Genomic DNA, 115,343 nt, shown 5'->3' with positions numbered 1-115,343 from the left:
ACGCCGCCGACGCGGACGATGTCATGACACGGCTCGCCGGGCACACGTTCTGGGACGTGGTGGACACCTTGGTGACCGGGGTCGCCTTCGGGCTGATCGGTCTCGAACTGCACAACGCGATCAGGACGGCGACCGGGCGCTGGCACGAGATGCTCGGCTGGGCCCTGGCGATCCTGGGAGTCGTCGTGCTCCTACGGCTGCTGTGGCTGCTGCCGGCGACCTGGCTCACCCGGTGGCTGCACGCCCGGCTGGACCGGGACCACGACGAGGACATTCCGCTGACCTGGCGGGAGACCGTGGTGATGTGGTGGTCCGGAATGCGCGGGGTGGCCTCCGTGGCGCTGGCGCTGGCCATTCCGCTACAGACGGAGGACGGGTCGTCCTTCCCGGTCAGGGACGAGATCGTGTTCATCGCGTTCGGCGTGATCATGGGGACGCTGCTGCTCCAGGGGCTCACCCTGCCCTGGCTGGTCGGGCGGCTGGGGGTGAAGGCGGACACGGAGGCCGAGAAGAAGTTCGAGAAGCAGCTCGCGGTCCGGGCCGCCGGCGCGGCGAAGCGGCGGCTGAGGCAGATCGAGGAGGCGGAGGGACTGCCGGACGAACTCATCGAGCAACTCCTCCGGCGGGCCTTCGACATCGGCGTACGGATCAGTCCCGACATGGGGGAGGACGAGCGCAGGGCGGGGCTCGAGCAGCGGCACCTGCGGCTCCGGAGACTGCGGCGGATCCAGGGCGAGATGCTGAGCGCGGCCCGCCACGAGGTGCTGGCCGCACGCAGCGAGCCGGGCGCGGACCCCGAGATCGTGGACCGGGTGCTGCGGCACCTGGACGTCCGGAGCCTGCGCTGACGCTCCGCTGGTCGGGTGAGGGCCGTGCTCGAGGAGCCCGGGGAGAGTGGGGTTCGCGAGGCGGGACGGGTCGGGGCTGGGCTGAGACGTACTGTCCCCGGGGGTGGGTCCGAGGGGCGGTGGGTGCTGCTGGGGCGGGTCGGGAGACGGGGTCCTGGGAGGCGGCTGCACGTAGGGCGGCCCAGGGGAGCGGACGCCCGCGACGTGTCGCCGACGCGTGCGTACGGGGCGTGCAGTACGGGAGGCAGGTGCCGCGCGCGGGACACGGCCGAGGGGTACGTACGGGTCGTCGGGCCGGGCGTTCGGGTGGGTGGCTCTGTGCCGGCCCCCGCCGGGCCGTTCGGGTGGGTGGATGTGTCGTCCTCGGGCCGTCGAGCCGGGGAAGCGGGTGGTGGGCCGCGTGGTTCCCCGGCTCGACGGCCGTCGGGGCGTGTCGGCGTCGTCCCGCGCGCGGGGTGCGTAGCCCACGGCCGCCACCTCTGGTTGATGCTCGTCCGTCCCCCGGCTGCCCCTCAGCTGTCCCTCAGCCTCGGGCCGGGCCCGTCCCGGGGGACTCGTACGCGCGGTCGCGGGACGTGGAGCGGGCGGCCGCGCCGTTCCCCCGGCCGCCCGTACCACCGACCGTCGCGCCGCCGGACCGGCCGACCGCACCGTCGGTCGCGCTGTCGGACCGGCCGTCGCCCGAGCGTGCCGGAGGCAGGAGCGCGTCGGCCGTGTTGACGCGGGGCAGGGCGTACGGGTGCTCGTCGGCCAGCCAGCGGATCAGCCGCTCGCGGACCTCCACCCGTACCGTCCAGATGTCGTCCGCGTCCTTCGCGGTCACCAGGGCCCGTACCTGCATGGTGCTCGGGGTGGTGTCCGTGACCTGCAGGCCGTAGGCGCGGCCGTCCCAGGCCGGGCACTCGCGCAGGATGTCGCGGAGCTTCTCGCGCATCGCCTCCACGGGGGCCGAGTGGTCGACGTGGAGGTAGACGATGCCGGTCATCTGGGGGGTGCCGCGCGACCAGTTCTCGAAGGGCTTGGAGGTGAAGTACGAGACGGGCATCGTGATGCGGCGCTCGTCCCAGGTCCGTACGGTCAGGAAGGTGAGGGTGATCTCCTCCACCGTGCCCCACTCGCCGTCCACCACCACGGTGTCCCCGATGCGCACCATGTCGCCGAAGGCGATCTGCAGCCCGGCGAACATGTTGCCCAGCGTGGACTGCGCGGCGACACCGGCGACGATGCCGAGGATGCCCGCCGAGGCGAGCAGCGAGGCGCCGGCCGCGCGCATCGCCGGGAAGGTCAGCAGCATGGCCGCGACCGCCACGACGCCCACGATCGCGGAGACGACCCGCATGATGAGGGTCACCTGGGTGCGCACCCGGCGGACCCGGGCGGGGTCGCGGTGGGCGCGCGCGTAGCGGCTGTACGTCGTCTCGACTATCGCGGCCGCGATCCGGATCACCAGCCAGGCGGCGGACCCGATGAGCAGCAGCGTCAGAACCCGTTCGATGGCGATCTCGTGCCTGGGCAGGAGGTCCGCCTGGTCGTAGGAACCTCTGAGCAGGGCCACGCACAGCACGAGCTGGTAGGGGATGCGTGCGCGGCGCAGCAGGCCCCACAGCGGGGTCTCCCGGTCACGATCGTCCGCTTTGCGCAGCAGGTGGTCGGTGACCCACCCGATGACCAGGGTGAGCAGCACCGAACCGCCCACGACCACCAGTGGGCGCAGTACGTTCTCCATGCACACGAACCTAACCGGCATACGCGGTCATGAACATGTGACTTCGGCGCGATCGTGGGTATGGCCCGGGGGCCGGGGCCCGGGGCCCGGGGGCTTGGGGGGCGGACCTGGTCCGGGTCGTCGGCCCCGGTGTCAGTGCCGGCTGGCAGCATGGCCCCATGAACATCATGCTCTTTCACTCGATCTACGGCCCGCGCCCGGCCGTGGGGGCCGCCGCCGACCGGCTGCGCGCGGCGGGACACGAGGTGTGGACGCCCGACCTGTTCGAGGGCCGTACTTTCACGACGGTGGAGGAGGGCAGTGCCTTCAAGGACGGCATCGGCAAGGAGGAGCTGCTGAAGCGCGCGGTGCTGGCCGCGGCGCCCTACTCCGAGCGGGGCCTCGTCTACGCCGGGTTCTCGCTCGGCGCGGCGATCGCGCAGACCCTGGCGCTCGGCGACGACAAGGCCCGCGGACTGCTGCTCCTGCACGGCACGTCCGACATCGCGGAGAACGCGTCGGTGGACGAGCTGCCCGTCCAGCTCCACGTCGCCGAGCCCGACCCCTTCGAGCCGGACGACTGGCTGAGCGCGTGGTACCTGCGGATGCGGCGGGCGGGCGCCGATGTGGAGGTGCACCGGTACCGCGGCGCGGGGCACCTCTACACCGATCCCGACCTCCCGGACTACGACGAGGAGGCCGCCGAGGCCACCTGGAAGGTGGCGCTCGGCTTCCTCGACAGCCTGTGAGAGGAGGTCCCGCTCCCGGTCAGCCCACCGGGTCGTACACCCGCTCCACCTTCTGCGTGCCGCTGCGGGTGCGGTACGAGCGCGCCCAGGACGAGGCCGTGCCGGGCTGCGTACGGTCGGCGATCACGTAGTAGTCCATCTGCGCGCGCTCGGCGGTGATGTCCAGGACGCCGTAGCCGTGCCGGTCGGTGTCGACCCAGTGGACGTGCCGGTTGGCGGCGCGGATCAGCGGGGCGGCCACGGCCGAGACGGTGCCCTCGGGGACCTTGAGCTGGTCGTCGAGGTTGTCGGAGGTCACCGAGGTGACCACGAACTCGGTGGCGGCGGAGGCGGACAGCGGATACGTTCCTGCGTTCACCGGGACGTCGTTGGCCCAGGCCATGTGGATGTCGCCGGTGAGGAAGACCGTGTTGCGGATGCCGTTGCCGCGCAGGTGGGCGAGGAGTTCGCGGCGGTCGTCGGTGTAGCCGTCCCACTGGTCGGGGTTGAGGGCGAGGCCCTCCTTCGGCAGACCGAGCAGTTCGGCGAGCGGCTTCAGCAGGTCGGCGGTGAGGTTGCCGAGGGCGAACGGCGCGATCATCACCGGGTTGCCGACCAGGCGCCAGGCCGTGTCCGAGGCGGCGAGGCCGGCCTTCAGCCAGTCGAGCTGGGCCCGGCCCGTCAGCGTACGGTCCGGGTCGTCCACGTCCCCGTCGCCGATCGAGACCTGCTGGGAGCGGAACGAGCGCAGGTCGAGGAGGGAGAGGTCGGCCAGCTTCCCGAAGCGCAGCCGGCGGTAGGTGGTGCCCGCGATCGCCGGGCGGACGGGCATCCACTCGAAGTACGCCTGCTTGGCCGCGGACCGGCGCGTCGCCCAGGACCCTTCCGTGCCCTCGGTGTGGTTCTCGGCGCCGCCCGACCAGGTGTCGTTGGCTATCTCGTGGTCGTCCCAGATGGCGACGACCGGGGCCGCCGCGTGCAGGGCCTGCAGGTCCGGGTCGGTCTTGTAGCGGCCGTGCCGGATGCGGTAGTCGGCGAGGGTGAGGATCTCGTGCGCCGGCGCGTGCGGCCGTACGACGGTGTCGCGGGTGCCGTACTCGCCGGTGCCGTACTCGTAGATGTAGTCGCCCAGGTGCAGCCACGCGTCCAGGTCGCCGCGCGCGGCGAGGTGGCGGTAGGCGGCGAAGTACCCGGCCTCCCAGTTGGCGCAGGAGACCACACCGAAGCGCAGGGAGGCCACCGAGGCGTCGGCGGTCGGGGCGGTGCGGGCGCGGCCGGCCGGGGAGTCGGTGCCGCCCGCGGAGAAGCGGAACCAGTAGTCGGTGGCGGGCGAGAGGCCGCGTATGTCCGCCTTCACGGTGTGGTCCGAGGCGGCCGACGCGGTGGTGGAGCCCTTGGCGACGACGTGGGTGAACGCCTTGTCCAGGGCGACGGTCCAGCTCACCTCGGTGTCCGGGCCGAGCCCGGAGCCGGGGGTCGCCTCCGGCGCGGGCGTCACGCGGGTCCACAGCAGGATGCCGTCGGGCAGGGGATCGCCGGAGGCGACGCCGTGCAGGAACGCGGGCGCCTGGGCGGCCTGCGCCGGTATCGCGGCGGCCAGCGGGGCCGCGAGGGCGGCACCGGCCGCGGCCGCCTTGACGACGGTACGGCGGCGCGGCGCGGGACGGCCGGGGCTGGTGTGAAGATCGATGCGACTGGTCACGGCCGATCAGATTACTGATCGGTATGTCCTCAGGTAAGACGGAACACGCGCCGCGTGACGCGAACTGCGGGCGAACCGCGAAGAGTTCGCCCGCACGTCCGTCGCGCGTCACCTGAGGGGTGACGGTGACGCCCGCGTCCTCACGTGACGACGCTTGCGCTCTTGCCCGATGCCCCTCGGTCCTTACTTGGTGACGCCCGCGTCCTTCAGGGCCGTCTGCCACTCGGCGACCGAGGACGGGGTGTCGATCTTCTTGTCGTTGATCTTGACGGTGGGCGTCTGCTCGACGCCCTCGGCGTCGTCGAAGGACTTGCTCATCCGCATCGCCCAGGCGTCGTACGTGCCCTTCTCGACCGCGTTCTGGAACTTCTTGTTGTTCTTCAGCGCGTCCACCGTGTCGGCGACCTCGATCAGATAGCTGTCCTTGGCGAACTCGTCCGTCGACTCGTCCGGGTGGTACTTCGCCGAGTACAGCGCGGTCTTGTAGTCGATGAACGCCTCAGGGCTCACGTTCAGGGCGGCACCGAGCGCGCTCAGCGCGTTCTTGGAGCCCTCACCGTCGAGGTTGCCGTCGAGGAAGGTGCCCAGGGTGACCTGGATCTTGTAGTCACCGTCCTCCATGCCCTTGTTGACGGTCTCGCCGAGGGTCTGCTCGAAGCTGGCGCAGCCCGGGCAGCGCGGGTCCTCGAAGAGGTGGACCACGTTGTCGGTCTTGGAGTCGCCGATCACGACGGTGGTGCCGTCCTTGCCCGAGCTGTTGGCCGGGGCGACCACCTTCGCGTCGGCGGCCTCCTCCCACTTCGTGGGCTGGTTGCTCTGCACGACGGCGTAGCCGATGCCGCCGGCTATCGCGAGGACGGCGACGATCGAACCGGCGACGATGGCCTGCCGCTTCGCCTTCTCACGCTTGGCCTGCCGCTCGCGCTCCTGGCGCAGCCGCTCCCGGGCCGCCGTCTTCGCCGCCTGGCTGTTCCGCTTGCTCATGGGGGTGCTCTCCCTGGGGGACGCGCACATGCCGTGCGCGGTGGGGTACGTACGGGGGACTACAGGTGCTCTGCCGGTACCGTCGCCGCTGGTCAGGCGGTGACGGCGAGGGAGCACGGCGGTCCACGCCGACCCAGGGAGTAGGTGAGGAGCAGGGTGCGCGCGGTGGCCGGGCGGCGCGGGGAGCGCGGCGTACGGGGGCGCGCCGGCTCGAGTCGTACCGTCACCGCGGCGACCGCGAGCAGCAGCGGCCGGAAGCCCGCGGCGACCGCCGCGCCCAGCAGCTGGGCGAGCGCCCGCTCGCCGCGGCGCAGCCAGGCGGCCGCCAGCAGGCCCACGCCGACGTGTGCGGCGAGCAGTATCCAGGCGGCGGCCGGACCGGCGTGCGCGAGCAGTGCGGCCGCGCGGGAGGAGTCTCCGGCGGCCCGGGCGAGCGGAGTGCCGACGTCGCCGGCGCACAGCACATCGAGGCCGACCGAGCGCAGGGGGCCCGCGACGGGGCCGCCCGCGCTGCCGTAGCAGGCGCGCTGGCCCGTGGTGAACAGGGTGTCGGCGGCCAGCTCCAGCGGGATCAGCAGCGCGGCGATCCCGCCGAAGCCGCGTTCGCGGCCCGCCAGTGTGTAGGCGAGGGCGAAGACGGCGGCGGCCGTCACGGCCACCGCGGGCAGCGGCAGCGGAACCCCGGACAGCAGGACGTGCGACGCGGTGCTGAGCGTCACGACCAGTGCCGTGAACAGCGCCGCGCGCACGGCTCTGAGCGGAGTCCCGGGCATGTCCATAACGGTTCCGAGTGTCCCACGGGCCCGCGTAAGGCGCCCCTAAAGAGTGCCTGTGCGAACGCACGCGCGATGCCGCGTCGCGGACCGATGCACCGCGGGCCATGCACCGCGGCCGGTGCCTGTGGTGCCGCAGGCACCGGCCGCGCCCCTACAGGCCGGGGATCCGGCCGTTGCGGAACAGGTCCACGAAGATCTGGTGGTCCGCACGCGCGCGTGCGCCGTAGGTGTGCGCGAAGTCCACCAGCAGGGGGGCGAAGCCGTCCTCGTCGGCGGCGATCGCCGCGTCGATGGCCCGCTCGGTGGAGAACGGCACCAGGGACTCGCCGGACTGGTCGTCCGCCGCCGCGTGCATCGTGGCCGTGGCCCGGCCCAGGTCGGCGACGACGCCGGCGATCTCCTCCGGGTCGTCGATGTCGCCCCAGTCCAGGTCGACCGCGTACGGCGACACCTCGGCGACCAGCTGGCCCGCACCGTCCAGCTCGGTCCAGCCGAGCCACGGGTCGGCGTGCGCCTGGAGGGCGCGCTGGGAGATCACCGTGCGGTGGCCCTCGTGCTGGAAGTACTCGCGGATCGCCGGGTCCGTGACATGCCGGGAGACGGCCGGGGTCTGGGCCTGCTTGATGTAGATCACGACGTCGTTCTCCAGGGCGTCGCTGTTGCCCTCGAGGAGGATGTTGTACGACGGCAGCCCGGCCGAACCGATGCCGATGCCCCGGCGGCCGACCACGTCCTTGACCCGGTAGGAGTCCGGGCGGGCCAGCGACGACTCCGGCAGCGTCTCCAGATAGCCGTCGAACGCCGCGAGGACCTTGTAGCGGGTGGCCGCGTCCAGCTCGACGGAGCCGCCGCCCGGGGCGAAACGGCGCTCGAAGTCGCGGATCTCGGTCATCGTGTCCAGCAGCCCGAAGCGGGTCAGCGAGCGGGCGACGCGCAGCGCGTCCAGCAGTGGCCCCTCGGCGGTGTCCAGCGTGAACGGCGGGACCTCGTCCTGCTTGGCGCCGGTCGCGAGGGCGCGGATCCGCTCGCGGTACGCGCCCGCGTACACCCGCACCAGCTCGCTGATCTGCTCGTCGCTGAGCGCCTTCGCGTAGCCGATCAGCGCGACGGAGCCGGCGAACCGCTTCAGGTCCCAGGTGAAGGGGCCGACGTAGGCCTCGTCGAAGTCGTTGACGTTGAAGATCAGACGGCCCTGGGAGTCCATGTACGTGCCGAAGTTCTCCGCGTGGAGATCGCCGTGGATCCACACGCGCGAGGTGCGGTCGTCCAGGTACGGCCCACCGGCCGTCCCCTCGCCGGTCCGGCCCTCGGCCCCGCCGACGCCGTCCTGCATGTCCTGGTAGAAGAGGCACGCCGTGCCCCGGTAGAAGGCGAAGGCGGAGGCCGCCATCTTCCGGAACTTCACCCGGAACGCGGCCGGGTCGGCGGCCAGGAGCGCGCCGAAGGCGGTGTCGAAGACGTCGAGGATCTGCTCGCCGCGTCGCTCGTGGCTGAGCTGCGAAACCGGCATCGCTGGGTGCCTCCTGGTGCGGGTGGTGACGCGTGAACGTGTGGAACGGGGGTGCCGTCCGGGGCGACGGATCCTCCGCAGCCTTCAACGACCGACCGCGGACGGGAGTGCCCGTACCGGACCGACGAGAATCGCGGAAGAGCGCGAACCCCACCTCCGGGGCAGCACCCGCTCCTCCCTGCTCACGGATACCGCCCCGCGACGCCCGCCTCTGAGCCTCTGAGTCGGCGAGGCCACCGCCCCGGCCGGTGCGGCTCGGCGGCCGGGGCGGTGACCTCGCCCAGCCACCCGGTCACCTGGTCACCCGACACCCGGTCACCCGGCCACCCGGCCGGTGCAGGCCGGCTCCTGGGTCGGTGCGGGCGGCCTCGCCCGACGGATGCAGGCCGCCTCCCCGGCCTGTGAGGATCGCCTCCCCCCGGCCCGTGAGGATCGCCTCCCCGGCCCGTGAAGATCGCGGACGACCACTGCCCGCGACCCCTTGGCGACCGCCCGCGACCCTCGCCGGGAGTACGGGGGAGACTCCGCCGGATGTCCGTCCTGAGGCATAGACTTCTTCGCTGTCCCCCGAGCTGCCCGCAGCCCGCCGGACCCCCCGTCGACGTCCGCCCGCCGGTCGCCCGACCACCGTCCCGCACATAAGGCGCCGCCCCGCGCCGCATCCGCCGATCCGCTGACCAGGAGGCCGCAACCGTGTCGAAGCCGCCGTTCACGCACCTGCACGTCCACACCCAGTACTCGCTGCTGGACGGTGCCGCGCGGCTGAAGGACATGTTCAACGCCTGCAATGAGATGGGCATGACACACATCGCCATGTCCGACCACGGCAACCTGCACGGGGCGTACGACTTCTTCCACTCCGCGAAGAAGGCCGGGATCACCCCGATCATCGGGATCGAGGCATATGTCGCGCCCGAGTCCCGGCGCAACAAGCGCAAGATCCAGTGGGGCCAGCCGCACCAGAAGCGGGACGACGTCTCCGGTTCCGGTGGTTACACCCACAAGACGATCTGGGCGGCGAACGCGACGGGCCTGCACAACCTCTTCCGGCTCTCCTCCGACGCGTACAAGGAGGGCTGGCTGCAGAAGTGGCCCCGGATGGACAAGGAGACCATCGCCCAGTGGTCCGAGGGGCTCATCGCCTCCACCGGATGCCCCTCCGGCGAGCTCCAGACCCGGCTGCGCCTCGGCCAGTTCGACGAGGCGCTGAAGTCGGCCGCCGAGTACCAGGAGATCTTCGGCAAGGACCGCTACTTCCTGGAGCTGATGGACCACGGCATCGAGATCGAGCGCCGGGTCCGCGACGGCCTGCTGGAGATCGGCAAGAAGCTCGGCATCCCGCCGCTGGTGACGAACGACTCGCACTACACGTACGCGCACGAGGCGACCGCCCATGACGCGCTGCTGTGCATCCAGACCGGCAAGAACCTCTCCGACCCGGACCGCTTCAAGTTCGACGGCACCGGCTACTACCTGAAGTCCACGGACGAGATGTACGCCATCGACTCCTCGGACGCCTGGCAGGAGGGCTGCCGCAACACGCTCCTGGTGGCCGAGCAGATCGACACCACGGGCATGTTCGAGAAGCGCGACCTCATGCCCAAGTTCGACATCCCGGAGGGCTACACCGAGGTCACCTGGTTCAAGGAGGAGGTCCGCCGCGGCATGGAGCGCCGCTTCCCGGGCGGGATCCCCGAGGACCGGCAGCGCCAGGTCGACTACGAGATGGACGTCATCATCCAGATGGGGTTCCCGGGCTACTTCCTCGTCGTCGCCGACTTCATCATGTGGGCCAAGAACAACGGCATCGCGGTCGGCCCCGGCCGAGGCTCCGCGGCCGGCTCCATCGTCGCCTACGCCCTCGGTATCACCGACCTCGACCCGATCCCGCACGGCCTGATCTTCGAGCGGTTCCTCAACCCCGAGCGCGTCTCCATGCCCGACGTCGACATCGACTTCGACGAGCGCCGGCGCGTCGAGGTGATCAGGTACGTGACCGAGAAGTACGGCGCCGACAAGGTCGCCATGATCGGCACGTACGGCACCATCAAGGCCAAGAACGCGATCAAGGACTCCGCGCGCGTGCTGGGCTACCCGTACGCGATGGGCGACCGCATCACCAAGGCCATGCCCGCCGACGTCCTCGGCAAGGGCATCCCGCTGTCCGGCATCACCGACCCGAACCACCCCCGGTACTCCGAGGCGGGCGAGGTCCGCGGGATGTACGAGAACGAGCCGGACGTGAAGAAGGTCATCGACACCGCCAAGGGCGTCGAGGGCCTGGTCCGACAGATGGGTGTCCACGCGGCCGGCGTGATCATGTCCAGCGAGACCATCACCGACCATGTGCCGGTCTGGGTCCGGCACACCGACGGCGTGACCATCACCCAGTGGGACTACCCGAGCTGTGAGTCGCTCGGCCTGCTGAAGATGGACTTCCTCGGCCTGCGCAACCTGACGATCATGGACGACGCCGTGAAGATGGTGAAGTCCAACAAGGGGATCGACATCGATCTCCTCAGCCTCCCGCTGGACGACCCGACGACCTTCGAACTGCTCCAGCGCGGCGACACCCTCGGCGTCTTCCAGTTCGACGGCGGCCCCATGCGCTCGCTGCTGCGCCTGATGAAGCCGGACAACTTCGAAGACATCTCCGCCGTGTCGGCCCTGTACCGCCCGGGCCCCATGGGCATGAACTCCCACACGAACTACGCCCTCCGCAAGAACGGCCAGCAGGAGATCACCCCGATCCACCCGGAGCTGGAGGCGCCGCTCAAGGAGGTCCTGGACGTCACCTACGGCCTGATCGTCTACCAGGAGCAGGTGCAGAAGGCCGCCCAGATCATCGCCGGGTACTCGCTCGGCGAGGCCGACATCCTCCGCCGCGTGATGGGCAAGAAGAAGCCCGACGAGCTGGCGAAGAACTTCACCATCTTCCAGGCCGGCGCCCAGAAGAACGGCTACAGCGACGAGGCCATCCAGGCGCTGTGGGACGTGCTGGTGCCCTTCGCCGGATACGCGTTCAACAAGGCGCACTCCGCCGCGTACGGACTGGTCTCGTACTGGACCGCCTACCTGAAGGCGAACCACCCCGCCGAGTACATGGCCGCGCTGCTGACCTCGGTGAAGGACGACAAGGACAAGTCGGCCGTCTACCTCAACGAGTGCCGCCGCATGGGCATCAAGGTGCTCCCGCCGAACGTCAACGAGTCCGAGTCGAACTTCGCCGCCCAGGGTGACGATGTGATCCTGTTCGGTCTCTCCGCGGTGCGGAACGTCGGCACGAACGTCGTCGAGTCGATCATCCGCTGCCGCAAGGCGAAGGGGAAGTACAGCTCCTTCCCGGACTACCTGGACAAGGTCGAGGCGGTCGTCTGCAACAAGCGCACGACGGAGTCCCTGATCAAGGCGGGTGCCTTCGACTCCATGGGGCACACCCGCAAGGGCCTCACCGCGCAGTACGAGCCGATGATCGACAACGTGGTCGCGGTCAAGCGCAAGGAGGCCGAGGGCCAGTTCGACCTCTTCGGCGGCATGGGCGAGGAGGAGAGCGACGAGCCCGGCTTCGGGCTGGACGTCACGTTCACGGACGACGAGTGGGACAAGACCTATCTGCTCGCCCAGGAGCGCGAGATGCTCGGTCTGTACGTCTCCGACCATCCGCTCTTCGGTCTGGAGCACGTGCTGTCCGACAAGGCGGACGCGGGCATCTCCCAGCTCACCGGCGGTGACTTCGGCGACGGCGCGGTGGTGACGATCGGCGGCATCATCTCGGGCCTGCAGCGCAAGATGACCAAGCAGGGCAACGCCTGGGCCATCGCCACCGTGGAGGACCTCGCGGGCTCCATCGAGTGCATGTTCTTCCCGGCGACGTACCAGCTCGTCTCGACGCAGCTCGTCGAGGACGCGGTCGTGTTCGTCAAGGGCCGCCTCGACAAGCGCGAGGACGTGCCGCGGCTGGTCGCGATGGAGCTGATGGTCCCCGACCTGTCGAACGCGGGGACGAACGCGCCGCTGGTGCTCACCATCCCGGCGCTCAAGGTCACCCCGCCGATGGTCAGCCGGCTCGGCGAGATCCTCAGCAGCCACAAGGGCGACAGCGAGGTGCGGATCAAGCTCCAGGGGCCGCGCAAGACGACGGTGCTGCGGCTGGACCGGCACCGGGTGAAGCCGGCTCCGGAGCTGTTCGGCGATCTGAAGGTGCTGCTGGGCCCGTCCTGCCTGGCGGGCTGAGCGGGTGACGGGCCGGATCGGTGACGGGCTGGATCGGCGGCGGGCCGGTCCGGCCGTCGTGACGCCGGGGCCCGAGGCGTGTGCCGGTGCCGGGAGTGCCAGGGCCCTACCGTCCCGTTCCGGGCAGGACCGGGAACTGAGGGAGTACCGCATGCCCGACGGGCTGTCCCGTCCGGACCCCGGCACCGGCTCCCGCGCCCGAAGGCGCGGCGAGGCCGTCGAAGGGCGGCCTTTGCAGCGGCCGTGAGGGCGGCCGCATCAGTTGTGGCCGAAGCGCCTCTGCTGCTTACGGGCGACATCCGCGGGGCTGCCCTGGGGCTGCGCCAGCGGCGGCGCCGTGTCCCCGGGGAGCCGCTCCACCTCTTCCTGGGCCTGCTCGGCACGGGGGACGCGGTTCTGCGGGCCGGCCTGTTTACGATTCTTGTTCTTGGCCATGGTGATCTGCCTCCTGTGGGTGATCTGGATGCCAGGACCGTGACCAGACTCACATAAGCGAACACGGTGTGCATGTCGGAAAATCACGCTCTGTGACCGATTCGTCGGAGCGCGTTGCTCCGGATGCGCCACGCCGATGATCCAGTTCCAGCCGTTAACCTCCGCGAGGTCGGGCAGACTCGAAGCAAGCCCGAAGCAAACCTCCCGGAAAGAGGGTGGATCGCGTGGACCGCTGCATCGTCCTGGTGGACGCCGGATATCTGCTCGGGGCCGCCGCCAGTCTTCTCGCCGGGGAACCCTCGCGCTCCCGTATCACCGTGGATCACGCCGCCCTCATCCAGGGCCTGCGTGAGCGCGCCGAGTGCGAGACGCAGCAGCCGCTGCTGCGCATCTACTGGTTCGACGGCGCCCCCGACCGAGTCCCGCAACCGGAGCACCGCCGGTTGCGGGTGATGCCGCGGGTGACCGTGCGCCTGGGCGCCCTGACCCGGAGCGACGGGCGGTGGGCGCAGAAGGGCGTGGACGCCGCCATGCACGCCGAGCTCACCGAACTGGCGCGCAACCGGGCCTGCTCGGACGTGGTGCTCGTGACCGGGGACGGCGACCTGCTGCCCGGCATGATGGCGGCCAAGGAGCACGGAGTGGCCGTCCATCTGTGGGCCGTGCAGGCCGCGGACGGCGACTACAACCAGTCCGAGGACCTGGTCGCCGAGGCCGACGAACGGCGCGTGCTGGACCGGGTCTGGATCACCAGGGCCGTACGGGCGAAGGAGTTCGGCGGGGTGTGCGCGCCGCCGCCCGCGCCCCGGCCCGAGATCGCCGCGATCCTGTCGGCGCCGCTGCCGGAGTCGTCGCTCGGCACGGCGGAGCGGGCTCCGGAGCGGCCGCAGCACGTGCCGGCGGCGCCCTCGCGCAACGGCAGCGAGGGGGACCGGCTCCCCGCACCCAAGGGCGTCCCCACCCCGAAGGACCTGGCGACGATGCGGGCACCCGCCACCCAGACCGTGCAGCCGGCGAGCGCGACGCTGCGGTGGTCCTCCGACAAGGGGTGGGTGGACCGCCCCGGCGTCGTCGCGGAGTCGCCGGACGCCGCGGCCATGCCGACCCTGGCCCAGCTCACCACGGCCGAACAGCGGTGGGCCGACCGCGAGGAGGACATCACCACGGTCGGCGGTGACCCCTACGAGGTCGGGCAGGTGTTCGCGCGGCGCTGGGTGGAGCGGCTCACGGACCGCAGCCACCTGCAGAAACTCTCCGGGATGTACCCGAGGATCCCGCACCGGATCGACGGGGAGCTGCTGCGCTACGCCGCCCGCTTCGGACTGCTCGCCCACAAGGACGACCAGATCGACGAGCACGACCGGTACGCCATCCGGGCCGGGTTCTGGCGCGAGATCGATGTGCGGACGGCGACGGAGCGCGCCCCCGCGGGGGAGTGAGCGGGCCGTCTCCGGGCGGTGGGCGGAGCACGCCCGGGCCGGGCCGGCACCTGCCGCGCCCGGACCGGTCCGGCGCCCCGACGGCGACCCGGACGCGAGGCCGGGGCCGGCACCCCGTAGTCTCGTGCCTCGTGAGTACGCGCGCGGGACAAGGAAGCCGACACGGTGACGTCGTGTGCGCGGTGCGGGACCTGACGAAGACCTACCCGGCGGTACGGGGGCGGCGCGGAGCGCCGGGAACGCCCGAGGTGAAGGCCAACGACGGGGTCGCGCTGGAGGTGCGGCGCGGCGAGATCTTCGGGCTGCTCGGACCCAACGGCGCCGGGAAGTCCACCCTCGTACGGCAGCTCACCGGGCTGATGCGCCCGGACTCGGGCACCGTCGACATCCTCGGCCACGACATCGTGCGCCACCCCGAGCGGGCCGCGCGCATCCTCGCCTACCTGGGCCAGGAGTCCACCGCGCTGGACGACCTCACCGTGTCGCTCGCCGCGGAGACCACCGGACGGCTGCGCGGCCTCGACGTGACGCAGGCGCGCGAGGAGCGGGACGCCGTGCTGGACGAGCTGGGGCTGACACCGCTCGCCGCGCGGCCGATCAGAAAGCTGTCCGGCGGGCAGCGGCGGCTGGCCTGCTTCGCCGCCGCGCTGGTGGGCGAGCGGCCCCTGCTGGTGCTGGACGAGCCGACCACCGGCATGGACCCCGTCGCCCGGCGGGCCGTCTGGGCCGCCGTCGACCGGCGCCGCGCCGAACGCGGCACCACCGTCCTGCTCGTCACCCACAACGTCATCGAGGCGGAGACCGTCCTCGACCGCGTCGCCGTCCTCGACAAGGGACGCGTCATCGCCTGCGACACTCCGGCCGGGCTCAAGGAGAAGGTGGCCGGCGAGGTGCGGGTGGACCTGGTGTGGCGCGAGCGGGCACCGCTGGAAGTGCCCGAGGTGGCCGCGCTCCGCCCCCGGGCCGACGAGTCCGGGCGCCGCTGGACGCTGCGGCTCGCGCCCGAGGAGGCCCGCGCCGTGGTCGCCACCGTCACCGGGGGCGCCGCCTTCGTGGCCCTCGACGACTTCACGCTCGCCACGCCCAGCCTCGAGGACGTGTACCTCGCGCTGGGCGGCGACACACAGGGACTGGTGAAGGCATGAACGCGCGCGCGACCACAGCCGTACGGGACGGTGCGGAGGCCGGAGCGAGAAGGAGCAGCTCGACGTGAGTGTCGTACCCGCGGAGGCCGTGCCGGGCGGTGCCCTGGCCGCTGAGGAGCGCCCGGGGCGGGCCCCGGCCGCGCTCGGGCCGCGGGCGCGGCTGTGGCCGTCGCTCGGCGCCGTGTACCGGGCGCAGCTCTCCCGCGCGCGTGTCGCGCGCATCCCGCTGCTGTTCGTGGCCACGTTCCAGTCGATCGGCATCATGATCCTGATGCGGGGCGTCGTGGACGGCGGGGACGAGGCCCGGGCGGTCGTCGCCGGCTCGGCTGTGCTCGTGGTCGCCTTCGTGGCCCTCAATCTGCTCGCCCAGTACTTCGGGCAGCTGCGGTCCGGCGGCGGACTCGACCACTACGCGACGCTGCCGGTGCCGCCGGCGGCCGTGGTGCTGGGCGCGGCCGGGGCGTACGCCTCCTTCACCGTGCCCGGGACGATCGTGACCGCCGTCTTCGGCTGTGTGCTCTTCGGACTGCCGCTCACACACCTGTGGATCCTCGCCGCGGTGATCCCGCTCGCCGGGGCCGCCCTCGCCGGACTCGGCGCCGCCCTCGGTCTCCTCGCCCCCCGGCCGGAACTGGCCACCCTGCTCGGGCAGCTCGGCATGTCGGCCGCGCTGCTCCTCGGCGTGCTGCCCGCCGACCGGATGCCGGCGCCGGTGCAGCTCGCCCGCGACCTGCTGCCCTCCACGTACGGCGTCGAGGCCTTCGCGCGGACCTTCGGGACCCACCCCGACTGGGCGTTCGTCCTCGGTGACCTGGCCGTGTGCGCGGGCGTCGGGGTGGTCTCGCTCGCGGTGGCCACCTGGGCCTACCGCCGGGCGGCCGTCCGGTGACGCGCCGCACAGCCGGGCCTGGCACGATGGCAGGGTGACCGCACCGCTGACTCCGCCTCCGCACGACCACTCCTCCCAGCACGCCTGGCACGCCGCCCCCGGATCCGGGACGGCGGCTCCCGCCGCCGGCGGAGCCGCGCACGAACAGGACGGTCCCGGGACGAAGACCGAACTGCGGGAGGCCGCGATGATCACGGTGGGAGTGGCGCTCGGCGGGCTGCTGCTCGGGCTGCTGTGGCGGTGGCTGGCGCCGAACGTCCCGCTGGTCTCGGACGGCACGGCGGTCTACCTCAAGGACTCCGAGGGCGAGCAGGCCATCGGCGTCGACGGGACGTTCACCCTGCTCGCGCTGGGCTTCGGGGCCCTGAGCGCGCTGGTCGTCTTCCTGGTGCGCAAGCGCGGGGGCGTGCCGCTGGTGCTGGCGCTCACCGCCGGGGGACTGCTGGGTTCGGTGCTCGCGTGGCGGCTCGGCGTCTGGCTCGGGCCCACCCAGGACGTCGTCGCGCACGCCAAGGAGGTCGGCAAGGGCGTGACCTTCCCGGCGCCGCTGAAGCTGGGCGCGAAGGGCGCGCTGCTCGCCTGGCCGATCGCCGCGCTGCTGGTCCACCTCGGTCTCACGGCGCTCTTCGCTCCGCGGGACCCCGATCCGTTCGAGCAGTACCAGGGCCGGGGACCTTGGGGAGCGCCCCCGGCCTAGGCGCCCTGCGGCTCACGCCGGCCGGCGACCGTGGTTCGACCGGTTCTTCTTCATGCGCCATTTGCGTTTGCGTGTCCTCTTCGACATGTCCTGTGTACATAACCGAGGACGGGACGGCCGTCGAGGGGTCACGCACGGGACGAGCACTCAGGAAGAGGACTCACGCACGGGCGATCGGCGCCGACAGGGCGTCCGCGACCTTCAGCAGATCGCCGGGGGACAGCTCCACCTCCAGGCCGCGGCGGCCGGCCGATACGTAGATCGTCGGGTGTTCCGCGGCCGAGGCGTCCAGGACCGTGGGCAGCTTCTTGCGCTGGCCCAGCGGCGAGATACCGCCCACGACGTAGCCCGTCGTACGCTCCGCGAGCGCCGGGTCCGCCATCGCGGCGCGCTTGCGGCCCACCGCCGACGCCAGCGCCTTGAGGTCGAGGGAGCCCGTGACCGGGACGACGGCGACGGTCAGCGCGCCGTCCACGTCCGCCACGAGGGTCTTGAAGACCCGCTCCGGCGACACGCCCAGGGCCTCGGCCGCCTCCTCGCCGTACGAGGGGTGGGAGGGGTCGTGGTCGTACGCGTGGACCCGGTACTCGACACCCGCCCCGGTCAGGGCCACCGTCGCCGGGGTCCCGCCGGACTGCTGCTTCTTCGACTTCTTGGACATCGGCTCCTGCTCGTGGATCAGTTCAGGCTCGTCGGCCCGCGGGTCAGGTCCGCGGCCGGCAGCGAGGGCAGACTGCGGATGATGGCCGTCTCCGTCCGCAGCAGCCTCAGCTCGTCCCGCAGGCGCGACGCCGTGTCCGGGGCCTGGAGCAGCCGCTGCTTGGTCGGGGTGTCGAGCATCATCGCGGCCGCGACCAGGTACGAGACCACGGACGGCTCGTCCGGCAGGTCCGCGCCGGAGGACAGCGACCGCTCCCGGGCGCCCGCCAGCCGCTTCTGGTACTGGCGGAAGGCCCGCAGCACGCCCTCGGCCAGGGCTCCGGCCTCGTCGCCCGGCTGCTCCTGGAGCTCCTCCAGCTCGGCCGTCAGGAACGGCCCGGACGCGTCCACCGACAGCAGACGCACCCGGGTCGTGCCGGTGGCCAGCACCTCGTACGTCCCGTTGTCGCGCTCCCGGACGCTCGCCGCGTCCGCGACACAGCCCACGGCGTGGAACGCCCGCAGGGGCGGGTCGCCGAAGCCGGCCGCCGGGCCGCGCTCGGGCAGGGCCGTCGGGTCCGGCATACCGGGCTCGCTGGGGGCGACTTCGTGCCCGTCGCGGATCGCGACGACGGCGAACCGGCGCGGTTCGGACTCGGGGGTCTTCAGCAGTTCGCGCATCATGGCGCGATAGCGCTCCTCGAAGACGTTCAGCGGGAGGACGAGTCCCGGGAACAGCACCGAGTTCAGGGGAAAGAGCGGCAGCCGGACGGTGGTCACGACGCAAGAGCCTAATGGCCGTCGCGGTGCGCGTGTCCGCCGTGCTCACTGTCCGGGCACCGGGGAAGGGCGGGCCGCGGGGGGAGACGCGTGCCGCACGGGACGGCGGACACCGTGCCCCACGGGGTCCCGCGCCTGCTCACTGCGGGGTCCCGTGCCTGCTGGTCACGGGGTCCCGCGCCTGCTCACTGGCGGGTCAGCAGTCGTGTGGCCCCCGCCGCCACCGCCGTCGCCAGGATCCAGCCCGCCATGATCACCACCGCGGCCAGCCACTGCCACAGGCCCTGCAGCCGCCAGTAGCCGACCTGGCCGAGGTCGATCACCGGCAGCAGCAGGTCCAGCGCGAACAGCGACGCGTTCCAGGACGGGTGCTCGCCGCCCTTGATCGGGGGATGGGGGGCCCGCGAGAAGGCGAGCGAGGTCGCCGCCCACAGCACGGCCATCCATACGGCGGCCCGGCCCGGCCGGTACCCGTACCCGACCGTCCAGTCCTGGGTGTAGCCCCACAGCTTGCCCGCGAACGGCAGGTTCTCGCGGCGGTGGCGCTGCTTGGCGAGCAGCACCTCGCGCGCGTCCTCGTCCTCCCCGCCCGAGCGCAGCACGGCGGCGAGCCGCTCGTACGGTTCCGGGTTGTACTCGGCGGTCGCGGCCGCCACCCAGTTCAGCCGCCTGGCCAGGGGGAACGGGCCGCGCGGCACCAGGTTCTCGTAACTGAAGCCGCCCATCTGAAGGTTGCCCGGGCCCGGCCAGCTGTCCGCCCTGTCCATCAGGTTGACGACGCGCGCGCCCGACAGGACGACCCTGCCTCCCTCGGGCCGCTCGCCAAGGAAGCGCAGTTCGGGCACCTGCACCCGGCGCAGCGACAGCTCCTGCTCGTCGGTGAAGACGAAACGGGCGTGCTCCAGGTCGACCGCGTCACCGAACCGCCCGTCGTCGAGCCGTATCCCGCCCCGGCAGCTGAACCGCTGCACGCGCGTGCCCTGCGCCGGGGTGATGCCACTGCTGTAGTACGGGGTGGAGAGGCCGGCCGGGGTCAGATAGAGGGTGCGTTCCACGGTGAGCTGGGGCGCGTTGAGCGCCAGGCGCCCGTACTGGTTGGCCAGCCGGGCGCCGCGCAGACTGAGCGACACGCCGATCGTGGCGCCCCGCAGGCTGACCTCGCCGTGCGACTCCAGCAGCTCCGCCTGGAGGTCCTGCCCGACCGTCAGACCGTCGCCGGTGATCGAGCGGCCGCGCCGGTCCCGGTAGACGACGGCCCGGTTGAGCAGCAGGTCCGTGCCGATGTGCGCGTCGGTGAGCCGCAGCCCGTTGTGGATCCGGCAGCGCGCCAGATGCAGATCGCCCTCGGTGTGCACCCGGGCCGCCTCCAGCCGGGGCAGCGAGCAGTCGAGCATCCGGACGGTGGTGAACCGCGCCTCCGGCAGCCGGACCTCCTGCTCGAACCGGCAGCCCTTCAGCTCCACGTACGGCACGACCGTGCCCCCCGACAGGTCGAGGGAGTCCACGATCTGCACGCCGACGAGCTTCAGCGCCGACACGCGTCCCGCGAGCGCGGGCGGCCCGTCCAGCAGCAGCCAGCACACCACGCGGGCCCGTACGGTCCGCTCCGGCCCCCAGGGGTGGCCCGAGTGCGGATCGTCGACCGCGGCGTCCCCGCTGCGCAGGTCGTATGTGCTGCCGTTGCGGAAGGCCTGCCACATCCCGGTCTCCGCGGCGGTCAGATCGTCCGGCGGATCCCCGTCCCGGACGCCGGCACCCTCGGTCACGGCTCGCTGTCCTCCGTCCCCGTTTCTCCCCGCCGGGCCGTCCCGGGCTCCCCAAATGTGCCCGAACGCCCCAATCACCAGCGGGGTTTCGTACACCCGTTTCATGCCCGCTGCGTGACGCCCTGAACACTAAACGTAAAGGCGATCTTCGGGGTTCCCCGCCGGCCGTGTATCAGCCACTGGAACGCGCGCACGGCTCTCCGCGCGCGTCTGAGAGAATTGGCCCTGTGATCTCCCGAATCGATCTGCGCGGCGACGCCCTCCCCGAGGGACCCGCCCTGCGCGACCTGCTGCCCCGAGCCGACTTCGACGTCGCGGCCGCCCTGGAGAAGGTGCGTCCCATCTGCGAGGCCGTGCATCATCGGGGCGACGCGGCGCTGATCGAGTTCGCGGAGAAGTTCGACGGCGTCCGCCTGGAGACGGTACGGGTCCCGGCCGAGGCCCTCACCGAGGCTCTGGAGCAGCTCGATCCGGCCGTCCGCGCGGCCCTGGAGGAGTCCATCCGCCGCGCCCGCATCGTCCACCGCGAGCAGCGCCGCTCCACGCACACCACCCAGGTCGTCCCCGGCGGCACGGTCACCGAGAAGTGGGTGCCGGTCGAGCGCGTCGGGCTGTACGCGCCCGGCGGCCGGTCGGTCTACCCCTCGTCCGTGATCATGAACGTGGTGCCCGCGCAGGAGGCCGGCGTCGGCTCCATCGCGCTCGCCTCCCCGGCCCAGGCCGAGTTCGGCGGTCTCCCGCACCCGACGATCCTCGCGGCCTGCGCGCTGCTCGGCGTCGACGAGGTGTACGCGGCCGGCGGCGCCACCGCGGTCGCGATGTTCGCGTACGGCACCGAGTCCTGCCCGCCCGCCAACATGGTCACCGGCCCCGGCAACATCTGGGTCGCCGCGGCCAAGCGCTACTTCACCGGTGTCATCGGCATCGACGCCGAGGCCGGCCCGACCGAGATCGCGGTCCTCGCGGACGACACCGCCGACCCGGCGCACGTCGCCTCCGACCTGATCAGCCAGGCCGAGCACGACCCGCTGGCCGCCGCCGTCCTCGTCACCGACTCGGTCACACTGGCCGACGCGGTCGCCAAGGAGCTGGAGCCGCAGGTCGCGGCCACCAAGCACATCGAGGACCGGATCCGCCCGGCCCTCGCGGGTCCGCAGTCCGCCATCGTCCTCGTCGACGGCATCGAGGAGGGCCTCCGCGTCGTCAACGCCTACGGCGCCGAGCACCTGGAGATCCAGACCGCGGACGCGGCGGCGCTCGCCGAGCGCGTCGTCAACGCGGGCGCCGTCTTCGTCGGCCCCTGGGCCCCGGTCTCGCTCGGCGACTACGCGGCCGGCTCCAACCACGTCCTGCCCACCGGCGGCTGCGCCTGCCACTCCTCCGGCCTGTCCGTCCAGTCCTTCCTGCGCGGCATCCACATCGTCGACTACACGCGGGACGCGCTCGCCGAGGTCGCGCACCACGTGGTGACGCTGGCGGAGGCGGAGGACCTGCCCGCGCACGGCGCGGCGATCAAGGCGCGGTTCGGCTGGAAGGTGCCGGAGAGCAAGTGACCGACGTGACCGACGTGACCGACGTGACCGACGTGACCGACGTAAAGATCGACGACCTTCCCGTACGGGACGAGCTGCGCGGCAAGTCCCCCTACGGCGCACCCCAGCTGGACGTCCCCGTACGCCTCAACACCAACGAGAACCCGTACCCGCTGCCCGAACCGCTCGTCGAACGGATCGCCGAGCGGGTGCGCGAGGCGGCCCGCGACCTCAACCGCTACCCCGACCGGGACGCGGTCGAACTGCGCACGAAGCTGGCCGAGTACCTGACGAAGACGGGCGGCCACCCGGTCTCCACCGAGAACGTCTGGGCGGCCAACGGCTCCAACGAGGTCATCCAGCAGCTCCTGCAGACCTTCGGCGGACCCGGCCGCACCGCGATCGGCTTCGAGCCCTCGTACTCGATGCACGGCCTCATCGCGCGCGGGACCGGCACCGGCTGGATCTCCGGACCCCGGGGCGACGACTTCACGATCGACCTCGCGGCGGCCGAGAAGGCCATCGCCGAGCACCGCCCGGACGTGGTCTTCGTCACCACGCCCAACAACCCCACGGGCAACGCGGTCCCCCAGGAGACGGTCCTCGCCCTGTACGAGGCCGCGCAGGCGGCCAAGCCGTCGATGGTCGTGGTCGACGAGGCGTACATCGAGTTCAGCCACGGCGCCTCGCTGCTGCCGCTGCTGAAGGGCCGCCCGAACCTGGTGATCTCGCGCACGATGTCCAAGGCGTTCGGCGCCGCCGGCCTGCGCCTCGGCTACCTCGCCGCGCACCCGGCCGTGGTGGACGCCGTACAGCTCGTACGGCTGCCGTACCACCTGTCGGCCGTCACCCAGGCGACCGCGCTGGCCGCCCTGGAGCACACCGACACGCTGCTGGGCTACGTCGAGCAGCTCAAGGCGGAGCGCGACCGGCTGGTCGCGGAGCTGCGCGCCATCGGCTACGAGGTGACCGAGTCGGACGCGAACTTCGTGCAGTTCGGGCGGTTCGACGGCGAGGACGGCGCCCACAAGGCATGGCGGGCGATCCTCGACCGGGGCGTCCTGGTCCGGGACAACGGCGTGCCGGGGTGGCTGCGGGTCACCGCCGGAACTCCCGCCGAGAACGACGCGTTCCTCGACGCGGTACGTGAACTAATGGGTTCTGCGGGGGACACCTCCGCACCCCCGAAGGAGCAGAAGGCATGAGCCGCGTAGGACGCGTGGAGCGCACCACCAAGGAGACCTCGGTCCTCGTCGAGATCGACCTCGACGGCACCGGGAAGACCGACATCAAGACCGGCGTCGGCTTCTACGACCACATGCTCGACCAGCTCGGCCGCCACGGCCTCTTCGACCTCACGGTCAAGACCGAGGGCGATCTGCACATCGACTCGCACCACACCATCGAGGACACCGCGCTCGCCCTCGGCGCCGCCTTCAAGCAGGCCCTCGGCGACAAGGTGGGCATCTACCGCTTCGGCAACTGCACGGTCCCGCTGGACGAGTCCCTCGCCCAGGTCACCGTCGACCTCTCCGGCCGCCCGTACCTCGTGCACACCGAGCCCGAGAACATGGCGCCGATGATCGGCGAGTACGACGTGACGATGACCCGGCACATCCTGGAGTCCTTCGTCGCCCAGGCCCAGATCGCGCTGCACGTCCACGTGCCGTACGGGCGCAACGCCCACCACATCGTGGAGTGCCAGTTCAAGGCGCTGGCCCGGGCCCTGCGGTACGCCAGCGAGCGCGACCCGCGCGCGGCCGGCATCCTGCCTTCCACGAAGGGTGCGCTGTGACCGGCCTGTCGACCCTCCTGATCGTCGTCGGACTCTTCCTGGTCGGCGGGATCATCTCGTTCGTCAAGCAGAAGATGCCCACGAGCCTGATCGTGCTGCTCTCGATCGGCGCGGCCATGTGTCTTGTCGCGGGTGTCATGAGGCTGGAGGTGTGGAATTGAGCGCCCCTTCCAAGAAGGTCGTGGTCTTCGACTACGGCTTCGGCAACGTCCGGTCGGCCGAGCGTGCCCTCGCGCGCGCGGGCGCCGACGTCGAGATCACCCGTGACTACGACAAGGCCATGAACGCGGACGGCCTGCTGGTCCCCGGTGTCGGCGCCTTCGCCGCCTGCATGCGCGGTCTGAAGGAGGCGCGCGGCGACTGGGTCGTCGGGCGGCGGCTGGCCGGCGGACGCCCCGTGATGGGCATCTGCGTCGGCATGCAGATCCTGTTCGCGCGCGGCATCGAGCACGGCGAGGAGACCGAGGGCCTCGACGAGTGGCCGGGCGCGGTCGAGCCGCTGAAGGCCGACATCGTGCCCCACATGGGCTGGAACACGGTGGACGCCCCGGCCGGTTCGGAGCTGTTCGCTGGCCTGGACGACGACGCACGCTTCTACTTCGTGCACTCCTACGCCGTCCACGACTGGTCCCTGGAGACCGCGAACCCGACCATGAAGGCCCCCCTGGTGACCTGGTCGACGCACGGCAGGCCGTTCGTGGCGGCCGTCGAGAACGGCGCCCTGTGGGCCACCCAGTTCCACCCCGAGAAGTCCGGCGACGCCGGAGCGCAGCTGCTCACCAACTGGATCGGAACCCTGTAGACCATGGCCAAGCTCGAACTCCTCCCCGCCGTCGACGTCCGTGACGGCCAGGCCGTCCGCCTCGTGCACGGCGAGTCCGGCACGGAGACCTCCTACGGCTCCCCGCTGGAGGCCGCCCTCGCCTGGCAGCGGTCGGGCGCCGAGTGGCTGCACCTGGTCGACCTGGACGCCGCGTTCGGGACCGGTGACAACCGGGAACTGATCGCCGAGGTCGCGAAGGCCATGGACATCAAGGTGGAGCTGTCCGGCGGCATCCGCGACGACGACACCCTCGCCGCCGCCCTCGCCACCGGCTGCACCCGCGTCAACCTGGGCACGGCCGCCCTGGAGACCCCCGAGTGGGTCGCCAAGGTCATCGCCGAGCACGGCGACAAGATCGCGGTCGGTCTCGACGTACGGGGCACCACGCTCCGCGGCCGCGGCTGGACCCGCGACGGCGGCGACCTCTACGAGACGCTGGAGCGCCTCAACAAGGAGGGCTGCGCCCGGTACGTCGTCACCGACATCGCCAAGGACGGCACGCTCCAGGGCCCCAATCTGGAGCTGCTCAAGAACGTCTGCGCGGCGACGGACCGCCCGGTCGTGGCGTCCGGCGGCGTGTCCTCGCTGGACGACCTGCGGGCCATCGCCTCCCTGGTGCCTCACGGTGTCGAGGGCGCCATCGTCGGGAAGGCCCTGTACGCCAAGGCGTTCACCCTGGAAGAGGCCCTCGAGGCCACGTCGTGAACTCGTGAAACTGTGAAGAGGGATGCGGTGTCATGACCTCCGAAGCCGTACGGCGCGTGCAGAGCGGTAGTCCCTGGGAAGAGTCCTTCGGTTTCGCACGCGCCGTCGCGGCGGGCGACCGCGTGCTGGTGGCCGGCACGACGTCCTTCAAGGGCGATGTGCTGTACGGGGAGGGCGACCCGTACGAGCAGGCGAAGGTGGCCTTCACCAACGCGGTCGAGGCGATCGCGGAGTTCGGGCTCGGCGTCGAGTCGGTGATCCGCACGAGGATGTACCTGACCCACCAGCGGGACGTCGACGAGGTGGGGCGGGCCCACAAAGAGCTCTTCGACGCGGTGCGTCCGGTGGCGACGCTGCTGGTCGTGGAGAACTTCATCGACTCCCGCATCCTGGTCGAAGTGGAACTGGAGGCCTTCCGGGGCCCGGATCAAGCCATAAAGTAATCATGCCGTAACTGTGAGGAGCCGTGGATTCATGACCCTGGCGGTCCGAGTCATCCCCTGCCTGGACGTGGACAACGGCCGGGTCGTCAAGGGCGTCAACTTCCAGAACCTGCGCGACGCGGGCGACCCCGTCGAGATGGCCAAGGTGTACGACGCCGAGGGTGCCGACGAGCTGACGTTCCTGGACATCACCGCGTCGTCCGGCAACCGCGAGACCACGTACGACGTGGTGCGCCGCACCGCCGAGCAGGTCTTCATCCCGCTGACGGTCGGCGGCGGCGTCCGCACGGCCGAGGACGTGGACAAACTGCTGCGGGCGGGCGCGGACAAGGTCGGCGTGAACACCGCCGCCATCGCCCGCCCCGACCTCATCCGCGAGATCGCCGAGCGCTTCGGCCGACAGGTCCTGGTGCTCTCGGTGGACGCCCGCCGTACGGAGACCGGCTCCTTCGAGGTCACCACCCACGGCGGCCGCAAGGGCACCGGCATCGACGCGGTCGAGTGGGCGCACCGGGCCGCCGAGCTGGGCGCGGGCGAGATCCTGCTGAACTCGATGGACGCCGACGGCACCAAGGACGGCTACGACATCGAGATGATCGAGGCCGTCCGCAAGCACGTCACCGTCCCGGTCATCGCCTCCGGCGGCGCGGGCAGGCTGTCGGACTTCCCGCCGGCCGTCGCCGCGGGCGCGGACGCCGTGCTGGCCGCGTCGGTGTTCCACTTCGGTGATCTTCGCATCGGCGAAGTCAAGGAGACGCTGCGTCAGGCGGGCCACCCCGTGCGGTGATGATCGTGCGCACCGCATATGCCCCGGCCAACCCACGGGTGGCCGGGGTTTTTCGGCGCCCGGCAAGGGCCTCGTAGCCTTGCCCGGTGACCGATCACATGGCGATAGCCGCCCCGCCGAAGACACGCGCAACCGCTGCGTTCGAGAAGCCCGCATACGGGCCCGCCCACCGCGACCGCAACGTCCTGCGCTGGCTCGGTGCCTACACCGCGTCGATGCTCGGCGACAACGTCTACTACCTGGCGCTCTCGTGGGCCGCCGTCCAGGCCGGTACGCCCGCGCAGGCCGGGATCGTGACGGCGCTGAGCGCCCTGCCGCGCGCCCTGTTCATGCTGTTCGGGGGCGTCGTCGCCGACCGGTTCGGGCCCCGGAGGGTCGTCATCGGCAGCGACGCCGTGCGCTGCGTGACCGTGCTGGTGGTGGCCGCCCTGCTGTTCCTGGCGAGCCCGGGGCTGTGGCCGCTGGTGGTGCTGTCCCTCGTCTTCGGCACCGTCGACGCCGTGTTCATGCCGGCCGTGGGCGCCCTGCCGGCCCGTATCACCACCTCTGACCAGCTCACCCGCGTCCAGGGCCTGCGCGGCCTCGCCATCCGCTTCTCCGCCGTGGTGGGCGGGCCGCTGAGCGGCTTCGCCGTGGCGCTGGGCGGTCCCGCCGCCGCGTTCGGGCTGGCCGGACTGCTGATCGCGGTGTCGTTGCCGCTGCTGGTCGGCGTACGGATCGGCGAGCTGCCCGCCGACGACCAGGTTGCGGGACACACCCCGTGGCGCGACCTGAAGGACGGGCTCCGCTACATCCGCCACCACCGCGTCCTCGGCCCGCTGGTGATCGGCATCGCCCTCGGCGACCTGGGCTTCGTCGGCCCGCTGAACGTCGGTCTGACCCTGCTCGCCCAGGAACGGGGCTGGGGCGCGTCCGGCGCGGGCTGGGTGCTCGCGGGCTTCGGCGCGGGCGCGGGGGCGGCGGCGCTGCTGCTGGCCGTGCGCGGGCGCCTGCCGCACGCCGGGTATGTCATGGCGGTGAGCATCCTCGCGGGTTCGGTAGCGATCGGGGCGCTCCCGCACGCGTCGGGCGTGGCGGCGGCCGTGGGCGTGGCCGTGCTCGTCGGCCTGCTCACCGGTCTCAGCGGCGCCCTGTGCGGCGCGCTGCTGCAGACCCAGTCCGACCCCGCCTACCTGGGCCGCGTCAGCTCCGTCGCCGGCATCGTCAGCCTCGGCATCGCCCCGCTCGGCATGCCGCTGTCCGCTACGGCGATCGGGGTCTGGGGCACGGGCCCGGTCTTCGCCGTCAGCGCCGCGGTCTGCGGCCTCGGCGGGGTACTGCCGCTGTGCGTCCGCGACCTGCGCCGGGCCCAGCTGCCACGCTGAGCCCGGCGGGCCGGGACCGCGCCGCTCAGATACCCAGCTGCTTCGTCTCGTGCAGCCGCGCGATCGCCTCCTTGTCGCCGTCCAGCTCCACGTCGGCCGTCTGCTGCCGGCCGTACAGGAACAGCAGCAGCTCCGAGGGTTCCCCGGTGACGGTGACGACCGGAGTGCCCTTGTGGGCGACCGCCGTCTGGCCGTCCGGACGGCGCAGCACCACGCCCGTCGGGGCGCCGCGGCCCATCAGCCGGGCCATGCGCTCCAGACGGGACCAGAGCGCGTTCTGGAAGACCGGGTCCAGCTCGCGCCGCGTCCAGTCGGGCTGGGCACGGCGCACGTCCTCGGCGTGGACGTAGAACTCGACGATGTTCGCGGCCTCGTCGATCTGCTTCAGGGAGAACGGCGAGAAGCGCGGTGGCCCGGTACGGACGAGCTGGACCAGTTCCTCGTACGGTTTGCCGGCGTACTCCGCCATCACCTTCTCCAGCCGCGACGCGAGCGGCTTGACGAAGGCGCCCCCGGCGGCGTCCGGACGACGCTCGCGGATGACCACGTGCGCGGCGAGGTCACGGGTGCGCCAGCCCTCGCACAGGGTCGGCGCGTCGGGGCCCGCCGCCTCCAACAGGTCGGCGAGCAGAAGTCGTTCGCGCTTGGCATGGGTCGACATGGCAGCCAGCCTACGGCCGGGTGGCGGGTGCGCCCAGTGCAGTCCGTGCGACGGCGCGAATGTGTCCACTACGGAGGAGGCCGGGCGCCCGCCGGTCACACCGCCGCGCGCCCCGCGCGTTCCGGCCCGTGGACAGCCGCGCGGGGAGGTCCGCGCGGCGCGGCACAATGGCCCCCATGACCAGTACGCCCCCGCCCCGCACCCCCAGCGGCCTGGACCCCGCGATCGCCGCGCGCCTCAAGCGCAGCGCCGACGGACTCCTCCCGGCCATCGCCCAGCAGTACGACACCGGTGAGGTGCTCATGCTCGGCTGGATGGACGACGAGGCGCTGCACCGCACGCTCACCACCGGCCGCTGCACGTACTGGTCGCGCAGCCGCCGGGAGTACTGGGTGAAGGGCGACACCTCCGGCCACTTCCAGTGGGTGAGGTCCGTCGCCCTGGACTGCGACGCCGACACCCTGCTGGTCAAGGTCGACCAGGTGGGCGCCGCCTGCCACACCGGTGCCCGCACCTGCTTCGACGAGGACGTGCTGCTGAAGGACGCCGGTTCCGCCGCGTCCGGCCCGGATCAGTAGGGTCGGCCGCCATGGACCTCGAGACGTTCCGCAAGCTGGCCACCGACCGCCGCGTCATCCCCGTCACCCGCAAGCTCCTCGCCGACGGCGACACCCCGGTCGCGCTGTACCGCAAGCTCGCCGCCGAGCGCCCCGGCACCTTCCTGCTGGAGTCCGCGGAGAACGGCCGCTCCTGGTCGCGGTACTCCTTCATCGGCGTGCGCTCCGCCGCGACACTGACCGCGCGCGACGGCCAGGCGCACTGGCTCGGCACCCCACCGGTCGGCGTCCCCGTCGGCGGCGACCCGCTGGCCGCCCTGCGCGCCACCGTCGAGGCGCTGCACACCCCGCGCCAGGACGGCCTGCCGCCCTTCACCGGCGGCATGGTCGGCTACCTCGGCTACGACATCGTGCGCCGCCTGGAGAAGATCGGCCCGGGAGAGCGCGACGACCTGCGGCTCCCCGAGCTGACCATGCTCCTCAGCAGCGACCTCGCGGTCATGGACCACTGGGAGGGCTCGGTCCTGCTGATCGCCAACGCGATCAACCACAACGACCTCGACACCGGCGTCGACGAGGCCTACGCCGACGCGGTCGCCCGCCTCGACACCATGGAGGCGGACCTCTCCCGCCCGGTCGCCCAGCCCCCGGCCACCCTGCCGCCCTCCGAACTGCCCGAGTACACCGCGCGGTGGGGCGGCCCCGACTACCAGCGGGCCGTGGACGACATCAAGGAGCGCATCCGCGCGGGCGAGGCCTTCCAGGTCGTACCGTCGCAGCGGTTCGAGACGCCGTGCACCGCGAGCGCCCTCGACGTGTACCGGGTGCTGCGGGCCACCAACCCCTCGCCGTACATGTACCTGTTCCGGTTCGACGGGTTCGACGTCGTCGGCTCGTCCCCCGAGGCGCTCGTCAAGGTCGAGGACGGGCAGGCCATGGTGCACCCCATCGCGGGCACCCGGCCCCGCGGCGGCACCCCGCAGGAGGACCAGGCCCTCGCCGAGGAGCTGCTCGCCGACCCCAAGGAGCGCGCCGAGCACCTCATGCTCGTCGACCTGGGCCGCAACGACCTCGGACGGGTCTGCGAGCCCGGCTCCGTCGAGGTCGTCGACTTCATGTCCATCGAGCGGTACTCGCACGTCATGCACATCGTGTCCACCGTGACCGGCCGGGTCGCCGCGGGCCGCACCGCCTTCGACGTGCTGACCGCCTGCTTCCCCGCCGGCACGCTCTCCGGCGCGCCGAAGCCCCGCGCGATGCAGATCATCGACGAGCTGGAGCCGTCCCGCCGCGGCCTGTACGGCGGCTGCGTCGGCTATCTGGACTTCGCGGGCGACTCCGACACCGCCATCGCCATCCGCACCGCCCTGCTGCGCGACGGCACGGCGTACGTACAGGCGGGCGCGGGCGTCGTCGCCGACTCCGACCCGGCCGCCGAGGACGCCGAGTGCCGTAACAAGGCGGCGGCCGTGCTCCGCGCGGTGCACACGGCGAACCGGCTCGGGCAGCGGCGTTAGCCCTGGTGGCGGGCGCGGAACGGGTCTCCGCGCCGCCCCCGGGCCAGGCGGCGGTGAACCCCGGGTGACGGAACGCCCGGGGTTCAGGCGATAGTGGAGTACGTGACCGCAGTACCTCACCCCTCCTCCAGCCCCGCGTATCCCCGGCCCGCCCGGCCCGGCCGCTCCGGCCGGCGCAGCCTCGCCGTGGCGCTGCTGTGCGGTGCGCTCGGCGCCGCCGTGGCGCTGCTCTCCTCCCGGCAGCGCTGGTCGGCGGCGACCGCGTCCGTCGCGGGCGGCGACTTCCCGCTGACCGCCAAGGGCAGCGACGTCACGGGCGTGCCCGCGTCCCTCGCGATCGTGGGCCTGGCCGCGCTCGTCGCCGTGTTCGCCGTCCGCCGCGCCGGACGCGTCCTCGTCGCCGTGCTGCTCGCGCTCTCCGGCGCCGGCACCGTCGCCGCCGCGCTGCTCGGTGTCTCCGACCGGGCCGCGCTCGACGAGAAGGCCGCACAGGCGACCGGCGACACCTCCGCCACGGTGGCGGCGCTCAGCCACACCGGCTGGCCGTACGTGGCGGCCGCGGGCGGCGTGCTGCTCCTGCTGGCCGGACTGCTGGCGCTGCGGTACGGCAGGCTCTGGCCCGCGATGTCCGGCCGCTACGAGCGCGACGGGACGCCCCGCCCGCGCAAGGAGACCAGGGCCATGGACCCGGACCGGCCCGAGGACCTGTGGAAGGCCCTCGACCGCGGCGAGGACCCGACGGGCTCCTGACGCCCCAGGTGCCCCGGCCACGGGAGGCGACCCCCGTCGAGCCCCCCGCGCGCGCGTACGGGACAATGGACAGCGAGCGTACGGCTCACCCACGCATCGCACCACACATCAACGAGGAGCAAGTCATGGCGGGCAGCAGCCACGGTCACACCCCGGCCGCCTGGACCGGTGTCATCATCGCCTTCATCGGTTTCTGCGCTGCCGGCGCCTTCATGGTGGCGGCCCACCCGGTGGGCTTCTGGGCCAGCATGGTCGTCGTCCTCCTCGGCGGCGTCGTCGGCGGCGTCATGCGCATGATGGGCCTCGGCCAGTCGAAGGACGCCCACCCGGTGCACCAGGTCGCGGGCGCCAAGAGCTGACGTCCGTACGACGTCCGCGAGGGGCGGCTCCCCGGCTTCGGTGCCGGGGCCGCCCCTCGCGCGCGTGCGGCGGGGTCACGGGACCACGGGATCATCTCTCACACGCGCGTGTGAGGCCCGCTCCGGGCACAATGCGTGATGTGAACACCGACAGCCGTGAGGTGGCGCCGGGCCGGGCCGGTGCCCTGCCGCGGCGGCTCGCCGTCCCCGCGGGCGTGCTCGCGGCCGTGACCGGCGCCTTCGCCTACGTCGCCGCCGTGGACCCCAACGAGCCCGGCCACTACCCGGTCTGCCCGCTGCTGCACCTCACCGGCCTGTACTGCCCGGGCTGCGGCGGACTGCGCGCCGCCCACGCGTTCGCGCACGGGGACCTGGCGACCGCCCTCACGGCCAACGCGCTGGCCGTGGGCGCTTTCCTGGGGTTCGCGGCGGTGTGGACCGTGTGGGTGGTCCACGCGGTCCGCGGCCGGCCGCTGCGCCTGGTCCTCGCACCTGTCGCACTGTGGTCGCTGGGCGCGTTCGTGCTGGTCTTCACCGTTGTCCGGAACCTGCCGTTCGGTGGCTGGCTCCATCCTTGATCAAATGGTGAACGTCCAGGTAGTGGGACTGGCGTCAACCGGATGCGAGGCCTACGCCTTCCTCCGGATACCATCGCAGTGACCCGTTGGCCCGCTTCACAGACGCCGGCCCGCGGGAGAGGGTCCGCCCGCCCCGGCGGCCTCTCGAACCGCTGCAACGTCCACCGTCAGGAAGGGGGCCGCTCGCGTGAGTGTGCTCGACGAGATCATCGACGGAGTCCGTGCCGACCTCGCGGAGCGGCAGGCGCGCGTCAGCCTCGACGAGCTCAAGGAGCGCGCGGCGCAGGCTCCGGCGGCCAAGGACGGGGTCGCCGCGCTCCGCGGCGACGGCGTCAAGGTCATCTGCGAGGTCAAGCGCTCCAGCCCGTCCAAGGGCGCGCTGGCCGCGATCGCCGACCCGGCCGGACTGGCGGCCGACTACGAGGCCGGCGGCGCCTCCGTCATCTCCGTCCTCACCGAGCAGCGCCGCTTCGGCGGCTCGCTCGCCGACCTGGAGGCGGTCCGCGCCCGGGTCGACATCCCCGTCCTGCGCAAGGACTTCATCGTCACCTCGTACCAGCTGTGGGAGGCCCGCGCGTACGGCGCCGACCTCGCGCTGCTGATCGTCGCGGCCCTGGAGCAGCCGGCGCTGGAGTCGCTGATCGAGCGCGCCGAGTCCATCGGGCTCACCCCGCTCGTCGAGGCGCACGACGAGGACGAGGCCGAGCGGGCGGTGGCCGCGGGCGCCAAGGTCATCGGCATCAACGCGCGCAACCTGAAGACCCTGGAGGTCGACCGCGGCACGTTCGAGCGGGTCGCCCCCGAGATCCCCGCGGGCATCGTGAAGGTCGCCGAGTCCGGCGTCCGCGGCCCGCACGACCTCATCGCGTACGCCAACGCGGGCGCCGACGCCGTCCTCGTGGGCGAGTCCCTGGTGACCGGCCGCGACCCGAAGACGGCCGTGTCCGACCTGGTCGCCGCGGGGGAGCACCCCGCGCTGCGGCAGGGAAGGGACTGACCTCTCGCATGACGGCCCGCCGCGCCCGCCTCCGCCGCCGTCCGGGTACCCGCCCGGTCGGCGCCGTCGGCTGTGCGCGGCCTCTCGATCCCTATGCCCGGCTCGCCCGCGGCTGCCGTCCGCGCGGCTGCCGGGCGCCGGCACGGCGCGTGCACGGACGCCGCGTGCGCTATGTGATCGGTGACGAGCCGGGCCAGGTGAACGGGATGCGATGGCCCGGGCACGCACGCGCGATCACCCTGCGGGTGGACTGAGCCGACGAAGACTGCCGCGCCGCCGCGCTGCCCTGCCGGGCCGCGGTCCGGCGCCCGGCGTCGTCCGGTTCTGTGCGGCACCGCGATGCTTCCGTCGTCCGGCCGGTGTGCGCGTGCGTGGTCACCGTGATCCCTGTCCGAGCTTCTGAGCGGGGCTCATGCCCCTGTGAGGTAACCGCATGTCCAGCGAGTTCTTCATTCCCGACCCCGAGGGTCAGGTCCCCAGCGCCGAGGGGTACTTCGGCGCGTTCGGCGGCAAGTTCATCCCGGAGGCGCTCGTCGCCGCCGTGGACGAGGTCGCCGTGGAGTACGACAAGGCCAAGGCCGACCCGGAGTTCGCCCGTGAGCTCGACGACCTGCTCGTCCACTACACCGGGCGGCCCAGCGCGCTGACCGAGGTGCCGCGCTTCGCCGAACACGCGGGCGGCGCCCGGGTGTTCCTCAAGCGCGAGGACCTCAACCACACCGGGTCCCACAAGATCAACAACGTGCTGGGCCAGGCCCTGCTCACCAAGCGCATGGGCAAGACCCGCGTCATCGCCGAGACCGGCGCCGGCCAGCACGGCGTCGCGACCGCCACCGCCTGCGCGCTGTTCGGGCTCGAGTGCACCATCTACATGGGCGAGATCGACACCCAGCGCCAGGCCCTCAACGTCGCCCGCATGCGCATGCTCGGCGCCGAGGTCATCGCCGTGAAGTCCGGCAGCCGCACCCTGAAGGACGCCATCAACGAGGCGTTCCGCGACTGGGTCGCCAACGTCGACAGCACCCACTACCTCTTCGGCACCGTCGCCGGACCGCACCCCTTCCCGGCCATGGTCCGTGACTTCCACCGCGTCATCGGCGTCGAGGCCCGCCGGCAGATCCTGGAGCGCGCCGGACGGCTGCCCGACGCCGCCGTCGCCTGCGTCGGCGGCGGCTCCAACGCCATCGGCCTCTTCCACGCGTTCATCCCCGACAGCTCCGTCCGCCTCATCGGCTGCGAGCCCGCCGGGCACGGCGTGGAGACCGGGGAGCACGCGGCCACCCTCACCGCCGGCGAGCCCGGCATCCTGCACGGCTCGCGGTCGTACGTCCTCCAGGACGACGAGGGTCAGATCACCGAGCCGTACTCCATCTCGGCCGGCCTGGACTACCCGGGCATCGGCCCCGAGCACGCCTACCTCAAGGACAGCGGCCGCGGCGAGTACCGCGCGGTCACCGACGACGCCGCCATGCAGGCGCTCAGGCTCCTGTCGCGGACGGAGGGCATCATCCCGGCCATCGAGAGCGCCCACGCCCTCGCGGGTGCCCTGGAGGTCGGCAAGGAGCTGGGCAAGGACGGGCTGATCATCGTCAACCTGTCCGGGCGCGGCGACAAGGACATGGACACGGCCGCCCGCTACTTCGGGCTGTACGACACCGACGCCGCCGTCGCGGCGGACGAGGCCGGCGAGGGCGCCGAGATCGAGGGGGACGCCAAGTGAGCGGGAACGTCCAGCTGCTGACCGACACCCTGGCCGCAGCCAAGGCCGAGGGCCGGTCCGCCCTCATCGCCTACCTCCCGGCCGGGTTCCCGACCGTGGACGGCGGCATCGAGGCCATCAAGGCCGTGTTCGACGGCGGCGCCGACGTCGTCGAGGTCGGCCTGCCGCACAGCGACCCCGTCCTCGACGGCCCGGTCATCCAGACCGCCGACGACATCGCCCTGCGCGGCGGTGTGCGCATCGCGGACGTGATGCGGACGGTGCGCGAGGCCCACGAGGCCACCGGCAAGCCCGTCCTCGTCATGACGTACTGGAACCCGATCGACCGCTACGGCGTCGAGCGCTTCACCGCCGAGCTGGCCGAGGCGGGCGGCGCGGGCTGCATCCTCCCCGACCTGCCCGTGCAGGAGTCGGCCCTGTGGCGGGAGCACGCCGAGAAGCACGGTCTCGCCACCGTCTTCGTCGTCGCTCCCAGCAGCAAGGACGCCCGGCTCGCGGAGATCACCGAGGCCGGATCCGGCTTCGTGTACGCGGCCTCGCTGATGGGCGTCACCGGCACCCGCGAGTCGGTGGGCGCCCAGGCCGAGGACCTGGTCCGGCGCACCCGCGCCACCACCGACCTGCCGGTCTGCGTCGGTCTCGGCGTCTCCAACGCCACGCAGGCCGCCGAGGTCGCCGGGTTCGCCGACGGCGTGATCGTCGGCTCGGCGTTCGTGAAGCGGATGCTGGACGCGCCGGACGAGGCGGCCGGCCTCGCGGCCGTACGGGCGCTGGCGGGCGAGCTCGCCCAGGGTGTGCGCGGGACGGTCTGACGCGGATCACCTCACCCGCTCACTCGAACGGGTGGACCTCGGACCGGGGAGGCGCGCTGCGCCTCCCCGGTTCGTTCTGCCGGATGTGAGCGAGACGAACCGTGAGGGAAAGCGCACCGCCCGGGAGCGGCTGGCGGCGGAGCGAGCGAGGCAGAACGCGGCGGACAAGCGCCGCCGGGCCCTGATCGTGGGTGCTTCGGCGCTCTGCGTACTGGGCCTGGCCGCGGGGGTCGGCGTCGTCGCGGCGAACGCCGGCAAGGACGACGGCGGCGCGTCGGGCCGGGCCATGGCGCCCTCGGGGGCGAACGGCGAGGACGGCCTGGTGATCCCCGTCGGCAGGGAGAGCGCCCGGTCCACCCTCACGGTCTGGGAGGACTTCCGCTGCCCGGCGTGCAAGTCCTTCGAGGACGTCTACCGCTCGACGATCCACGAGCTGACGGACGCGGGCAAGCTGAAGGTCCAGTACCGCCTGGTGACCCTGATCGACGGGAACATGGGCGGCAACGGCTCCCGCAAGGCCGCCAACGCCGCCGCGTGCGCCCAGGACGCGGGCAGGTTCCCGGAGTACCACGACGTGCTCTACAAGAACCAGCCCGCCGAGACGGACGACGCCTTCGGCGGAAACGGCAGGCTGATCGAGCTGGCGGGCCAGGTCGACGGGCTGGACACCGACACCTTCCGCCGGTGCGTCGAGGACGGCACGCACGACAGCTGGGTCGTGAAGTCGAACAACGCCTTCCAGAAGGGTGACTTCTCCGGCACCCCGACCGTCCTCCTCGGCGGCACCAACATCTACGCGGACCGGTCGATGACCCCGGCGAAGCTCAAGCGGATGGTGGAGACGGCGAACAAGACCTGACGGCGTGCGTCGGCGCCGGACGGCGTCGGGGACCGACGGCGTTATGGAGCCGTAGCACAGCGGGTTGCCGTGGCGTGCGCCCGGCAGGGTAGCGTCGGTCCTGCCATGGACCTTGTTGAGCTTGCCTTCATTCCGAGCCCGTCGACCGGGGTGCTCCACCTGGGCCCCGTTCCGCTGCGCGGCTACGCGTTCTGCATCATCATCGGCGTCTTCGTGGCCGTCTGGCTGGGCGGCAAACGCTGGATCGCCCGCGGCGGGCAGCCTGGCACGGTGGCCGACATCGCGGTCTGGGCGGTGCCGTTCGGCCTGATCGGCGGCCGGCTCTACCACGTGATCACGGACTACGAGCTGTACTTCAGCGAGGGCCGGGACTGGGTGGACGCCTTCAAGGTGTGGGAGGGCGGCCTCGGCATCTGGGGTGCGATCGCGCTCGGCGCGGTCGGCGCGTGGATCGGCTGCCGCCGCCGCGGCATCCCGCTCCCCGCGTACGCCGACGCCGTCGCCCCCGGCATCGCCCTCGCCCAGGCGATCGGCCGGTGGGGCAACTGGTTCAACCAGGAGCTGTACGGGCGGCCCACCGATCTGCCGTGGGCCGTGGAGATCACCTCCGACGCGGGCGGCCGGGTCCCGGGCACGTACCACCCGACGTTCCTGTACGAGTCCCTGTGGTGCATCGGTGTCGCGCTGCTCGTCATCTGGGCGGACCGTCGCTTCAGGCTGGGCCACGGCCGGGCGTTCGCGCTGTACGTCGCGGCGTACTGCGCGGGCCGCTTCTGGATCGAGTACATGCGGGTCGACGACGCCCACCACATCCTCGGTCTGCGTCTGAACAACTGGACCGCGCTCTTCGTCTTCCTCCTCGCCGTGCTCTACATCGTGCTGTCGGCGCGCAAGCGCCCCGGCCGCGAGGAGACCGTCGAGCCGGGCGCGAGCGCCTCCGGCGAGGGGGACGGCGAGCCGGTGGACCTGGGGAAGAAGGCGGACGCGGAACCCTCGGACGAGGCCGGCGAGAAGCCCGTGGGGACCGGCGAGGCCGAGGAGCCCGCCGAGGAATCCCGAGACAGCGAGGCCGGGTCGGCCAAGGCCGACAAGAGCTGAGACCGACGGGCACCGGGTACGACCCGTACGTCGGCAAGGGCGCCGTGCACCGAGCACGGCGCCCTTTCACCTGCCGCGGCGGGCCAGCGACAGGGTGCGGTGGGCCGCCGCCACCACCGCCGTGTCGACGAAGCGGCCGTCCGGCAGGGCCTGGGCGCCCGGCTCGACGGCGGTGGCCCGCACCACCTCCTCCGCCTGGTCGATCTCCTGCGGGGTCGGCAGGTACGCCCGCTCGATGACCGGGAGCTGACGGGGGTGGACGGCGGCGCGGCCCAGGAAGCCCAGGGCACGGCCGTGGGCGCAGGAGCGGGCGAGGCCCTCCAGGTCCCTGACATCGGGGTGGACCGACTGCACCGGCGGCGGCAGGGACGCGGCGCGGGCGGCCAGGACCACCCGGGAACGGGGCCAGTCCAGGGCGGCGTCGGCCCGTACGCCCAGCTCCGCGCGGAGGTCCGCCTCGCCGAGCGCGATACCGCGGAGCGCCGGGTGTGAGGTGGCGACCGCGTAGGCGCGCTCGATGCCCAGGGCCGTCTCCAGCAGGGCGTACAGGGGCGGTGCCCCTCCCTCGGGCGGGGCGGACCGCTCCGCGACGCGTACGACATCCGCGGGAGACGTCACCTTGGGCAGGCGCAGGCCGGAAAGGCCGGGCAGGAGGGTCAGGGCGGCGAGGTCCGCGTCGCCGAGGGGGCTGCGCGGGGCGTTCACGCGGACGTGGACCAGCGAGGGGGACGGGCGCGGGTCGGTGAGGAGTTCCGCCGTGGCCGCGCGCGCGTACTCCTTGCGGTGCGGGGCCACGGCGTCCTCCAGGTCGACGAGGACCACGTCCGCGCCGGACACCAGGGCCTTGGCCACCACCTCCGGCCGGTCCCCGGGGACGTACAGCCAGGTCAGCGGGAGGAAGTGCGGGGACTTCGCGGTCGCGGTCACAGGGCGCCCTCCGCGCGCAGGGCCGCGACCTCCGCCTCCGTCAGGCCGAGCTCGGTCAGCACCGCCTCCGTGTCCGCGCCGTGCGGCCGGCCCGCCCAGCGGATGCAGCCGGGCGTGGCGGACAGCCGGAAGAGGACGTTCTGCATGCGCAGGGGGCCGAGTTCGGGGTCGTCGACGGTGGTGATCGTGTCGAGGGCCCGGTACTGCGGGTCCTCCATCACGTCCCGTACGTCCTGGACGGGTGCGACCGCCGCCTCCGCCTTCTCGAACGCGTCGACGACCTCCTGGCGGGTGCGGCGGGCGATCCACGCGCCCACCGCCTCGTCGAGGACGTCCGCGTTGCGGGCCCGGCCGGTGCCCGTCGCGAACCAGGGCTCGTCGATCAGCTCGGGCCGGCCCACCAGCCGCATCACCCGCTCCGCCACGGACTGCGCGGAGGTCGAGACCGCGACCCAGGAACCGTCCGCCGTGCGGTAGGTGTTGCGGGGCGCGTTGTTCGCGGAGCGGTTGCCGGTACGGGGCTGGACGTGGCCCAGCTGGTCGTACCAGAGGGGCTGCGGGCCCAGCACGGTGAGGATCGGCTCGATCAGCGCCATGTCGATGACCTGGCCCTCGCCGGTGCGGTCCCGGGCGGTGAGGGCCGTCATCACCGCGTACGCCGTGGCCAGGCCCGCGATCGAGTCGGCCAGGCCGAAGGGCGGGAGGACCGGCGGGGCGTCCGGCTCGCCGATGATCGCGGCGAAGCCGCTCAGGGCCTCGGCGAGGGTGCCGAAGCCGGGGCGGTGCGCGTGCGGGCCGGTCTGGCCGAAGCCGGTGACGCGGGCGAGGACCAGGCGGGGGTTGGCGGCGGACAGCTCGGGCCAGCCCAGGCCCCACTTCTCCAGGGTGCCGGGGCGGAAGTTCTCGACGACCACGTCGGCCGTCTCCGCGAGCCGCAGCAGGGTCGTACGGCCGCCCGGCGCGGACAGGTCCAGGGTCATCGTGCGCTTGTTGCGGCCGAGGAGCTTCCACCACAGGCCGACGCCGTCCTTCGACGGGCCGTGCCCGCGGGACGGGTCGGGTGTGCGGGGGTGCTCGATCTTGACGACCTCCGCGCCGAAGTCGCCGAGCAGGGTGGCGGCGAGGGGGCCGGCGAAGAGGGTCGCGAGGTCGAGGACGCGGAGGCCGGTGAGCGGGGCGGGGGCGCTCTGACCAGGGGCTTGCGCGGGCACGGGGTTCGTCATGGGTGGCGGACCTCCCGGAGGGTGAGCTGGGCGAGGGCGTCGAAGCCGATGCCGTCGAAGTCGGCGACGGAGGTGGCGAGCCGGTTCTTGAGGGGCAGGGTCCAGCGTTCGGGCAGGGCGGCGGGGGAGCCGGCGAGCAGGCCCGCGACGCTGCCCGCCGTCGCGCCGTTCGAGTCGGTGTCCCAGCCGCCGGACACGGCACGGCAGACGGAGCCGGTGAAGTCGCCGTCGGCGTGGGTGAGGGCGGCGGCGATCAGGGCGGTGTTGGGGACGGCGTGCACCCAGTGGTGGCCGGCGTGGGCGGTGTGCAGGGCGTCGACGACCGTGTCGAAGTCCTCGTGCTGCCCGGCCAGTTCGACGGCGTGGCGGACCGCGCGGGCCAGCCGGGAGCCGACCGGGACGACCGCCAGTCCGGTGCGCAGGCAGTGGTGGACGTCGTGGGCGCCGGTGGCGGCCTCGGCGACGACGGCGGCCGTGAACATCGCCGCGTAGACGCCGTTCGCCGTGTGGGTGAGGGTGGCGTCCCGGTGGGCCTGTTCCGCCGCGGCCGCGGGGGCGCCCGGGTTGGTCCAGCCGTGCACGTCGGCGCGGATCAGGGCGCCGATCCACTCGCGGAACGGGTTGCGGTGGCGGGCCGTGCGCGGGGGCTCGATGCCGGAGAGGAGGTTGCGGTAGGCGACGCGCTCGGCGGTGAAGGTGCGGCCCGCGGGCAGTTCGTCGAGCCAGACGCGGGCCACGTCGCCGGTGGTGAAGCCGGGGCCGTGGCGCCGCAGCAGCAGGAGGTTGAGGAGGGGGTAGTTGAGGTCGTCGTCCTCCGGCATGCCGTCGATGTTCTCGGCGAGGGAGCGGGCGGCCGAACGGCGGTTCCAGGGGTATGCCGCCGCCAGGTCGGACGGGACGCCGCGGGCGGTGAACCAGCTGTTCAGGGGCCAGTTGCCGGTGGCCCGGGCGAGCCGGCGGATGCCCTCCAGGGGAAGCTTCTCGACGGGCTTGCCGAGCAGGCAGCCGGCGGCGCGGCCGAGCCAGGCGGCCTCCAGGGCCTCGGGGAGCGGGGCCGGTGAGGGCGGCGCGGGGCGGGCCGGCCAGTGCGGGCACAAGCTCCTGATCGCGGCCAGGTCCGTCGGTTCCCGGTCGCTCAGCCGGCTCGGCAGGTCGGCCAGTTCGTCCAGCAGGTCCTCGGCGAGCAGCCGCAGATACGGCGACACGGGCTGGGATGAGGCGCCCGCGCGCTCGGGGGCCGCCGGGCCGCCCGCCGCGGTCCAGCGCCGGGCGATCGCCGACGGTTCGCGGCCGTCCTGGACCGCCTGCCGCAGCTCGTGGCCGAGGAGGTCCTCCGGCTGCACCCAGGTCAGGCGGAGGCCGGTCACCGCGGCGCCGGTCACCGGGGCGCCGTTCGCCGGGGCGCCGTTCGCCGGAGCCGCGCTCGCCGGGGCGGCGCTCTCCGGGACCCCGCTCACCGGAGCCCCGCCAGCGTCGTGAAGGCCGACTCGTGGGCCCTGCGGCGGAGCACGTCCCGGGCGAAGATCTCGCGGGCCACCTCGGCGAGGACCGTACCCGGGGCGTGCAGGTCGAGCCGGCTCGCCTCCGCGACCTGCTTCGCCCACCCGGACGGGACCTCCGACCCGAGCGCGCCCGCGAGGGCGCCCGCCATGGTGGCGACGGAGTCGCAGTCGCGCCCGTAGTTCACCGCGCCGAGCACGGCGTGCCGGTGGTCGCCGCCCGCCACCACCAGCATGCCGAGCGCGACGGGCAGCTCCTCGATCGCGTGCAGCCGGGAGGGGCGGCGGGCACCCAGCGACGGGGCGCGGTAGTCGGCGCCCACCGTGTCGTACGGGGCCACCGCCTCGCGCAGCGGCCGCAGCGCCGACTCGAAGTCGGTGAAGCGGGCGGCCGTCTCGCAGACTGATTCGATCGCCGCGCGCGTCCCGTCCTTGGCGAGGGACAGACAGGCCGCGACCACCGAGTCCGGGGTCGCCCCCGGCACGCACGCCGCCGCCACGGCCGCCGCGAACACACCGGCCGCCTCCCTGCCGTACGACGACTGATGGGCACCCGCGAGATCGAGGGCCTCCGCGTAGGCACCCGCCGGGTTCGCCGCGTTGACCAGGCCGACCGGTGCCATGTACATCGCGGCACCGCAGTTGACGATGTTGCCGACGCCCGCCTCGCGGGGATCGACGTGGCCGTAGTGGAGCCGCGCCACCAGCCACTTCTCGGCGAGGAAGACCCGCTGCAGCGGCAGTGCCTCCGCCTCCAGTTCGGGGATCCAGCGCGGGGTCGTCATCAGGTCGGGGACCAGGTGCTCGGCGACGGCGTACGCGTCGAGGTGGTCGCGGACCGTGGCGTACACGCGGACCAGCGCGTGGGTCATGAGGGTGTCGTCGGTGACGTGGCCGTCGCCCTTGTGGTACGGGGCGAGGGGGCGGGCGGTGCGCCAGTCGTCGCCGTGCCAGGGGCCGACGACTCCGGTGATCCGGCCGCCGTGGCGCTCGGTGATCTGCTCGGGGGAGTACCCCTCGACGGGGCCGCCGAGCGCGTCCCCGACGGCGGCGCCGACCAGGGCGCCGGTGATCCGTTCCGCCAGCGTGGGCATTCCTTCCGGGTCCTGCACATCTCGTACATACCGCGAATCCTGTGGATCTTCCGGAGTTTCCAGAGTGTCAGTCATGTCCCGAATCATTCACCTGGGGCGGGCAGTTATGCCGCTGCCAGCAGTTCGGCGAGGTGTACGAGGTCCGTGCCGGTGAGGCGGGGGAGCGCGCAGCCGGAGAGGGCACGGCAGGCGTCCCGCCAGGCCGCGGGAACGGCGGCGCCCCCGCCGAGCGCGCCGGTCAGGGCGCCGGCGAGGGCCGGGGCGGAGTCGGCGACGCGGGACAGGCAGGCGGCGGCGGGCACCGCCTCGGCGATCCGGCCGCGGGCGGCGGTGGCCAGGGCGAGCGCCACGGGGACGGTCTCCGCGGCCGCGATGCCGTAGCTGTAGACGTGGTCGACGATCTGGTGCTCCAGCAGCGGTACGAGAGCGAAGGTGCCGCCCCCTCCGCCGGCGGCACTCCCGTGGGCGCGGGCGAGGGCCAGCGCGTGCCGGGCGTTGCGGCCGATCTCCGTTTCCTCGGGCAGCTCGGCGAGCGCGGCGGCCGCGCAGCTGTCGACGTCCGCGCCGGCGAGTGCCAGCGCGAGGGCGGCGGCCATGGCGCGGGCGCCGTGCACGCCGTCGCCGTCCTGGGTGTAGCGGGCGTCGAACTCGGCCAGTTCGGCCGCGCGTTCCGGATCGCCGGGGTGCGCGACGGCGAGCACACAGGCCCGTCCGCACGCCGCGTCGTCGAAGTAGTGCGGGTTGTCGTGGCCGGTGGCGGGCGGGCGCAGCCCGGCGGCGAGGTTGCCGAGTCCGGCCCGTACGGAGATACGGGCGCGCAGCGGCAGCACGGCCGACTCCACCTCCGGGGCCCGCTCGGCGGCCGCGGCGACCTCGCCCGCCAGGGCGTGCCAGGCCGAGTCGATGGCCTCCCGGATACGGCGCTCCCTGGAGGTGCCGTCGTGCGCGCCGCCGTGCGGGTCGTCGTCCGCGGCCCGCAGCAGGGCCTCCGCCGTGAACGCCGCCCACTCCGCGTCGTCGGACGGCCCGAGCCGGAGCGGCTCCGGCGGCTGGTTGAGGGCGATGGGGACGGGCAGGGTGGTGGTGGCGTTCTGCTCGGCGAACGTGTCCAGTTCGCGGGTGAGGCGCCGGGTCCACTCCGGCATCCGGGCGGCCCGGTGCCGGGCGGCGGGCCAGCCGGCGGCGTCCCCGGCGGCGAGGCCGAGGAGCAGACCTTCGACGCGGCGGGCGGACAGCGCGCTGCCGGCGGGCGCCGGGACGCCGCCCGCCGCCCTCGCCGCCCTCATGGCTGCACCTCTTCGGCGTTCCCGGCCAGGACGTACGTGTCCGGAGCCGGGGCCCACTTGGCGGTCTCCTCCGGAGTGAGCAGTTCCGCGACGTCCAGGACGTGGTGGCCCGCCATCGAGGGCAGACAGGTGCCCCGGGCCGGCCCGATGGCCGAGGCCCACTCCGGCGGGATCGACGCGGCGCCCCGGGTGGCGCCGGCCAGGGCGCCCGCGACGGCCGCCGTCGTGTCCGCGTCGCGGCCCATGTTCACCGCCGCGAGCACCGCACTCGCGAAGTCGCCGTCGGCGGCCGCGTACGCGCCGAAGGCCAGCGCCACGGCCTCCGGGGCGAGGTCCGTCCAGGGATAGCCGCCGATCACCACGGCGGAGCGGACCGCGCGTTCGCCGCGGTGGGCGACGGCCACGGCGCGGCGCAGCGAGCGGGCCGTCCACGAGTCGTCCGGGACGACCGCCAGGGCCGCGTCGACCACGGCGGCCGTCGGGGCGCCCACCATCGCCGCGGCCACGCCCGCCGCCACCGCCTGCCCGCCGTAGATGCCCTCGCCCTCGTGGCTCACCGTGCCGTCGACGGCCACCAGCCGGGCCGCCTCCGCCGGACGGCCCGCCGCGAACACCCCGAACGGCGCCGCTCTCATGGCCAGTCCGTCGCTCCACGCGTGCCGGTGCTGGGCGGAGATGGGCGCCGCCAGGCCCCGGCGCAGGTTCTCCAGCGTGCCGCGCTCGCTGAACCCCGCGCCCCGGAACGCGCCCTCGTCGCGGTCCGCGATCCACTGGTGCCAGGCCGCCTCGACATGGGCGACGGTGAGCGCGGAGCCGTGCCGGGCCAGCAGCAGACCCGAGAAGATCGCGTACTCCGTGTCGTCCGTACCGCACGGGTGCTCCGCGACGAAGCCCGTGATCCGGCCCCAGCGGGCGCGGATCTGTGACGGTTTCATGTTCTCGGCGGGTGCGCCCAGCGCGTCCCCGACCGCGAGCCCGAGCAGCGCACCGCGCGCCCGCTCGCGGAGCCCGGCGGCGTCCTCGGGCGCCGGTGGAGGGGCGGGGCGCCGGACCGGGGAAGGTCTCGGGAGGGGGGCCGGGAGAGGGACCGGGAGCGGGGCGGACGCCGGGAGCGGGGGAGTGGGGGCGATGGAAGACATACGGTGCCTCTCTGCGCGTGACGAGCCGCGACGCCCCACGAACGGTCTCCCGCGGGGCGGTTGACCGGCCCACCGGATCTTTGCCATACCGGGCACCTCGCGGACCCCCTGCAACCGCCGGTATTCACCCGGTCGACACCGGCGCGGACCTGTGTTCGAGAAGGTGGTCGCCCCCTGGCCGCTTCCGTCCCCGAAGCGGCGAAACCGCAGGTAAGCATGGCCTTCCTTGCTGGCAGAGGGCCCTCCCGAGGCGTATCTTCGAATCTGTCGGAAGTTGGAATCAGTCCAAACTTAGGCAGTGCAAACCTAAGTGCCGGATGTGCCGGAGGTCCCCGCATGGCCATCATCGAGACCGAGGCGCCCCTCCATGAGGCGCACCGCGACAACCACACCCACCGGGACGTCAACGGTGGCTGGCTGCGCCCCGCCGTCTTCGGCGCCATGGACGGACTCGTCTCCAACCTCGCCCTGATGACCGGTGTCGCGGGCGGTTCGACGAGTCAGCAGGCCGTCGTCGTCGCGGGCCTCGCCGGGCTCGCCGCCGGTGCCTTCTCCATGGCCGCCGGCGAGTACACCTCCGTCGCCTCCCAGCGGGAACTGGTCGAGGCCGAGCTCGCCATAGAGCGGCGGGAGCTGCGCAAGCACCCGAAGGACGAGGAGCGGGAGCTCGCCGCGCTGTACGAGACCCGCGGTGTCGAGCCGGAGCTCGCCCGTGAGGTCGCCCGGCAGCTCTCGCGCGACCCCGAGCAGGCGCTGGAGATCCACGCGAGAGAGGAACTGGGCATCGACCCCGGCGACCTGCCCTCGCCCACCGTGGCCGCCGTGTCCTCCTTCGGCTCCTTCGCGCTCGGTGCCCTGCTGCCCGTACTGCCGTATCTCCTCGGCGCGACCGCGCTGTGGCCCGCCGTGCTGCTCGCCCTCGCCGGGCTCTTCGGCTGCGGTGCGGTGGTGGCCAAGGTGACGGCACGCAGCTGGTGGTTCAGCGGACTGCGGCAGTTGGCTCTCGGTGGTGCCGCGGCGGGTGTGACGTACGCCCTGGGCAGCTTGTTCGGTGCGGCCGTATGATGGATCGGCTGGCTACCTATACGAGGGACCGTATAAGTAGTCGTTACTTGGCGGTTTCGAATGGTTGACCGCTGGGAAAGAGCCGTAAGCGCTGCGGGCAACGACGCCCGGACGCACCTCCGTGGCGGGCGACGAAGCCCGGCACACCCCTCGGGTCGACGGACATGGATCTGTCCGGTCGGCTCCCTTTCATCCCGCCACCGCCGTGTGCGGTACCCGCACCGCACACCCCGCGGCGTCCGCATGGTGAAACGAAATATTCGGTTCCCGAGAATCGTTCCATCATGTAACCTGCACGAAATTTTGCACTCCGCGCAGAGGGCCAGCGTCGTCCCTCGGCACCTGCGCCCCCAGAGCCCTTCGTGCGCCTGGGAGGCGATCCAGCCACACTGACGACGACGGGAGAGCCGATGCGTACGCCGCGCCAGCCGTCCCAGCACTCCGAGAATGGCCAGAACTGGTCCTTCATGGATGCTCGCCCTGCTGCGCAGGGTATGTACGACCCCCGCAACGAGCGCGACGCCTGCGGCGTCGGCTTTGTGGCCACCCTCACCGGTGAGGCGAGCCATGCGCTGGTCGAGCAGGCGCTGACGGTCCTTCGCAATCTGGAGCACCGAGGCGCCACCGGCTCCGAGCCCGACTCGGGTGACGGTGCCGGCATTCTCTCGCAGGTGCCGGACGCCTTCTTCCGCGAGGTGGCCGGATTCGATCTGCCCGAGGCCGGCGGTTACGCCGTCGGTATCGCCTTCCTGCCCGAGGACGGCACCGCCGACGCCGTCTCACAGATCGAGACGATCGCCGTCGAGGAGGGCCTCACCGTCCTCGGCTGGCGCGAGGTGCCGGTCGCCCCCGACCTCCTCGGTGCCACCGCGCGCTCCACGATGCCCGCCTTCCGCCAGATCTTCGTCACCGACACCGTCGGCGCGAGCCAGGGCATCGACCTCGACCGCAAGGCGTTCGTGCTGCGCAAGCGCGCCGAGCGCGAGGTCGGCGTCTACTTCCCCTCGCTGTCCGCGCGGACGATCGTCTACAAGGGCATGCTCACCACCGGTCAGCTGGAGCCCTTCTTCCCGGACCTGTCCGACCGCCGCTTCGCCTCCGCGATCGCGCTCGTGCACTCCCGGTTCTCCACCAACACCTTCCCGAGCTGGCCGCTCGCCCACCCGTACCGCTTCGTCGCCCACAACGGCGAGATCAACACGGTCAAGGGCAACCGCAACTGGATGCGCGCCCGTGAGTCCCAGCTCGCCTCGGACCTCTTCGGTACGCAGGAGAACCTGGACCGCATCTTCCCGGTCTGTACCCCGGACGCCTCCGACTCCGCCTCCTTCGACGAGGTCCTGGAGCTGCTCCACCTCGGCGGCCGCTCGCTGCCGCACTCCGTGCTGATGATGATCCCGGAGGCGTGGGAGAACCACGACTCCATGGACCCGGCCCGGCGCGCCTTCTACCAGTTCCACTCCACGATGATGGAGCCCTGGGACGGCCCGGCCTGTGTCACCTTCACCGACGGCACCCAGGTCGGCGCCGTGCTCGACCGCAACGGCCTGCGCCCCGGCCGCTACTGGGTCACCGACGACGGCCTCGTCGTCCTCGGCTCCGAGGTCGGCGTCCTCGACATCGACCCCGCCAAGGTCGTCCGCAAGGGCCGCCTGCAGCCGGGCAAGATGTTCCTCGTCGACACCGCCGAGCACCGCATCATCGAGGACGACGAGATCAAGGCGCAGCTCGCCGCCGAGCAGCCCTACCAGGAGTGGCTGGAAGCCGGCGAGATCGAGCTCTCCGACCTGCCCGAGCGCGAGCACATCGTGCACACCCACGCCTCGGTCACCCGCCGCCAGCAGACCTTCGGCTACACCGAGGAAGAGCTCCGCATCATCCTCGCGCCGATGGCCAAGGCCGGCGCCGAGCCGATCGGCTCCATGGGCACGGACTCGCCGATCGCGGCCCTGTCCGAGCGCCCGCGGCTGCTCTTCGACTACTTCACCCAGCTCTTCGCGCAGGTCACCAACCCGCCGCTGGACGCCATCCGCGAGGAGCTCGTCACCTCGCTGCGCTCCTCGCTGGGCCCGCAGGGCAACCTCCTGGAGCCGACCGCCGCGTCGTGCCGCAGCGTCACCCTGCCCTTCCCGGTGATCGACAACGACGAGCTGGCCAAGCTCATCCACATCAACGCCGACGGCGACATGCCCGGCATGAAGGCCGCGACGCTCTCCGGCCTCTACCGGGTCTCCGGCGGCGGCGACGCCCTCGCCGCGCGCATCGACGAGATCTGCGCCGAGGCCGACGCCGCCATCGACAACGGCGCCCGGCTGATCGTCCTCTCCGACCGCCACTCGGACGCCGAGCACGCGCCGATCCCGTCGCTGCTGCTCACCGCGGCCGTCCACCACCACCTCATCCGCACCAAGCAGCGCACCCACGTGGGCCTGCTGGTCGAGGCCGGCGACGTCCGCGAGGTCCACCACGTCGCGCTGCTGATCGGCTTCGGCGCCGCCGCGGTGAACCCGTACCTGGCGATGGAGTCCGTCGAGGACCTGGTCCGCGCGGGCACCTTCCTCTCGGACATCGAGCCCGAGCAGGCCATCCGCAACCTGATCTACGCCCTCGGCAAGGGCGTCCTGAAGGTCATGTCCAAGATGGGCATCTCCACCGTCGCCTCCTACCGCGGCGCCCAGGTCTTCGAGGCCGTCGGCCTGGACGAGACCTTCGTGGAGAAGTACTTCAACGGCACCACCTCCAAGATCGGTGGCGTCGGCATCGACGTCATCGCCCAGGAGGTCGCCGCCCGCCACGCCAAGGCCTACCCGGCCTCCGGCATCGCTCCCGCGCACCGCGCGCTGGAGATCGGCGGCGAGTACCAGTGGCGCCGCGAGGGCGAGCCGCACCTGTTCGACCCGGAGACGGTCTTCCGCCTCCAGCACTCGACCCGCTCCGGCCGCTACGACATCTTCAAGCAGTACACGGACCGCGTGAACGAGCAGTCCGAGCGGCTGATGACGCTGCGCGGCCTGTTCGGCTTCAAGGCCGGTGTCGACGGCCGTCAGCCGATCTCCATCGACGAGGTCGAGCCGGTCTCCGAGATCGTCAAGCGGTTCTCCACCGGCGCCATGTCGTACGGCTCCATCTCCCGCGAGGCGCACGAGACCCTCGCCATCGCCATGAACCAGCTGGGCGGCAAGTCCAACACCGGTGAGGGCGGCGAGGACCCGGAGCGCCTGTACGACCCGGCGCGCCGCTCCAGCATCAAGCAGGTCGCCTCCGGCCGCTTCGGTGTGACCAGCGAGTACCTGGTCAACGCGGACGACATCCAGATCAAGATGGCCCAGGGCGCCAAGCCCGGCGAGGGCGGCCAGCTGCCCGGCCACAAGGTCTACCCGTGGGTGGCCAAGACCCGTCACTCGACGCCGGGTGTCGGCCTCATCTCGCCGCCGCCGCACCACGACATCTACTCCATCGAGGACCTGGCCCAGCTGATCCACGACCTCAAGAACGCCAACCCGCAGGCCCGCATCCACGTGAAGCTGGTCTCCGAGGTCGGCGTCGGGACCGTGGCCGCGGGTGTCTCCAAGGCCCACGCGGACGTCGTGCTCATCTCCGGCCACGACGGCGGTACGGGCGCCTCCCCGCTCACCTCGCTGAAGCACGCGGGCGGCCCCTGGGAGCTCGGTCTCGCCGAGACCCAGCAGACGCTGCTGCTCAACGGCCTGCGCGACCGCATCGTCGTGCAGACCGACGGCCAGCTCAAGACCGGCCGCGACGTCGTCATCGCCGCGCTGCTGGGCGCCGAGGAGTTCGGTTTCGCGACCGCGCCGCTCGTCGTCTCCGGCTGCGTGATGATGCGCGTCTGCCACCTGGACACCTGCCCGGTCGGCATCGCCACCCAGAACCCGGTGCTGCGCGAGCGGTTCTCCGGCAAGGCCGAGTACGTGGTGAACTTCTTCCAGTTCATCGCGGAGGAGGTCCGCGAGATCCTCGCCGAGCTGGGCTTCCGCTCCATCGAGGAGGCCGTCGGCCACGCCGAGGCCCTCGACGTGACCCGCGCGGTGAACCACTGGAAGGCGCAGGGCCTGGACCTGGAGCCGCTGTTCCACGTCCCCGACCTGCCCGAGGGCGCCGTGCGCCACCAGATCGTCACGCAGGACCACGGCCTGGAGAAGGCGCTCGACAACGAGCTGATCAAGCTCGCCGCCGACGCCCTCGCCGCGACCGCCGCCGAGGACGCCCAGCCGGTCCGCGCCCAGGTCGCCATCCGCAACATCAACCGCACGGTCGGCACCATGCTCGGCCACGAGGTGACGAAGAAGTTCGGCGGCGCGGGCCTGCCCGACGACACCATCGACATCACCTTCACCGGCTCCGCCGGCCAGTCGTTCGGCGCCTTCCTGCCGCGCGGTGTGACCCTCCGCCTGGAGGGCGACGCCAACGACTACGTCGGCAAGGGCCTCTCCGGCGGCCGTGTGATCGTCCGCCCGGACCGGGGCGCCGACCACCTCGCCGAGTACTCGACCATCGCGGGCAACACCATCGCGTACGGCGCGACCGGCGGCGAGCTGTTCCTGCGCGGTCGTACGGGCGAGCGGTTCTGCGTCCGCAACTCCGGCGCGCTGGTCGTCTCCGAGGGCGTGGGCGACCACGGCTGCGAGTACATGACCGGCGGTCACGCGGTCGTCCTCGGCGAGACGGGTCGCAACTTCGCGGCCGGCATGTCGGGCGGTATCGCCTACGTGATCGACCTCAACCGCGACAACGTCAACGTCGGCAATGTGGGCGCCGTCGAGGCCCTCGACGACACCGACAAGCAGTGGCTGCACGACGTGGTGCGCCGCCACCAGGAGGAGACCGGCTCCACCGTGGCCGGGAAGCTCCTGGCGGAGTGGGACACCGCCGTGAACCGCTTCAGCAAGATCATCCCCAGCACGTACAAGGCAGTGCTCGCCGCCAAGGACGCCGCCGAGCGAGCGGGTCTCTCCGAGACCGAGATCACCGAGAAGATGATGGAGGCGGCGACCAATGGCTGATCCCAAGGGCTTTCTCAACCACGGGCGCGAGGTCGCCAAGACCCGTCCCGTCGGCGAGCGTGTCAAGGACTGGAACGAGGTCTACGTCCCCGGCTCCCTGCTGCCGATCATCAGCAAGCAGGCCAGCCGGTGCATGGACTGCGGCATCCCGTTCTGCCACAACGGCTGTCCGCTGGGGAACCTGATCCCCGAGTGGAACGACTACGCCTACCGCGAGGACTGGAGCGCCGCCTCCGAGCGGCTGCACGCCACGAACAACTTCCCGGAGTTCACGGGCCGCCTGTGCCCCGCCCCGTGCGAGTCGGCGTGCGTGCTCGGCATCAACCAGCCGCCGGTCACCATCAAGAACGTCGAGGTCTCGATCATCGACAAGGCGTGGGACAGCGGTGACGTCAAGCCGCAGATCCCCGAGCGCCTGTCCGGCAAGACCGTCGCCGTGATCGGCTCGGGCCCGGCGGGCCTCGCCGCCGCCCAGCAGCTCACGCGGGCCGGCCACACCGTCGCCGTCTACGAGCGCGCGGACCGCATCGGAGGCCTCCTCCGCTATGGCATCCCCGAGTTCAAGATGGAGAAGCGGCACATCAACCGCCGTATCGAGCAGATGCGCGCGGAGGGCACCAAGTTCCGCACCGGTGTGGAGATCGGCCGGGACATCGACGCGGCGAAGCTGCGCCAGCGCTACGACGCCGTCGTCATCGCGGCCGGCGCCACCACCGCCCGCGACCTGCCCGTCCCGGGCCGCGAGCTCAAGGGCATCTACCAGGCGATGGAGTACCTGCCGCTGGCCAACAAGGTCCAGGAGGGCGACTACGTCACCTCCCCGATCTCGGCCGAGGGCAAGCACGTCGTCGTGATCGGCGGCGGTGACACCGGCGCCGACTGCGTGGGCACCGCCCACCGCCAGGGCGCCGCCTCCGTCACCCAGCTGGAGATCATGCCGCGCCCGGGCGAGGAGCGGAACGCGAACCAGCCCTGGCCGACGTTCCCGATGCTCTACAAGGTCACCTCCGCGCACGAGGAGGGCGGCGAGCGCATCTACTCGGCGGGCACCACCCACTTCGAGGGCGACGAGGACGGCAACGTCCAGTGGCTGCACCTCAACGAGGTGGAGTTCGTCGACGGCAAGCTGACCGCGAAGCCGGGCACCGAGCGGAAGATCCCCGCCCAGCTGGTCACCCTCGCCATGGGCTTCACCGGCACGGACCAGGAGAACGGCCTGGTCGAGCAGTTCGGCCTGGAACTGGACGCGCGCGGCAACATCGCCCGTGACGCGGACTTCCAGACCAACGTGCCGGGCGTGTTCGTCGCCGGTGACGCCGGCCGCGGCCAGTCCCTCATCGTCTGGGCCATCGCGGAGGGCCGCTCGGCCGCCCGCGGCGCCGACCGCTTCCTCACCGGCACGAGCGACCTGCCGGCCCCGATCCGCCCGACGGACCGCGCGCTGACGGTCTGACGGCCACACCGAGAACGTCCCGTACAACGGCGTACGGAACACTGCGACGCCCACCCCTGTCCCCGACCGGACTCCGGGTGGGCGTCGTGCTGTCCGGCGCACGCTCGGCGCACGGGAGCCGTACCCGTACGCCGCCGCCCAGGCGGGGCCGTTACGCTCGGCACGCCCTCGCCCGCCACGCCCCATGGAGTTCCGCTTGCCCGCGATCAGCCTCAGCAAGGTCGAGGAGACCGCGCCCGCCCTCGTCAGCCTCTACAAGACCGCGGGAGACTCGCTCGCCGGGAACGGGCTGGTCGCGGAGCGGGCCGCGGTGTACCTCGTCGTCGACCACAGCGGCTCCATGCGGCCGTACTACACGGACGGCAGCGTGCAGGCCCTCGCGGACCGTGTCCTCGGGCTGTCCGCGCATCTCGACGACGACGGCACCGTACCCGTCGTCTTCTTCTCCACGGACGTCGACGCCGTCACGGACATCGCGCTCGCCGGCCACCAGGGCCGCATCGAACAGATCGCGGCCGGTCTCGGGCACATGGGGAGGACCAGCTACCACCTGGCCATGGACGCCGTCATCGACCACTACCTCGACAGCGGCACCGAGCACCCCGCCCTGGTCGTCTTCCAGACCGACGGCGGCCCGGTCAGCAGGCCCGCCGCCGAACGGTATCTGTGCAAGGCGGCCCGGCTGCCGCTGTTCTGGCAGTTCATCGGGTTCGGGGACCCGGACAGCACGCAGTTCGACTTCCTGCGCCGGCTCGACGAACTGCCCGTGCCGGACCGGCGCGTCGTGGACAACGCCGGTTTCTTCCCCGCCGGAACCCACCCGCGGCGGCTCACCGACCGCGAACTGTACGACCGGCTGCTGAACGGGTTCCCGCAGTGGCTGGCGGCGGCGCGGCAGCAGGGCATCGTGCCGTGAGGCGGGCGGCCGAACCGCACCCATTGGCCTGCCGGAGCGCGCGTGTCACCCTGAGGTGAGCCACCGGGGAGGGCGACGCGGATGGACGGCGCACGATCGGTCAGCGGCAGCACGGGCGGCAGCGGCGGCAGGGCGGCGCCCCCACCCAAGGGGGAGCGCCTCGCGGGCTGGGCCGACGGACGGCTCGGCGTGTACACCCTCGCCAAGGCCCACATGCGCAAGGTGTTCCCGGACCACTGGTCCTTCATGCTGGGCGAGATCTGCCTCTACAGCTTCATCATCCTCATCCTCACCGGCACCTACCTCACGCTCTTCTTCGAGGCGAGCAGCGTCGAGGTCGCCTACCGCGGCTCCTACGAGCCGCTCAACGGCATCCTCATGACCAGGGCGTTCGAGTCCGTGCTGGACATCAGCTTCGATGTGCGCGGCGGGCTGCTGATCCGGCAGATCCACCACTGGGCCGCGCTCGTCTTCGTCGCCGGGATGATCGTGCACATGATGCGGGTGTTCTTCACGGGCGCCTTCCGCAAACCCCGCGAGATCAACTGGCTGTTCGGCTGGACCCTGCTGATGCTCGGCATTATCACGGGCCTGACCGGCTACTCGCTCCCCGACGACCTGCTCTCCGGCACCGGCCTCCGCTTCGCGCACGGCGCCATCCTGTCGATCCCCGTCGTGGGGACGTACCTGGCGTTCTTCCTCTTCGGCGGCGAGTTCCCCGGGGACGACATCATCGCGCGGCTCTACCCGATCCACATCCTCCTGCTGCCCGGCATCATGGTGGCCCTGATCGTCGCCCACCTCATCCTGGTCGTCTACCACAAGCACACCCAGTACCCCGGCCCCGGACGCAACCAGCGCAGCGTCGTCGGTATGCCGCTGCTGCCCGTCTACATGGCCAAGGCGGGCGGCTTCTTCTTCCTGGTCTTCGGCGTGCTGGCGCTGATCGGGGCGGTCGCCACCATCAACCCCGTCTGGGCGTTCGGACCGTACCGGCCCGACCTGGTGACGACCGGCGCCCAGCCCGACTGGTACCTCGGCTTCTCCGAGGGACTGATCCGGGCGATGCCGGGATGGGAGATCAACCTCTTCGGCCACACCCTCGCCCTCGGCGTCTTCATCCCCTTCATGCTCTTCCCGCTCATCCTGCTCGCCATCGCCGTCTACCCGTTCATCGAGGCGTGGATCACCGGTGACCGGCGCGAGCACCACATCCTGGACCGGCCCCGCAACCGCCCCGTCCGCACCGGGCTGGGCGTCGCCTGGCTGAGCCTGTACGTGGTCGCGCTGATCGGCGGCGGCAACGACATCATCGCGCTGCGCTTCCATCTGTCGATCAACGCCGTCACCTGGTTCGTGCGCATCGGCTTCTTCGTGGTGCCGGTGCTCGCCTACGTCGTCACCAAGCGGATCTGCCTCGGCCTGCAGCGCCGCGACCGCGACAAGGTGCTCCACGGCCTGGAGACCGGCACGATCAAACGGCTGCCGCACGGCGAGTACGTCGAGGTCCACGCGCCGCTGTCGCAGGCCCGCACGTTCACCCTCACCCAGCACGAGCAGCCGGAGCCCTACGACCCGGGCCCGCGCGTCGACGCAGGCGGCGTCACCCGCCGCGTCAAACCCTCCCAGCGGCTGCGCGCCCGCCTCTCGCGCGCCATGTACGGCCCCGGCTCCCAGATCGCGAAACCGACCCCGGAGGAGTACCGGGAACTCACGAGCGGCGACCACCACTGACGTCTCACACGTCCGTGCCGCCCTCCAGCAGCGCCACGATCTCCGCGTGTCCCGTCTGCAGGTCGTCGCCCGCCACCGTCCTGTCCCCGGAGCGCAGCTCCACCACCACGGTGGTGCCGCCGTCCTCCTCCGGTACCCGCCGCACCGTCACCTCGTGACCGGGTCCGTGCAGACGCTCCAGGGACGCCCGCAGCTCCGCCGCCACATCCCGTACGAGCCAGCGACGGGCCTCCGCCAGCGCCTCGGCACGCGCCCGCGCGCCGTGCTCCAGAAGGGCGCGGACGCAGGACGGCGAGCCCCGGCGGGCGGCCGCCACGAGCGGGGGCTCACCCGTGGGACCGGGCAGATCCGGGTCCGCTCCGGCCGTGAGCAGGGCCGCCACCACACCCGCGTGGCCCCCGCGCACCGCCCATGTCATCGCCGTGAAGCCGCCCTCCTCCGCCAGGTCGGGGGCCGCCCCGGCCGCCAGCAGAGCGCGGACGACTTCGGTACGGCCGGTGCAGGCCGCGCCGCACAAGGGCGAGTCGGTGCCCGAACTCAGCCGGTCGGGACGGGCACCGGCCGCCAGGAGCAGGCGTACGATGCCCGGCTCCCCGAGCAGCGTCGCCGCCAGGTACAGGACCGTCTGACCGTCCTCGTCCGCCGTCTCCGGATCGGCGCCGGCCCGCAGCTGCCGTACGACCGCGTCGTCGTCGCTCTCGTACACCGCCGTGAGGAGGTCCGCCGGCGGTTCGTGCTCGTCGTGCCCGTCTTCCATGTCCAGCGTCTCGTCCGTCTCGTTCATGTCGTGCGAGCGTCGCGCGCGAAGCCCGGTGCGGGCAACGGAATTACGCGACCTCCCCGGCGCAGCGCCCACGGAACCCGCACGGCACTACGTGTCGCACTCCAGCACCGTCCGGCACAGCCCGCACCGGGCCCGGACCCGGCCGCGGACCGGCACCCTGATGCGCTGGTGGCAGGTGGGGCACGGGAAGGACACACGCAGCGGGTCGCGGCCGTCGGGGGAGAACGTGTACGCGACGTCCGGCTGCGGGCCCGGCGGGCGGTGACCCCCGGCGGCGGCCTGGGCCGAACGGCGGTCCCGCGCATACCGGCGGCGGCCCGCCCAGCCCGCCGCGGTCAGCGGCGGCTGCCGCTCGTCGCGCCGCGCCAGGTCCGCGCCCCTGCCGTACGCCGTGTACGCCTGCGGACTGGTGAACCACACCGACGGGTCCTCGCCGAACAGGGACGCCCGCTTGGCGAGGACGTAGCCGAACTCCTCGGGGGTGAGATAGCCCAGCTTCTGCGAGGAGGCGCCGTCCTCCCGGTAGGCGTCCAGGAGGAGCCAGCCCGCGCCCAGATACGCCGCCGCCGTGTCCGTGAGGATCTCGTTGTCGCGGGTGCCCGGGAAGGACAGGCCGAGGCGGTGCAGGTAGACGTGCATCACCTCGTGGGCGAGGGCCGCGCCGATGTCCCGGCGATGGGTGCGGAAACGGTCGTTCAGCTCGATGAAGTACTCGGGCCCCGCCGCCAGCTCGACGCTCGCCGCATGCGTCATCTCCCGGAATCCGATGATCATCCGGGCGTCCGGCAGCCGGTAGTGCCGCACCAGCTCACGGGCCACCCGCTGCGCCCCCAGATACAGGTCGTCGGTGTCACCGAACGCCACGTCGACGGGGGCCACACTGGCGGCGAAGGTCTGGACCGTGTCGTACGAGAGCCGCTTGTACAACGCGGTGATCGACGCCCGCACCGTCTCCAGATGCGGGTAGCCGTGTTGGACAGATCCGCCGTTCGCCACGTCCGCACCCCCACGACGCCTCGACTCGACTCCACTCTAAGGCGGTACCCGGCAACCCTCCCGGGGTCCGCGGCGGACGGTGGCGGAATCACCGCTGCCCCTTCCCCGTACATCCGCGGAAACGCTCGGCACGGCCCCCGCCCCCTGCGATACTCCGCCCCATGGGTACCGAGCAGCATCCCGCCCGCACCGCGTCCCTGCGTGTCGGCCCCAAGGACCGGAAGCTCGCGAACCGCGTCGGCGACGAGCTCGACGCCTTCAACGCCCGCGCGACCGGCGTCGCGGACTGGGAGGACTTCTCCGTACGGCTGACCGACGCCGACGGCAAAGTGGCCGGCGGACTCACCGCCTCCGTCTGGGGCACCCTGTGCACCGTCGACATGCTGTGGGTACGGGAGGACCTCCGGGGCTCCGGCTGGGGCAGCAGGATCCTCAAGGCGGCCGAGGAGGAGGGGACCCGGCGCGGCTGCACCGACATCGCCTTGTCCACGTACACCTTCCAGGCCCCCGGCTTCTACCGCAAACAGGGCTACCGCGAGACAGGCCGCCACCCAGGCGTCCCCGGCGGACACGAGGACGTGTACTTCCACAAGTCGCTGACCACGGCTGAGGACGTCGCCCACCACCGACCGAGGACATCGCCGACCACCGGCTGAAGACCCGCGCCCCGGACCACCGGCCTTCCGCGGATCGGACGCCGCTCGGCGGGCACGGGCGCTCCACGTAGGGTGACGCCCATGACCACCAGCAACAACGGTGCCGTGGCCGGTGACGCCGACCCGGCCGTCCGCGCCGAACTCACCCGCCTGCGGGACAGCATCGACAACATCGACGCGGCCGTCGTCCACATGCTCGCCGAACGCTTCAAATGCACCCAGCGCGTCGGCCACCTCAAGGCCGAGCACCGGCTGCCACCCGCCGACCCCGCCCGCGAGACCCAGCAGATCGCCCGCCTCCGCCGGCTCGCCGAAAGCGCCAAACTCGACCCGGCGTTCGCGGAGAAACTCCTCAACTTCATCATCGCCGAGGTCATCCGCCACCACGAACGCATCGCGGACGACACTGTCAACGGCACGTCCCGTCAAGGGGAGTGACACCGGGCCCCGACAGGAGGCATCCTGCGAGGACTCCGGTCGAGCCGTGGGCACACGCACCACTCCCCGGGCGTGCCGCCCATGCCGATGTGTCCGAGCGAGGGGACGTCGGGCCATGCCGTCGAATGCCGCAATCCTCATCGTCGACGACCACGAGGACACCCTGTACGCCCTGGAGAGCGCCCTGGCTCCGCTGGGCTACCGGCTGACCCGCGCCACCAGCGGCGACGCGGCCCTCAAGGAAGTCCTGCGCGGCCAGGTCGGGCTGCTGCTCCTCGATGTGCGCATGCCCGGCGTCAGCGGCCTCGACGTCGTCCGCTACATGCGCCGCCTGGAACAGACCCAGCACATCCCCATCGTGCTGCTCACCGGCTTCGGCATGGACTCCGAACTCGCCTCCACCGCCTTCCGGCTCGGCGTCGCCGACCTCATCGCGAAACCCACCGACCCCTGGGCCCTGCGCACCAAGGTCCGCTACCTGTACGACGCCTACCGGCGCACCGACGCCCTGGAACGCGAGGTACGCGAACTCCGCGCCCGCGTGCACGAACACCCACCGGAGCGCGACCTGACACCCCCGCCCCACGAGAGCCGCGTGCCCCTCCAGCGCGAACGCCACAACACCGGCCCCCTCCCCGGCCCCGACCGCGCGGAGCAGCCCGCACGGGACCGCACCTGAAACGCACCCACCCGGGGCATCCCGCCCGAGACACCGCCCGGCTCTGTGCCCTGGCGGAGCCATCAGGCAGCATGTCCCCCATGTCCGTACTGACGCGCGACGAAGCGCAGACCCGTGCCCAGCTCCTCGACGTCCACCGCTACGAGATCGCCCTCGACCTCACCCGCGGCGACGACACCTTCGACTCCCGCACCACGATCCACTTCACCGTGCGCGCGGGCCAGGAGACCACGGACACCTTCGTCGAGCTCAAGCCCGACCGGCTGCGCTCCGCCACCCTCGACGGGAAAGCCCTCGACCCCGGCACCCTCACCGGCAACCGGCTCCCCCTGAAGGACCTCACCGAGGGCGAGCACGAACTGCGCGTCGACGCCGCCATGCGCTACTCCCGCACCGGCGAGGGCATGCACCGCTTCACCGACCCCACCGACGGCGAGACCTACGTCTACACCCAGTTGTTCATGGACGACGTCCAGCGCGTCTTCCCCGCCTTCGACCAACCCGACCTCAAGGCGGTCTTCGAGCTGACCGTCACCGCCCCCGAAGGCTGGACCGTCCTCACCAACAGCATCACCGCACGCGACGACGACGGCACCTGGCGCGCCGCACCCACCCCCCTCATCTCCACCTACCTCGTCGCCGTCGCCGCCGGCCCCTGGCACTCCGTCACCACCGAGCACCGCGGACTGCCCTTCGGCATCCACTGCCGCCGCTCCCTCGCCCCCCACCTCGACGCCGACGCCGACGAAATCCTCCGCATCACGCGCGCCTGCTACGACCGCTACCACGAGAAGTTCGACGAGCCCTACCCGTTCGACTCCTACGACCAGGCCTTCGTCCCCGAGTTCAACGCCGGCGCCATGGAGAACCCCGGCCTCGTCACCTTCCGCGACGAGTTCGTCTTCCGGTCCGCCGTCACCGACACCGAACGCCAGACCCGCGCCATGGTCATCGCCCACGAGATGGCCCACATGTGGTTCGGCGACCTCGTCACCCTCAAGTGGTGGGACGACATCTGGCTCAACGAGTCCTTCGCCGAGTACATGGGCTACCAGACCCTCACCGAAGCCACCCGCTTCACCGACACCTGGGTCGACTTCGGCGTCGCCCGCAAGGCCTGGGGCTACGACGCCGACCAGCGCCCCTCCACCCACCCCGTCGCCCCCGAAGCCGTCGACGACACCGCCTCCGCCCTTCTCAACTTCGACGGCATCTCCTACGCCAAGGGCGCCTCCGCCCTGCGCCAGCTGGTCACCTGGCTCGGCGAGAAGGACTTCCTCGCCGGCATCAACACCCACTTCGCCCGCCACAGGTTCGCCAACGCCACCCTCGCCGACTTCATCGACTCCCTCGCCGCCTCCACCGACCGCGACGTCCACGCCTGGGCCGACTCCTGGCTCCGCACCACCGGCGTCGACACCCTCACCCCGACGATCACCCCGGGCGACAACGGCCCGAACAGCCCGTACACCCTCACCGTCGACCACCACGGCACCCGGCCCCACCGCATCGCCGTCGGCCTCTACGACCGCGACCTCGCCGACGGAACCCGCCTCGTCCTCCGCGAACGCCTCGAAGCCGACGTCCCCGACAGCACCCCGCGAACCATCGGCAAGCGGCCCGCGCTGCTCGTCCTCAACGACGGCGACCTCACCTACGCCAAGATCCGCTTCGACCACGACTCCTTCACCACCGTCCGCGACCACCTCTCCGGCCTGCCCGAACCGCTCACCCGCGCCGTCGTCTGGAACGCCCTCCGCGACGCCGTACGCGACAGCGACCTGCCGCCCACCGCCTACCTGGACGCCGCCCGCACCCACCTCCCCCACGAGACCGACCTCGCACTCGTCCAAGGCGTCCTGTCCTTCGCCTCCGCCCAGATCGCCGACCGCTTCCTGACCCCGGACGCCCGCCCCGCCGCCCTCGCCACCCTCACCGACCTCTGCCGCGACCTCATCCGCCGTACCGAGGACGGCTCCCACCCCGGGCTGCGCCTGACCGCCGTACGCCACTTCATCGACGTCGCCGCCCACCCCGACACCATCGCCGCCTGGCTCGCCGACGGCACCGTCCCCGGCGGCCCCGAACTCGACCCCGAACTGCGCTGGCGCATCCTCGGCCGGCTCGCCGTCCTCGGTGCCACCGACGAGGCCGCCATCGCCGCCGAACTGGCCCGCGACCCCAGCGCCACCGGCCAGGAAGGCGCCGCACGCTGCCGCGCCGCACTGCCCGACCCCGCCACCAAGCGCCGCGCCTGGGAGGAGATGTTCACCTCCGACCAGCTCTCCAACTACCTGTTCACCGCCACCGCCCAAGGCTTCTGGCAGCCCGAACAGGCCGACCTGCTCCGCGGCTACGTCGAGCGGTACTGGACCGACGCGGTCGCCCTCGCCGCCCGCCGCGGCCCCGCCATCGCCGAGGCGGCGGGCCGCTGGGCCTTCCCCGCGTACGCCGTCGACACCGGCACCCTGGACCTCGGCGAGACCTGCCTGCGCGACGCCGGCCCGATCCCCGCCCTCCGCCGCAAGCTCATCGACCAGCTGGACGACCTGCGACGGGCGGCACGGGTGCGCGAGACACACGCGCCGAGCACGTCCTGAGCGGACCGGACACGACAGGACCGCGCGCGTGCGGCCCGGACGCGGACCGACAGATCCGTGCCCGGCCCGCACGCACGCGGCCCGGCAGGCACGGCGGCGAGCGGCTGCCGCGGAGGGCACGGCGGTGTGCGGCACGCCGCGGGCGGAGCCGTGGAGAGCTCAGCGGCCGGCGGACGCCGCGGTGCCCAGGAGCCGCACGATCACCGGCCGCAACTGCCGCACCGCGACCAGTACTTCAGCTCGCCCTACACAATTTCTCCGCACGGCAGTACCCCCCTCCGAGTCCGATCGTTGTGCTCTCCGGGCGCGCCGCACCACGGCGCGTACACGCCGAGACCCCCAGACCGCCGCGCGCCCGGAGGAGCCCATGAGCACACCACCCCAGGAGCCCGAAAACCCCCGCGACCTGGTGGGCATCGGCATCGGCCCGTTCAACCTCTCCCTCGCCGCCCTCGCCCATCCCCTCACCGACTTCGACGCCGTCTTCTACGAACAGCGCCCCGCCTTCGACTGGCACCCCGGCCTCCTCATCGACGGCACCACCCTGCAAGTGCCGTTCATGGCCGACCTCGTCACCCTCGCCGACCCCGCGAACCCCTGGTCGTTCCTCAACTACCTCAAGACCCGCGACCGGCTCTTCCCCTTCTACTTCGCCGAGCGCTTCCACATCCAGCGCGCCGAGTACGACGCCTACTGCCGCTGGGTCAGCGAGAACCTCCCCGGACTGCGCTTCGCCCACCAGGTCGACGCGGTGCGCTGGAACCCCGACCACAGCCTGTTCGAGATCGACTTCACCCACCTCGACGACACCGGCGAGGCACAGGCCCTGGGCCGTACGTACACCAAGAACGTCGCCCTCGGCGTCGGCACCGCCCCCTACGTGCCCGACCCCCTCAAACCCCTCGTCGAGGCCCCCGGCGTGCCCGTCATCCATGCCGCCGACTACCTCCGCGAACGCGAGCGCCTCATCACCGCACCCCACGTCACCGTCATCGGAGCCGGCCAGTCCGGCGCCGAGATCTTCCTCGACCTGCTGCACGCCCGCCCCATCGGCCACGAACGCATCCACTGGCTCGCCCGCACCGAGGCCTTCGCACCCATGGAGTACTCCAAACTCGGCCTGGAACACTTCACCCCCGACTACAGCCGCTACTTCCACGCCCTCGCCGAATCCACCCGCGACCGGCTCGTCGCCTCCCAGTGGCAGCTCCACAAAGGCATCGGCGCCGACACCCTCGCCGCCATCCACGACGAGCTCTACCGCCGCACCCTGCACGGCGGCTGGCCCGACGCCGTCCTCACCCCCGGCGTCCTCGTCCGCACCGCCGGCCGGATCGCCAGCACCCGCATCGAACTCCACCTGGAACACATCCAGCAGGGCACCCGCTCCCGCCTCAGCACCGACGCCGTCGTCCTCGCCACCGGCTACCGCGAACGCCCCCTCGACCGCATGCTCGCCGGACTCGACCCCTACATGCAGCGCGACAACTCCGACCGCCCCTGCGTCGACGACCGGTTCCGCCTCGTTCTCGACCCCGCCGTGACCGGCTCGATCCACGTCCAGAACGCGGCCATCCACGCCCACGGCGTCGGCACCCCCGACCTCGGCCTCGCCGCCTGGCGCAGCGCCACCATCCTCAACTCCGTCACCGGGCAGAACCCCTACCCGCTGCCCGAACGCACGGCCTTCACCACCTTCGGCCTCGCCCAGCACCAGGCGTTCCAGGTGCCGTCGGCACGCCGGCCGCGGACACTGCTCCCGCTGGTGGAGAGGTAGAAACGAAGCGGGGCCCCGGAGAACCGGGGCCCCAGCGGACCGGCGAGCGGACGAACCGCCGTTCCTTCTTCGACGAGAATCAGAACACCGGCGTCCCGTCCCGCGTCAGCCTCCAGTCCACCGACGCGAAGTCCTTCGGGTCCAGCACACCCTTCGCCGTCACCCACTCCGCGATCCGCGTCCGGATCTCCGTCGACTCCGCCCACACCTCCGTCGCCGACGCGACATGCGGGAACGCGCCGCCGCCGTTCGCCCGGTAGTTGTTCACCGCGAACACGAACCGCTGCGCATCGTCCAGCGCCGTACCGCCGTACGTCAGGTTCTTGATCCGCGAACCCGCCGGCTGCGCGATGTCGATGTCGTACTGGACGCCCGACACGTAGTCGTAGTTGTAGTCCGGACGGTTGCCCGCGTTGGTCAGCTTGTTCACGTCCACGGCCGCACCCGCCGCCGTCTGTACGTAGTACTCAGCCGAGTACTCCAGGTACGCCCGCACCTGCGCACCCGTCATCACCTTCGCGACCAGCGTGTTGTCGTACACGTACAGGCTCGACAGGTCCCGGATCGTCACCTCGCCCGCAGGAATCTGAGACGTCCGCGAGAACGGCGACGCCTGCGACAGCACCGGCAGCGCCGCGTACTCGGTGCCCGCAAGGGCCGCCTTGACGACGTCCTCCTGCACCTTGTTGATCAGGTCGATGATCGGGGCGTCCTTGTAGCGGGCGTCCACCGTCGTCAGTGTCTCGGTCGCCGAACCGACGACCTGGTTGACGTACTCGACGACCTTCGCGTGCTCGTCCCCCAGCAGCTTGGTGATCTTCGGGTCGTCGGCGACCGTGTTCGAGTTCCGCAGCGACGCCTTCACCGACTCGACCTGCCAGCGGCCCTTCTCGAAGACCAGCTGGAAGTCGAACAGCGTCAGCCGCTCCGCGTAGCACAGCGGCTCCGACAGCACGACCGTCTTGCCCGTCTTGTCGTTGGTGACCAGCAGCTCCTCGATCTCCGCGTGCGCGTGACCGACCAGGATCGCGTCGATCCCGGGCACCTGCTTCGCCACGTTCGCCGCCGCGTTCTCGACGTACGGGAGCTGGTCACCGTACGACGACGTGCCCGACGACCCGGAGTGCGCCGACACGACGACCACGTCCGCGCCCATGGACTTCAGCTTCGGCACCCACTTCGCGGCCTGCTCCTCGAGACCGGGGAACTTCAGCTTGCCCTGCACATACGCCTTGTCCCAGATCGCGATGCCCGGGTTGGTCAGGCCGAGGACGGCGACCTTGACCGGCGGGGCACCCTCCACGTGGAACTTCTTCATGAAGTACGGCGGGAAGGCCGGCTTCAGCGTCTTCGCGTCCACCGCGTTGGCGCCCAGCAGCGGGAAGTCGCACTGCGACTCGAACTTCCGCAGCGTCTCGATGCCGTAGTTGAACTCGTGGTTCCCGAGCGCCACCGCGTCGTACCCGATGGCGTTCATCGCCTGCGCCATCGGGTGCACCGGGCCGCCCTTGGCGGTGATCGGGTCCACCTTCGCGTAGTAGTACGTCAGCGGGGTGCCCTGGATCGTGTCGCCCGCGTCCAGGAGGAGGGTGTTGCGGCGGCCCTTCTCCTTGCGGACCTGGTTGATCAGCGTCGAGACACGGGCCAGGCCCTTGGCGTTGCCCGCGGTGTCCGCGTACTCCGCGTCCTTGAAGTAGTCCCAGTTCATGATGTTGCCGTGCAGGTCCGTCGTGCCCATCACGGTCAGCGCGTACCGCTTCGGCTTCCGGCCGTGCCCGCCGCCCTTCCCGTGGGCCTCGGCGGCCGGCGCCGCGACGCCGCCGGCCAGCGCGACACCCGCGCCGGTCACGGCGGACCTCTTCAGAAACCTGCGGCGGTTCAACGGCATGACGGGTACTCCTAGGAGAAGATCGATGACGCGCGTAGACAAGAAACGTGCGTGGACGCGCGCGGAGCGGGACACCGACGCGTGAACGCGCGTAGATTCTGACCCGCTGATCACAAGCAGCAACAGACCTCCCAGGTTGCGATCTGGTGACCACCAAGACCCCGGAGGGGCCGCCAACCGGGCCACCGGTGACACAGTGGGACGTATGACCTCCCACCCGGAGCACCAGCCGACACCCGCCGCCGCGGACCACCGCCACCCGGCCCCCTACGCCACCCCCGACGCCCCCCGCATAGCCGTCCGCGGCGAAGCCCACCTCGAAGTGGACCCCGAGATCGCCCGCATCGGCATCACCATCAGCGCCCGCGGCAGGGACCGCCGCACCGCGCTCGACGACCTCACCCACCGCAACGCCACCGTCCTCGACCTCATCAAGACCTACGGGGAAGCCGTCGAACGACTGGAGACCGGCGCCTTCGCCATCGCCCCCGAACTGACCGCACGCGGCCGCGGCGAACGCGTCCGCACCTACCACGGCCGCGTCCACATCACCGCCGAGCTCACCGACTTCACCGCCCTCGGCGAACTCACCACCCGCCTCGCCGACCTCGATCTCACCCGCGTCGACGGCCCCTGGTGGGCCCTGCGCCCCGACTCGCCCGCCCACCGGCAGGCCCGCCGGCAAGCCGTCCGCGAAGCCGTCCAGCGCGCCCGCGAATACGCCGAGGCCCTCGACACCACCCTCGCCGCACTGATCGAGATCGCCGACGTCGGCGCCGACAGCGCACAGCCCCCCTACCCGCCCCCGGCCCCCGGCGTCATGCGCTCCCTGGGGTACGGCGCGGCGGCCGAGGCCACCGCCGCCCCTCTCGACCTCGAACCGCAACGGCAGCACGTCTACGCACACGTCAACGCACGCTTCACCATGGCACCCCCACGCCTGTGAAAAACGCGGCCGGGCGCCGGCCGGTACGCTCATCGGAGCAATGGGCTGCACACTTAAACGCTTGTCAACAACCCTTCATCCAAAGGCCGTTGAGTAGTCACGCCCGACCAATTCCCTACCGGCCGGTAAGCCCTAGTGTCGAACTCATGCGCCGAGCAAAGATCGTCTGCACTCTGGGGCCAGCCACCGACTCATACGACCAGATCAAGGCTCTGGTCGACGCCGGAATGGATATCGCCCGCTTCAACCTCAGCCACGGCACGTACGCCGAGCACGAGGACCGCTACCAGCGTGTGCGCAAGGCCGCCGACGAGACCGGCCGCAGCGTCGGCCTCCTCGCAGACCTTCAGGGCCCGAAGATCCGACTCGGCCGCTTCGCCGAAGGCCCTGTACTTCTCGAACGCGGCGACCACTTCACCATCACGGTCGAGGACGACGTCGAGGGCGACCGCCACACCTGCGGCACCACCTACTCCGGCCTCGCCGAAGACGTCACCCCCGGCGAACGCGTCCTCGTCGACGACGGCAAGGTCACCCTGCAGGTCACCGAGGTCGACGGCCCCCGCGTCCGTACACGAGTCGTCGAAGGCGGCTTCATCTCCGACCACAAGGGACTCAACCTCCCCGGCGTCGCCGTCTCCGTCCCCGCCCTCTCCGACAAGGACGAAGCCGACCTCCGCTGGGCGCTCCGTACCGGCTTCGACGTCATCGCCCTGTCCTTCGTCCGCAGCGGACGCGACATCGAGGACGTCCACCGCATCATGGACGAGGAGGGCCGCCGCCTCCCCGTCATCGCCAAGGTCGAGAAGCCGCAGGCCGTCGACAACATCGACGGCATCGTCGCCGCCTTCGACGGCATCATGGTCGCCCGCGGCGACCTCGGCGTCGAAATGCCCCTGGAACAGGTCCCCCTCGTCCAGAAGCGCGCCATCAAACTGGCCAAACGCAACGCCAAACCGGTCATCGTCGCCACCCAGATGCTCGACTCGATGATCGACAACTCGCGCCCCACCAGGGCGGAGGCATCCGATGTGGCGAACGCCGTCATCGACGGCACGGACGCCGTGATGCTCTCCGGCGAGACCAGCGTCGGCAAACACCCCATCGAAACGGTCCGCACCATGGCCCGCATCGTCGAAGCCGCGGAAGAGGACCTCCTCGCGAAGGGGCTCTCACCCCTGACCGAGCAGAACAAGCCCCGCACCCAGGGCGGCGCCGTCGCCCGCGCCGCCGCCGAGATCGGCGACTTCCTCGGCGCCAAGTACCTCGTCGCCTTCACCCAGTCCGGCGACACCGTCCGCCGCCTCTCCCGCTACCGCTCACCCATCCCGCTCCTGGCCTTCACCCCCGAACCGGCCACCCGCTCCCAGCTCAGCCTCACCTGGGGCGTGGAAACCTTCCTCGGCCCGCACGTCGACTCCACGGACGCCATGGTCAACCAGGTCGACGAACTGCTGCTCCGGTACGGCCGCTGCCAGAAGGGCGACATGGTGATCATCACGGCAGGCTCCCCTCCCGGAGTCCCCGGCGGAACGAACATGGTGCGCGTCCACCACATCGGCGAGGGCGACAGCCTCCGCTAGCCGTACGGCGACCAGGGCCCCTCCACGCCGAGGGGCCCTTTCTCGCACTCCCTTACGATCATCCGCGTGTGCGCAGACGTCATCGTCGCCGAAGACGACGAGAAACAGGCCGAACTCATCCGCCGCTACCTCGAACACGAAGGCCACGCGGTCACCGTCGTGGGAGACGGCCTCACCGCCCTGGAACGGATCCGGCACCACACCCCCGACCTCCTCGTCCTCGACGTGATGATGCCCAGAGCCGACGGCCTCGACGTCGTCCGCGTCCTCCGCGCCGAACACCGCGACCTCCCCGTCCTCATGCTCACCGCCCGCACCACCGAGGACGACCTCCTGCTCGGCCTCGACCTCGGCGCCGACGACTACATGACCAAGCCCTACAGCCCCCGCGAACTCATGGCCCGCGTCCGCACACTGCTGCGCCGCACCCGACGGCCCGCGGACCCCGACCCGGACCCCGAGCCCGACACGGACACCCCCCTCGCGGTCGGCACACTCGTCATCGACCCCGCCCGGCACGAGGTGACGGCCGACGGCAACCCCATCGAATGCACACCCGGCGAATTCCGCATCCTCGTCGCCATGGCCACCGAACCAGGACGCGTGTTCACCCGGCAACGCCTCCTCGAAGAACTCCACGGCTTCGACCGCTACATCGGCAACCGCACCGTCGACATGCACATCTCCAACCTGCGCAAGAAGATCGAACCCGACCCCCGGCGACCCGTCCGGCTGCTCACCGTCTTCGGCGTCGGCTACAAGATGGCGGACCCCGGAAAGAGCACACGACGTGCGGCACCGTAACCGCGACGGACGCACCCGGCCCCCGCTCCGCAAAAGCCTCCTCGGCCGCCTCCTGCTCATGTCCGCACTCGTCGCCGCCTGCTCCGTCACCGCAACGGCCTGGCTCGCCTCACAGACCACCTCCGGCGCCATCAAGCAACAACAAGGACGCGACCTCACCGCCGACACCCGCATCTACAACACCCTGCTCGGCTACGCCGCCGGACACCCCCACTGGAACGGCGTCCAGGAAACCCTCCACGACCTGGCACAGCAGTCCGAACGCCGCATCGTCCTCACCACCCAGAACCGGCAGCTCATCGCGGACTCCACGGACCACACCACCCCACCGGAGCTACCACCCCAGGCATCCGCGGTCGTCGATCCCCTCTCGGTCGACACCACCCTCACCGAAGCAGCCGGCACGGCCAACCGCATCGACCCACGAGCAGTCGGCCCCTTCTCCCTGCCCACCACCGAACGAAAAGCGCTGCGCAAAGCCGCCGACGACAACGTGGCCTGCCTGAGCCGCCTCGGCATAGCCGCCGACGTCGTCCAGGCACCCAGCGGACGCCCCCGGATCCAGGTGGTCGGCACCCACACCACCGCCCCTCGCGACACCGGCTGCGACACCGACACCCTGGACCGGCCCACGAACACCGAACAGAAAGCCCTCACAGCACTCAACGAACTGGTCGACGCCTGCCTCGACCGCCAGAACCGCCCCGGCATCCAGCTCAACCTCGACTTCTCCTGGGCAAGAGCCGGCACGAGCGCATACGACCTCGCCACGACGCCCGCCCCCACCCTCGCCCCCACCCTCGCCCCCAGCCCCGTCCCCTCCGTCCCCTCCGAACGCACCGGCATCGACAGCGAAGCCGCCCGCGCCGCCGCCTCCTGCGTCGACACCAGCCGCCGCGAACAACTCGGCTCCTACGTCGCCGCACCCGCCCTGCTGTTCATCACCGACCCCAGCGGCACGACCGTCCCCGGCTTCGACCTCTCACCCGCCAACACCGCACGCATCGCCGGAGTCGCCGCCATCGTCCTCGCCCTCACCGTCGGCGCCTCACTCCTCGCCGGAGCCCGCCTCGTCCGCCCCCTCCACGCCCTCACCGGCGCCGCCCAGCGCATGCGGGACGGCGAAGAACCCGAAACCGTCCCCGTCCCCGAGGACAACGAGATCGGACGCCTCGCCGCCGCCTTCAACGACATGTCCGCCCACCGCGCCCGCCTCGAAGAACAACGCAAGGCCATGGTCAGCGACGTCGCCCACGAACTCCGCACCCCGCTCAGCAACATCCGCGGCTGGCTGGAAGCGGCACAGGACGGCCTGGCCACCCCCGACCCCACCTTCGTCTCCTCCCTCCACGACGAAGCCGTCCAGCTCCAGCACATCATCGACGACCTCCAGGACCTCGCCGCCGCCGACGCGGGCGCGCTACGGCTCCACCGCGAACCCGTCCACATCGACGAACTCCTCGCCCAGGTCGCCGCCGCCCACCAGGCCGGAGCGGACACCGCCGGTGTGACAGTGGAAGTGATCACCGCGGAACGGGCGCCCACACCGACGGCCGACCCCGTCCGCCTGCGCCAGGCCATCGGCAACCTCGTCTCCAACGCCATCCGCCACACCCCCGCCGGAGGACGGATCACCCTCCACGCCTACGGCACCCACGACGGACAGGAAACCGTCATCGACGTCACCGACACCGGCACCGGCATCACGCCCACCGACCTCCCACACGTCTTCGACCGCTTCTGGCGCGCCGAGAAATCCCGCAACCGCCGCACCGGCGGCAGCGGCCTCGGCCTCGCCATCGTCAGGAAACTGGCCGAGGCCCACGGCGGCACCGTGAGCGCCACGAGCACGAAGGGGGAGGGCTCGGTCTTCACCCTCCGGCTCCCGACGGCTCCCGACGAAGGACCACAGTGACCTGACGGCGATCTGACAGGTTCCTCACAACTCCCGGCCAGGCTGTGGGGCATGGCCCGCAGCACGCATGACGCGTCACACGAGGCGCGGGCCGGAACTGGAGTCCTCCCACATGTCCTATCGCCTGTCCCTCCGCACCGCCGTGATCGCCCTCGGCGTGACCGGCGCGGTGCTCACCCCCGCCGCCGGCGCCTTCGCGACCGACGAGCCGACGCGCGCACCGTCGGCGGTGCCGTCCGAGGCCAAGCCCGAACCCACCGTGGCCCCCGCCGAGGACACCGGACCCGCCCCGGCGCCCGAGGGCGAGATCCCGCGCGGCGGCGTCGCCGCGGGTGAGCGCCCGGTCTCCTCGGACCCGGGCAGCAACACCGCCCTGTACGGCACGGCCGCCGGAACCGTCCTGCTCGCGGCCGCCGGCACCTACGTACTCCGCCGCCGCGCGGGCACGCAGCGCAACGGCTGATCTGTCTGAAGGGCACCTGGTCCACCGAGGCGGACCAGGTGCCCGCCCTTTCCTGGAGTCCCCGTGTTCCCCACACCCCGCACCATGCCGGCCCTCGTCTGCGCCGCCCTCGTCACGCTGGCGGGCTGCTCGTCCAGCCCGGCGGCGGACGACACCACCCCCCGCACCCAGCACAGCCCGGTACAACAGCGGACCGCCCACCCGACCGCTCCCGCCCGGGTGACCATCCCCTCGATCGGAGTGTCCAGCCCGGTGATGGAACTCGGCCTCAACGACGACCGCACCGTCGAGGTCCCACCCGCCGACCAGGGCATGACCACCGGCTGGTACACCGGCAGCAGCGTCCCCGGCGAACGCGGAGCCGCGGTCCTCATCGGCCACAACGAGACACGGCACGGGAAAGCCGTGTTCTGGGACTTGAGGAAAATCCGCAAGGGCGCGGACGTCGCGGTCGAGGACGGCCAGGGCAACACCGTCCGCTTCACCGTCACCGCCACCGAGACGGTGAGCAAGACCGCCTTCCCCTCACGGAAGGTCTACGGCCCGACCGACGACCGCGCGCTGCGCCTGATCACGTGTGACGGCCTCTACGACTCCGAGGGCCACACGGTGGACAACCTGATCGTGTACGCGACGGCGGCGGACTGAGGGGTCAATGCTTGGGGCCTACGTGGGTGTCCATGAGGGTTACGGAGGCTTTGCGGGCGATGGAGATGTTGAAGGGGTCGCTGCCGCGGGCGAGGGTGGTCCACTCGACGCCCACTTTGTCGAGGGCGTCCGTGAAGAGCTTCCGGATGTCGTCGGACTTGTTGGAGAAGAAGTAGCGCGGGTATTCGTAGCGCTTGCGCTCACCGGCGACGAGTCGAGTGGTCCAGTTGGTGATGCGGCAGCCGTCGGAGTGGATGAGGCCGCGGATGAACTCCCAGGGGTGGGCGTCGACGATCGTCTGCTGCCAGGGTTCGAGGGCGATCCGGCGCTCGTGCTTCCTGCCGGGACCGTGCTGTGGGAACAGGCAGTGCAAGTGCTTGGAGTAGACCTTGACGTTGCTGCAGCCCTTCCGGTGAACACGACACACGGAGTTGTCGGGGAAGACCGTGTGCATGGCTTGCTCGCACGCGTCCATCAGGCCCGGCCACGTGTCAGTACACGTGATCATGAGGTTGGGAACGCGGTGCTCGGAGTAGTGGCTGATGTGGCCGTCGCCGAGGTACAGGCCGAGTAGATAGCTGTACGGCGCCTCGGCGAGCTCCCGGCCGTCGCAGCGGGGGCATGCGGGATCGTGCCGTCCCGGGCACTCACCGCGTTTCGCTCGGTCCAAGTGCTTCCAATAACTCACCGTTCCCACTGGGACGTTGAGCTTTCTTGCCACGTTCGCGTTCGGCGTGCCGTCACGTAGAAGCGTGAGTGCCTGCTGTCGTACCTGTGTGCCGTGAAACTGCATGCGGACACTCTTCGTCACCGGTCGTAGCTGTGCGCAGCAAAAAGCGGATGTTCACGAGAATGAGAACATCCGCTTATCGGTGGTCACCTAAGAATCGAAGGTGTAGTGCCCCAGGTGGGATTCGAACCCACACTGTCCGCTGTTTGAGAGCGGCCTCTCTAACCAGTTGGAGTACTGGGGCCTTAGAAAAGAAGGATAGGTGGTCCCCCTTGGCCCACTACCTTACCGCAGCTAGGTAGGCTTCAGGGAGCAGCACCCTGCCCTGAACAAGGAGCCCACGTGACCTCCCCCGAGACGCCCCAGCCCGTCGACGCCCCCGACGACGACAAGTCGCACGTGCCTCCCCTGACGACCCGTGTCGTCATCGCCGAGGACGAGGCGCTGATCCGTCTCGACCTCAAGGAGATGCTCGAGGAGGAGGGCTACACCGTCGTAGGCGAGGCGGGCGACGGCGAGCAGGCCGTCGAGCTCGCCCGGGAGCACGCGCCCGACCTGGTGATCCTCGATGTGAAGATGCCGAAGCTGGACGGCATCTCCGCGGCGGAGAAGATCGCCGAGGAGGGTATCGCCCCCGTCCTGATGCTGACCGCGTTCTCGCAGCGCGACCTCGTGGAGCGGGCGCGGGACGCGGGTGCGATGGCGTACCTCGTGAAGCCGTTCAGCAAGAGCGACGTCGTGCCGGCGATCGAGATGGCGGTGTCGCGGTTCACGGAGCTGAAGGAGCTGGAGAAGGAGGTCGCGGACCTCACGCAGCGCCTGGAGACGCGGAAGCTGGTGGACCGGGCGAAGTCGATTCTCCAGACGGAGTACGGGCTGACGGAGCCGGCGGCGTTCCGGTGGATCCAGAAGACGTCGATGGACCGGCGGATGTCGATGCAGCAGGTCGCGGAGGCGGTCATCGAGGACGCCCAGGAGAAGAAGGCGGCCAAGGCGGACAAGGACTGAGTTCCTTCAGTACGTGACGAGAGGCCCGTGCCCCCTTTCCGGGGCGCGGGCCTCTCGTACGTCGTGGATCAGTCCTCGCCGAGGTACGCCTTCCGTACCGACTCGTCGTGCAGCAGATCCTGCCCCGTACCCGAGAGCACGATCTTGCCGATCTCCATGACGTGTCCGTGGTCGGCGAGCGACAGGGCGGCCTGGGCGTTCTGTTCGACGAGCAGGATCGTCGTGCCCTGGGCCTTGAGTTCGGCGATCGTGGCCATGATCTTCTGCATCATGATCGGGGAGAGGCCCATGGAGGGCTCGTCGAGCATGAGCAGTTTCGGCTGGGACATCAGGGCGCGGCCCATGGCGAGCATCTGCTGCTCACCGCCCGACAGGGTGCCCGCGGCCTGCTTTCTGCGTTCCCCGAGGATGGGGAAGAGGTCGTAGGCGCGCTGGATGTCCTTTTCGATGCCCGCTTTGTCGCTGCGCAGGAACGCGCCGAGGCGCAGGTTGTCCTCGATGGTCATGCGGGGGAAGATGTGCCGGCCTTCGGGGGAGTGGGCGAGGCCGAGGGAGACGATCTGGTGGGCGGGGACCTTCTTCAGTGACCGGCCGGCGAATTTGATCTGGCCGCCGACGGGCTTGAGGAGTCCGGACAGGGTGCGCAGGGTCGTGGTTTTGCCGGCGCCGTTGGTGCCGATCAGTGTCACGACTTCGCCGGCGTCGACCGTGAAGGAGATGCCCTTGACGGCTTCGATCTTGCCGTAGGCGACCCGGAGGTCTTCCACTTCGAGCAGTGCGGTCATCGGTCGTTCTCCTTGCCGGGTGCCGTGCCGGTCGTCGTGCCGGTCGCGGTGCCGGGTGCGGCGTCCGTGGTGGGGGCGGCCTGTGCTTCGGCGGCTTCCACCTCCGCGGCTTCCTCCTCGCCGGGCGCGTTCTCGAAGGGTTCTCCGAGGTAGGCGGCGATGACGCGTTCGTCGCCCTGGACCGTGGCGCTGTCGCCCTCCACCAGCTTCTCGCCTTGTACGAGGACGGCGACGCGGTCGCAGAGGTTGAAGATGAATCGCATGTCGTGCTCGATGACGAGGACGGCGATGCCTTGGTCGCGGATGGCGAAGACCAGTTCTTCCGTGGCCCGGGTCTCCTGGGGGTTCATGCCGGCTGTGGGCTCGTCCAGGAGCAGCAGGCCGGGTTCGCTCGCGAGTGCTCGCGCGATCTCCAGTTTGCGCTGTTCGCCGTACGGGAGGTTGCGGGCGAGGTGCTCCGCCTTCCCGGCGAGTCCGACGAACTCCAGCAGTTCCATGGCACGTTCGCGCGATGCCGCCTCCGCCTTGTGGAAGCCGGGGCCGCGGAGCAAGGCCGACCAGAGGCCTTCCTTGGTGCGGGTGTGGCGGCCGACGAGGACGTTCTCGAGGACCGTCATGTTGGCGAAGAGGCGGATGTTCTGGAAGGTGCGGGCGATGCCGGCCGCGGTGACCTTGAAGGACTTGGGTGGCAGGACCTGGCCCTTGTACCGGACTTCGCCCTCCGTCGGGATGTAGAGGCCGGTCAGGCAGTTGAAGAACGTTGTCTTGCCGGCGCCGTTGGGTCCGATGAGGCCGACGATCTCGCCGCTGTTGACGTGGAGGTCGACGCCTCGTACGGCGGTGAGGCCGCCGAAGCGCATGGTGACGCCGCGGGCGTCGAGGACGGTTTCGCCGGGGGTGGTGGCGCCCGGGGTGGTGTCCTGGGTGGTGGTGTCGGTGGTCATGGTGGTCAGGCCCCTGCCTTGCTGAGGACTGTGGGTGCTTCGGCCTCTTCGTGGAATTCGAGCTGGCGGCGCCGGTTGGGGATGAGGCCTTCGGGGCGGAAGCGCATGAGGAGGATGAGTGCGAGGCCGAAGGCGAAGAGTTGGTAGTCCCCGAGGAACTGGAGCTTGTTGGGGATGAGGAAGAGGAGTGCGGCGCCGATGAGGGGGCCGCCGATGGTGCCCATGCCGCCGAGGACGACGGCGGCGAGGAGGAAGGCGGAGTTGGGTGGGACCTGTCCGGCGAAGAGGTACTGCTCGGGTGTGACGGTGTAGGTGACGTGGGCCTGGACGGTGCCGGCGGTTCCGGCGAGGCAGGCGCCGAGGGCGAAGGCGATGAGTTTGACGCGGAAGCCGTTGATGCCCATGGCGAGGGCGGCGGTCTCGTCCTCGCGGATGGCGATCCAGGCGCGGCCGATGCGGGAGTCGCTGCTGCGCCGGAAGACGAGGACGACGACGGCGGTGACGACCAGCATCAGGAAGAAGTAGTTGGCGAAGCGGCCGATGGTGAATCCGGCGATGGTGTGCTGGGCTCCGAAGTCGAATCCGAGGAGTTCGAGGTTCGGGATGGATGAGATGCCGTTGGAGCCGTTGGTGATGTCGGGTCCGGAGGTGCCGTCCATGTTGTTGACGGCGATGCGGAAGATCTCGCCGAAGCCGAGGGTGACGATGGCGAGGTAGTCGCCGCGGAGGCGCAGGGTGGGTGCGCCGATGAGGACGCCGAAGACGAGGGAGGCTCCGGCGCCGACGAGGATGGCGGCCCAGAAGGGGAAGTGGACGCCGAAGGGTGAGTTGGGGGAGCCGGAGACGAGGGCCGCGGCGTAGGCGCCGACGCCGAGGAAGGCGACGTAGCCGAGGTCGAGCAGGCCGGCGAGGCCGACGACGATGTTCAGGCCGAGGGCGACGGTGGCGAAGATGAGGATGTAGACGCCGAGGGTCGCGTACTGGTCGTCGGTCTGGGTGAAGGGGAAGCAGGCGGCGGCGGCGAAGGCGCCGCAGATGGTGATGTTCTGGTGGCGTGCTGTGATCTGGGAGGCGTGGGCGACGAGGCCGGCTTTGTTGAGTGCGGCGAAGCCGAAGCCGGCGGTGATGAGGAAGCCGACGAAGAGTTCGTCGTATTCGGTGCCGATGCCGTAGGTGAAGACGAGCAGGCCGAGGGCGAGGATCGCGGTGATGATGAGGATCTCGGCGTAGGAGGGCAGGGTGCCGACGGGGCGGGGGGTGTCGGCGGCGAAGGCCGCTTTGGTGGTGTCCCAGCCGTGTCGGGTGCGGTGTTTGAAGTGTTCCCAGCCGGTGTCGTCGGGGTCGATGGGGTCGGGTTCGGGTCGTTGGAAGGGGAGTGCGAGGGCGCCGAGGAGGGCGGCGAGGCTGGTGAGGGCGACGATGTAGCCGCCGGGTTCGAGGTTGACCAGGCCGCCGAGTTCCGTGCTGATGGAGAGGACGGTGTACCAGGCGGTGGCGAAGGCGGCGAGGGCGGCGAATTTGAGGGCGGCGTAGGCTCCGGCGGGGGCGAGCCAGCGGAGGCCTTTGATGCCGTAGGAGCTGAGGCCGTAGAGGGCGGTGAGGGCGCCGCCGATGAGGACGAGCCATTGCAGGCCGCCGGGGTAGCCGTAGACGGTGAGGTCGCCGGGGAATTCGGCGGTCCAGGTCCAGGCGAGGAAGGCGGAGGCGGCGGTGAGGGCGCCGGCTGCGGTGGCGGTGGCGCGTGCGGTGTTCTCGGGGAGGGGGATGAGGCCCTTCGGTGCGGGTGCCGACGGGGGCGTGTTGGGTGCGTCTTTGGTGATCTGTGTGGTCATCGTGTCTCACGCCCTGTCTGCGACGCGCTCGCCGAGGAGGCCCTGGGGCCGGACGAGGAGCACGACGATGAGGAGTACGAACGCCCAGACGTCGGCCCAGGACTGGCCCCCGAGCTGGGACATGCCCGGGATGTCGGCGATGTAGGCGGTGGAGAGGGCTTCGGCTACGCCGAGGACGAGTCCGCCGATCATGGCGCCGTAGATGTTGCCGATGCCGCCGAGGACGGCCGCGGTGAACGCTTTGAGGCCGAGGACGAAGCCCATGGTGGGGCGGACCTCGCCGTATTTGAAGCCGTAGGCGACGGCGCCGACGGCGGCGAAGACGGCGCCGAGGGCGAAGGCGATCACGATGATGCGGTCGGTGTTGACGCCCATGAGTTTGGCGGTGTCGGGGTCCTGGGCGGTGGCCTGCATGCCGCGTCCGGTGCGGGTCTTCATGACGAAGAAGCCGAGGATGAACATGCAGAGGGGGGCGGCGGCGATGAGGAAGATGTCGCCGCTCTGGATGGTGACGCTGCCCAGTTCGATGCGGCCGCCGGGCAGTTCGGGGAAGACGCGGGGGCTCTTGGCTTCGGGGTACCAGGCCCATACGGCCTGTTGGAGGGCGAGGGAGAGGCCGATGGCGGTGATGAGCGGGGCGAGGCGTGGTGCGCCGCGCAGGGGGCGGTAGGCGAATCGTTCCGCGCCGATGGCGACGGTGACGGCGACGATGATGGCGCCGATCAGCATGAGGGGGAGTGCGATCCACATGCTGGTGCCGTCGGGCAGCCAGAGCCAGACCGTGAGGGCGCCGAAGCCTCCGGTCATGAAGATCTCGCCGTGGGCGAAGTTGATGAGCTGGACGATGCCATAGACCATCGTGTAGCCGATGGCGACCAGCCCGTACATGGATCCCAGTAGCAGGCCGTTGACCAGCTGCTGCGGCAGTTCGTTCACCGCATGTCCTCCGAGCTTTCGGATTGTCGAGGGATGTGACCGGATACGAGTGCGCGCGGGGCGTGGGTGATGCGGTGGCCCGGGTGAGCGCGCGGCGGCCCATGCGAGTACGCGCGGGGCGCCAGTGATGCAGCGCCCCGCGCGGCTCGTGGGTGGTGCGGGTGGGGTCAGCCGGTGTAGGTGCCGGACTTCACCGGCTTCCACTGGCCGCCCTCGACGGAGTAGACGGTGAGCTGCTTGTTGGTGGCGTCACCGAATTCGTCGAAGGAGACCTTGCCGGTCACGCCGTCGAAGGAGACGTTCTGCATGGCCTCGGTGACCTTGGCGCGGGCGTCGTCGGGAAGCTTGCCGTCGTTGTCCTCGACGACCTTCTTGACGGCCTCGATGATCGCCCAGGCCGAGTCGTAGGAGTAGCCGCCGTAGGCCTCGTAGGCCTCCTTGTAGCCTTCGGCCTCGTAGTTGGCGACGAATTCCTTGGCCGAGGGGAGGTCCTCGACCGGGGCGCCGACGGAGGTGGCGAGGTCGCCGGTGCCCTCGGTGCCGGCGAGCTTGATGAAGTCGGCGCTGTAGATGCCGTCGCCGCCGACCAGCGGGATGTCCTTGCCGGCCTTCTTGATCTGCTTGCTGAGGGGGCCGGCGACGGGGTATTCGCCGCCGTAGTAGACGACGTCCGCGTCGGAGTTCTTGATCTTGGTGACGACCGCGGAGAAGTCCTTGGTATCGGGGTTGACGTGCTCGGTGCCGACGACCTCGCCGCCGAGTTCCTTGAACTCCGCGGTGAAGGTGGAGGCCAGGCCGGCGCCGTAGGTCTTCTTGTCGTCGACGACGAAGACCTTCTTCTTCTTGGCGTCGTTGTAGACGTACTGTGCGGCGAACGGGCCCTGGATGGCGTCCGTGGTGGCGGTGCGGAAGTACGAGTCGTAGACGCGTTCCTTCTTGGTCTGCCAGTTGGGCCCCTGGGTCAGGGCCGGGTTGGTGTTGGCGGGGGAGACTTCGACCAGTTTGGCGTCGTCGAAGACCTTCTGCATGGATTCGGCGACGGAGGAGTTCAGGGGGCCGACGACGCCGAGGACCTTTTCGTCGGCGACCAGCTTGGTGGCGTTCTGCTGGCCCGAGGAGGGCTGTCCCTGGTCGTCGAGGGCCTGGATCTCGAAGGTGACGCCGTCGACGTACTTGTCCTTGTTGGCCGTCTTGACGGCGAGGTCGACGGAGTTCTTGATGCCGAGGCCCAGTGCGGTCAGGTCGCCGGTGAGCGGGGCGTCGACGCCGATGACGACGGTGGTGCCGCCGCCGTTGTCCGAGCCGCCGCTGCCGCCCTCGTCGCGCGAGCCGCAGGCGGTGAGGGTCAGTGCTCCGGCCGCCAGCGCGGCGGTGATGGCGATGAGCGAACGTTGACGCACGATCAGTCCTTTCCCTGGCACGGCCCGTCCTGGCGGAAGGGTCCGAGTCGAGCGCTGGGCCGAAAATGATTCGAATCCGATGGCGCGGTGACTGGCCGTGACTCTAAGCGTGTGCAGGGAACGCGGAGGAGAGTCTGTCAGAGGCTGTGACTCTCTTGTTATGACACGACGTATTGCAGAGCGGTACTCGGTGGGTGGAAGAGCGGAATTCCGGTTGATTCGCCCGGTCCGGATAGTGAGAACTCGCAGGATGCGCGCGGATGATTTCAGTAGTGTTCAAGGGTTTTGGTGATGACTCGGGATCGTCGGCGCAGCCGGCCCGAAGGGCTTGTGAGACGTCCTGTGCATACCGTTCGCCCAGGATGAAGCTGTGGTTATCTATTGCGTTCGTATTACGCAGAGTTACATCCAGGAAAGGGAGTCCGGCATTCCCTGGCACGTGAGAGCAATCCATGACATGCATGGTGATCACGATTTTGCGGGCGAATCCGGCCTTGGCCGAAAAAGGCGGCCGGGGTGCCGAGGTCAGGGAAACCGCGGCATAAGGCTGGGAGATCCGGGTCACGGTGACGGGCGGTCCGGGCAGTGCGGTGACCCTGACCGCGAAACTGAAACTCCTGGTCGGAGCGGATGGAGGCGGGGATTCCGCACCCAGGTACGTCACCCGCACGGTCTGCGACGGGTGCACCGCGGGCGGCTCCGGCTCCTTGTCGCGGGTGGCGTAGAACGAACCGCCGCCGGCGAGGAGGACCGCGGCCGACGCGCCGGCGAGCATCGGGCGGCGGTGCCGTGTGTACCACTCGGTGAGGCGTTGGCGCGGGGTGCCGGGCACGGGCCGTGAGTCCGGATCGGCGTCCCCCGCGCGCGTGCCCTCGCCCGGCTCGACGGGACTGATGCCGCTCACGGCCGGGGACCCTGGTCCGGGCGGCGGCCGTCGCGGTCACGGTTCCGATCCCGGTCACGGGCCTGGTCACGGCCCTCGTCCCGGGACCGTGACCGGAACGGGGCCGGGCAGTTCCGCCGCGTCTCATGGCCGGTCGGCCGGCCGGCCGACGCCGGGCCGTTGCGTTGCTGTGCGGCTGTCCTCGGGCTGTCGTCCCGCGCGGTGTCGCGCTGCTGGGTGGCCGTCGTCGTCCCGTTCCGCGGACCGGGTGCGCCGGAGCCGGTGACCGGGCCGCCGGTCGATGCCGCCGCTCCGGGTGCCTGCCCGGGTGCCGGCCCGAGTCCTCGCCCGATCCCTCGCCCATGGACCGGACCGAGACCCGGCCCATGGACCGGACCGAGACCCGGCCCATGGACCGGACCGGGATCCCGCCCATGGGCCGGGCGGAGCCCCCGTCCGAGTGTCGCTCCCGGCCGGGGAGCTCCTCCCGTTGTCATGTCTCGACGCTAAGGCGACCGGTGCCCGGGAACAACGGTCCGGCGGGCACCCGCGCGCAGCGGGCTCCGGCGTGTGTGTGCGGTCAGCCCGCCGCGCGGACGTGCTGGGCGTCGCCGGGACGGACGTCGCGCAGCATGCAGGTCAGCCGGGCGGTGCAGACCCGGTTGCCGTCCTCGTCGCTGATCGCTATCTCGTACGTCGCCGTCGAGCGTCCCCGGTGCACGGGCGTGGCCACGCCCGTGACCAGCCCGGACCGTGCGGCGCGGTGGTGGGTGCAGTTCAAGTCGACGCCGACGGCGAGCTTGGCGACGCCGCCGTGCAGCATGGCGCCGACCGAGCCGAGGGTCTCGGCGAGCACGGCGGAGGCGCCGCCGTGCAGGAGCCCGTACGGCTGCGTGTTGCCCTCGACCGGCATGGTGCCGACGACGCGGTCCGCGGACGCCTCGACTATCTCGACGCCCATGCGGGTGCCGAGGTGGCCCGCGGAGAACAGGGCCACCAGGTCGACGCCGAGCGCGGCGTACTCGTCGATGACCTCTTGCGGGAACTTCGCGGTGTGCTGCTCACCCATGGGGCCCGGCTCCGTCCGTCGTCGATCACGTTGCTGAGCAAACGCTCAGTCGGTCGCCGATTGTTCCAGACGCACCACGACGGACTTGCTGGCCGGGGTGTTGCTGATGTCCGCCGTCGAGTCCAGCGGCACCAGGACGTTGGTCTCCGGGTAGTAGGCGGCGGCGCAGCCCCGTGCCGTCGGGTAGTGCACGACCCGGAAGCCGGGCGCCCGGCGCTCGACACCGTCCTTCCACTCGCTGACCAGGTCGACGTACGACCCGTCCGCGACGCCCAGCCCGCGGGCGTCGTCGGGGTTCACGAGCACCACCCGGCGGCCGTTCCGGATGCCCCGGTAGCGGTCGTCCAGGCCGTAGATGGTGGTGTTGTACTGGTCGTGGGACCGCAGCGTCTGCAGCAGCAGCCGGCCCGCGGGGAGCTCGGGGTACTCCACCGGCGCCGCGGTGAAGTTGGCCTTTCCGGTGGCCGTGGGGAAGCGGCGCTCGTCGCGCGGGGCGTGGGGGAGGGCGAAGCCCCCGGAGGACCGGGCCAGGCGCGCGTTGAAGTCGTCGAAGCCGGGTACCACGCGCGCGATGCGGTCGCGGATCGTCGCGTAGTCCTTCTCGAACTCCTCCCACGGGACCACGCTGTCCTCGCCGAGCACCCGGCGGGCCATCCGGCACACGATCGCCGGTTCGGACAGCAGGTGCGGGCTCGCCGGCTCCAGCCGTCCGCGGGAGGCGTGCACCATGCCCATGGAGTCCTCCACGGTCACGAACTGCTCGCCGCCGCCCTGGAGGTCGCGCTCGGTGCGGCCGAGGGTGGGCAGGATCAGCGCGCGGGCGCCGGTGACCGCGTGGGAGCGGTTCAGCTTCGTCGACACGTGCACCGTGAGCCGGGCGCGCCGCATAGCGGCCTCGGTGACCTCGGTGTCGGGGGAGGCCGACACGAAGTTGCCGCCCATCGCGAAGAACACCTTCGCCTTGTCGTCGCGCATGGCGCGGATGGCCCGTACGACGTCGTAGCCGTGCCCGCGCGGCGGGGCGAAGCCGAACTCCTTCTCCAGGGCGTCCAGGAAGGCCGGGGCGGGCCGTTCGAAGATGCCCATGGTGCGGTCGCCCTGCACGTTGGAGTGGCCGCGGACCGGGCACACGCCGGCGCCCGGGCGGCCGATGTTGCCGCGCAGCAGCAGGAAGTTGACGACCTCGCGGATGGTCGGCACGGAGTGCTTGTGCTGGGTGAGGCCCATGGCCCAGCAGACGATGGTGCGCTTCGAGGCGAGCACCATGCGCAGGGCTTCCTCTATCCGCTCCCGGGTGAGGCCGGTGGCGGTGAGGGTCTCGTCCCAGTCGGCGGCCCGGGCGGCCGTGGCGAACTCCTCGTAGCCGTGGGTGTGCTCGCGCACGAACTCCTCGTCGACGGCGCCGTCCGTCTCCAGGATGAGCTTGTTGAGCAGGCGGAAGAGGGCCTGGTCGCCGCCGATGCGGATCTGGAGGAAGAGGTCGGTGAGCGCGGTGCCCTTGAGCATGCCCTGGGGGGTCTGCGGGTTCTTGAACCGTTCCAGGCCCGCCTCGGGCAGCGGGTTGACGCTGATGATCTTCGCGCCGTTCGCCTTGGCCTTCTCCAGCGCGGAGAGCATGCGCGGGTGGTTCGTGCCGGGGTTCTGCCCGGCGACGATGATCAGGTCGGCCTTGTACAGGTCCTCCAGGAGGACGCTGCCCTTGCCGATGCCGATGGTCTCGCTGAGTGCGGAGCCCGACGACTCGTGGCACATGTTGGAGCAGTCCGGCAGGTTGTTCGTGCCGAACTCGCGGGCGAACAGCTGGTACAGGAAGGCGGCCTCGTTGCTGGTCCGCCCGGACGTGTAGAAGAGGGCCTCGTCGGGGCTGCTCAGCGCGGTGAGCTCCTCGGCGATGATGTCGAAGGCCCGCTCCCAGGACACCGGCTCGTAGTGGCCGGCGCCCTCCGCCAGGTACATGGGGTGGGTGAGGCGGCCCTGCTGGCCGAGCCAGTAGCCGCTGCGGGTCGCGAGGTCGGCGACGGAGTGGGCGGCGAAGAAGTCCGGGGTGACCCGGCGCAGGGTGGCCTCCTCGGCGACCGCCTTGGCTCCGTTCTCGCAGAACTCGGCGGTGTGCCGGCGCTCGCCCTCCGGCCAGGCGCAGCCGGGACAGTCGAAGCCGTCCTTCTGGTTGACGCGCAGCAGCGTCAGCGCCGTGCGCTTGACACCCATCTGCTGCTGGGCGATGCGCAGGGTGTGCCCGATGGCCGGCAGCCCCGCCGCGGCGTGCTTCGGCCCGTCGACCGTCGGCGCGTCCTGCACCGGGTCACCCGTGGGCGGCTTGCTGGCCATCGCTGCTCCCCTTACTCCGCTCGTTCGCCTCCGGAGCGCCACGGCCGCTGCCGGGGACCGATCGCGCCCGCCCCCTTGTCCGCCGGGCCCTCGCCCGCTCGGGGCTGCCCGGCACCGGCATGTTCTCCGGCATGCTCTCCGGCTCCCCACCGCGCGCACGGTGAGGGACGTCTCCGATCCTCCCACGGGGTACCGACAGCGTTCGATCACTGCCGGGGACGGGTGCCCGTCCCCTTGCGAAACCATTGCGGAACTCTCACCACCGGTTCGGCGCGGGGGCGTTCGGGACGGGGAGGTCCGGTACGGCTCGTGCGGTGGGACGGCCACGTCGGGGCCCGCTCGCGGACCGGGCGTGAGGCCTGCGGTCCCGCGGCCGCATCCGGGCCCGCGCGGTTCACCGTACGTGTCCCGGGCCTGCGGTCCGCCGACCACGCCCCTGCCCCGCGCGGGCCGGTGGACGCGGACTGTCAGTGGCTCGTGGCAGGATCGGGGACGTGGCAGAGACAGCATCGAAGAAGACCGACACGACCCCCGGCGGGAGCCGCCCGCGGCTGATGCTCATGGACGGGCACTCGCTGGCGTACCGCGCGTTCTTCGCGCTGCCCGCGGAGAATTTCACCACCGCGACGGGCCAGACGACGAACGCGATCTACGGCTTCGCGTCGATGCTGGCGAACACGCTGCGTGACGAGGCGCCGACGCACTTCGCGGTGGCGTTCGACGTCTCCCGCAAGACGTGGCGCTCGGAGGAGTTCACGGAGTACAAGGCGAACCGCTCCAAGACCCCGGACGAGTTCAAGGGCCAGGTCGAGCTGATCGGCGAGCTGCTCGACGCGATGGGCGCGGCCCGCTTCGCGGTCGAGGGCTACGAGGCGGACGACATCATCGCCACGCTCGCCACCCAGGCCGAGGCCGAGGGCTTCGAGGTGCTGATCGTCACCGGCGACCGCGACTCGTTCCAGCTGGTCACCGAGAACACGACGGTGCTGTACCCGACGAAGGGCGTATCGGAGCTGACCCGGTACACCCCGGAGAAGGTCGTCGAGAAGTACGGGCTGACGCCGGCGCAGTACCCCGACTTCGCGGCGCTGCGCGGCGACCCGTCCGACAACCTGCCGGGCATCCCGGGCGTCGGCGAGAAGACCGCCGCGAAGTGGATCAACCAGTTCGGTTCGTTCGCGGATCTCGTCGAGCGTGTCGAGGAGGTCAAGGGCAAGGCGGGCCAGAACCTCCGCGACCACCTTGAGTCGGTCAAGCTCAACCGCCGGCTCACCGAGATGGTGCGCAGCGTCGACCTGCCCAAGGGGGTCACCGACCTGGAGCGGGCGCCGTACGACCGCAAGGCCGTGGCGATGGTCCTGGACACCCTGGAGATCCGTAACCCGTCGCTGCGTGAGCGGCTGCTGGCGGTCGACCCGGGCGCCGTGGAGGCGGAGACCGACCCGGTCGCCGTCGCGGGCGTCGAGGTCGACGGCACGGTGCTGGGCTCGGGCGAGCTCGCGCCGTGGCTCGCCGAGCACGGCACGGCGGTGCTGGGTGTGGCCACGGTCGGCGCCTGGGCGCTCGGCACGGGCTCGGTGGCCGAGATCGCGCTCGCCGCGGCCGACGGCGCCGCCGCCTGGTTCGACCCGGCCCGGCTGGACGAGGCCGACGACCGCGCGTGGGCGGCCTGGCTCGCCGACCAGGCCCGGCCCAAGGTGTTCCACGACGCCAAGGCCGCCATGCGGGTCTTCCCCGAGCACGGCTGGAGCGTCGAGGGCGTCGTGATGGACACCGCGCTCGCCGCCTACCTGGTCAAGCCGGGCCGTCGCTCCTTCGACCTGGACGCGCTGTCCCTGGAGTACCTCGGCCGGGAGCTGGCCCCCGCGGCGGCGGCCGACGGCCAGCTCGCCTTCGGCGCGGACGAGGGCGCGGAGGCCGAGGCGCTGATGGTGCAGGCCCGCGCGATCCTCGACCTGGGCGAGGCGTTCGAGGAGCGGCTGAAGGAGGTCGGCGCGGCCGATCTGCTGCGCGACATGGAGCTGCCCTCCTCCGCCCTGCTGGCCCGGATGGAGCGCCACGGCATCGCGGCGGACCGGGCCCACCTGGAGTCGATGGAGCAGATGTTCGCGGGCGCCGTGCAGCAGGCCGTGCAGGAGGCGCACGACGCGGCGGGACGCGAGTTCAACCTGGGCTCGCCCAAGCAGCTCCAGGAGGTCCTGTTCGGTGAGCTGAACCTGCCCAAGACCAAGCGCACCAAGACCGGCTACACCACCGACGCCGACGCCCTCGCCTGGCTCGCCGGCCAGACCGACAACGAACTGCCGGTGATCATGCTGCGCCACCGCGAGCAGGCGAAGCTGCGCGTCACGGTCGAGGGCCTGATCAAGACGATCGCGGCGGACGGCCGGATCCACACCACCTTCAACCAGACGGTCGCCGCCACCGGACGCCTCTCCTCCCAGGACCCCAACCTCCAGAACATCCCGGTCCGCACGGACGAGGGCAGGGCGATCCGCCGCGGCTTCGTGGTCGGCGAGGGCTACGAGTCCCTGATGACCGCGGACTACAGCCAGATCGAGCTCCGCGTGATGGCCCACCTCTCCGAGGACGAGGGCCTGATCGAGGCGTTCACCTCCGGTGAGGACCTGCACACGACGGTCGCCTCGCAGGTGTTCGCGGTCGGGCGGGACGCGGTGGACGCCGAGATGCGCCGCAAGATCAAGGCGATGTCGTACGGCCTGGCGTACGGACTGTCGGCGTTCGGCCTGTCCCAGCAGCTGAACATCGACGCGGGCGAGGCCCGTGCCCTGATGGAGACCTACTTCGAGCGCTTCGGCGGGGTACGGGACTATCTGCGCCGCGTGGTCGACGAGGCACGGGCGACGGGCTACACGGAGACCCTCTTCGGCCGCCGCCGCTACCTCCCCGACCTCAACAGCGACAACCGCCAGCGCCGCGAGACGGCCGAGCGCATGGCCCTCAACGCCCCGATCCAGGGCACGGCGGCGGACATCGTCAAGATCGCCATGCTGAACGTCGACCGGGCACTGCGCGAGGCGGGCCTCACCTCCCGCATCCTCCTCCAGGTCCACGACGAGATCGTCCTGGAGGTCGCCCCCGGGGAGCGCGAGAGGGCCGAGGAGCTCGTCCGCCGGGAGATGGCGGACGCCGTCCGGCTGCGGGCCCCGCTGGACGTCTCCGTCGGCCACGGCCCGGACTGGGAGTCGGCCGCGCACTAGCCTTCGGCGCCCAGCGGCACGAGGGCACGCTCTTCCCACGGGCTCCGGGAGCTCCGGGAGCTCCGGGTATTCCATCGGGGAGGAGCGTGCCCTCGCCGCGCCGCCGAAGAGACCGTCGGGGTACGGCGCGGCGCACTCTTCTCACCCGGGCTCGTCCGGCCAAACCACGGGCGGGACACATCACCCGCCTGGCCCCCGCAGGTGCGCCCCCGGCGGGCGGGCGGCGTGAGGATGCGGGCATGGGTATACGCACGTTTCGCTGCCGTACCGCAACGGTCGCCGGTGCCGTTCTGCCGGCCGGGCTCAGACGGGTGCCGGTGTTCGCGCCCGACGCCAGTACACCCCGTGTCCCGGCCGAGTCCGTCGCCCTCCGGTCGTCCCGGGAGCTGGCTCGTGCGGTGGGGGAGAGCCGCACCGCGGCGGGGTCGCGGACAGCCGCACGCCCCTGAGGGCGTGGGTCATCGGGGGACGGGTTCCGCGTCCGGCCGTGGCGCCCGCGGGCCCGGCGGGACCGGCGCGGACCGCCGCCACATGCGCACTCCCGCCCCGTACAGCGCCAGCCCGAGCACGAGCCCCGCTCCCGCTCCGAAGCACAGGGTCGGGATCACCTCGTACGGCTTCGCGGTCGAGCCCCAGTAGGACCACCACCGGTGCACTCGGTGCACCGCGGCCGCCACGGCGCACGCCCCGATCACGGCTCCGGCCACCCATCTGTCGGCCACGGACAGCGCGGGCACCCCGACGGGCGGCACGGGCGGCTGCCGGCGCAGGGCGAGCCCGAGGAACACGGCGAGCACGACCGCCGCCACGGCCGAGCTGCCGTACTGCAGGTACCAGTACAGCGGCTGCCCCGCGACCTCCTGGCCGATGACGGGGAAGAGCTGCGTCCCCCACCGGTCGTGATGCGTGAACGCGTCCCACACGACATGCGTGAGCGCGCCGAGCAGCGCGGAGACATACCACCACAGCGCCGTGGCGGGCCGCGGGGGCCTCCGTGGCGCCCCGCACCTCACCAGTGACGCGATCCGTCCCTGCCGTCCCCGGGGCAGCAGCGCCACCAGCGGCTCGCGCAGGAACAGCCAGGCGCCCGTCAGCGCACAGGCCACGAGGACGTCGAAGGTGAGGACGCCCGTGAGGGAGTGCGTGAAGTCGCCGAACTCCATGGCCCCGGGCAGCACGCTCGCCGCGTAGTAGGTCATGTCGGGCGCCATCGAGCCGGTCACGAGGAGCGACGGCAGCAGCGGGCCCCGCCCGGTCCCGTCGCGCCGGACGGCGGGGAGGACGGCGGCCGCGTGGCTGAGGGTGAAAGGCAAGTCGTCTCCCTGTGGCGGGCGTTCACCGGCCTGCCGGGACCGACCGGTGATCCAGGTGATCACTGCCGTCAGTATGCGTGACGTGCCGCCTGGCACTATGAGGACAGGTCCTACAGGACATCCTCATATGGCCAATCGGTGAATACCGGGCACGAACGGGTGCCCGAGCGCCGGAAGTTGTCGTAGGGTCGCCTGAGTCACCGTGTCGGGGACCGCGCCGGGGACGGGGAGGCGCCCGGGACCGGCAAGGGATGCCCACCGGCCGGCACCCACCGGACACCTGAACGGCATCAGACCGCACCAGACGACAACAGTCCGCACCAGACGGCACCAGAGGGAAGAACGCGCAGGCGATCGTCCAGGGGAGGGTTCACTCAATGGCGGCGCACATCGGCAAGAGGCTGCGCAAGGGAGCGGCGAACACCGCCGTGGCCGCGGTCGTGGTCGCGGCACTGGCCGCCTCCCAGGCCCCGGGAGCGACCACCGACAGCGCCGGCGCACCGCAGAGCACCGGCTCCCCCTCGCCCGACGGGCACGCGGACGACACCGCGACCGACTCGCGGTACTACACGGACCTCCCGCCCCTCGACAGCCCCAACCCGTCCCCCAGCACGAGTGCCGGCGGCGAGACGTCGAGCATCACGGGCAGCGCCGAGAACGGCATCCCCGCGACCGTCCTCGACGCCTACAAGAAGGCCGAGGCGGCCCTGCGCGACGCCAAGCCGGGCTGCAACCTTCCCTGGCAGCTCCTCGCCGCCATCGGCAAGGTCGAGTCCGGACAGGCCCGCGGCGGCCGCGTCACCGCCGACGGCACGACGATCGGGAAGATCATCGGCCCGCAGCTCAACGGCAACGGCTTCGCGAGCATCAGCGACACCGACAACGGTGTGTACGACGGCGACAGCACGTACGACAGCGCGGTCGGCCCGATGCAGTTCATCCCGTCGACCTGGGAGTGGGCGGGCCGCGACGGCAACGACGACGGCGTCGCGGACCCCAACAACATCTACGACGCGGCCCTCGCCGCCGGCCACTACCTGTGCCGCTTCGACTGGAACCTGTCCGACCAGGCGGACCTCCGCAGCGCGATCCTCAGCTACAACAACTCGACCGACTACCTGAACACGGTCCTGACGTGGCTGGAGTACTACCGCAAGGGCACCCACGAGATCCCCGACGGTACGGGCGAGCTGCCCGAGCACGTCAGCGACGGCACCGTGGGGAGCAGCCCCGCCCCGACGCCCACGCCGCCCCAGCAGACGACCCCGCCCCAGCAGACGACTCCGCCGAAGGAGACCCCGAGCCCCGCACCCGGCGACTCCGGCACCCCGACCCCACCGCCGACCACCTCGCCCTCGCCCACTCCCACCCCCACCCCCACTCCCACCCCCACCGACACGGTGCACCACCTGGAGGACGCGGGCACCGCGGAGCTCACCGCCATGGCGGGCGACGCGTTCGGCAAGAAGATCAAAACCCGCGCGGAGACCGAGAAGGGCGAGGCCGTCGGCAAGGTCAAGATCCGGTTCACCATCACCGGGGACACCGACGCCACGTTCAGCAACGGCGAGACCGTCGCCAACGTCGTCACCGACGCCTCGGGTGTCGCGGTCGCGCCCACGCTCCAGGCGGGCGAGAAGACCGGGAAGTTCACCGTCCGCGCGGCCGTCGCGGGCCGCTCCGTGTCCGGCCTCGAGTACACGGCGACCGTCACCGCCCGCGCCGCGGACGCCCTCGTCCGCACCGACGAGACCGCGCTGACCTGCGTCCCGGGCGGCGAGTTCGCCGAGCGGGTCGAGGTGAAGGCCACGTACAAGGGTGCCGTCGCGGACAAGGTGGCGGCCACCGCGACTCTGGTCAAGTCGGCGGACGACCCGACCGAGAACGACAAGGGCCCCTACTTCGAGGACGCCGACGGCAAGCCGGTCCGCACCCTGACGGAGCTGACCACCGACAGCGAGGGCGTGCTCCAGCTGCCGAAGCTGTACGCGGACGACACCGCAGGCACGTTCCTGCTCCGCATCACCACCACGGGCGGCGCGACCCTAACGGTCGAACTGACGGTGGCGGCGGCCGACTCCTCGCCCGCCCCGTCGACGAGCCCCGCGGAGTAGCCGGCACCCGCATCGGTTCCCGTACGGCGGCGGCGTTCCTCGTCCGGAGGAGCGACGCCGCCGCCGTACGGGCCGCGTGGTGTCACCCCGTCCGGCGCCCGAGGCGCGCGTTCGTGTACCGGGTCGGCTCGGCGGTCGCCGGGTCCTCGGGCCAGGGGTGCTTCGGGTACCGGCCGCGCAGCTCGGCCCGCACCGACCGGTAGCCGTCCCGCCAGAAGGAGGCCAGGTCGGCGGTGACGGCGGCCGGCCTGCCGGCGGGAGAGAGCAGGTGCACCAGGACGGGCACCCCGGCCAGAACCGGTGACTCCTGAAGCCCGAACATCTCCTGCAGCTTCACCGCCAGTACGGGCCGTTCGGGAGCGGAGTAGTCGACCCGGATCCTGGATCCGCTGGGCACCTCGATCCGCTCGGGCGCGAGCTCGTCCAGCCGTACGGCCTCCCCGCCGGCCCAGGGCAGCAGCCGTCGCAGCGCCTCCCCGGCATCGACGCGCGCGAGATCGGCCCGGCGCCGGGCCCGGCTCAGTTCCGGCTCCAGCCAGTCGTCCACGCGCGCGTGCAGGGCGTCGTCACGGACGTCGGGCCAGGGATCGCCGAGGTGCAGCCGCAGAAAGGCCAGCCGCTGCCGCAGCCGCCCGGCGTCCTCGGACCACCGCAGCAGCCCGAACCCCTCCTCCCGCAAGCCCTCCAGCAGCGCCTTCCGTACGAGGGCGGGGTCGGCGTGGTCCAGCGGCCGTACCGCGAGCTCCACGGCCCCGAGGCGTTCCACGCGCCGCGCGACGACGTCCCCGTCGGCCCACCGGACCTCCTCGCCCGCGCTGGCCAGCGGCGCCGCCGCGGCCCGGGCCGTCTCCTCGTCCACCACGGCGGCGAGCCGCACGCGCGCGTGTCCCGCGCCGACGGGCCGCCCGGCGACGGCGACGGCCAGCCACGGGGATCCGCGCAACCCGGACCCCTCCGCCAGTTCGGCCCGCGTCCCGGACGCCATCAGATACGACCCGCCCCGTGCCCGCGCGACCCGCTCGGGGAACGCGAGCGCGGCCACCAGCCCCACGGCCCGGTCGTCCCCGTCACCCTCCTGCGCCGCGGACGGGACAGGGCCGGGCGTCCCGCCGGCGTCCGCCCGCACGTCTTCTCCGGCGTCCGCCCGTACCTCTCCCGCGTTCGCCCGCAGCCGCCGCGCCTCCGCCCGCCAGCGCTGCGCGTAGGCGTCGCCGCCGCGCCGGGCCGCCCGCCACGCCGCCGCGAGATCGTCGCCGTACTCCCGCGGCGGTTCCTCGCTCAGCAGGGCGACGACCTCCGCCGCCCGCTCCGCGCCGACCCGCCCGGCCGCGTCGAGCAGGGCACGGGCCAGCCGGGGATGCAGACCCAGCCGCGACATCCGTACGCCGCGCCGCGTGGGCCGGCCGGCGGCGTCCACGGCCCCGACCGCCTCGAGCACCGAACGCGCCGCCGCCATCGCCCCGCCCGGCGGCGGATCCAGCAGTGCCAGCCCGGAGGCGTCGGGATCGCCCCAGCAGGCCGTCTGGAGGGCGAACGCGGTGAGGTCGGCCAGCTGGATCTCGGGTGCCGGAAAACGCGGCAGACGGGCGTTCTCCGCCTCCGCCCAGCAGCGGTACACGGTGCCCGGAGCCTCTCGCCCGGCCCGCCCCGCCCGCTGCCGTCCGGCCGCCTGCGAGGCCCGTACGGTCGTCAGGGCGCTCAACCCGCGCGCGTGGTCCACCCGCGGCTCCCGCGCCAGCCCGGAGTCCACGACGACCCGTACACCCGGGACGGTCAGCGACGACTCGGCCACGGACGTGGCCAGCACCACCCGGCGGCGCGTCCCCGGGGACAGCACCGCGTCCTGCACCGCCGCGGGTGCCCGCCCGTGCACCTGGAGCACCTCGACGTCGCCCAGGTCCCCGAGCCGCCCGGCCACGCGCGCGATCTCGCCCACCCCGGGCAGGAAGCACAGCACGTCGCCCTCCCGCTCGGCCAGCGCCCGCCGCACCACGGACGCCACGTGCGTGAGCAGCGCCGGATCCACCCGCAGCCCGTGCGGCGGACGGACCGGCCCCGCGGGCGGCGCCCACACGACCTCCACCGGATGGGAGACGCCCTCCGCCTCGACCACCGGCACGTCCCCGAGCAGGCGGGCCCACCCCTCGGCGTCGGTCGTGGCGGAGGCGGCGACCAGGCGCAGCTCCGGGCGGAGTGCGGCCCGTACGTCCAGGAGGAACGCCGCGGCCGTGTCCGCGTCCAGATGCCGCTCGTGGCACTCGTCCAGCACGACGACGTCCACGCCTGCCAGCTCCTGGTCCCGCTGCAGCCGCTGCAGCAGCACACCGGTCGTGACGACCTCCACGCGCGCGTGTGGCCCCACGACGCGCTCGCCGCGCACGCTGAACCCGACGCTGTCGCCCACCTTCTCCCCGAGCAGCCACGCCATCCGCCGCGCCGCGGCCCGCGCGGCGATCCGCCGCGGCTCGGCGACGACGACACGACGCGCCGGCCCGCCGCCCACGAGCCCGGCCAGCACCAGCGGCACCAGCGTGGTCTTGCCGGTGCCCGGCGGCGCCACCAGCACGGCGGCACCGTGCCCGTCGAGGGCGTCGTTCAGCGCGGGCAGGGCATGGCGTACGGGCAGCGGGCGGAGGGCGTCGTCACGGATCACGCCCTCAGTGTCGTACGACCGCAGGATGCGCCCGTACGGACAGCGTCCGTCAGCCCCGCTCGCACACGAAGATCGCCGTCCCCGGGATCAGGCTGCCGCGCAGCGGCGACCAGCCGCCCCATTCGGAGGAGTTCCAGGCGGGCCACTCCGGCTCGACGAGGTCCACCAGGCGGAAGCCCGCCGCCACGACGTCGCGGACGCGGTCGCCGAGCGTCCGGTGGTGCTCGACGTACACCGCGCGGCCGTCCTCGTCCTGCTCGACGTAGGGCGTGCGGTCGAAGTACGAGGCGGAGACGCTCAGCCCCTCGGGGCCGGGCTCGTCCGGGAACGCCCAGCGGATCGGATGGGTCACCGAGAAGACGAAACGGCCGCCCGGGCGCAGCACCCGGTGCACCTCCCGCAGCACCAGCACGGGGTCGGCCACGAAGGGCAGCGCCCCGTACGCCGAGCACGCCAGGTCGAAGGAGGCGTCCGCGAAGGGCAGCGCCCCGGCGTCGGCGCAGACCAGGGGGAACGATCCGCCGATCCGCAGCGCGTGCTGGAGCTGGCGGTGGGACAGGTCCAGGGCCACCGGGCGGGCGCCCTGGGCGGCCAGCCAGCGCGAGCACTGGGCCGCTCCGGCGCCGATCTCCAGCACGTCCTTGCCCTTGAGGTCCTCCGGCGGCCCCAGCAGCTCCGCCTCCACCTCGTCGAGCCCTTCGGGACCCCACACGAAGCGGTCGTCGCCGAGGAAGGTGCCGTGGTCGGTCTGGTACTCGTCGGCGTTCCGGTCCCACCAGCCCCGGTTGGCGCGGGAACTCTCGGTGACGCCCGCCGCACGGCGCGTCGCCTCGGGCTCGAAGGCGTCGGCGGATTCCGCTGAGGTCCCGGGCCCGGTTCCGGGCTCGGTCCCGGGTTCCGGGAAGGTCTCGGACTCTTGGATGATCGGCTCCCTCGTCGTACTCTTCCGTCGCCGTGCCGGTGCTGTCACGGAAGGGACACCCCGGGCCCGTGCGGCTCCGGAACGTCGTCCGGGATGCGGCATACGGGCGGCGCCACGTGTGTTCTTCTGCCGGTTATGCGGTGATCCGCCCCGGGTGTGCGCCTTCGCGCATTGACCCTGTCCGGCTGCCCCCGTATGCTACAAGTTGCGCTGCGGGCCTGCGCACCTCAGACGTAGCAGGCTGCGCTCGCATCTGTTGTATGTCCCCTCGGTTGTCGAGGCGCCATCACCGGATCATCTGGTGGGGCGCTTCCTTGGCTGTCCGGCTTCTGCAGAGCGAAACGGGCTCCCGGCGTAAGCAGTACCTACGACTTCAATGTCCGTACCGGAGCCCTTTCCCACATGACGAGCAGCACCGAGACCACCGCGACCACCCCTCAGGTAGCGGTCAACGACATCGGTAACGAGGAAGCTTTCCTCGCCGCGATCGACGAGACGATCAAGTACTTCAACGACGGCGACATCGTCGACGGCGTCATCGTGAAGGTCGACCGGGACGAGGTCCTGCTCGACATCGGTTACAAGACCGAAGGTGTCATCCCGAGCCGCGAGCTCTCGATCAAGCACGACGTCGACCCGAACGAGGTCGTCGCCGTCGGCGACGAGATCGAGGCCCTGGTCCTCCAGAAGGAGGACAAGGAAGGCCGCCTGATCCTCTCGAAGAAGCGCGCCCAGTACGAGCGTGCCTGGGGCACCATCGAGAAGATCAAGGAAGAGGACGGCATCGTCACCGGTACCGTCATCGAGGTCGTCAAGGGTGGTCTCATCCTCGACATCGGCCTCCGTGGCTTCCTGCCGGCCTCCCTCGTCGAGATGCGTCGTGTCCGCGATCTCCAGCCCTACGTGGGTAAGGAGCTCGAGGCCAAGATCATCGAGCTGGACAAGAACCGCAACAACGTGGTCCTGTCCCGCCGTGCCTGGCTGGAGCAGACCCAGTCCGAGGTCCGCCAGACGTTCCTCACGACCCTCCAGAAGGGTCAGGTCCGCTCCGGTGTGGTCTCCTCGATCGTCAACTTCGGTGCCTTCGTGGACCTGGGTGGCGTCGACGGTCTGGTCCACGTCTCCGAGCTGTCCTGGAAGCACATCGACCACCCGTCCGAGGTCGTCGAGGTCGGCCAGGAGGTCACCGTCGAGGTCCTCGACGTCGACATGGACCGCGAGCGTGTCTCCCTGTCGCTGAAGGCGACCCAGGAAGACCCGTGGCAGCAGTTCGCCCGCACCCACCAGATCGGCCAGGTCGTGCCCGGCAAGGTCACGAAGCTGGTTCCGTTCGGTGCGTTCGTCCGCGTGGACGAGGGCATCGAGGGTCTGGTCCACATCTCCGAGCTGGCCGAGCGCCACGTGGAGATCCCGGAGCAGGTCGTCCAGGTCAACGACGAGATCTTCGTCAAGGTCATCGACATCGACCTCGAGCGCCGTCGCATCAGCCTCTCGCTGAAGCAGGCCAACGAGTCCTTCGGTGCCGACCCGACGGCGGTCGAGTTCGACCCGACCCTGTACGGCATGGCCGCGTCCTACGACGACCAGGGCAACTACATCTACCCCGAGGGCTTCGACCCCGAGACCAACGACTGGCTCGAGGGCTACGAGAAGCAGCGCGAGGAGTGGGAGCGCCAGTACGCCGAGGCGCAGTCGCGCTTCGAGCAGCACCAGGCGCAGGTCATCAAGAGCCGCGAGGCCGACGCCGCTGCTGCCGAGGAGGGTGGCGAGGCCGCCGCTCCGGCCGCGTCCGGCGGCGGTTCGTACTCCTCCGAGGGTGGCGACAACTCCGGCGCTCTCGCCTCGGACGAGGCCCTGGCCGCGCTTCGCGAGAAGCTCGCCGGTGGCCAGAGCTGATCTCCTCCGGAGCATCAGTAGGGGAAACGCTCAGCCGCTGAGCGTCAGCCGCTGACCGAAGGCCCGCATCCGTCTGGGTGCGGGCCTTCGGCATGCCGTCCGGGGGTGGGTTCTGTCCGGGGGCGGGTCCCACTGCGTACACGGGTCTTCGGTGCGTGGCGTGCTGGTCCGGGCCGGCCTGCGTGGGCGCACACGCCCGTACGCCAGGTGCGGTGGGTCCGCGAGCAGGGCGGCTGCCGACGAGATCCCCACGGGTGGGGAATGCCCGCACCTCGTACCGCGTTGTGCGTTACGGACATGAGGAGGAGCGGTCACAGTGCTTGATCCGCAGGGTTTGTACGCATGGGAGCCGAAGGGCCTGGCCGTCGTCGACATGGCACTCGCCCAGGAATCGGCCGGACTGGTCATGCTCTACCACTTCGACGGATACATCGACGCGGGTGAGACCGGCGACCAGATCGTCGACCGGCTGCTCGACTCACTGCCCCACCAGGTCGTCGCCCGCTTCGACCACGACCGGCTCGTGGACTACCGCGCCCGCCGCCCGCTGCTGACCTTCAAGCGCGACCGCTGGACCGGTTACGAGGAGCCCACCCTGGAGGTACGGCTCGTCCAGGACGCCACCGGGGCGCCCTTCCTGCTGCTGTCCGGCCCGGAGCCGGACGTCGAGTGGGAGCGGTTCGCCGCGGCCGTCCTGCAGATCGTGGAGCGGCTCGGCGTGCGCCTGTCCGTGAACTTCCACGGCATCCCCATGGGTGTCCCGCACACCCGCCCCGTGGGCCTGACCCCGCACGGCAACCGCTCCGAGCTGGTGCCCGGCCACCGCAGCCCCTTCGAGGAGGCGCAGGTCCCCGGCAGCGCGGAGTCCCTCATCGAGTACCGACTGATGGAGGCCGGCCACGACGTCCTGGGCGTCGCCGCGCACGTGCCGCACTACATCGCCCGCTCCCCGTACCCGGACGCCGCCCTCACCGTCCTGGAGGCGGTCACCGGCGCGACCGGGCTGGTCCTGCCGGGCGTCGCCCACGCGCTGCGCACGCAGGCGTACCGCACACAGACCGAGATCGACCGGCAGATCCGGGAGGGCGACGAGGAGCTCGTCTCCCTGGTCCAGGGCCTCGAGCACCAGTACGACGCCGCGGCGGGTGCCGAGACACGCGGCAACATGCTGGCCGAGCCCGTCGACCTGCCCTCCGCGGACGAGATCGGGCGCGAGTTCGAGAAGTTCCTCGCGGAGCGGGAGGGCGACGGCTGAGAGGCTGAGAGGACGACGGCTGAGGCGCGATGCCTGAGGGGTGTCGGCTGAAGGGCCGGCCGCTCAGTCCGGCCCGTGCGTGGCGTTGTCAGCGGTGGGTCCTAAGCTTTCGCTCATGCTGAGAGTGGGGTTGACCGGGGGTATCGGAGCCGGCAAGAGCGAAGTGTCGCGGCTGCTCGTCGAGTGCGGCGCCGTGCTGGTCGACGCGGACCGGATCGCGCGCGAGGTCGTCGCGCCCGGCACGCCCGGACTGGCGGCGGTCGTCGACGCCTTCGGCGAGGAGGTGCTCGCCGGGGACGGCGGTCTGGACCGGCCCAAGCTGGGCTCCATCGTCTTCGCCGACCCCGAGAGACTCGCCGTGCTCAACTCGATCGTGCACCCCTTGGTGCGTGATCGTTCCCGAGAGCTGGAGAGCGCCGCCGCCGAGGACGCCGTGGTCGTCCACGACGTCCCCCTCCTCACGGAGAACGGGCTGTCTCCGCTGTACGACCTCGTCATCGTCGTGGACGCCGACCCCGCCACCCAGCTCGACCGGCTGGTACGGCTGCGCGGCATGACCGAGGACGACGCCCGCGCGCGGATGGCCGCCCAGGCCACCCGGGAGCAGCGCCGGGAGATCGCGGACATCGTCATCGACAACGATGTGCCGCTGGAGGAACTGGAGCGGCGGGTACGGGACGTGTGGGCCGAGCTCGTACGCAGGGCGCGGCAGTCCCAGGATCCGTCCCAGGAATAGGGTCCTGTCACGGCGGCGTTGAAGCGTGGCGGCGAGGGAAGTGCCCGACAACAGCGGAACCAGCGGACGTACTCCTGAGACGCACGTCATCGACTTCCGTGCGGCCGAGCAGCTGCTCGCGGCCAACGATCCCCGGGGCGCGGTGAAGCTCCTCGACCCCGTCATCGCCGCGCACCCCGAGAACACGGCCGCCCGGCTGCTGCGCGCCCGCGCCTTCTTCGCGGCCGCGCAACTGCGCCCCGCCGAGCTGGAGTTCACGATCGTCCTGGAGCGCGAGCCGGACAACGCGTTCGCGCACTTCGCGCTGGCGCGCACCTACCAGCGGCAGAGCCGCCCCGACCAGGCCAAGCGCCACTTCCGCCTCGCCGCCGCGCTCGACCCGAACCCGGAGTATCTGGAAGCGGCACGCTTCGACGCGTGAGGCGTGAACGGGGAACAGACGGGGACGGCGGTCCGGTTCACGGCAGGCGGTGCTCCGGTGGCCGGTACGGCGGGATGCCGCGGCCGGGCTGATAGTGCGGGCCCTGCCGGATGCGCCGTACGACCAGGGCGAAATCGATGGTGACGACCAGCCACAGCACACCGCAGCCGGCCGCCCAGCCGGGCCGTCCGGCCAGCGCGAAGGCGGCGGTCCCCGCGACGGCCCAGACCAGCCCCCACACGGTCAGCCAGAGCCGCATCCGCAGGGGACTGCGCGCTGTCGTCGGTTCACTGCCGGTACGCATCAGGACCACTGCTCCTCCGACGCTTCCCGCGTCCCGCCCCGCACCGCGAAAAGTACTCCTCGCTCCGTCCGTGTTCCAGCAGACTGTCACCGGACCGAGGACACCGCGGAAGGGGAGACGACCGTGCTGATGGACACGCTGCGGGCGGACGGCGAACTGGCTCAGTGGCTGAAACAGCGCGGGACCGATGCCCCGGACGGCGTCCCGCGCGTGGACGTACGGCTCCCCCCGCCCGACGACCTCCCCGACCTGCTGCTGGACCTGGCGGTGCCGTACGAGGACGTCAACGAGCTCCTGGCGCTGCGCGGCACGCTGGCCGCCGACGGGGAGGCGCTCCGGCTGTTCGAGCGGTGCGTGGACGAGCTCCTGCGCGACCTGGGGGAGGCGGGCGGGGCGCCGCTGTTCCCCGAGTTCCCGCCGGAGTCGGGCCCGCTGGGGCGGTACTTCTACGTGTACGTCTTCGCCGCCGTCCTGCCGCACGTCCGCGCCTACCACCGGGAGCACGGCATCCCGGACGAGGTGTCGCGGCGTACGCTCGCGGACGTCGGCCGTGGCATGGTGCTGCACCGCAGGCGTCACGGCACGGGCGGGCTGCAGACGCCGGACTGGTTCGCGCTGCACTTCCACGGCGAGCTGTACCAGCTGGGCCGGCTGCAGTTCCAGCGCTCACGGCTGGGGGAGCACAACGCGGCAGGGTTCGCGGGGGCGGGTCTGGACGTACGGCTCGGACAGCCGTATCTCGGCCTCCACATCCCCGACTTCCGCGGCCCCCTGTCGCCGGACGCGTGCGCACGGTCCCTGGCGCTGGCACGGGAGTTCTTCCCCCGCCACTTCCCGGACGAGCCCTACCGGGCGGCCGGCTGCCACTCCTGGCTGCTGGACCCGCAGCTGCGCCGGTATCTGCCCGCGGACTCCAACATCGTGCGGTTCCAGGACCTGTTCGAGACCACGTACGTCGACCCGCGGCCGTCGGACGGCTCCCCCGTCCGCTTCGTCTTCGGGAACCCGGACCTGCCGACGGAGACGCTGCCGCGCCGTACGAGCGTCGAGCGGGCGGTCGGGGACCATCTGCGGGCGGGAGAGCACTGGTACATCGGGCACGGCTGGTTCCGGCTCTGAGGCTGTTGGCCGCTGTCCGTCGTCCGGTGTCCGCCGGCCGCCGACCGTCGGCTCTCAGGGCCTGTCGCGTCCGGGAGTGTCCTGCGGGGCGCCGGGGCCGAGGCCGCGCAGGCGTTCCAGGTCGCGGCGGTCGCGCTTGGTGGGGCGGCCCGCGCCGCGGTCGCGGATGCCCGCGGGGGCGACGGCCTCGCGGGGCGGGGGCGGCGGGCTGTTGTCGATGTAGCACTGGACCGCGACCGGGGCGCCGACCCGCTTGCGGATCAGCCGTTTGACGACGACGATCCGCTCGCGGCCGGCCTGACGCAGCCGTACCTCGTCGCCGACGCGGACCGCGTAGGCGGGCTTGACGCGTTCACCATTCACGCGGACGTGGCCGCCCCGGCAGGCGGTCGCGCCCATGGAACGGGTCTTCACTAGGCGGACGGCCCAGATCCAGCTGTCGATGCGGACGGTCTCGCCGTTCGCCGGGCGGGCGGCCTCGGCGGCGGCCACCGCGGCGGCCACCTTGTCGGCGGTGGCCGTGTCGTCCTGGTTGTCCGTCTCGCCGGCCGGTCCGGTGGCCCGCACGTCCGCACCCTCTGTAGCCATGCCCTCGACCTTAGCCCGTCGGCGGGTGAGGTCCGGAACCTTTTACGGTGGAGACATGGACAGCAGCCTGGCCGAGCTCGACGAGCGGATCACCGGATGCCGGGCGTGCCCGAGGCTGGTCGACTGGCGCGAGGAGGTGGCCCGCACGAAACGCGCCGCCTTCGCCGACTGGACGTACTGGGGGCGGCCGGTGCCGGGCTTCGGCCCCGCCGACGCGTCCCTGCTGATCCTGGGACTCGCACCGGCCGCACACGGAGGGAACCGGACCGGACGGATGTTCACCGGGGACCGGTCGGGGGACGTGCTGTACGCGGCGCTGTACGACGTGGGGCTGGCGTCGCGCCGGACCGCGGTGAGCGCCGACGACGGGCTGGAGCTGCACGGCGTGCGGATCACCTCGCCCGTGCACTGCGCGCCGCCCGCCAACAAGCCGACGCCCGAAGAGCGGGACACCTGCCGGTCCTGGCTGGTCACGGAGCTGGAACTGCTGCGGCCCACGGTACGGGCCGTCGTGGTGCTCGGGGCCTTCGGCTGGCAGGCCGCGCTGCCCGCGCTGGCCGGGGCGGGGTGGCAGGTCCCCCGGCCGCGGCCCGCCTTCGCGCACGGCGCGCGGATCACGCTGGCCGGTCGGCCGCGCCCGCTGGACCTCTTCGGCTGCTTCCACGTCAGCCAGCGCAACACCTTCACCGGGCGGCTCACTCCGGCGATGCTGCGGGAGGTGCTGCGCACGGCGGCCGGGGCGGCGGGGCTGCCCACCAGGCCGGAGCCGGGGCGGGAACCGGGTAGGGAAAATGGGCTGCGGACGGCACCGGACGCCGGTTAACGTCGCGCGAATGGGCCTGTATCCGGAGATCGAACCGTACGACCAGGGCATGCTCGACGTGGGCGACGGCAACCACGTGTACTGGGAGGTCTGCGGGAACCCGTGTGGCAAGCCCGCCGTGGTGCTGCACGGCGGCCCCGGCTCGGGCTGCAACGCCGGGTCCCGTCGCTACTTCGACCCCGCCGCGTACCGCATCGTCCTGCTCGACCAGCGCGGCTGCGGACGCTCCACCCCGCACGCGAGCGCGTACGACACCGACATGAGTGTCAACACGACGGCGCACATCGTCGCCGACCTGGAGCGGCTGCGGCGGCACCTGGGCATCGAGCGGTGGCTCGTGTGGGGTGTGTCGTGGGGCTCGGTGCTCGGGCTGCGGTACGCGCAGACGCACCCCGGTGCCGTGTCCGAGCTGGTGCTGACCGCGGTCGCCACCGGGGCCGACCGAGAGGTGGCCCTGATGACGCGGGGGCTCGGGCAGTTCTACCCGGAGGCGTTCGCGCGGTTCCTCGCGGGGCTGCCCGAGGAGGACCGCGAGGACCGCGCGGGGAACCTGGCGGCGGCGTACAACCGGCTGATCGAGTCGCCCGACCCCGAGGTGCGCGCACGGGCGGCGCGGGCCTGGACCGACTGGGAGACGGCCGTGGCGCCCGCCCCGCCGCGTTCGATCCCGCGGTACGAGGACCCGGTGTTCCGCATGGGCTTCGCCCGGACGGTCACCCACTACTGGGGCAACGACCACTTCCTCGGCGAGGGCAACGAGGAGGGCGTGGTCCTGCGGGACGCCCCGCTGCTCAAGGACATCCCGGGCACCCTCGTCCAGGGCAGCCTCGACCCCGGGAACCTCCTGGGCACCGTATGGCTGCTCCAGCGGGCCTGGCCGGGCTGTGAGCTGGTGCTCGTCGACGAGGTGGGGCACAACGCGGGGGCGCCGGGGATGGTGGACGCGCTGGTGGAGGCGACGGACAGGTACGCGGCGGGGCGCTGAGCCGGCCGCCTCCGACGGGTCCTATTCCTGATCCGGGACCACCGCGGTCGCCGTGATCTCCACGAGCTGACCCGTATAGCCGAGGCAGGCCACGCCGAGCAGGGTCGAGGAGTGCGGGCCGAGGCTCAGCCCGCTTGCCTCGACGACGTCCCAGACCTGGGAGAGGACTGCCGGGTCGCTGGACACCACGTACACATCGGTCGACACGACGTGCCGGAAGTCGCTGCCGACCGCGCGCAGTTGTTCCCCGAGGTTGGCGAGCACCTGCTCGGCCTGCCGTACGGGATCGCCCTCGCCGACGAGCTTGCCGTCGGCGTCGAGGGGGACGGCACCGGCCAGGAAGGCCAGCTTGGTGCCCGCTTCGACGACGGAGGCGTGGGAGTAGACGGGGGGCGGGAAGAGGCCGGGGACGGTGACGCGCTGGATCATGGGTGCCTCCCAGGGACGAGGGCGGGACGAGGTAACTTGCCGATCCTCCGGCTTTGGGGGCCATGAGCGCACCCGGATTCTTCGCGCAGCAGGACTCGCAGCAGCACTCGCAGCAGCACTCACCAGGGAGGACCGATCGATGAGCCGCACCGATGAGGCATTCCTCGCCCACGTCGCCGACCGCCTCGCCGCCCTGCCCGCCGTGCGTGCCGTGGCTCTCGGCGGCTCCCGGGCCCAGGGCACCCACGGACCGGACAGCGACTGGGACCTGGCGATCTACTACCGGGGCTCCTTCGACCCCGCCGACCTGCGGGCCCTCGGCTGGGAGGGCGAGGTCTCGGAGATCGGCGCCTGGGGCGGCGGGGTGTTCAACGGCGGCGCCTGGCTCACCATCGACGGGCGGCGCGTGGACGTGCACTACCGCGACCTCGACGTCGTGGAGCACGAACTGGCGGAGGCGACGGAGGGGCGGTTCAGGGTCGAGCCGTTGCTGTTCCATCTCGCCGGCATCCCCAGTTACCTGGTCGTTGCCGAGCTGGCGATCAACCGGGTGCTGCGCGGCGAGCTGCCCCGGCCGGCGGCCTACCCCGAGAAGCTGCGCCGGACCGCTCCCGAACGCTGGTACGGCACAGCCCGGGCCACCCTCGCGTACGCCAGGGCGAACCATGCCCCGCACGGGCGCCTCACCGAGGTCGCCGGAGCGATCGCGACGGCCGCGCTCCAGACCGCGCATGCGGTGGTGGCCGGGCGCGGGGAGTGGGTCACGAACGAGAAGCGCCTGCTCGACCGTGCGGGGCTGCGGGGCGTGGACGGCATCATCGGCCGGCTGACGGGCGACCGCGAGTCCCCAGCCGCCGCTGCCGCCGCTGCCGTCGCCGACGCGGAAGCGCTTCTTGCGGCGTCGCAGCGGCCGGCACCTTGATGTGAGGGACCGAGACAGCCCCGGGGGCACCTCACTCCGAAGTGCCGGTGAAGAACCGTCGGCAGGGTCACGCCCACATGAAGTCCACCGGGTGGGCGCCGTCACCTACCCGGCTTCCCGCCGGGGGTGGACGGGGGTCCAGTCCTCGGGATGGGCGAGCAGGCTGATGTCGCTGGGGTTGTCCCAGTGGACGCAGCCCCAGATCACACCGGGAACGTCATCGCAGGCGGAGGACATGAGCGGGCCCGTGCCTGTCTCGAGCGCGTCGGCATGCGCGGTGAGGAGTTCGGCGACAGTGACCGGGCCGGTGGTGAGCATGTACGGGGCCTCGGGCTCGCTCCACTTGGCGAGGGCGCCATGGCTGTCGGGGCGGGTGGAGACCAGCCAGCAGGAGAACCAGTCCTCCGGGTCCGGCGACAGCCACGGGAGCAGCCCCCGGAATGGGTCCGAGCCGATCGGCGGATGGGTCAGGTCGTCGTAGCGGCGGACGATGCGGTCCAGGCTGAGCAGCACTTCGCCCTGGAGGAACTGTGCGTTCCAGATCTCCCCCTCCTCCTCGTTCTTCTCGATGTGGGCGGGTTCGAGAGCGCAGCCGTCCGCCAGGCTCAGGAGTGTCCTGAGGTCGTCCGGCAGGGGTACGCCGATCCTCGCCTCGGCGGCGTCGATGGCGGCCTGGCCGGCCGGCGGCCTGATGCTGGCGTAGGAGACCGGTGCATGTACGCGAAGCCAGCCACTGATGCGGTTCCAGGCCTGAACGACGTCCTCGTTCACCGCTTGTTCCTCCTGCGGCTGTCGGTGTGTGGGTGAATGGGGACAGCCCGACTTGGTGTTGGAGCCGAAGTGCTTCGACATCGAGCCCGAGCCGAGCTGTCGGAAGGGGTGGGACGCATCGGCGGTTCAGCCGGCGAGCCCGGCCCGTCGCAGCAGCTTCAGCCAGTCGTCGTACTCCGCCGACTCGTCGTCGATCGACGCGAGCCGTACGTACTCCTCAGTGGCCAGCCGTTCCAGGAAGAACGTCTCCAGCCCGGGCGCGAGCTGTTCGAAGCGCTCCGCGTCGGGCCAGTCGGCGCCTATGTCCAGGGCGCCGAGGACGCCGCCGCCCGCGCGGTCGAGGAACACGGCTGCCTGGTTGATCATCCCGATGCAGAACAGCTTCTCCGGGGACAGCTCCAGTGGGGAGTCGATCACCGGCTCGCAGTAGAACTGGGTCTCCTCGGCCTCCTCCAGGCCGAAGAGCCGCACGGACGGCCCGCAGCTCGCGCCGTCCAGCACCCGGCAGAAGTCCAGGAACTCCCTTGGCACCCCGTAGGCCTCCGCGGCGGCCGCCGTCTCCTCGTCGATCGTTCCGCCGAGCGTGAACGAGAGCACGTCCGGGCTCTCCGCCAGCGCCAGCCGCAGGGCGTCCACCGTCGCGATCAGACGGGACGATCCCGGACTCGCGCCAGTCATCCGGCTACCACTTGACTTCATGACGTGATCTTCCTGGACATGGGAGTGAGTGAACCACTCGGTGGTGCGGGGAGGGGCACGTGGGGTGGGACGGCTGATGTGGCGCCGGGGGAAGGAGACGGGCGATCAGCCGATGGGGCCGGGCTGTGCCGGGGCCTGCGATGAGGGGCCGAGCGGGGTGAGGGCCTCGGCGATGCCGGTGTCCAGGTCGGTGGTGCGGCCGGCGTCGAAGGCGCGCTGGTAGGCGTCCTCCCCGAGGGCTTCGCGGGTCTGGCGTTCGCAGACTTGGCGGGCGGCCACCACGGCAGGGACGCCCGCCTGTGGCCGGCCGAGCGTCTCCCACAGCTGCGAGGCCAGACCGAGCAGCCATGCGGCGTCCCGGCTCCGGCCCGTGGCGGTGGCGGCTCGGGCCAGCGCTTCCAGGGCCATGCCGGTGCCCACGCCGTCGTGCAGCCGGTGTTTGACCAGCAGTGCGGCCCGGGCGTGCTCGTGGGCCTCCTGGAACCGGTCCAGGGCCAGCTCGGCCTGGGCGCGGACGAAGTCGCCCCAGGCGCGCATGCTGCGTTCGCCGTTGCGGTCGCAGGCGGTGCTCAGCTCGTCCAGCCAGGCGACGGCTTCCTCGAAGCGGCCCGCGGCGACGAGGTAGTGGGTGCCGAAGACCAGAGCTGCCAGGGGGAGCAAGGTGAGTGGTTGCTCGCGCCAGTCCGTGGCGAGCTGGGCCTCGACCCGGGACACCACCTGCGTCAGGTCGCCGCGCAGGACCGACACCCGCAGCTCGGTGGCGGCCGCGTAGCTCCGCTCCGTGTCGCCGAAGTGTGCGGCCAGGGTGGTGCACTCGGCGGCCCGTTGCTCAAGGGCGGGCAGATCGCCCAGGTAGACCAGCACGGGACCGCTGGCGTACAGGGCCTTCACCCGGGCCGGGGAGGGGGTGGTGTCGGCGGCCAGGGCCTGGTCCAGGTAGTGCCGGCCCTCCTTGACGAACCCGCAGCCGTACCAGAAGAACCACAGTGCCGCGGCCATCTCCAGCGCGCTATGGCCCTCGGATTCGGTCAGGCTGTACTCCAGCGCGGCGCGGAGGTTGTCGTGCTCGGCGGTCATCCGGTCGTACCAGGCGAACTGGTCGGGCCCGATCCAGGCGGCGTCGCCCCGGCGGGCCAGGGCCAGGTAGTGGTCACGGTGGCGGCGGCACAGCGTGTCGTCCTCGCCCAGTCCGCGCAGCCAGTGGGCCCCGTACTCGCGGATGGTGTCCAGCATCCGGTAGCGGTCGCCGACCCCGGTCGGCTCCCAGATCAGGATCGACTTCTCCACCAGCGCCTGCAGGAGGCCGGGGACCCGCTCACCGGGCAGCAGCGCGTCGGCGCACATCTCGCGGGCCGCCTCGGTGTCGAAGGTGCCGGCGAAGACCGACAGCCGGGCCCAGGCCAGGCGTTCGTGCGGGGTGCACAGCTGGTGGCTCCAGCCGATCGCGGTGCGCAGCGCCTGGTGCCATGGGGGGTCGGCGTCCACGTCCTCGTCCTCGGTGTTGCCGAGGATCGCGTAGCGGTCGTCCAGGCGCTGGTTCAGCTCGGCCAGGGGGAGTTCGCGCAGGCGGGCGGCGGCGAGTTCCAGGGCCAGCGGCAGGCCCTCCAGGCGGCGGCAGAGCCGTACGGCTTCGGCCCGGTCGGCTGAGGTGAGGGAGAAACCTGGCACCGCCTGCGCGGCCCGCTCGGCCAGCAGCACCACCGCGTCCGCCGCATCGTCGTCGTCGGTCGCGGGCACCGGCAGCGGGCCCAGGGCGAGCATCTCCTCGAGGTGCACGTGGAGCGGGCGGCGGCTGGTGGCCAGGATCCGCAGGCCCGGTGCGACGGTCAGCAGCGTCGCCGCCACCTCACGGCACTCCTCGGCGAGGTGCTCGCAGGTGTCCCACACCAGCAGTACCTGCCGCCCGGCCAGGTACTCGGCGACCACCTCCAGCATCGACCGCGTGGTCTGGTCGGCCAGCGGCAGCGCCTCGGCGATCGCGTACGGCAGCGCCTCCCAGCCGGCGGTGAGCGGGGACAGCTCCACCCACCACGCCCCGTCCGCGAAGGCCGGCTGCAGTTCGTCCGCCGCCCGCCGGGCCAGCCGGGTCTTGCCCACGCCCCCGACCCCGGTCACGGTCACCAGCCGCGACCGCCCGCACAGCCGGGCCACCTCCTCGAGCTCCGCCCGCCGCCCGACCAGGCGGCTGCTCTCTCCGGGCAGGTTGCCCACCCGCCGCTCCGCCGCCGCCATGAACGCCCCTCTCCCGATCCCGCGGTCACTCGCCCGTGGTGACTCGGTGCTAGCAACATGCCGGGCCCACCCGCGGCATTTCGGCCACTTCGCCCACCGTCCGTCACCGGAAGTGAAAGAGTGTGCCGCGCCTTCCTGCCCGTGGGGCCGGAGTCCGGAGGCGGGCGCCCGTCAGTGCCGGCCGAACTGGACGCGGGTCGCCTGGACGGCGTCCGGGCGTACGGCGATGCCCTCGACGGTGAGCTGCTCCCCGTAGATGTCGGTGAGCCGGAGCGGGCCGCCGCAGCCGGTGCCGTCGGGGGAGAGGAAGTAGTTGTACTCGGTACGGGTGAGCTGCCGCCAGCCGCTGCCGGTGCCGACCTCCAGGCGGGCCAGGGGGTTGCGGTGGCCGATGGCCTGGATGCCGCACCAGTACCGGGTGGAGCCGGTCTTGTAGCGGATGGAGATCGTGTCGGAGGTGCTGGGGCTCAGCAGGCTCCAGGTGATCTTGATTTCGCCGGCGGAGAGGGCGGCGAGCTTGGCGAAGGCCTGCTTGCTGAGGTCGAGTTGGCCGGGTGCGCAGGGGGCCGGGCATTCGTTGGTGATGCGGACGGTGACGGAGGCGCCGTTCGTGGCGCGGACGAGGAGGTACGCCCCGCAGGCCTTGGACGTCTCGTAGTCGGTGGTGTTCATCGCCGCGATCATGAGGTCGGGGCTCGGGCCGAACGAGCAGGCGCCGTCGCCGTCCGCGGCGTCGTAGTGGGTGGCGACTCCGTCGTAGGTGACGCCGGGCTTGATCCGTCCGGCGAGTGGGGCGGAGCCGGAGGCCGCTGCCGCCTGGCGGGCGGGCTCGGGGGCGGTCTCGGGCGAGGGCCGCTTCGATGGAGTGGTGGCGGGCTTCTTCGCTGTCGGGGACGCCGTGGGGGATGCCGCGGCTGTGGATCGCTTCGGTTTCGGTTTCGGTTCCGGTTTCGACGCCGTCGGTGAGGCGCTCACCCCGGTGGCGGCCACGGGCGCGTCCTTGGCCTGCACGGTGTCGGCCTCCGGGCCGGGACGGAGGGCCACGACCAGCGATACGACGAGCACCGCGGCCGCCATGACGACTGCGGACACGAGGGCGGTGCGTCGTCGTGTGCGGGGCGCACGGCGGTGACGGTGCCGGTGGGAAGGGGATGCCACGGATGAGTCCTCACGTGATTCGGCAGACACGGTTTCGACTCGTCAGTGGTCACAGGGAAGGGAAAGGTTGCCGCGTATTCGGTATGACCGCGGTGTGACCGGTTGTTCCTCGTGGCGTATCGGCCGCTGGGGTGGCTGCCGTGATGCCGACCGGTGGGGTGACGGTACGCAGGGACCTGTGCGTGTCGTCCGCTACGGGTCGGGTCCACGGGCCCGGTCGGCATCAGGGGCCGGTCGGGCCCGTGGTGGTGCTTGCGGGCCGGGCAGAGTAAGGCTCATGCCTCCTTGCCGGCGCGGTTCAGGCGGAGGGCGGAGATCAGGAAGAAGACGCCGCCGAGGAAGGCGTAGCCGGCGAGGGCGCCCAGGGAGGCGTCGTCGGTGCCCGCCTGTGCGAAGAAGGACGCGCCGGCGAGCGTGGAGATGGCGCCACTGGCGATCATCGCCCACTGGCCGCCCAGCCGGCGTCGGAGGGCGCCGACGACGAGCTGGACGACGCCCGCGGTGACGGCCCAGGCGCCCCAGACGCGCAGCACGGCCGGGATACCGGAGGTGGCGGCGACGGCCAGGCCGATGCCGGTGAGGGTGCTGAGCGCGATGTTCGCGTACAGGCCGCGGACCGGGCCGTCGTCCGCCTTGGCCTTGGCGGACCTGACGTCGACGACGGCGCACGCCACGTCGAACAGGGGGTAGATCACCAGCAGCGTCGCACTCAGCGGCCCCAGCGTGTCGGCGGTCGCGAACAGCAGGGCGGCCCACACGGCGGCGAACGCGAAGCGCAGGAAGTACAGCTTGCGCAGGGCTGCGGGGGCATCGGCGGGAACGGGGACGCTGGTGGCGGTGGTGCCGGAGAGAGTGTCCACGGAAGTGCCTTTCGATGGCGGCATGGCGGCATGGCGGCATGGCGGTGTGGTTGTGCGGTCGGCGGCCTGGTCGGTCGGCGGCCTGGTCGGTCGGCGGCCTGGTCGGTCGGCGGCGCGGTGATGCGAAACGGCTGATCGCGAGGGACCGGGAGGAACCGCAACGGATCGCGAGGGAGAACGTTCGGTCTCTCTCTATGGATCCAAGGCCACCGGTGCCGCCCCTGTCAAGACCGAACGTTCTCCCTCCTCGGTTGATAACGTGGGCGCCATGAGCGGGAGCAGAGAAGGTGGCAGCACGTCCGAGGCGCGGGCGCGGCTGCTCGACACGGCGACGAGAATCTTCTACGCGGAGGGGATCCACTCCGTCGGCGTCGACCGGATCATCGCGGAGGCGCAGGTCACCCGCGCCACGCTGTACCGGCACTTCAAGGGCAAGGAAGAACTCGTCCTCGCCTATCTCGACCAGGCCGATCAAGGAATCCGGGCGCAGGTCACCGCCGCCTCGGCAAGCGGCCGGCCTGCAGCCGACACGGTACGGGCCGTCGCCCGGTCCATCACCGAGGGCATCCAGGCCCCCGGGTTCCGTGGATGCGCCTTCCTCAACGCGGTGGCCGAGTATCCCGACCCGGCCCACCCGATCCACCGAGCCGTGCTGGCCCACCGGCAGTGGTTCCTGGACACCGTCACGGAGTTGCTGGCGCAGACCGGTCACGGTCCCGCCGACGCGGCCGGCCGACACCTCGTCATGCTCCGGGACGGCGCCATGGCGGCCGGCTGCCTCTTCGACCCGAAGCTGATCTCCGAGACGTTTCTGCAAGGTGTCGAAGAACTGCTGCAGGCGCGCACTACGCCGACGTCATCCAGCCGACCGAAGAGTGAGGCACCGCGATCCTGACTCCGCGGTCGAGTACTTTTCCGCTGCTCTCCACGCCTCGACCGCATGGCCGGGGGGCTTCCCGCGTCAGGTGGCAGCGGCTTACGACCCGGCCGCCGGACGACTGGTGACGGACTGGGAGCTACCCACCTACGTTGTCGTCCCCGAGGCCAGGTCCGTCCGGTACATGTCCAGCGTGGCTCAGGACAAGAAGACGCCCCGGCCGGTAGGCCAGCGTCGGGCCCTGTACCGCGAGGTTCCTCACGGCAGTGCTAGCTTCGAAGCGTGCGATTCCACGCTGATCTGCACATCCACTCGAAGTACTCCCGGGCGTGCAGCAAGGACTCCGACCTGGAGCACCTGACCTGGTGGGCGCGCCGCAAGGGCATCTCGCTGGCCGGCACGGGTGACTTCACGCACCCGGCCTGGTTCGAGCACATCCGGGAGAACCTGCTGCCGGCCGAACCGGGCCTGTTCCGGCTCCGTCCCGAGCTCGACCGGGACATCGCACGACGGTTGCCGCCCCTCCTCGGCGCGGCCGACGTCCGCTTCATGCTGTCGGTCGAGATATCGACGATCTACAAACGCGCCGGACGCACCCGCAAGGTGCACCACCTCGTCCACATGCCGGACTTCGACTCCGCCGCGGAGTTCGACCGCCGCCTCGACCGGATCGGCAACATCCGGTCCGACGGCCGCCCGATCCTGGCCCTCGACTCCCGCGACCTCCTGGAGATCACACTCGAGTGCAGTCCGGACGCCTACCTGGTGCCGGCGCACGTGTGGACGCCGTGGTTCTCGGTCTTCGGATCGAAGTCCGGGTTCGACGCGATCGAGGACTGTTACCTGGATCTCGCCGACCGCGTCTTCGCCCTGGAGACCGGCCTGTCCAGCGACCCGGCCATGAACTGGCGAATCTCGGCGCTGGACAGGTATCGCATGGTCAGCCACTCCGACGCCCACTCGCCGCCCATGCTCGGCCGTGAGACCACCCTGTTCGACACCGACCTCGACTACTACGCCGTACGCCGCGCTCTGGAGACCGGCGACGGGTACGCCGGCACCGTCGAGTTCTTCCCCGAGGAGGGCAAGTACCACGTCGACGGCCACCGCAAGTGCGGCGTGCGCATGGATCCCGCCGAGACACGGCAGCACGGCGGGACGTGCCCGGTGTGCGGCAGGCCGGTGACGGTCGGCGTGCTGAGCCGGGTCGAGGATCTGGCCGACCGGCCCGCGGGACACCGGCCGGAGGGCGTGCCCGGCTTCCTCAGTTTCGTACCGCTGCCGGAGATCATGGGCGAGATACTGGGCGTCGGCCCGAAGAGCAAGAAGGTGGCGGGGGAGATCGACCGGTTCACGGCGGCCCTCGGACCGGAGCTGCACATCCTCGAACGGATTCCGGCCGGCGACCTGGAGCGCCACTCGCCGCTCCTCGCGGAGGCCGTCGCACGACTGCGGCGCGGCGAGGTGATCCGCGAGGCGGGGTACGACGGTCGGTACGGCGTCATCCGGCTGTTCGAGCCGGGGGAACTGAAGCGGGCGCGGACGGTGGCGGTGCCGACGTTGTTCGGGGACGAGGAGTTGTGAGCGGTCTGGGGACCTGGGCGTCCGTCGCGTGGCCGATGAGGGCCGGCCAGGCCGAGGTGAGGCCTGGCCGGCACATGAACTCCGTAGTGCGTCAGCTGCTCGCGTGAGCTTCGGCGGTGAGCAGCGGTTCGAGGAACCTGCTCGGCGTGCCGTGCCAGAGGATCGCCAGCGTGTCGCGGGAACGGGTGGCCGCGACGAAGAGCAGGGAACGGGCGCGCTGCAGTTCACGGCGGTGGCGCAACGCGTCGGTGTCCTTCAGGCGGATGACCTCCGTGCGCGGCACCAGACCTTCGGCGACACCGGCGATGATCATGCGCTGGTACTCCAGTCCCTTGAAGCGGAACATCGTGCCGATGTGCACGCCTTCGTCACCACGCGGTCCTTCCGGGCCGATCTCCACCGCGCGGACACCCGCGTGGTGGAGTGCCACGGCGACCTGCTGAGCCATGGCGTTGGTGGGCACACAGACGGCGATCTGCTCCGAGGGGATGTCGCGCCACCCGGAGACCAGCTCCGCCACGGCCTCGCACTCGGCTTCCCAGTCGGCGCATCCGCGCAGCAGGGGCCGGGTGCCGCTCAGCACCGACCGGTACCCGGCCAGCGTCTCCTGGCTGCCGTCGAGGTCGTCGAACGGCTCCCCGCTCAGCAGGCCGAAGGCGGAACCGAGGATCTGCCGTGTGGTCCGGTAGCTGAGGGTGAGCTTCGCGGATCGGCCGCGGATGTTGATGCCGAGGCTGCCGAGAGTGACCTGGTTGTTGTAGATGCGCTGGTGTGTGTCGCCGACGAGGAAGATGTCGTTGCGGTCGTGCGCGGCCATGGCGCGCAGCAGCTTCCAGTGGCCCGGACGGAGGTCCTGCGCCTCGTCGACGACGATGTGCCGGTAGCGGTACCGCAGCCACGCCGCGGAGCCGTCCTGGAGGTGGATGTTGTCGAGGCCGCCGTTCTCGGCACGCTGCCGCTCGACGGCCTGGATGCGCTGCTCGCGGTGCATCTCCAGGCGCGCAGCCCGTTCGGCGACCTGCGCCCACGTCTGGCGGCCCAGACGGTCCAGGCGCTGGGTGAACTTCTCGGCCAGCTGCCAGATCCCGGCCCGCTCCTGCCGCGTGATGTTCCGCCCGCGGCCCGCGCGGCGGGCCCGGAAGTAGTCGGCGCGGGACGCGACCGCCTGGCCGAGGATCACCTGCGTCCACTCGTCGTGCAGGAATTCGGCGTCCCACGAGGTCTCGCCGAGCTCGTCGAGCATGGCGCGCCACTCGCGCAGAGCCTGGTTGTCGTCGATCGTCTGTTTGGCGTTGCCCGGCTCGGCCTCCCGGACCACGCGCAGCGCCAGTTGGTCGACATGGCTGATGTCCACGCGGGACAGCAGTTGCTCCCCGCCGAGATCCAGCAGGCGTGCGCGCAGGTCGGCCGCGAGGTTCTTGTTGTAGGTGGTGAGGAGTACGGGCTTGGTGTGGCCGGGCGGCAGTTGCTCGACCAGGTGCTTGACGCGGTGCAGGGCGACGATGGTCTTGCCCGTGCCGGGGCCGCCGCCCACGCGCGCGGGGCCGGAGTAGTCCCGCTCCACGAGCCTGGACTGCGTGGGGTGGAGGAAGACCTTCCAGCGCCCGAAGTCCTCCTCCTGGAGCACGTCGCGCAGCGCGTCGTCCGTGGTGGTGACCATCGTCGCCGGGCGCTCGACGGCGGCCTGGAAGTCCTCGGTGTCGACGGGCTCCGGCGCGGCGACCGGGGCCGTCACCTGTTCCAGCACGTCCTCGTAGGACTTGCCGTCGAAGAGCGAGAGCAGGATCTCACCGGTGAGCTGGGGCGCGTACTCGACGAGACCGAGCAGCTGGTCCTCGGTGGTGAGTGTGCGGACCACCGGTACCAGCGGTTCGGCGACACCGAGATCCTTCAGCTGTTCGTCCGAGAAGCGGGCGAACAGGGGTTCCGGTTGCGCGGGGCGCGCCTCGGGGACCGGCGCCGGTACCGCCTGCGGAGGCGCCGACCGCCGCAGGACGCTCTCCTCGACGACCTGGAGGTCGACGTACTCGATACCACCAGTGATCTGGTTGATGCCGTACGCGAGGCGGTCGAGGTTCTCGTAGACCTCTTTGCGGTGCTTGACCGAGACGATCAGCCAGTCGTTGTCGGCGAGCCGCAGCAGCAGGGCACGGTACTCGTCGTTGACCCGGGCCGACCACAGCCGTGAGTCGCCCTTCAGTTGCTTGAGCTGGAGGCCGGTGGCGTTCGGGTTCGCCTTGAACTTGTGCTGGAAGTCGTAGAGGGCGCCCTTGACCGTGCGGGGGAGCTTGAGTATTTCCTTGTCGGCCTTGTCGAGTAGACGCAGCGTCACACTCGCGGTGCTGCTCATCGGTGGTGCTCCCCGTTGGTCGTTCCGTCGGTCTGTCCGTCGTCGTCCTGCTGATCACGACTCCGCTCCGGCGCGGAGGGTTGCGGCCCGAGCTGCTCGGCCAGTTCCCGGGCAGTCCAGTCACTCGCGGGCCGTACGTCCCAGCCGGCGGCCGCGAAGGCCGCGTCGCGGTCCGCCGCCTCGTGGTCCGGCTCGGAGCCGACAGGGCGGGGGGCGCGCACGATGCCCACCTTGTACTCGGGCCAGGCCAGTTCGGCCATCCAGCCGTGGTCGTTCAGCTCGAACCCGTCCACGGGGACGGGGGCCGCCGTCGTGGCGAGGGCGACCGCCAGGAGCTGGAGGTCCGTCTCGTCCGGATCGAGCAGCTCCAGGACCGGCCCCCAGCCGGTGTCCCGCGGCGCGCTGTCCGGGACGGTCACGGTCGCCGCGGTCGTCTCGTGCACGACCTCGGTGGCCGCCGTCTGCCGGATGTCCGGCTGGACGGCGTGGACGGCGGCCTCCTGGGCGACGGCGCCGAGGTCGATACGGGTCGAGGTCAGCCAGCCGCAGCCCCCGGTGACCGCGAGGGCGTCGACCGAGAAGCCGTCCAGCATGCTTGCGGTCAGCTGGACGCTGTCGCCGCCGCCGGGCTCCAGGAACTGCAGGAGGTTGCTCCAGTACAGCCAGGCCCGCCAGCGCTTCCTGTGCGCGTCCGTGTCGGCGACGGCTGCCGTACCGTCGTCCAGCACGGTGGCGGCCGTCCAGACGGGCGGCTTGTGCCGGCCGTCCGCCACCGCGATGACAGGGCATCCGGAGCCGTCGACAGCGGAGAGGACACGCAGGGGGCCGCCCTGCCCGCGTGGGGGCGTGCCGCGCAGCGCCGCGGTGAGCTGGGCGCCCACGGCCTCCCCGGTCACCGCCGCGGCGTGCGGGCGCGTGCCGGTCAGACCGGCCACGGCCGCTTCGGCGCGGGCCAGCCACAGCGTGGGCTCCGGGCGGCGGAGGTAGGAGAGCAGCAGGTCCGCCGGATTGATCCAGACGTGTTCCGAGAGTTCGCCCGGCAGTCCGCCGCGCACCTTCGCGTAGTAGTCACGGGCCTGGCGCTGCGCCTGCTCCCCGTACGGCTGCCACACGGGGTCCGCCCGCCCCGCGGCGGCGTATCCGGTGTCCCGTACCCGGGCGCGCCACTCCTTGACGTCGTAGTACGTGAGCTGGAGGACGCGCAGGCCCTCGGCGCGCAGTCGGGTGCGTTTGGCCGCGTCGTCGGCCAGCCGGTGGCTGTGCCGGGCACTGGCGTGGAACTCGTAGCCGTCGAGGTACAGCGCCAGGCGTGGGCCGGGGGCGTCGAGACGCTCGAAGAGCACGTCCGGCCGGGTCCCGTCCAGCACCCGCTGCTGGGAGACCCGCCAGCTGAGGGTGGTGCCGTCCGCGCCGGTCAGCCGCAGGGCGAGCGAGTACGTCCCGGCCGTGGTCGTGTACGCGTCGGCGCTGGCCTGGGACTCCGGCTGGGCGGCCCACTCCTTCAGCGTGTCGATGAACATGACCTCGAGGTCGCTCTCGGCCTGCCGCTCCAGTGGGATGTGCTGCGTCGCGGCGACGGGCGAGGTCCGCCAGCTCCCGCCGCTCTCGCCGAGCAGCTCGTCGAGCATCTGCCGGACCTCGTTCCGGCTCACCCGGTCGTAGTCGCCCGCCGGTACGCGGCGCAGCAGGCACCGGTGGCAGCCGTCCTGGCCCTTCTCGATGCACGGGCAGCTCTCGATGACCTGCCGGGCCGCGAGCAGCACCTCGCGGAAACCGTCGGCCGACGCCAGACGGTGCAGGTAGCCGGTGCCGCCCGGCAGCCGGTCGTAGACGACGAGGAAGCGCCGGGGCCAGTCGCCGTCGCCGCCGTCGGGCATGGAGGCGGAGGCGATGTCGATGTGGTCGGGGTCGCCGCCGTAGCGGGCCGCTATGCCGACGAAGAGGGCGGCGGTGAAGGACGCCAGCCGCTCCGTGGCGCGGGCGACGGACGCCGGGAGCAGGATGCGTACGGCCTCGGTGACCAGCTCGT

The 115,343-nt window shown here is 71.7% G+C and carries 98 protein-coding genes and 1 tRNA gene (2 of these 99 cut by a window edge); 56 read left to right on the top strand and 43 right to left on the bottom strand.

The genetic code is table 11. The features are described from left to right. On the top strand, window positions 1-848 hold the 3' portion of the coding sequence (locus IE242_RS29345) for a Na+/H+ antiporter (protein WP_189864555.1). It extends 745 nt beyond the left edge of the window; only the last 848 of its 1,593 coding nucleotides appear in the window; the start codon falls outside the window, past its left edge; the stop codon is at window positions 846-848. Between the two features lie 523 nt (window positions 849-1,371). On the opposite strand, the gene IE242_RS29340 is transcribed toward IE242_RS29345, so the two are convergent. Then, entirely contained in the window at window positions 1,372-2,574 is a 1,203-nt protein-coding gene (locus tag IE242_RS29340) for a mechanosensitive ion channel family protein (protein ID WP_189864553.1), read from the bottom strand. Between the two features lie 158 nt (window positions 2,575-2,732). Here IE242_RS29340 and IE242_RS29335 point away from each other — a divergent pair, with 158 nt between their 5' ends. After that, window positions 2,733-3,302, top strand: coding sequence for a dienelactone hydrolase family protein (locus IE242_RS29335; RefSeq protein ID WP_189864551.1), 570 nt, complete (start codon window positions 2,733-2,735; stop codon window positions 3,300-3,302). Window positions 3,303-3,321: 19 nt separating this feature from the next. Here IE242_RS29335 and IE242_RS29330 read toward each other — a convergent pair whose 3' ends face one another. The 4 genes from IE242_RS29330 to IE242_RS29315 all read right to left on the bottom strand — a co-directional run bounded on the left by IE242_RS29330 (window position 3,322) and on the right by IE242_RS29315 (window position 8,253). Beyond that, complete coding sequence (locus tag IE242_RS29330) at window positions 3,322-4,983, bottom strand: alkaline phosphatase D family protein (RefSeq protein ID WP_189864549.1); 1,662 nt, start codon at window positions 4,981-4,983, stop codon at window positions 3,322-3,324. Between the two features lie 183 nt (window positions 4,984-5,166). Next, window positions 5,167-5,967, bottom strand: coding sequence for a DsbA family protein (locus IE242_RS29325; protein ID WP_189864547.1), 801 nt, complete (start codon window positions 5,965-5,967; stop codon window positions 5,167-5,169). 92 nt (window positions 5,968-6,059) lie between these two features. Next, window positions 6,060-6,746 carry a hypothetical protein gene (locus IE242_RS29320; RefSeq protein WP_189864545.1) on the bottom strand — a complete coding sequence of 229 codons (687 nt, stop codon included), beginning with the start codon at window positions 6,744-6,746 and terminating at the stop codon, window positions 6,060-6,062. Between the two features lie 148 nt (window positions 6,747-6,894). Continuing rightward, window positions 6,895-8,253, bottom strand: coding sequence for a DUF2252 domain-containing protein (locus IE242_RS29315; protein ID WP_189864543.1), 1,359 nt, complete (start codon window positions 8,251-8,253; stop codon window positions 6,895-6,897). 693 nt (window positions 8,254-8,946) lie between these two features. On the opposite strand from IE242_RS29315, the gene dnaE reads away from it, so the two are divergent. Next, window positions 8,947-12,486, top strand: a complete 3,540-nt coding sequence (gene dnaE, locus IE242_RS29310) for a DNA polymerase III subunit alpha (RefSeq protein WP_189864541.1) — start codon at window positions 8,947-8,949, stop codon at window positions 12,484-12,486. Between the two features lie 258 nt (window positions 12,487-12,744). Here the strand turns inward: dnaE and IE242_RS29305 are convergent, their stop codons facing one another. Continuing rightward, window positions 12,745-12,921: a hypothetical protein gene (locus IE242_RS29305; RefSeq protein ID WP_189864539.1), complete on the bottom strand. Its 177-nt coding sequence runs from the start codon at window positions 12,919-12,921 to the stop codon at window positions 12,745-12,747. Window positions 12,922-13,145: 224 nt separating this feature from the next. On the opposite strand from IE242_RS29305, the gene IE242_RS29300 reads away from it, so the two are divergent. The 4 genes from IE242_RS29300 to IE242_RS29285 all read left to right on the top strand — a co-directional run bounded on the left by IE242_RS29300 (window position 13,146) and on the right by IE242_RS29285 (window position 17,091). Next, a complete protein-coding gene (locus IE242_RS29300) occupies window positions 13,146-14,360 on the top strand; it encodes an NYN domain-containing protein (RefSeq protein ID WP_189864537.1) in 1,215 nt (404 codons plus the stop codon). A gap of 131 nt (window positions 14,361-14,491) precedes the next feature. Continuing rightward, window positions 14,492-15,505 (top strand): ABC transporter ATP-binding protein, encoded by a 1,014-nt coding sequence (locus tag IE242_RS29295; protein ID WP_189864535.1) that lies wholly within the window; start codon window positions 14,492-14,494, stop codon window positions 15,503-15,505. Between the two features lie 64 nt (window positions 15,506-15,569). Continuing rightward, on the top strand, window positions 15,570-16,394 hold the full coding sequence (locus IE242_RS29290; RefSeq protein WP_189864533.1) for an ABC transporter permease: 825 nt from the start codon (window positions 15,570-15,572) through the stop codon (window positions 16,392-16,394). A gap of 34 nt (window positions 16,395-16,428) precedes the next feature. Next, window positions 16,429-17,091: an AAA family ATPase gene (locus tag IE242_RS29285; RefSeq protein ID WP_189864531.1), complete on the top strand. Its 663-nt coding sequence runs from the start codon at window positions 16,429-16,431 to the stop codon at window positions 17,089-17,091. Window positions 17,092-17,103: 12 nt separating this feature from the next. Here the strand turns inward: IE242_RS29285 and IE242_RS39570 are convergent, their stop codons facing one another. From IE242_RS39570 to IE242_RS29270, 4 genes are all read right to left on the bottom strand, one after another. Then, the gene (locus IE242_RS39570) at window positions 17,104-17,178 is read right to left on the bottom strand and encodes a hypothetical protein (RefSeq protein WP_506417256.1); all 75 of its coding nucleotides are present in this window, start codon (window positions 17,176-17,178) and stop codon (window positions 17,104-17,106) included. Window positions 17,179-17,251: 73 nt separating this feature from the next. Next, window positions 17,252-17,752 carry a Cys-tRNA(Pro) deacylase gene (gene ybaK, locus IE242_RS29280; RefSeq protein WP_189864529.1) on the bottom strand — a complete coding sequence of 167 codons (501 nt, stop codon included), beginning with the start codon at window positions 17,750-17,752 and terminating at the stop codon, window positions 17,252-17,254. Between the two features lie 17 nt (window positions 17,753-17,769). Continuing rightward, entirely contained in the window at window positions 17,770-18,510 is a 741-nt protein-coding gene (locus tag IE242_RS29275) for an LON peptidase substrate-binding domain-containing protein (RefSeq protein ID WP_189864527.1), read from the bottom strand. A 185-nt stretch (window positions 18,511-18,695) separates the two neighbouring features. Next, window positions 18,696-20,276 (bottom strand): oxidoreductase, encoded by a 1,581-nt coding sequence (locus IE242_RS29270; protein WP_189864524.1) that lies wholly within the window; start codon window positions 20,274-20,276, stop codon window positions 18,696-18,698. A gap of 227 nt (window positions 20,277-20,503) precedes the next feature. Here IE242_RS29270 and hisD point away from each other — a divergent pair, with 227 nt between their 5' ends. The 9 genes from hisD to IE242_RS29225 all read left to right on the top strand — a co-directional run bounded on the left by hisD (window position 20,504) and on the right by IE242_RS29225 (window position 27,725). Beyond that, window positions 20,504-21,829 carry a histidinol dehydrogenase gene (gene hisD, locus IE242_RS29265; RefSeq protein WP_189864522.1) on the top strand — a complete coding sequence of 442 codons (1,326 nt, stop codon included), beginning with the start codon at window positions 20,504-20,506 and terminating at the stop codon, window positions 21,827-21,829. 32 nt (window positions 21,830-21,861) lie between these two features. Next, on the top strand, window positions 21,862-23,013 hold the full coding sequence (locus IE242_RS29260; RefSeq protein ID WP_189864678.1) for a histidinol-phosphate transaminase: 1,152 nt from the start codon (window positions 21,862-21,864) through the stop codon (window positions 23,011-23,013). Continuing rightward, window positions 23,010-23,603: an imidazoleglycerol-phosphate dehydratase HisB gene (hisB, locus tag IE242_RS29255; RefSeq protein WP_189864520.1), complete on the top strand. Its 594-nt coding sequence runs from the start codon at window positions 23,010-23,012 to the stop codon at window positions 23,601-23,603. Before IE242_RS29260 ends, hisB begins: the two co-directional genes overlap by 4 nt. After that, window positions 23,600-23,764, top strand: a complete 165-nt coding sequence (locus IE242_RS29250) for a CG2302 family histidine operon protein (protein WP_039655927.1) — start codon at window positions 23,600-23,602, stop codon at window positions 23,762-23,764. The genes hisB and IE242_RS29250 overlap by 4 nt, the downstream gene beginning before the upstream one ends. Next, the gene (hisH, locus tag IE242_RS29245) at window positions 23,755-24,405 is read left to right on the top strand and encodes an imidazole glycerol phosphate synthase subunit HisH (protein WP_189864517.1); all 651 of its coding nucleotides are present in this window, start codon (window positions 23,755-23,757) and stop codon (window positions 24,403-24,405) included. Before IE242_RS29250 ends, hisH begins: the two co-directional genes overlap by 10 nt. 3 nt (window positions 24,406-24,408) lie before the next feature. Beyond that, window positions 24,409-25,131 carry a bifunctional 1-(5-phosphoribosyl)-5-((5-phosphoribosylamino)methylideneamino)imidazole-4-carboxamide isomerase/phosphoribosylanthranilate isomerase PriA gene (gene priA / locus IE242_RS29240; RefSeq protein ID WP_189864515.1) on the top strand — a complete coding sequence of 241 codons (723 nt, stop codon included), beginning with the start codon at window positions 24,409-24,411 and terminating at the stop codon, window positions 25,129-25,131. A 32-nt stretch (window positions 25,132-25,163) separates the two neighbouring features. Further along, the gene (locus tag IE242_RS29235; protein WP_189864513.1) at window positions 25,164-25,574 is read left to right on the top strand and encodes a RidA family protein; all 411 of its coding nucleotides are present in this window, start codon (window positions 25,164-25,166) and stop codon (window positions 25,572-25,574) included. Between the two features lie 31 nt (window positions 25,575-25,605). Next, the gene (gene hisF / locus IE242_RS29230) at window positions 25,606-26,361 is read left to right on the top strand and encodes an imidazole glycerol phosphate synthase subunit HisF (RefSeq protein WP_189864511.1); all 756 of its coding nucleotides are present in this window, start codon (window positions 25,606-25,608) and stop codon (window positions 26,359-26,361) included. A 98-nt stretch (window positions 26,362-26,459) separates the two neighbouring features. After that, window positions 26,460-27,725: an MFS transporter gene (locus tag IE242_RS29225; protein ID WP_189864676.1), complete on the top strand. Its 1,266-nt coding sequence runs from the start codon at window positions 26,460-26,462 to the stop codon at window positions 27,723-27,725. A 25-nt stretch (window positions 27,726-27,750) separates the two neighbouring features. Here IE242_RS29225 and IE242_RS29220 read toward each other — a convergent pair whose 3' ends face one another. Next, entirely contained in the window at window positions 27,751-28,386 is a 636-nt protein-coding gene (locus tag IE242_RS29220) for a TIGR03085 family metal-binding protein (RefSeq protein WP_189864509.1), read from the bottom strand. 176 nt (window positions 28,387-28,562) lie between these two features. Here IE242_RS29220 and hisI point away from each other — a divergent pair, with 176 nt between their 5' ends. The 11 genes from hisI to lgt all read left to right on the top strand — a co-directional run bounded on the left by hisI (window position 28,563) and on the right by lgt (window position 37,633). Then, window positions 28,563-28,964 carry a phosphoribosyl-AMP cyclohydrolase gene (gene hisI / locus IE242_RS29215; protein WP_189864507.1) on the top strand — a complete coding sequence of 134 codons (402 nt, stop codon included), beginning with the start codon at window positions 28,563-28,565 and terminating at the stop codon, window positions 28,962-28,964. A gap of 11 nt (window positions 28,965-28,975) precedes the next feature. Further along, window positions 28,976-30,460, top strand: a complete 1,485-nt coding sequence (locus IE242_RS29210; protein ID WP_189864505.1) for an anthranilate synthase component I — start codon at window positions 28,976-28,978, stop codon at window positions 30,458-30,460. Between the two features lie 93 nt (window positions 30,461-30,553). Further along, window positions 30,554-31,210 (top strand): TIGR02234 family membrane protein, encoded by a 657-nt coding sequence (locus IE242_RS29205; RefSeq protein WP_189864503.1) that lies wholly within the window; start codon window positions 30,554-30,556, stop codon window positions 31,208-31,210. A 125-nt stretch (window positions 31,211-31,335) separates the two neighbouring features. Then, window positions 31,336-31,569, top strand: a complete 234-nt coding sequence (locus tag IE242_RS29200; protein ID WP_189864501.1) for an HGxxPAAW family protein — start codon at window positions 31,336-31,338, stop codon at window positions 31,567-31,569. A 131-nt stretch (window positions 31,570-31,700) separates the two neighbouring features. Continuing rightward, window positions 31,701-32,147 (top strand): DUF2752 domain-containing protein, encoded by a 447-nt coding sequence (locus IE242_RS29195; RefSeq protein ID WP_189864499.1) that lies wholly within the window; start codon window positions 31,701-31,703, stop codon window positions 32,145-32,147. 187 nt (window positions 32,148-32,334) lie between these two features. Continuing rightward, window positions 32,335-33,144, top strand: coding sequence for an indole-3-glycerol phosphate synthase TrpC (trpC, locus tag IE242_RS29190; protein WP_189864496.1), 810 nt, complete (start codon window positions 32,335-32,337; stop codon window positions 33,142-33,144). 8 nt (window positions 33,145-33,152) lie between these two features. Then, window positions 33,153-33,398, top strand: coding sequence for a tryptophan biosynthesis modulator TrpM (trpM, locus tag IE242_RS29185; RefSeq protein ID WP_189864494.1), 246 nt, complete (start codon window positions 33,153-33,155; stop codon window positions 33,396-33,398). A 179-nt stretch (window positions 33,399-33,577) separates the two neighbouring features. After that, entirely contained in the window at window positions 33,578-34,864 is a 1,287-nt protein-coding gene (gene trpB, locus IE242_RS29180) for a tryptophan synthase subunit beta (protein ID WP_189864492.1), read from the top strand. After that, entirely contained in the window at window positions 34,861-35,676 is an 816-nt protein-coding gene (trpA, locus tag IE242_RS29175) for a tryptophan synthase subunit alpha (RefSeq protein ID WP_189864490.1), read from the top strand. Before trpB ends, trpA begins: the two co-directional genes overlap by 4 nt. Window positions 35,677-35,761: 85 nt before the next feature. Continuing rightward, window positions 35,762-36,535 (top strand): DsbA family protein, encoded by a 774-nt coding sequence (locus IE242_RS29170; RefSeq protein ID WP_189864488.1) that lies wholly within the window; start codon window positions 35,762-35,764, stop codon window positions 36,533-36,535. Window positions 36,536-36,640: 105 nt separating this feature from the next. Beyond that, window positions 36,641-37,633: a prolipoprotein diacylglyceryl transferase gene (gene lgt, locus IE242_RS29165; RefSeq protein WP_189864486.1), complete on the top strand. Its 993-nt coding sequence runs from the start codon at window positions 36,641-36,643 to the stop codon at window positions 37,631-37,633. A 66-nt stretch (window positions 37,634-37,699) separates the two neighbouring features. On the opposite strand, the gene IE242_RS29160 is transcribed toward lgt, so the two are convergent. The 6 genes from IE242_RS29160 to IE242_RS29135 all read right to left on the bottom strand — a co-directional run bounded on the left by IE242_RS29160 (window position 37,700) and on the right by IE242_RS29135 (window position 44,801). Then, window positions 37,700-38,560 (bottom strand): HpcH/HpaI aldolase/citrate lyase family protein, encoded by an 861-nt coding sequence (locus IE242_RS29160; protein WP_189864485.1) that lies wholly within the window; start codon window positions 38,558-38,560, stop codon window positions 37,700-37,702. After that, on the bottom strand, window positions 38,557-39,783 hold the full coding sequence (locus IE242_RS29155) for a CaiB/BaiF CoA transferase family protein (RefSeq protein WP_189864483.1): 1,227 nt from the start codon (window positions 39,781-39,783) through the stop codon (window positions 38,557-38,559). Before IE242_RS29155 ends, IE242_RS29160 begins: the two co-directional genes overlap by 4 nt. Beyond that, entirely contained in the window at window positions 39,780-41,150 is a 1,371-nt protein-coding gene (locus IE242_RS29150) for an ADP-ribosylglycohydrolase family protein (protein ID WP_189864674.1), read from the bottom strand. The genes IE242_RS29155 and IE242_RS29150 overlap by 4 nt, the downstream gene beginning before the upstream one ends. 86 nt (window positions 41,151-41,236) lie before the next feature. Next, a complete protein-coding gene (locus IE242_RS29145; RefSeq protein ID WP_189864481.1) occupies window positions 41,237-42,376 on the bottom strand; it encodes an ADP-ribosylglycohydrolase family protein in 1,140 nt (379 codons plus the stop codon). Window positions 42,377-42,480: 104 nt separating this feature from the next. After that, window positions 42,481-43,662 (bottom strand): ADP-ribosylglycohydrolase family protein, encoded by a 1,182-nt coding sequence (locus IE242_RS29140; protein WP_189864479.1) that lies wholly within the window; start codon window positions 43,660-43,662, stop codon window positions 42,481-42,483. Further along, window positions 43,659-44,801: an ADP-ribosylglycohydrolase family protein gene (locus IE242_RS29135; protein WP_229859604.1), complete on the bottom strand. Its 1,143-nt coding sequence runs from the start codon at window positions 44,799-44,801 to the stop codon at window positions 43,659-43,661. Before IE242_RS29135 ends, IE242_RS29140 begins: the two co-directional genes overlap by 4 nt. A gap of 336 nt (window positions 44,802-45,137) precedes the next feature. Between IE242_RS29135 and IE242_RS29130 the strand changes: the two genes are divergently transcribed. The 5 genes from IE242_RS29130 to qcrB all read left to right on the top strand — a co-directional run bounded on the left by IE242_RS29130 (window position 45,138) and on the right by qcrB (window position 54,990). Then, window positions 45,138-45,866, top strand: a complete 729-nt coding sequence (locus tag IE242_RS29130) for a VIT1/CCC1 transporter family protein (RefSeq protein ID WP_189864477.1) — start codon at window positions 45,138-45,140, stop codon at window positions 45,864-45,866. Between the two features lie 410 nt (window positions 45,867-46,276). Then, window positions 46,277-50,887: a glutamate synthase large subunit gene (gene gltB, locus IE242_RS29125; protein WP_189864475.1), complete on the top strand. Its 4,611-nt coding sequence runs from the start codon at window positions 46,277-46,279 to the stop codon at window positions 50,885-50,887. Continuing rightward, the gene (locus IE242_RS29120) at window positions 50,880-52,340 is read left to right on the top strand and encodes a glutamate synthase subunit beta (RefSeq protein WP_189864473.1); all 1,461 of its coding nucleotides are present in this window, start codon (window positions 50,880-50,882) and stop codon (window positions 52,338-52,340) included. The genes gltB and IE242_RS29120 overlap by 8 nt, the downstream gene beginning before the upstream one ends. A gap of 196 nt (window positions 52,341-52,536) precedes the next feature. Then, window positions 52,537-53,256, top strand: a complete 720-nt coding sequence (locus IE242_RS29115) for a vWA domain-containing protein (RefSeq protein ID WP_189864471.1) — start codon at window positions 52,537-52,539, stop codon at window positions 53,254-53,256. Between the two features lie 81 nt (window positions 53,257-53,337). Then, window positions 53,338-54,990, top strand: coding sequence for a cytochrome bc1 complex cytochrome b subunit (qcrB, locus tag IE242_RS29110; protein ID WP_189864469.1), 1,653 nt, complete (start codon window positions 53,338-53,340; stop codon window positions 54,988-54,990). Window positions 54,991-54,994: 4 nt separating this feature from the next. Here qcrB and IE242_RS29105 read toward each other — a convergent pair whose 3' ends face one another. Beyond that, on the bottom strand, window positions 54,995-55,774 hold the full coding sequence (locus IE242_RS29105; protein WP_229859602.1) for an ankyrin repeat domain-containing protein: 780 nt from the start codon (window positions 55,772-55,774) through the stop codon (window positions 54,995-54,997). Window positions 55,775-55,861: 87 nt separating this feature from the next. Further along, on the bottom strand, window positions 55,862-56,770 hold the full coding sequence (locus tag IE242_RS29100) for a hypothetical protein (RefSeq protein WP_189864467.1): 909 nt from the start codon (window positions 56,768-56,770) through the stop codon (window positions 55,862-55,864). A 161-nt stretch (window positions 56,771-56,931) separates the two neighbouring features. On the opposite strand from IE242_RS29100, the gene IE242_RS29095 reads away from it, so the two are divergent. The 5 genes from IE242_RS29095 (at window position 56,932) to IE242_RS29075 (ending at window position 62,920) form a co-directional block, all read left to right on the top strand. After that, window positions 56,932-57,426, top strand: a complete 495-nt coding sequence (locus IE242_RS29095) for a GNAT family N-acetyltransferase (protein WP_189864464.1) — start codon at window positions 56,932-56,934, stop codon at window positions 57,424-57,426. Window positions 57,427-57,507: 81 nt separating this feature from the next. Further along, window positions 57,508-57,864 carry a chorismate mutase gene (locus IE242_RS29090; protein WP_189864462.1) on the top strand — a complete coding sequence of 119 codons (357 nt, stop codon included), beginning with the start codon at window positions 57,508-57,510 and terminating at the stop codon, window positions 57,862-57,864. 115 nt (window positions 57,865-57,979) lie between these two features. Further along, complete coding sequence (locus IE242_RS29085) at window positions 57,980-58,543, top strand: response regulator (RefSeq protein ID WP_189864460.1); 564 nt, start codon at window positions 57,980-57,982, stop codon at window positions 58,541-58,543. 71 nt (window positions 58,544-58,614) lie between these two features. Continuing rightward, entirely contained in the window at window positions 58,615-61,143 is a 2,529-nt protein-coding gene (gene pepN, locus IE242_RS29080) for an aminopeptidase N (RefSeq protein ID WP_189864458.1), read from the top strand. 367 nt (window positions 61,144-61,510) lie between these two features. Further along, window positions 61,511-62,920 carry a lysine N(6)-hydroxylase/L-ornithine N(5)-oxygenase family protein gene (locus IE242_RS29075; RefSeq protein ID WP_189864456.1) on the top strand — a complete coding sequence of 470 codons (1,410 nt, stop codon included), beginning with the start codon at window positions 61,511-61,513 and terminating at the stop codon, window positions 62,918-62,920. Between the two features lie 79 nt (window positions 62,921-62,999). Here the strand turns inward: IE242_RS29075 and IE242_RS29070 are convergent, their stop codons facing one another. After that, the gene (locus tag IE242_RS29070; RefSeq protein WP_189864454.1) at window positions 63,000-64,808 is read right to left on the bottom strand and encodes a 5'-nucleotidase C-terminal domain-containing protein; all 1,809 of its coding nucleotides are present in this window, start codon (window positions 64,806-64,808) and stop codon (window positions 63,000-63,002) included. A 205-nt stretch (window positions 64,809-65,013) separates the two neighbouring features. Here IE242_RS29070 and IE242_RS29065 point away from each other — a divergent pair, with 205 nt between their 5' ends. From IE242_RS29065 to IE242_RS29040, 6 genes are all read left to right on the top strand, one after another. Next, the gene (locus IE242_RS29065) at window positions 65,014-65,754 is read left to right on the top strand and encodes an SIMPL domain-containing protein (protein ID WP_189864452.1); all 741 of its coding nucleotides are present in this window, start codon (window positions 65,014-65,016) and stop codon (window positions 65,752-65,754) included. A 146-nt stretch (window positions 65,755-65,900) separates the two neighbouring features. Further along, entirely contained in the window at window positions 65,901-67,337 is a 1,437-nt protein-coding gene (pyk, locus tag IE242_RS29060; protein WP_189864450.1) for a pyruvate kinase, read from the top strand. Window positions 67,338-67,403: 66 nt separating this feature from the next. Next, a complete protein-coding gene (locus tag IE242_RS29055) occupies window positions 67,404-68,141 on the top strand; it encodes a response regulator transcription factor (protein ID WP_189864448.1) in 738 nt (245 codons plus the stop codon). 58 nt (window positions 68,142-68,199) lie between these two features. After that, window positions 68,200-70,056, top strand: a complete 1,857-nt coding sequence (locus tag IE242_RS29050; RefSeq protein WP_189864670.1) for a sensor histidine kinase — start codon at window positions 68,200-68,202, stop codon at window positions 70,054-70,056. Window positions 70,057-70,168: 112 nt separating this feature from the next. Beyond that, window positions 70,169-70,519, top strand: a complete 351-nt coding sequence (locus tag IE242_RS29045) for a hypothetical protein (protein ID WP_189864446.1) — start codon at window positions 70,169-70,171, stop codon at window positions 70,517-70,519. A gap of 84 nt (window positions 70,520-70,603) precedes the next feature. Next, the gene (locus IE242_RS29040) at window positions 70,604-71,167 is read left to right on the top strand and encodes a class F sortase (protein WP_189864668.1); all 564 of its coding nucleotides are present in this window, start codon (window positions 70,604-70,606) and stop codon (window positions 71,165-71,167) included. A 4-nt stretch (window positions 71,168-71,171) separates the two neighbouring features. Here the strand turns inward: IE242_RS29040 and IE242_RS29035 are convergent, their stop codons facing one another. Then, the gene (locus IE242_RS29035) at window positions 71,172-71,960 is read right to left on the bottom strand and encodes a helix-turn-helix domain-containing protein (protein WP_189864444.1); all 789 of its coding nucleotides are present in this window, start codon (window positions 71,958-71,960) and stop codon (window positions 71,172-71,174) included. Between the two features lie 106 nt (window positions 71,961-72,066). Then, window positions 72,067-72,141 (bottom strand) — tRNA-Leu (locus IE242_RS29030). Window positions 72,142-72,239: 98 nt separating this feature from the next. On the opposite strand from IE242_RS29030, the gene IE242_RS29025 reads away from it, so the two are divergent. After that, window positions 72,240-72,905 (top strand): ANTAR domain-containing response regulator, encoded by a 666-nt coding sequence (locus IE242_RS29025; protein ID WP_189864443.1) that lies wholly within the window; start codon window positions 72,240-72,242, stop codon window positions 72,903-72,905. Between the two features lie 68 nt (window positions 72,906-72,973). Here the strand turns inward: IE242_RS29025 and IE242_RS29020 are convergent, their stop codons facing one another. The 8 genes from IE242_RS29020 to IE242_RS28985 form a co-directional block, all read right to left on the bottom strand. After that, window positions 72,974-73,690 (bottom strand): ABC transporter ATP-binding protein, encoded by a 717-nt coding sequence (locus IE242_RS29020; RefSeq protein ID WP_189864441.1) that lies wholly within the window; start codon window positions 73,688-73,690, stop codon window positions 72,974-72,976. After that, window positions 73,687-74,634 (bottom strand): ABC transporter ATP-binding protein, encoded by a 948-nt coding sequence (locus IE242_RS29015; protein WP_189864439.1) that lies wholly within the window; start codon window positions 74,632-74,634, stop codon window positions 73,687-73,689. The genes IE242_RS29020 and IE242_RS29015 overlap by 4 nt, the downstream gene beginning before the upstream one ends. A gap of 5 nt (window positions 74,635-74,639) precedes the next feature. Further along, window positions 74,640-76,466: a branched-chain amino acid ABC transporter permease gene (locus IE242_RS29010; RefSeq protein WP_189864436.1), complete on the bottom strand. Its 1,827-nt coding sequence runs from the start codon at window positions 76,464-76,466 to the stop codon at window positions 74,640-74,642. Between the two features lie 6 nt (window positions 76,467-76,472). Further along, window positions 76,473-77,402, bottom strand: coding sequence for a branched-chain amino acid ABC transporter permease (locus tag IE242_RS29005; RefSeq protein WP_189864434.1), 930 nt, complete (start codon window positions 77,400-77,402; stop codon window positions 76,473-76,475). A 167-nt stretch (window positions 77,403-77,569) separates the two neighbouring features. Then, entirely contained in the window at window positions 77,570-78,802 is a 1,233-nt protein-coding gene (locus tag IE242_RS29000) for a branched-chain amino acid ABC transporter substrate-binding protein (RefSeq protein WP_189864432.1), read from the bottom strand. A 103-nt stretch (window positions 78,803-78,905) separates the two neighbouring features. After that, window positions 78,906-79,706, bottom strand: a complete 801-nt coding sequence (locus IE242_RS28995) for a Tat pathway signal sequence domain protein (protein ID WP_308436794.1) — start codon at window positions 79,704-79,706, stop codon at window positions 78,906-78,908. A 559-nt stretch (window positions 79,707-80,265) separates the two neighbouring features. Further along, window positions 80,266-80,754 (bottom strand): PaaI family thioesterase, encoded by a 489-nt coding sequence (locus IE242_RS28990; protein ID WP_189864430.1) that lies wholly within the window; start codon window positions 80,752-80,754, stop codon window positions 80,266-80,268. A gap of 45 nt (window positions 80,755-80,799) precedes the next feature. Next, window positions 80,800-83,082 carry an FdhF/YdeP family oxidoreductase gene (locus IE242_RS28985; protein ID WP_189864428.1) on the bottom strand — a complete coding sequence of 761 codons (2,283 nt, stop codon included), beginning with the start codon at window positions 83,080-83,082 and terminating at the stop codon, window positions 80,800-80,802. Between the two features lie 494 nt (window positions 83,083-83,576). Here IE242_RS28985 and polA point away from each other — a divergent pair, with 494 nt between their 5' ends. After that, on the top strand, window positions 83,577-86,303 hold the full coding sequence (gene polA / locus IE242_RS28980) for a DNA polymerase I (RefSeq protein WP_189864426.1): 2,727 nt from the start codon (window positions 83,577-83,579) through the stop codon (window positions 86,301-86,303). A gap of 458 nt (window positions 86,304-86,761) precedes the next feature. On the opposite strand, the gene IE242_RS28975 is transcribed toward polA, so the two are convergent. Continuing rightward, on the bottom strand, window positions 86,762-87,616 hold the full coding sequence (locus IE242_RS28975; RefSeq protein WP_189864424.1) for a DUF4184 family protein: 855 nt from the start codon (window positions 87,614-87,616) through the stop codon (window positions 86,762-86,764). 377 nt (window positions 87,617-87,993) lie between these two features. Here IE242_RS28975 and IE242_RS28970 point away from each other — a divergent pair, with 377 nt between their 5' ends. Then, window positions 87,994-89,730, top strand: coding sequence for a lytic transglycosylase domain-containing protein (locus tag IE242_RS28970; protein WP_189864422.1), 1,737 nt, complete (start codon window positions 87,994-87,996; stop codon window positions 89,728-89,730). 82 nt (window positions 89,731-89,812) lie between these two features. On the opposite strand, the gene hrpB is transcribed toward IE242_RS28970, so the two are convergent. Together hrpB and IE242_RS28960 are read right to left on the bottom strand one after the other, a co-directional pair. After that, window positions 89,813-92,383: an ATP-dependent helicase HrpB gene (hrpB, locus tag IE242_RS28965; RefSeq protein ID WP_189864420.1), complete on the bottom strand. Its 2,571-nt coding sequence runs from the start codon at window positions 92,381-92,383 to the stop codon at window positions 89,813-89,815. A 49-nt stretch (window positions 92,384-92,432) separates the two neighbouring features. Beyond that, window positions 92,433-93,407: a class I SAM-dependent methyltransferase gene (locus IE242_RS28960; RefSeq protein ID WP_373299608.1), complete on the bottom strand. Its 975-nt coding sequence runs from the start codon at window positions 93,405-93,407 to the stop codon at window positions 92,433-92,435. A gap of 300 nt (window positions 93,408-93,707) precedes the next feature. Between IE242_RS28960 and rpsA the strand changes: the two genes are divergently transcribed. The 4 genes from rpsA (at window position 93,708) to IE242_RS28940 (ending at window position 97,613) form a co-directional block, all read left to right on the top strand. Next, entirely contained in the window at window positions 93,708-95,201 is a 1,494-nt protein-coding gene (rpsA, locus tag IE242_RS28955) for a 30S ribosomal protein S1 (RefSeq protein WP_189864416.1), read from the top strand. A 316-nt stretch (window positions 95,202-95,517) separates the two neighbouring features. Next, complete coding sequence (locus tag IE242_RS28950) at window positions 95,518-96,456, top strand: PAC2 family protein (protein WP_189864414.1); 939 nt, start codon at window positions 95,518-95,520, stop codon at window positions 96,454-96,456. A gap of 115 nt (window positions 96,457-96,571) precedes the next feature. Continuing rightward, window positions 96,572-97,192 (top strand): dephospho-CoA kinase, encoded by a 621-nt coding sequence (coaE, locus tag IE242_RS28945; protein WP_189864412.1) that lies wholly within the window; start codon window positions 96,572-96,574, stop codon window positions 97,190-97,192. A gap of 40 nt (window positions 97,193-97,232) precedes the next feature. After that, window positions 97,233-97,613 carry a tetratricopeptide repeat protein gene (locus IE242_RS28940; RefSeq protein ID WP_189864666.1) on the top strand — a complete coding sequence of 127 codons (381 nt, stop codon included), beginning with the start codon at window positions 97,233-97,235 and terminating at the stop codon, window positions 97,611-97,613. A gap of 37 nt (window positions 97,614-97,650) precedes the next feature. Here the strand turns inward: IE242_RS28940 and IE242_RS28935 are convergent, their stop codons facing one another. Continuing rightward, entirely contained in the window at window positions 97,651-97,917 is a 267-nt protein-coding gene (locus tag IE242_RS28935; protein ID WP_189864410.1) for a DUF6343 family protein, read from the bottom strand. 123 nt (window positions 97,918-98,040) lie between these two features. Between IE242_RS28935 and IE242_RS28930 the strand changes: the two genes are divergently transcribed. Then, a complete protein-coding gene (locus IE242_RS28930; protein WP_229859601.1) occupies window positions 98,041-99,036 on the top strand; it encodes an acyltransferase domain-containing protein in 996 nt (331 codons plus the stop codon). Between the two features lie 54 nt (window positions 99,037-99,090). Here IE242_RS28930 and IE242_RS28925 read toward each other — a convergent pair whose 3' ends face one another. Beyond that, window positions 99,091-99,624, bottom strand: coding sequence for an RNA-binding S4 domain-containing protein (locus IE242_RS28925; RefSeq protein WP_189864408.1), 534 nt, complete (start codon window positions 99,622-99,624; stop codon window positions 99,091-99,093). 55 nt (window positions 99,625-99,679) lie between these two features. On the opposite strand from IE242_RS28925, the gene IE242_RS28920 reads away from it, so the two are divergent. Continuing rightward, a complete protein-coding gene (locus tag IE242_RS28920; protein WP_189864406.1) occupies window positions 99,680-100,447 on the top strand; it encodes a uracil-DNA glycosylase in 768 nt (255 codons plus the stop codon). A 10-nt stretch (window positions 100,448-100,457) separates the two neighbouring features. Beyond that, window positions 100,458-101,432, top strand: a complete 975-nt coding sequence (gene pip, locus IE242_RS28915) for a prolyl aminopeptidase (protein WP_189864404.1) — start codon at window positions 100,458-100,460, stop codon at window positions 101,430-101,432. 21 nt (window positions 101,433-101,453) lie between these two features. Here pip and IE242_RS28910 read toward each other — a convergent pair whose 3' ends face one another. Beyond that, window positions 101,454-101,861 carry a RidA family protein gene (locus tag IE242_RS28910; RefSeq protein WP_189864402.1) on the bottom strand — a complete coding sequence of 136 codons (408 nt, stop codon included), beginning with the start codon at window positions 101,859-101,861 and terminating at the stop codon, window positions 101,454-101,456. A gap of 139 nt (window positions 101,862-102,000) precedes the next feature. Here IE242_RS28910 and IE242_RS28905 point away from each other — a divergent pair, with 139 nt between their 5' ends. Then, on the top strand, window positions 102,001-102,783 hold the full coding sequence (locus IE242_RS28905) for a nucleotidyltransferase domain-containing protein (protein WP_189864400.1): 783 nt from the start codon (window positions 102,001-102,003) through the stop codon (window positions 102,781-102,783). Window positions 102,784-102,888: 105 nt separating this feature from the next. Here IE242_RS28905 and IE242_RS28900 read toward each other — a convergent pair whose 3' ends face one another. The 5 genes from IE242_RS28900 to IE242_RS28880 all read right to left on the bottom strand — a co-directional run bounded on the left by IE242_RS28900 (window position 102,889) and on the right by IE242_RS28880 (window position 108,503). Then, window positions 102,889-103,554: an SMI1/KNR4 family protein gene (locus tag IE242_RS28900; RefSeq protein ID WP_189864398.1), complete on the bottom strand. Its 666-nt coding sequence runs from the start codon at window positions 103,552-103,554 to the stop codon at window positions 102,889-102,891. Between the two features lie 126 nt (window positions 103,555-103,680). After that, on the bottom strand, window positions 103,681-104,232 hold the full coding sequence (locus IE242_RS28895; RefSeq protein ID WP_229859599.1) for a hypothetical protein: 552 nt from the start codon (window positions 104,230-104,232) through the stop codon (window positions 103,681-103,683). A 126-nt stretch (window positions 104,233-104,358) separates the two neighbouring features. Beyond that, complete coding sequence (locus IE242_RS28890; protein WP_189864396.1) at window positions 104,359-106,485, bottom strand: ATP-binding protein; 2,127 nt, start codon at window positions 106,483-106,485, stop codon at window positions 104,359-104,361. Between the two features lie 171 nt (window positions 106,486-106,656). Beyond that, window positions 106,657-107,643, bottom strand: a complete 987-nt coding sequence (locus tag IE242_RS28885; protein WP_373299607.1) for an expansin EXLX1 family cellulose-binding protein — start codon at window positions 107,641-107,643, stop codon at window positions 106,657-106,659. Window positions 107,644-107,918: 275 nt separating this feature from the next. After that, entirely contained in the window at window positions 107,919-108,503 is a 585-nt protein-coding gene (locus IE242_RS28880; protein WP_189864394.1) for a hypothetical protein, read from the bottom strand. A gap of 268 nt (window positions 108,504-108,771) precedes the next feature. Between IE242_RS28880 and IE242_RS28875 the strand changes: the two genes are divergently transcribed. Then, window positions 108,772-109,398, top strand: a complete 627-nt coding sequence (locus IE242_RS28875) for a TetR/AcrR family transcriptional regulator (RefSeq protein ID WP_189864392.1) — start codon at window positions 108,772-108,774, stop codon at window positions 109,396-109,398. A 264-nt stretch (window positions 109,399-109,662) separates the two neighbouring features. Further along, window positions 109,663-110,964 (top strand): endonuclease Q family protein, encoded by a 1,302-nt coding sequence (locus IE242_RS28870; protein ID WP_189864390.1) that lies wholly within the window; start codon window positions 109,663-109,665, stop codon window positions 110,962-110,964. Window positions 110,965-111,055: 91 nt separating this feature from the next. On the opposite strand, the gene IE242_RS28865 is transcribed toward IE242_RS28870, so the two are convergent. Together IE242_RS28865 and IE242_RS28860 are read right to left on the bottom strand one after the other, a co-directional pair. Further along, window positions 111,056-113,314 carry a UvrD-helicase domain-containing protein gene (locus tag IE242_RS28865; RefSeq protein ID WP_189864388.1) on the bottom strand — a complete coding sequence of 753 codons (2,259 nt, stop codon included), beginning with the start codon at window positions 113,312-113,314 and terminating at the stop codon, window positions 111,056-111,058. Continuing rightward, window positions 113,311-115,343, bottom strand: the end of a protein-coding gene (locus IE242_RS28860; protein WP_189864386.1) for a DEAD/DEAH box helicase. It continues 4,975 nt past the right edge of the window; 2,033 of the gene's 7,008 nt are visible here — the last part of the coding sequence; its start codon lies beyond the right edge, outside the window; the stop codon is at window positions 113,311-113,313. Before IE242_RS28860 ends, IE242_RS28865 begins: the two co-directional genes overlap by 4 nt.

The sequence above is a fragment of the Streptomyces poonensis genome (assembly GCF_014650915.1).
In the GTDB taxonomy this organism is placed as follows: domain Bacteria; phylum Actinomycetota; class Actinomycetes; order Streptomycetales; family Streptomycetaceae; genus Streptomyces; species Streptomyces poonensis.
Note: the sequence above shows the minus strand (reverse complement) of the source record. Positions and strands in the feature narration are given on the sequence as shown.

Excerpts from the sequence above, each read along its gene's own strand:
- IE242_RS29135 (WP_229859604.1), bottom strand. The coding sequence starts at position 44,801 with ATGTCTTCCATCGCCCCCACTCCCCCGCTCCCGGCGTCCGCCCCGCTC.
- lgt (WP_189864486.1), top strand. The coding sequence starts at position 36,641 with ATGGACCTTGTTGAGCTTGCCTTCATTCCGAGCCCGTCGACCGGGGTG.
- IE242_RS29095 (WP_189864464.1), top strand. The coding sequence starts at position 56,932 with ATGGGTACCGAGCAGCATCCCGCCCGCACCGCGTCCCTGCGTGTCGGC.
- gltB (WP_189864475.1), top strand. The coding sequence starts at position 46,277 with ATGCGTACGCCGCGCCAGCCGTCCCAGCACTCCGAGAATGGCCAGAAC.
- IE242_RS28990 (WP_189864430.1), bottom strand. The coding sequence starts at position 80,754 with ATGGGTGAGCAGCACACCGCGAAGTTCCCGCAAGAGGTCATCGACGAG.
- IE242_RS29120 (WP_189864473.1), top strand. The coding sequence starts at position 50,880 with ATGGCTGATCCCAAGGGCTTTCTCAACCACGGGCGCGAGGTCGCCAAG.
- IE242_RS29075 (WP_189864456.1), top strand. The coding sequence starts at position 61,511 with ATGAGCACACCACCCCAGGAGCCCGAAAACCCCCGCGACCTGGTGGGC.
- IE242_RS29130 (WP_189864477.1), top strand. The coding sequence starts at position 45,138 with ATGGCCATCATCGAGACCGAGGCGCCCCTCCATGAGGCGCACCGCGAC.
- coaE (WP_189864412.1), top strand. The coding sequence starts at position 96,572 with ATGCTGAGAGTGGGGTTGACCGGGGGTATCGGAGCCGGCAAGAGCGAA.
- IE242_RS29335 (WP_189864551.1), top strand. The coding sequence starts at position 2,733 with ATGAACATCATGCTCTTTCACTCGATCTACGGCCCGCGCCCGGCCGTG.
- IE242_RS29305 (WP_189864539.1), bottom strand. The coding sequence starts at position 12,921 with ATGGCCAAGAACAAGAATCGTAAACAGGCCGGCCCGCAGAACCGCGTC.
- IE242_RS29070 (WP_189864454.1), bottom strand. The coding sequence starts at position 64,808 with ATGCCGTTGAACCGCCGCAGGTTTCTGAAGAGGTCCGCCGTGACCGGC.
- IE242_RS29020 (WP_189864441.1), bottom strand. The coding sequence starts at position 73,690 with ATGACCGCACTGCTCGAAGTGGAAGACCTCCGGGTCGCCTACGGCAAG.
- IE242_RS29105 (WP_229859602.1), bottom strand. The coding sequence starts at position 55,774 with ATGAACGAGACGGACGAGACGCTGGACATGGAAGACGGGCACGACGAG.
- IE242_RS29195 (WP_189864499.1), top strand. The coding sequence starts at position 31,701 with ATGCGTGATGTGAACACCGACAGCCGTGAGGTGGCGCCGGGCCGGGCC.
- IE242_RS28890 (WP_189864396.1), bottom strand. The coding sequence starts at position 106,485 with ATGGCGGCGGCGGAGCGGCGGGTGGGCAACCTGCCCGGAGAGAGCAGC.
- IE242_RS29140 (WP_189864479.1), bottom strand. The coding sequence starts at position 43,662 with ATGAGGGCGGCGAGGGCGGCGGGCGGCGTCCCGGCGCCCGCCGGCAGC.
- priA (WP_189864515.1), top strand. The coding sequence starts at position 24,409 with ATGGCCAAGCTCGAACTCCTCCCCGCCGTCGACGTCCGTGACGGCCAG.
- hisB (WP_189864520.1), top strand. The coding sequence starts at position 23,010 with ATGAGCCGCGTAGGACGCGTGGAGCGCACCACCAAGGAGACCTCGGTC.
- IE242_RS28960 (WP_373299608.1), bottom strand. The coding sequence starts at position 93,407 with ATGCCGCATCCCGGACGACGTTCCGGAGCCGCACGGGCCCGGGGTGTC.
- IE242_RS29040 (WP_189864668.1), top strand. The coding sequence starts at position 70,604 with ATGCCGGCCCTCGTCTGCGCCGCCCTCGTCACGCTGGCGGGCTGCTCG.
- hisI (WP_189864507.1), top strand. The coding sequence starts at position 28,563 with ATGACCAGTACGCCCCCGCCCCGCACCCCCAGCGGCCTGGACCCCGCG.
- rpsA (WP_189864416.1), top strand. The coding sequence starts at position 93,708 with ATGACGAGCAGCACCGAGACCACCGCGACCACCCCTCAGGTAGCGGTC.
- pip (WP_189864404.1), top strand. The coding sequence starts at position 100,458 with ATGGGCCTGTATCCGGAGATCGAACCGTACGACCAGGGCATGCTCGAC.
- ybaK (WP_189864529.1), bottom strand. The coding sequence starts at position 17,752 with ATGTCCAAGAAGTCGAAGAAGCAGCAGTCCGGCGGGACCCCGGCGACG.
- pyk (WP_189864450.1), top strand. The coding sequence starts at position 65,901 with ATGCGCCGAGCAAAGATCGTCTGCACTCTGGGGCCAGCCACCGACTCA.
- IE242_RS29225 (WP_189864676.1), top strand. The coding sequence starts at position 26,460 with ATGGCGATAGCCGCCCCGCCGAAGACACGCGCAACCGCTGCGTTCGAG.
- IE242_RS29090 (WP_189864462.1), top strand. The coding sequence starts at position 57,508 with ATGACCACCAGCAACAACGGTGCCGTGGCCGGTGACGCCGACCCGGCC.
- pepN (WP_189864458.1), top strand. The coding sequence starts at position 58,615 with ATGTCCCCCATGTCCGTACTGACGCGCGACGAAGCGCAGACCCGTGCC.
- IE242_RS29010 (WP_189864436.1), bottom strand. The coding sequence starts at position 76,466 with ATGACCACACAGATCACCAAAGACGCACCCAACACGCCCCCGTCGGCA.
- IE242_RS29235 (WP_189864513.1), top strand. The coding sequence starts at position 25,164 with ATGACCTCCGAAGCCGTACGGCGCGTGCAGAGCGGTAGTCCCTGGGAA.
- IE242_RS29315 (WP_189864543.1), bottom strand. The coding sequence starts at position 8,253 with ATGCCGGTTTCGCAGCTCAGCCACGAGCGACGCGGCGAGCAGATCCTC.
- IE242_RS29145 (WP_189864481.1), bottom strand. The coding sequence starts at position 42,376 with ATGCCCACGCTGGCGGAACGGATCACCGGCGCCCTGGTCGGCGCCGCC.
- IE242_RS28905 (WP_189864400.1), top strand. The coding sequence starts at position 102,001 with ATGAGCCGCACCGATGAGGCATTCCTCGCCCACGTCGCCGACCGCCTC.
- IE242_RS28910 (WP_189864402.1), bottom strand. The coding sequence starts at position 101,861 with ATGATCCAGCGCGTCACCGTCCCCGGCCTCTTCCCGCCCCCCGTCTAC.
- IE242_RS28875 (WP_189864392.1), top strand. The coding sequence starts at position 108,772 with ATGAGCGGGAGCAGAGAAGGTGGCAGCACGTCCGAGGCGCGGGCGCGG.
- IE242_RS28970 (WP_189864422.1), top strand. The coding sequence starts at position 87,994 with ATGGCGGCGCACATCGGCAAGAGGCTGCGCAAGGGAGCGGCGAACACC.
- IE242_RS28895 (WP_229859599.1), bottom strand. The coding sequence starts at position 104,232 with ATGACTGGCGCGAGTCCGGGATCGTCCCGTCTGATCGCGACGGTGGAC.
- trpM (WP_189864494.1), top strand. The coding sequence starts at position 33,153 with ATGACGGCCCGCCGCGCCCGCCTCCGCCGCCGTCCGGGTACCCGCCCG.
- IE242_RS29210 (WP_189864505.1), top strand. The coding sequence starts at position 28,976 with ATGGACCTCGAGACGTTCCGCAAGCTGGCCACCGACCGCCGCGTCATC.
- IE242_RS29320 (WP_189864545.1), bottom strand. The coding sequence starts at position 6,746 with ATGGACATGCCCGGGACTCCGCTCAGAGCCGTGCGCGCGGCGCTGTTC.
- hisF (WP_189864511.1), top strand. The coding sequence starts at position 25,606 with ATGACCCTGGCGGTCCGAGTCATCCCCTGCCTGGACGTGGACAACGGC.
- IE242_RS29015 (WP_189864439.1), bottom strand. The coding sequence starts at position 74,634 with ATGACCACCGACACCACCACCCAGGACACCACCCCGGGCGCCACCACC.
- IE242_RS28865 (WP_189864388.1), bottom strand. The coding sequence starts at position 113,314 with ATGAGCAGCACCGCGAGTGTGACGCTGCGTCTACTCGACAAGGCCGAC.
- qcrB (WP_189864469.1), top strand. The coding sequence starts at position 53,338 with ATGGACGGCGCACGATCGGTCAGCGGCAGCACGGGCGGCAGCGGCGGC.
- IE242_RS29325 (WP_189864547.1), bottom strand. The coding sequence starts at position 5,967 with ATGAGCAAGCGGAACAGCCAGGCGGCGAAGACGGCGGCCCGGGAGCGG.
- IE242_RS28925 (WP_189864408.1), bottom strand. The coding sequence starts at position 99,624 with ATGGCTACAGAGGGTGCGGACGTGCGGGCCACCGGACCGGCCGGCGAG.
- IE242_RS29220 (WP_189864509.1), bottom strand. The coding sequence starts at position 28,386 with ATGTCGACCCATGCCAAGCGCGAACGACTTCTGCTCGCCGACCTGTTG.
- IE242_RS29085 (WP_189864460.1), top strand. The coding sequence starts at position 57,980 with ATGCCGTCGAATGCCGCAATCCTCATCGTCGACGACCACGAGGACACC.
- IE242_RS29155 (WP_189864483.1), bottom strand. The coding sequence starts at position 39,783 with ATGACGAACCCCGTGCCCGCGCAAGCCCCTGGTCAGAGCGCCCCCGCC.
- IE242_RS29045 (WP_189864446.1), top strand. The coding sequence starts at position 70,169 with ATGTCCTATCGCCTGTCCCTCCGCACCGCCGTGATCGCCCTCGGCGTG.
- IE242_RS28920 (WP_189864406.1), top strand. The coding sequence starts at position 99,680 with ATGGACAGCAGCCTGGCCGAGCTCGACGAGCGGATCACCGGATGCCGG.
- IE242_RS29065 (WP_189864452.1), top strand. The coding sequence starts at position 65,014 with ATGACCTCCCACCCGGAGCACCAGCCGACACCCGCCGCCGCGGACCAC.
- IE242_RS29035 (WP_189864444.1), bottom strand. The coding sequence starts at position 71,960 with ATGCAGTTTCACGGCACACAGGTACGACAGCAGGCACTCACGCTTCTA.
- IE242_RS29340 (WP_189864553.1), bottom strand. The coding sequence starts at position 2,574 with ATGGAGAACGTACTGCGCCCACTGGTGGTCGTGGGCGGTTCGGTGCTG.
- IE242_RS29200 (WP_189864501.1), top strand. The coding sequence starts at position 31,336 with ATGGCGGGCAGCAGCCACGGTCACACCCCGGCCGCCTGGACCGGTGTC.
- IE242_RS29050 (WP_189864670.1), top strand. The coding sequence starts at position 68,200 with ATGTCCGCACTCGTCGCCGCCTGCTCCGTCACCGCAACGGCCTGGCTC.
- IE242_RS28985 (WP_189864428.1), bottom strand. The coding sequence starts at position 83,082 with ATGGCCAGCAAGCCGCCCACGGGTGACCCGGTGCAGGACGCGCCGACG.
- IE242_RS28935 (WP_189864410.1), bottom strand. The coding sequence starts at position 97,917 with ATGCGTACCGGCAGTGAACCGACGACAGCGCGCAGTCCCCTGCGGATG.
- trpB (WP_189864492.1), top strand. The coding sequence starts at position 33,578 with ATGTCCAGCGAGTTCTTCATTCCCGACCCCGAGGGTCAGGTCCCCAGC.